General features: G+C 61.1%; 103 protein-coding genes and 3 pseudogenes (1 of these 106 running past the window's edge). 50 read left to right on the top strand and 56 right to left on the bottom strand.

Going from position 1 to position 112,988, the window contains the following annotated elements:
- The 4 genes in view from IV109_RS15620 to IV109_RS15605 are tightly spaced (at most 26 nt apart) and all read right to left on the bottom strand, a layout consistent with a single transcriptional unit that may run on beyond the window.
- On the bottom strand, window positions 1-528 hold the 5' portion of the coding sequence (locus IV109_RS15620) for an NAD(P)-dependent oxidoreductase (RefSeq protein ID WP_296698529.1). 387 nt of this gene lie to the left of the window's left edge; the window shows 528 of its 915 coding nt (coding positions 1-528); its start codon is at window positions 526-528; its stop codon lies off the left edge, out of view.
- Entirely contained in the window at window positions 525-1,661 is a 1,137-nt protein-coding gene (locus IV109_RS15615) for a PilT/PilU family type 4a pilus ATPase (RefSeq protein ID WP_296698525.1), read from the bottom strand. The genes IV109_RS15620 and IV109_RS15615 overlap by 4 nt, the downstream gene beginning before the upstream one ends.
- 21 nt (window positions 1,662-1,682) lie before the next feature.
- The gene (locus tag IV109_RS15610) at window positions 1,683-2,312 is read right to left on the bottom strand and encodes a cyclic nucleotide-binding domain-containing protein (protein ID WP_296698520.1); all 630 of its coding nucleotides are present in this window, start codon (window positions 2,310-2,312) and stop codon (window positions 1,683-1,685) included.
- A gap of 26 nt (window positions 2,313-2,338) precedes the next feature.
- Window positions 2,339-3,382: a type IV pilus twitching motility protein PilT gene (locus IV109_RS15605; protein ID WP_296698516.1), complete on the bottom strand. Its 1,044-nt coding sequence runs from the start codon at window positions 3,380-3,382 to the stop codon at window positions 2,339-2,341.
- Window positions 3,383-3,417: 35 nt separating this feature from the next.
- Between IV109_RS15605 and IV109_RS15600 the strand changes: the two genes are divergently transcribed.
- The gene (locus IV109_RS15600; protein ID WP_296698513.1) at window positions 3,418-4,110 is read left to right on the top strand and encodes a YggS family pyridoxal phosphate-dependent enzyme; all 693 of its coding nucleotides are present in this window, start codon (window positions 3,418-3,420) and stop codon (window positions 4,108-4,110) included.
- A gap of 11 nt (window positions 4,111-4,121) precedes the next feature.
- On the opposite strand, the gene IV109_RS15595 is transcribed toward IV109_RS15600, so the two are convergent.
- Complete coding sequence (locus tag IV109_RS15595; RefSeq protein ID WP_296698510.1) at window positions 4,122-4,676, bottom strand: DUF3617 domain-containing protein; 555 nt, start codon at window positions 4,674-4,676, stop codon at window positions 4,122-4,124.
- Between the two features lie 87 nt (window positions 4,677-4,763).
- Between IV109_RS15595 and rocF the strand changes: the two genes are divergently transcribed.
- Both rocF and IV109_RS15585 read left to right on the top strand, forming a co-directional pair.
- The gene (gene rocF / locus IV109_RS15590) at window positions 4,764-5,720 is read left to right on the top strand and encodes an arginase (protein WP_296698507.1); all 957 of its coding nucleotides are present in this window, start codon (window positions 4,764-4,766) and stop codon (window positions 5,718-5,720) included.
- Window positions 5,721-5,822: 102 nt separating this feature from the next.
- The gene (locus IV109_RS15585) at window positions 5,823-6,860 is read left to right on the top strand and encodes a substrate-binding domain-containing protein (protein ID WP_296698505.1); all 1,038 of its coding nucleotides are present in this window, start codon (window positions 5,823-5,825) and stop codon (window positions 6,858-6,860) included.
- Here IV109_RS15585 and IV109_RS15580 read toward each other — a convergent pair.
- The 7 genes from IV109_RS15580 to IV109_RS15550 all read right to left on the bottom strand — a co-directional run bounded on the left by IV109_RS15580 (window position 6,857) and on the right by IV109_RS15550 (window position 14,382).
- Entirely contained in the window at window positions 6,857-7,864 is a 1,008-nt protein-coding gene (locus IV109_RS15580) for a tripartite tricarboxylate transporter substrate binding protein (protein ID WP_296698501.1), read from the bottom strand. The genes IV109_RS15585 and IV109_RS15580 overlap by 4 nt on opposite strands.
- A complete protein-coding gene (locus IV109_RS15575; RefSeq protein ID WP_296698498.1) occupies window positions 7,861-8,739 on the bottom strand; it encodes an SDR family oxidoreductase in 879 nt (292 codons plus the stop codon). Before IV109_RS15575 ends, IV109_RS15580 begins: the two co-directional genes overlap by 4 nt.
- Window positions 8,736-9,263 carry a carboxymuconolactone decarboxylase family protein gene (locus tag IV109_RS15570; protein WP_296698496.1) on the bottom strand — a complete coding sequence of 176 codons (528 nt, stop codon included), beginning with the start codon at window positions 9,261-9,263 and terminating at the stop codon, window positions 8,736-8,738. The genes IV109_RS15575 and IV109_RS15570 overlap by 4 nt, the downstream gene beginning before the upstream one ends.
- A gap of 175 nt (window positions 9,264-9,438) precedes the next feature.
- Complete coding sequence (locus IV109_RS15565; RefSeq protein WP_296698493.1) at window positions 9,439-10,983, bottom strand: PAS domain-containing sensor histidine kinase; 1,545 nt, start codon at window positions 10,981-10,983, stop codon at window positions 9,439-9,441.
- Window positions 10,980-12,104 carry a HAMP domain-containing sensor histidine kinase gene (locus IV109_RS15560; protein ID WP_296698488.1) on the bottom strand — a complete coding sequence of 375 codons (1,125 nt, stop codon included), beginning with the start codon at window positions 12,102-12,104 and terminating at the stop codon, window positions 10,980-10,982. Before IV109_RS15560 ends, IV109_RS15565 begins: the two co-directional genes overlap by 4 nt.
- 23 nt (window positions 12,105-12,127) lie before the next feature.
- Window positions 12,128-13,645: a HAMP domain-containing sensor histidine kinase gene (locus tag IV109_RS15555; RefSeq protein WP_296698485.1), complete on the bottom strand. Its 1,518-nt coding sequence runs from the start codon at window positions 13,643-13,645 to the stop codon at window positions 12,128-12,130.
- Window positions 13,646-13,665: 20 nt separating this feature from the next.
- Window positions 13,666-14,382, bottom strand: coding sequence for a response regulator transcription factor (locus IV109_RS15550; RefSeq protein WP_296698481.1), 717 nt, complete (start codon window positions 14,380-14,382; stop codon window positions 13,666-13,668).
- Between the two features lie 125 nt (window positions 14,383-14,507).
- On the opposite strand from IV109_RS15550, the gene IV109_RS15545 reads away from it, so the two are divergent.
- A complete protein-coding gene (locus tag IV109_RS15545; protein WP_296698479.1) occupies window positions 14,508-15,047 on the top strand; it encodes a sigma-70 family RNA polymerase sigma factor in 540 nt (179 codons plus the stop codon).
- Here IV109_RS15545 and IV109_RS15540 read toward each other — a convergent pair.
- Window positions 15,039-15,437, bottom strand: a complete 399-nt coding sequence (locus IV109_RS15540; protein WP_296698477.1) for a hypothetical protein — start codon at window positions 15,435-15,437, stop codon at window positions 15,039-15,041. The genes IV109_RS15545 and IV109_RS15540 overlap by 9 nt on opposite strands.
- A 15-nt stretch (window positions 15,438-15,452) precedes the next feature.
- Window positions 15,453-17,024 (bottom strand): wax ester/triacylglycerol synthase family O-acyltransferase, encoded by a 1,572-nt coding sequence (locus IV109_RS15535; protein ID WP_296698474.1) that lies wholly within the window; start codon window positions 17,022-17,024, stop codon window positions 15,453-15,455.
- Between the two features lie 326 nt (window positions 17,025-17,350).
- On the opposite strand from IV109_RS15535, the gene IV109_RS15530 reads away from it, so the two are divergent.
- Window positions 17,351-17,896 carry a polymer-forming cytoskeletal protein gene (locus tag IV109_RS15530; protein ID WP_296698470.1) on the top strand — a complete coding sequence of 182 codons (546 nt, stop codon included), beginning with the start codon at window positions 17,351-17,353 and terminating at the stop codon, window positions 17,894-17,896.
- Between the two features lie 7 nt (window positions 17,897-17,903).
- On the opposite strand, the gene IV109_RS15525 is transcribed toward IV109_RS15530, so the two are convergent.
- Entirely contained in the window at window positions 17,904-19,148 is a 1,245-nt protein-coding gene (locus IV109_RS15525; protein ID WP_296698467.1) for a branched-chain amino acid ABC transporter substrate-binding protein, read from the bottom strand.
- Window positions 19,149-19,222: 74 nt separating this feature from the next.
- Window positions 19,223-19,864 (bottom strand): TetR/AcrR family transcriptional regulator, encoded by a 642-nt coding sequence (locus tag IV109_RS15520; protein WP_296698463.1) that lies wholly within the window; start codon window positions 19,862-19,864, stop codon window positions 19,223-19,225.
- A gap of 112 nt (window positions 19,865-19,976) precedes the next feature.
- Here IV109_RS15520 and IV109_RS15515 point away from each other — a divergent pair, with 112 nt between their 5' ends.
- A complete protein-coding gene (locus IV109_RS15515; protein ID WP_296698460.1) occupies window positions 19,977-21,593 on the top strand; it encodes an AMP-binding protein in 1,617 nt (538 codons plus the stop codon).
- Window positions 21,594-21,639: 46 nt separating this feature from the next.
- A pseudogene (locus IV109_RS15510) lies at window positions 21,640-23,466 on the top strand (carboxyl transferase domain-containing protein); the annotation flags it as partial.
- A 29-nt stretch (window positions 23,467-23,495) separates the two neighbouring features.
- Here the strand turns inward: IV109_RS15510 and IV109_RS15505 are convergent.
- Window positions 23,496-23,888, bottom strand: a pseudogene (locus IV109_RS15505) (phage integrase N-terminal SAM-like domain-containing protein).
- A 693-nt stretch (window positions 23,889-24,581) separates the two neighbouring features.
- Between IV109_RS15505 and IV109_RS15500 the strand changes: the two are divergent.
- The 3 genes from IV109_RS15500 to IV109_RS15490 all read left to right on the top strand — a co-directional run bounded on the left by IV109_RS15500 (window position 24,582) and on the right by IV109_RS15490 (window position 26,316).
- On the top strand, window positions 24,582-25,007 hold the full coding sequence (locus IV109_RS15500) for a hypothetical protein (protein ID WP_296698457.1): 426 nt from the start codon (window positions 24,582-24,584) through the stop codon (window positions 25,005-25,007).
- Window positions 25,008-25,379: 372 nt separating this feature from the next.
- A complete protein-coding gene (locus IV109_RS15495) occupies window positions 25,380-25,709 on the top strand; it encodes a hypothetical protein (RefSeq protein WP_296698454.1) in 330 nt (109 codons plus the stop codon).
- 190 nt (window positions 25,710-25,899) lie between these two features.
- Window positions 25,900-26,316, top strand: a complete 417-nt coding sequence (locus IV109_RS15490) for a hypothetical protein (RefSeq protein ID WP_296698451.1) — start codon at window positions 25,900-25,902, stop codon at window positions 26,314-26,316.
- 15 nt (window positions 26,317-26,331) lie between these two features.
- Here IV109_RS15490 and IV109_RS15485 read toward each other — a convergent pair.
- Window positions 26,332-26,566 (bottom strand): annotated as a pseudogene (locus tag IV109_RS15485) (IS110 family transposase); the annotation flags it as partial.
- A gap of 141 nt (window positions 26,567-26,707) precedes the next feature.
- Between IV109_RS15485 and IV109_RS15480 the strand changes: the two are divergent.
- Together IV109_RS15480 and IV109_RS15475 are read left to right on the top strand one after the other, a co-directional pair.
- The gene (locus IV109_RS15480; protein ID WP_296698447.1) at window positions 26,708-27,244 is read left to right on the top strand and encodes a hypothetical protein; all 537 of its coding nucleotides are present in this window, start codon (window positions 26,708-26,710) and stop codon (window positions 27,242-27,244) included.
- A gap of 315 nt (window positions 27,245-27,559) precedes the next feature.
- Entirely contained in the window at window positions 27,560-27,991 is a 432-nt protein-coding gene (locus IV109_RS15475) for a hypothetical protein (protein WP_296698444.1), read from the top strand.
- A gap of 66 nt (window positions 27,992-28,057) precedes the next feature.
- On the opposite strand, the gene IV109_RS15470 is transcribed toward IV109_RS15475, so the two are convergent.
- From IV109_RS15470 to IV109_RS15440, 7 genes are all read right to left on the bottom strand, one after another.
- Window positions 28,058-28,771 carry a hypothetical protein gene (locus tag IV109_RS15470; RefSeq protein ID WP_296698440.1) on the bottom strand — a complete coding sequence of 238 codons (714 nt, stop codon included), beginning with the start codon at window positions 28,769-28,771 and terminating at the stop codon, window positions 28,058-28,060.
- Between the two features lie 172 nt (window positions 28,772-28,943).
- Window positions 28,944-31,298 carry an EAL domain-containing protein gene (locus IV109_RS15465; protein ID WP_296698437.1) on the bottom strand — a complete coding sequence of 785 codons (2,355 nt, stop codon included), beginning with the start codon at window positions 31,296-31,298 and terminating at the stop codon, window positions 28,944-28,946.
- Window positions 31,299-31,321: 23 nt separating this feature from the next.
- Window positions 31,322-31,903: a cyclic nucleotide-binding domain-containing protein gene (locus IV109_RS15460; protein ID WP_296698434.1), complete on the bottom strand. Its 582-nt coding sequence runs from the start codon at window positions 31,901-31,903 to the stop codon at window positions 31,322-31,324.
- On the bottom strand, window positions 31,864-32,541 hold the full coding sequence (locus tag IV109_RS15455; RefSeq protein ID WP_296698430.1) for an ABC-type transport auxiliary lipoprotein family protein: 678 nt from the start codon (window positions 32,539-32,541) through the stop codon (window positions 31,864-31,866). Before IV109_RS15455 ends, IV109_RS15460 begins: the two co-directional genes overlap by 40 nt.
- A complete protein-coding gene (locus IV109_RS15450; protein ID WP_296698427.1) occupies window positions 32,538-33,515 on the bottom strand; it encodes an MlaD family protein in 978 nt (325 codons plus the stop codon). Before IV109_RS15450 ends, IV109_RS15455 begins: the two co-directional genes overlap by 4 nt.
- Before the next feature lie 11 nt (window positions 33,516-33,526).
- The gene (locus IV109_RS15445) at window positions 33,527-34,324 is read right to left on the bottom strand and encodes an ATP-binding cassette domain-containing protein (RefSeq protein WP_296698425.1); all 798 of its coding nucleotides are present in this window, start codon (window positions 34,322-34,324) and stop codon (window positions 33,527-33,529) included.
- Complete coding sequence (locus IV109_RS15440; RefSeq protein WP_296698422.1) at window positions 34,321-35,451, bottom strand: ABC transporter permease; 1,131 nt, start codon at window positions 35,449-35,451, stop codon at window positions 34,321-34,323. The genes IV109_RS15445 and IV109_RS15440 overlap by 4 nt, the downstream gene beginning before the upstream one ends.
- Window positions 35,452-35,570: 119 nt before the next feature.
- On the opposite strand from IV109_RS15440, the gene IV109_RS15435 reads away from it, so the two are divergent.
- On the top strand, window positions 35,571-36,359 hold the full coding sequence (locus tag IV109_RS15435; RefSeq protein ID WP_296698417.1) for an enoyl-CoA hydratase/isomerase family protein: 789 nt from the start codon (window positions 35,571-35,573) through the stop codon (window positions 36,357-36,359).
- Between the two features lie 20 nt (window positions 36,360-36,379).
- On the opposite strand, the gene IV109_RS15430 is transcribed toward IV109_RS15435, so the two are convergent.
- Entirely contained in the window at window positions 36,380-37,270 is an 891-nt protein-coding gene (locus tag IV109_RS15430; protein WP_296698412.1) for a LysR family transcriptional regulator, read from the bottom strand.
- 168 nt (window positions 37,271-37,438) lie between these two features.
- On the opposite strand from IV109_RS15430, the gene IV109_RS15425 reads away from it, so the two are divergent.
- Complete coding sequence (locus tag IV109_RS15425; protein WP_296698408.1) at window positions 37,439-39,163, top strand: GMC family oxidoreductase N-terminal domain-containing protein; 1,725 nt, start codon at window positions 37,439-37,441, stop codon at window positions 39,161-39,163.
- Between the two features lie 284 nt (window positions 39,164-39,447).
- On the top strand, window positions 39,448-40,206 hold the full coding sequence (locus IV109_RS15420) for a TSUP family transporter (RefSeq protein ID WP_296698404.1): 759 nt from the start codon (window positions 39,448-39,450) through the stop codon (window positions 40,204-40,206).
- 28 nt (window positions 40,207-40,234) lie between these two features.
- Here IV109_RS15420 and mrdA read toward each other — a convergent pair whose 3' ends face one another.
- From mrdA to IV109_RS15400, 4 genes are read right to left on the bottom strand one after another with little or no spacing between them, the layout of a single operon-like run.
- Window positions 40,235-42,238 (bottom strand): penicillin-binding protein 2, encoded by a 2,004-nt coding sequence (mrdA, locus tag IV109_RS15415; protein WP_296698400.1) that lies wholly within the window; start codon window positions 42,236-42,238, stop codon window positions 40,235-40,237.
- A 12-nt stretch (window positions 42,239-42,250) separates the two neighbouring features.
- Window positions 42,251-42,781 (bottom strand): rod shape-determining protein MreD, encoded by a 531-nt coding sequence (mreD, locus tag IV109_RS15410; RefSeq protein ID WP_296698395.1) that lies wholly within the window; start codon window positions 42,779-42,781, stop codon window positions 42,251-42,253.
- Window positions 42,778-43,698: a rod shape-determining protein MreC gene (gene mreC, locus IV109_RS15405; protein WP_296698392.1), complete on the bottom strand. Its 921-nt coding sequence runs from the start codon at window positions 43,696-43,698 to the stop codon at window positions 42,778-42,780. The genes mreD and mreC overlap by 4 nt, the downstream gene beginning before the upstream one ends.
- A gap of 15 nt (window positions 43,699-43,713) precedes the next feature.
- Window positions 43,714-44,757, bottom strand: coding sequence for a rod shape-determining protein (locus tag IV109_RS15400; protein ID WP_296698389.1), 1,044 nt, complete (start codon window positions 44,755-44,757; stop codon window positions 43,714-43,716).
- A gap of 201 nt (window positions 44,758-44,958) precedes the next feature.
- Between IV109_RS15400 and gatC the strand changes: the two genes are divergently transcribed.
- From gatC to gatB, 3 genes are read left to right on the top strand one after another with little or no spacing between them, the layout of a single operon-like run.
- Window positions 44,959-45,258, top strand: a complete 300-nt coding sequence (gene gatC, locus IV109_RS15395; protein WP_296698386.1) for an Asp-tRNA(Asn)/Glu-tRNA(Gln) amidotransferase subunit GatC — start codon at window positions 44,959-44,961, stop codon at window positions 45,256-45,258.
- Window positions 45,259-45,299: 41 nt separating this feature from the next.
- Window positions 45,300-46,784, top strand: a complete 1,485-nt coding sequence (gene gatA / locus IV109_RS15390) for an Asp-tRNA(Asn)/Glu-tRNA(Gln) amidotransferase subunit GatA (RefSeq protein ID WP_296698384.1) — start codon at window positions 45,300-45,302, stop codon at window positions 46,782-46,784.
- A 2-nt stretch (window positions 46,785-46,786) separates the two neighbouring features.
- Complete coding sequence (gene gatB, locus IV109_RS15385; RefSeq protein WP_296698382.1) at window positions 46,787-48,277, top strand: Asp-tRNA(Asn)/Glu-tRNA(Gln) amidotransferase subunit GatB; 1,491 nt, start codon at window positions 46,787-46,789, stop codon at window positions 48,275-48,277.
- Between the two features lie 36 nt (window positions 48,278-48,313).
- On the opposite strand, the gene IV109_RS15380 is transcribed toward gatB, so the two are convergent.
- The gene (locus IV109_RS15380; protein ID WP_296698379.1) at window positions 48,314-48,982 is read right to left on the bottom strand and encodes a DUF4124 domain-containing protein; all 669 of its coding nucleotides are present in this window, start codon (window positions 48,980-48,982) and stop codon (window positions 48,314-48,316) included.
- Between the two features lie 34 nt (window positions 48,983-49,016).
- Window positions 49,017-49,739: an orotate phosphoribosyltransferase gene (gene pyrE / locus IV109_RS15375; RefSeq protein WP_296698375.1), complete on the bottom strand. Its 723-nt coding sequence runs from the start codon at window positions 49,737-49,739 to the stop codon at window positions 49,017-49,019.
- Window positions 49,740-49,749: 10 nt separating this feature from the next.
- Between pyrE and IV109_RS15370 the strand changes: the two genes are divergently transcribed.
- A complete protein-coding gene (locus IV109_RS15370) occupies window positions 49,750-50,535 on the top strand; it encodes an exodeoxyribonuclease III (protein WP_296698370.1) in 786 nt (261 codons plus the stop codon).
- A gap of 55 nt (window positions 50,536-50,590) precedes the next feature.
- Window positions 50,591-51,229 carry an MBL fold metallo-hydrolase gene (locus IV109_RS15365; RefSeq protein WP_296698365.1) on the top strand — a complete coding sequence of 213 codons (639 nt, stop codon included), beginning with the start codon at window positions 50,591-50,593 and terminating at the stop codon, window positions 51,227-51,229.
- Between the two features lie 31 nt (window positions 51,230-51,260).
- Here the strand turns inward: IV109_RS15365 and IV109_RS15360 are convergent, their stop codons facing one another.
- Complete coding sequence (locus IV109_RS15360; RefSeq protein ID WP_296698360.1) at window positions 51,261-52,094, bottom strand: M48 family metallopeptidase; 834 nt, start codon at window positions 52,092-52,094, stop codon at window positions 51,261-51,263.
- Window positions 52,095-52,138: 44 nt separating this feature from the next.
- Between IV109_RS15360 and IV109_RS15355 the strand changes: the two genes are divergently transcribed.
- The 9 genes from IV109_RS15355 to IV109_RS15315 are packed head-to-tail and all read left to right on the top strand — an operon-like array spanning window position 52,139 to window position 66,448.
- Window positions 52,139-53,464, top strand: coding sequence for an AmpG family muropeptide MFS transporter (locus tag IV109_RS15355; protein ID WP_296698355.1), 1,326 nt, complete (start codon window positions 52,139-52,141; stop codon window positions 53,462-53,464).
- Window positions 53,465-53,504: 40 nt separating this feature from the next.
- The gene (glgB, locus tag IV109_RS15350) at window positions 53,505-55,418 is read left to right on the top strand and encodes a 1,4-alpha-glucan branching protein GlgB (protein WP_296698350.1); all 1,914 of its coding nucleotides are present in this window, start codon (window positions 53,505-53,507) and stop codon (window positions 55,416-55,418) included.
- The gene (glgX, locus tag IV109_RS15345) at window positions 55,391-57,637 is read left to right on the top strand and encodes a glycogen debranching protein GlgX (protein WP_366834243.1); all 2,247 of its coding nucleotides are present in this window, start codon (window positions 55,391-55,393) and stop codon (window positions 57,635-57,637) included. The genes glgB and glgX overlap by 28 nt, the downstream gene beginning before the upstream one ends.
- An 11-nt stretch (window positions 57,638-57,648) precedes the next feature.
- Window positions 57,649-59,202, top strand: a complete 1,554-nt coding sequence (malQ, locus tag IV109_RS15340; protein ID WP_296698341.1) for a 4-alpha-glucanotransferase — start codon at window positions 57,649-57,651, stop codon at window positions 59,200-59,202.
- Window positions 59,199-60,470 carry a glucose-1-phosphate adenylyltransferase gene (gene glgC, locus IV109_RS15335; protein ID WP_296698338.1) on the top strand — a complete coding sequence of 424 codons (1,272 nt, stop codon included), beginning with the start codon at window positions 59,199-59,201 and terminating at the stop codon, window positions 60,468-60,470. Before malQ ends, glgC begins: the two co-directional genes overlap by 4 nt.
- Window positions 60,467-61,966, top strand: a complete 1,500-nt coding sequence (gene glgA, locus IV109_RS15330; RefSeq protein ID WP_296698333.1) for a glycogen synthase GlgA — start codon at window positions 60,467-60,469, stop codon at window positions 61,964-61,966. Before glgC ends, glgA begins: the two co-directional genes overlap by 4 nt.
- 17 nt (window positions 61,967-61,983) lie before the next feature.
- Entirely contained in the window at window positions 61,984-64,437 is a 2,454-nt protein-coding gene (locus IV109_RS15325) for a glycogen/starch/alpha-glucan phosphorylase (protein WP_296698330.1), read from the top strand.
- Between the two features lie 50 nt (window positions 64,438-64,487).
- Window positions 64,488-65,192 (top strand): response regulator transcription factor, encoded by a 705-nt coding sequence (locus IV109_RS15320; RefSeq protein WP_296698327.1) that lies wholly within the window; start codon window positions 64,488-64,490, stop codon window positions 65,190-65,192.
- Window positions 65,193-65,194: 2 nt separating this feature from the next.
- Complete coding sequence (locus IV109_RS15315; protein ID WP_296698324.1) at window positions 65,195-66,448, top strand: ATP-binding protein; 1,254 nt, start codon at window positions 65,195-65,197, stop codon at window positions 66,446-66,448.
- 172 nt (window positions 66,449-66,620) lie between these two features.
- Here the strand turns inward: IV109_RS15315 and IV109_RS15310 are convergent, their stop codons facing one another.
- Complete coding sequence (locus IV109_RS15310) at window positions 66,621-67,118, bottom strand: hydrolase (RefSeq protein WP_296698319.1); 498 nt, start codon at window positions 67,116-67,118, stop codon at window positions 66,621-66,623.
- A 385-nt stretch (window positions 67,119-67,503) separates the two neighbouring features.
- Here IV109_RS15310 and dfrB point away from each other — a divergent pair, with 385 nt between their 5' ends.
- Together dfrB and IV109_RS15300 are read left to right on the top strand one after the other, a co-directional pair.
- Complete coding sequence (dfrB, locus tag IV109_RS15305) at window positions 67,504-67,740, top strand: trimethoprim-resistant dihydrofolate reductase DfrB (RefSeq protein ID WP_296698315.1); 237 nt, start codon at window positions 67,504-67,506, stop codon at window positions 67,738-67,740.
- Between the two features lie 3 nt (window positions 67,741-67,743).
- Complete coding sequence (locus IV109_RS15300; RefSeq protein WP_296698308.1) at window positions 67,744-67,872, top strand: hypothetical protein; 129 nt, start codon at window positions 67,744-67,746, stop codon at window positions 67,870-67,872.
- A 245-nt stretch (window positions 67,873-68,117) separates the two neighbouring features.
- On the opposite strand, the gene IV109_RS15295 is transcribed toward IV109_RS15300, so the two are convergent.
- Window positions 68,118-68,273, bottom strand: coding sequence for a hypothetical protein (locus tag IV109_RS15295; RefSeq protein WP_296698559.1), 156 nt, complete (start codon window positions 68,271-68,273; stop codon window positions 68,118-68,120).
- A 139-nt stretch (window positions 68,274-68,412) separates the two neighbouring features.
- Here IV109_RS15295 and fosX point away from each other — a divergent pair, with 139 nt between their 5' ends.
- Both fosX and IV109_RS15285 read left to right on the top strand, forming a co-directional pair.
- Window positions 68,413-68,823, top strand: coding sequence for a FosX/FosE/FosI family fosfomycin resistance hydrolase (gene fosX, locus IV109_RS15290; RefSeq protein ID WP_296698306.1), 411 nt, complete (start codon window positions 68,413-68,415; stop codon window positions 68,821-68,823).
- A 128-nt stretch (window positions 68,824-68,951) separates the two neighbouring features.
- On the top strand, window positions 68,952-69,329 hold the full coding sequence (locus IV109_RS15285; RefSeq protein WP_296698303.1) for a hypothetical protein: 378 nt from the start codon (window positions 68,952-68,954) through the stop codon (window positions 69,327-69,329).
- Between the two features lie 48 nt (window positions 69,330-69,377).
- Here the strand turns inward: IV109_RS15285 and waaF are convergent, their stop codons facing one another.
- The 10 genes from waaF to IV109_RS15235 are packed head-to-tail and all read right to left on the bottom strand — an operon-like array spanning window position 69,378 to window position 77,172.
- Window positions 69,378-70,403, bottom strand: coding sequence for a lipopolysaccharide heptosyltransferase II (waaF, locus tag IV109_RS15280; protein WP_296698299.1), 1,026 nt, complete (start codon window positions 70,401-70,403; stop codon window positions 69,378-69,380).
- Window positions 70,390-70,596, bottom strand: coding sequence for a zinc-finger domain-containing protein (locus IV109_RS15275; protein ID WP_296698294.1), 207 nt, complete (start codon window positions 70,594-70,596; stop codon window positions 70,390-70,392). Before IV109_RS15275 ends, waaF begins: the two co-directional genes overlap by 14 nt.
- A complete protein-coding gene (locus IV109_RS15270; RefSeq protein ID WP_296698290.1) occupies window positions 70,593-71,540 on the bottom strand; it encodes a branched-chain amino acid transaminase in 948 nt (315 codons plus the stop codon). Before IV109_RS15270 ends, IV109_RS15275 begins: the two co-directional genes overlap by 4 nt.
- 49 nt (window positions 71,541-71,589) lie before the next feature.
- Complete coding sequence (locus tag IV109_RS15265; protein WP_296698286.1) at window positions 71,590-72,024, bottom strand: glycerate kinase; 435 nt, start codon at window positions 72,022-72,024, stop codon at window positions 71,590-71,592.
- Window positions 72,025-72,055: 31 nt separating this feature from the next.
- On the bottom strand, window positions 72,056-73,447 hold the full coding sequence (locus tag IV109_RS15260; protein WP_296698284.1) for a wax ester/triacylglycerol synthase family O-acyltransferase: 1,392 nt from the start codon (window positions 73,445-73,447) through the stop codon (window positions 72,056-72,058).
- A 42-nt stretch (window positions 73,448-73,489) separates the two neighbouring features.
- A complete protein-coding gene (locus IV109_RS15255; RefSeq protein ID WP_296698281.1) occupies window positions 73,490-74,851 on the bottom strand; it encodes an ATP-binding protein in 1,362 nt (453 codons plus the stop codon).
- Complete coding sequence (locus IV109_RS15250) at window positions 74,848-75,519, bottom strand: winged helix-turn-helix domain-containing protein (RefSeq protein WP_296698276.1); 672 nt, start codon at window positions 75,517-75,519, stop codon at window positions 74,848-74,850. Before IV109_RS15250 ends, IV109_RS15255 begins: the two co-directional genes overlap by 4 nt.
- 22 nt (window positions 75,520-75,541) lie before the next feature.
- Window positions 75,542-76,246: a cytochrome b/b6 domain-containing protein gene (locus tag IV109_RS15245; protein ID WP_296698271.1), complete on the bottom strand. Its 705-nt coding sequence runs from the start codon at window positions 76,244-76,246 to the stop codon at window positions 75,542-75,544.
- 5 nt (window positions 76,247-76,251) lie between these two features.
- On the bottom strand, window positions 76,252-76,731 hold the full coding sequence (locus IV109_RS15240; RefSeq protein ID WP_296698267.1) for a diheme cytochrome c: 480 nt from the start codon (window positions 76,729-76,731) through the stop codon (window positions 76,252-76,254).
- A 39-nt stretch (window positions 76,732-76,770) separates the two neighbouring features.
- Window positions 76,771-77,172, bottom strand: a complete 402-nt coding sequence (locus IV109_RS15235; protein ID WP_296698264.1) for a DUF1924 domain-containing protein — start codon at window positions 77,170-77,172, stop codon at window positions 76,771-76,773.
- A 167-nt stretch (window positions 77,173-77,339) separates the two neighbouring features.
- On the opposite strand from IV109_RS15235, the gene IV109_RS15230 reads away from it, so the two are divergent.
- Entirely contained in the window at window positions 77,340-77,972 is a 633-nt protein-coding gene (locus tag IV109_RS15230; protein ID WP_296698261.1) for a glycine zipper 2TM domain-containing protein, read from the top strand.
- Between the two features lie 14 nt (window positions 77,973-77,986).
- Here the strand turns inward: IV109_RS15230 and radA are convergent, their stop codons facing one another.
- Window positions 77,987-79,354, bottom strand: coding sequence for a DNA repair protein RadA (gene radA / locus IV109_RS15225; RefSeq protein ID WP_296698258.1), 1,368 nt, complete (start codon window positions 79,352-79,354; stop codon window positions 77,987-77,989).
- A gap of 126 nt (window positions 79,355-79,480) precedes the next feature.
- On the opposite strand from radA, the gene IV109_RS15220 reads away from it, so the two are divergent.
- The 6 genes from IV109_RS15220 to IV109_RS15195 all read left to right on the top strand — a co-directional run bounded on the left by IV109_RS15220 (window position 79,481) and on the right by IV109_RS15195 (window position 86,694).
- On the top strand, window positions 79,481-80,449 hold the full coding sequence (locus tag IV109_RS15220; RefSeq protein WP_296698254.1) for a MoxR family ATPase: 969 nt from the start codon (window positions 79,481-79,483) through the stop codon (window positions 80,447-80,449).
- Window positions 80,449-81,834, top strand: a complete 1,386-nt coding sequence (locus IV109_RS15215; protein WP_296698250.1) for a VWA domain-containing protein — start codon at window positions 80,449-80,451, stop codon at window positions 81,832-81,834. Before IV109_RS15220 ends, IV109_RS15215 begins: the two co-directional genes overlap by 1 nt.
- 82 nt (window positions 81,835-81,916) lie before the next feature.
- Window positions 81,917-83,242 (top strand): acyl-CoA dehydrogenase family protein, encoded by a 1,326-nt coding sequence (locus tag IV109_RS15210; protein WP_296698245.1) that lies wholly within the window; start codon window positions 81,917-81,919, stop codon window positions 83,240-83,242.
- A gap of 22 nt (window positions 83,243-83,264) precedes the next feature.
- On the top strand, window positions 83,265-84,137 hold the full coding sequence (locus IV109_RS15205; protein WP_296698241.1) for a MaoC family dehydratase: 873 nt from the start codon (window positions 83,265-83,267) through the stop codon (window positions 84,135-84,137).
- 32 nt (window positions 84,138-84,169) lie between these two features.
- A complete protein-coding gene (locus IV109_RS15200; RefSeq protein WP_296698237.1) occupies window positions 84,170-84,997 on the top strand; it encodes an enoyl-CoA hydratase in 828 nt (275 codons plus the stop codon).
- Between the two features lie 17 nt (window positions 84,998-85,014).
- Entirely contained in the window at window positions 85,015-86,694 is a 1,680-nt protein-coding gene (locus IV109_RS15195) for a class I adenylate-forming enzyme family protein (protein WP_296698233.1), read from the top strand.
- A 13-nt stretch (window positions 86,695-86,707) separates the two neighbouring features.
- On the opposite strand, the gene IV109_RS15190 is transcribed toward IV109_RS15195, so the two are convergent.
- Window positions 86,708-87,667, bottom strand: a complete 960-nt coding sequence (locus tag IV109_RS15190; RefSeq protein ID WP_296698230.1) for a cation diffusion facilitator family transporter — start codon at window positions 87,665-87,667, stop codon at window positions 86,708-86,710.
- A gap of 165 nt (window positions 87,668-87,832) precedes the next feature.
- Here IV109_RS15190 and IV109_RS15185 point away from each other — a divergent pair, with 165 nt between their 5' ends.
- The 4 genes from IV109_RS15185 (at window position 87,833) to IV109_RS15170 (ending at window position 94,848) form a co-directional block, all read left to right on the top strand.
- A complete protein-coding gene (locus tag IV109_RS15185; RefSeq protein WP_296698225.1) occupies window positions 87,833-88,825 on the top strand; it encodes a 2-dehydropantoate 2-reductase in 993 nt (330 codons plus the stop codon).
- Complete coding sequence (gene mgtA / locus IV109_RS15180) at window positions 88,822-91,308, top strand: magnesium-translocating P-type ATPase (protein ID WP_296698222.1); 2,487 nt, start codon at window positions 88,822-88,824, stop codon at window positions 91,306-91,308. Before IV109_RS15185 ends, mgtA begins: the two co-directional genes overlap by 4 nt.
- Window positions 91,278-93,860, top strand: coding sequence for a cation-translocating P-type ATPase (locus tag IV109_RS15175; RefSeq protein WP_296698219.1), 2,583 nt, complete (start codon window positions 91,278-91,280; stop codon window positions 93,858-93,860). The genes mgtA and IV109_RS15175 overlap by 31 nt, the downstream gene beginning before the upstream one ends.
- A gap of 73 nt (window positions 93,861-93,933) precedes the next feature.
- A complete protein-coding gene (locus tag IV109_RS15170) occupies window positions 93,934-94,848 on the top strand; it encodes a DMT family transporter (RefSeq protein WP_296698216.1) in 915 nt (304 codons plus the stop codon).
- Here the strand turns inward: IV109_RS15170 and IV109_RS15165 are convergent.
- On the bottom strand, window positions 94,845-96,053 hold the full coding sequence (locus IV109_RS15165) for an HD domain-containing phosphohydrolase (RefSeq protein WP_296698212.1): 1,209 nt from the start codon (window positions 96,051-96,053) through the stop codon (window positions 94,845-94,847). The two genes, IV109_RS15170 and IV109_RS15165, sit on opposite strands and share 4 nt — an antisense overlap.
- Window positions 96,053-97,189, bottom strand: coding sequence for an alanine racemase (gene alr / locus IV109_RS15160; RefSeq protein ID WP_296698209.1), 1,137 nt, complete (start codon window positions 97,187-97,189; stop codon window positions 96,053-96,055). The genes IV109_RS15165 and alr overlap by 1 nt, the downstream gene beginning before the upstream one ends.
- A 127-nt stretch (window positions 97,190-97,316) precedes the next feature.
- Between alr and lplT the strand changes: the two genes are divergently transcribed.
- From lplT to IV109_RS15145, 3 genes are read left to right on the top strand one after another with little or no spacing between them, the layout of a single operon-like run.
- Window positions 97,317-98,600 carry a lysophospholipid transporter LplT gene (gene lplT, locus IV109_RS15155; RefSeq protein ID WP_296698204.1) on the top strand — a complete coding sequence of 428 codons (1,284 nt, stop codon included), beginning with the start codon at window positions 97,317-97,319 and terminating at the stop codon, window positions 98,598-98,600.
- Window positions 98,600-99,478 carry a DMT family transporter gene (locus IV109_RS15150; RefSeq protein WP_296698199.1) on the top strand — a complete coding sequence of 293 codons (879 nt, stop codon included), beginning with the start codon at window positions 98,600-98,602 and terminating at the stop codon, window positions 99,476-99,478. The genes lplT and IV109_RS15150 overlap by 1 nt, the downstream gene beginning before the upstream one ends.
- Window positions 99,479-99,529: 51 nt before the next feature.
- Window positions 99,530-100,021 carry a glutathione peroxidase gene (locus IV109_RS15145; RefSeq protein WP_296698196.1) on the top strand — a complete coding sequence of 164 codons (492 nt, stop codon included), beginning with the start codon at window positions 99,530-99,532 and terminating at the stop codon, window positions 100,019-100,021.
- 6 nt (window positions 100,022-100,027) lie between these two features.
- On the opposite strand, the gene IV109_RS15140 is transcribed toward IV109_RS15145, so the two are convergent.
- The 4 genes from IV109_RS15140 to IV109_RS15125 form a co-directional block, all read right to left on the bottom strand.
- Window positions 100,028-100,951 carry a transglycosylase SLT domain-containing protein gene (locus IV109_RS15140; RefSeq protein ID WP_296698193.1) on the bottom strand — a complete coding sequence of 308 codons (924 nt, stop codon included), beginning with the start codon at window positions 100,949-100,951 and terminating at the stop codon, window positions 100,028-100,030.
- 109 nt (window positions 100,952-101,060) lie between these two features.
- Window positions 101,061-102,782 (bottom strand): serine/threonine protein kinase, encoded by a 1,722-nt coding sequence (locus IV109_RS15135; protein WP_296698190.1) that lies wholly within the window; start codon window positions 102,780-102,782, stop codon window positions 101,061-101,063.
- A 146-nt stretch (window positions 102,783-102,928) separates the two neighbouring features.
- The gene (locus tag IV109_RS15130) at window positions 102,929-103,987 is read right to left on the bottom strand and encodes a 3-deoxy-7-phosphoheptulonate synthase (RefSeq protein WP_296698185.1); all 1,059 of its coding nucleotides are present in this window, start codon (window positions 103,985-103,987) and stop codon (window positions 102,929-102,931) included.
- A gap of 34 nt (window positions 103,988-104,021) precedes the next feature.
- Entirely contained in the window at window positions 104,022-105,779 is a 1,758-nt protein-coding gene (locus IV109_RS15125) for a tetratricopeptide repeat protein (RefSeq protein ID WP_296698181.1), read from the bottom strand.
- Between the two features lie 246 nt (window positions 105,780-106,025).
- Here IV109_RS15125 and IV109_RS15120 point away from each other — a divergent pair, with 246 nt between their 5' ends.
- The 3 genes from IV109_RS15120 to IV109_RS15110 all read left to right on the top strand — a co-directional run bounded on the left by IV109_RS15120 (window position 106,026) and on the right by IV109_RS15110 (window position 109,921).
- Window positions 106,026-107,294, top strand: a complete 1,269-nt coding sequence (locus tag IV109_RS15120; protein WP_296698177.1) for an iron-containing alcohol dehydrogenase — start codon at window positions 106,026-106,028, stop codon at window positions 107,292-107,294.
- A 61-nt stretch (window positions 107,295-107,355) separates the two neighbouring features.
- Window positions 107,356-109,560 (top strand): dehydrogenase, encoded by a 2,205-nt coding sequence (locus tag IV109_RS15115; RefSeq protein ID WP_296698174.1) that lies wholly within the window; start codon window positions 107,356-107,358, stop codon window positions 109,558-109,560.
- 82 nt (window positions 109,561-109,642) lie between these two features.
- Window positions 109,643-109,921 carry a hypothetical protein gene (locus IV109_RS15110; protein WP_296698169.1) on the top strand — a complete coding sequence of 93 codons (279 nt, stop codon included), beginning with the start codon at window positions 109,643-109,645 and terminating at the stop codon, window positions 109,919-109,921.
- Between the two features lie 35 nt (window positions 109,922-109,956).
- On the opposite strand, the gene IV109_RS15105 is transcribed toward IV109_RS15110, so the two are convergent.
- The 3 genes from IV109_RS15105 to glcE form a co-directional block, all read right to left on the bottom strand.
- A complete protein-coding gene (locus IV109_RS15105; RefSeq protein WP_296698162.1) occupies window positions 109,957-110,427 on the bottom strand; it encodes a hypothetical protein in 471 nt (156 codons plus the stop codon).
- A gap of 92 nt (window positions 110,428-110,519) precedes the next feature.
- Window positions 110,520-111,788 carry a glycolate oxidase subunit GlcF gene (glcF, locus tag IV109_RS15100; RefSeq protein ID WP_296698159.1) on the bottom strand — a complete coding sequence of 423 codons (1,269 nt, stop codon included), beginning with the start codon at window positions 111,786-111,788 and terminating at the stop codon, window positions 110,520-110,522.
- Window positions 111,789-111,816: 28 nt separating this feature from the next.
- Complete coding sequence (glcE, locus tag IV109_RS15095) at window positions 111,817-112,977, bottom strand: glycolate oxidase subunit GlcE (RefSeq protein ID WP_296698155.1); 1,161 nt, start codon at window positions 112,975-112,977, stop codon at window positions 111,817-111,819.
- Between the last annotated feature and the right edge of the window lie 11 nt (window positions 112,978-112,988).

Genomic DNA, 112,988 nt, shown 5'->3' with positions numbered 1-112,988 from the left:
GAAGGCCCTGGAAAACGCCATGGCGGCGGGTTGCGCCGCGTCAAAAGCTGCCTGGTCGCCACCGCACATCACGGTCAGCAGACCATTTTGCGCACCGGCTTGCCCGCCTGATACCGGCGCATCCACAAATTGCAATCCGAGATTTTTCGCTGCACCGTAGAGCTCGCGTGCCACGCTGGCCGAGGCCGTGGTGTGGTCCACGAACACGGCGCCTGGCTTCATGCCGGCAAAAGCGCCGTCGGCGCCCAGGGTGACGCCACGCAGGTCGTCGTCGTTGCCGACGCAGCAGAACACGATATCCGCCTGCTGTGCGGCCAGTCGTGGTGTTGGCGCATGTTTTGAGCCACTGCCCCCCGCAAATTCTGTGCACCACGCTATGGATTTGGTCGCGGTTCGGTTGTAGACGGTGACCTGGTGTCCAGCCCGCGCCAGATGGCCGGCCATGGGGTAGCCCATCACGCCCAGGCCCAGAAAGGCGACGTGGCGTGCGGGAGTTGATTCGTAGGTTTTGGGGTTGATGTTGCTCATACGATGGCGAAGTTTTCTGTGCCGGCGCTCAAGTCCTGGGTTCTGCCGCGCTGGCTGTTGAGTTTGATCTGCAGACGAAGGTCATTGAGCGAATCGGCGTTGCGTAACGCGTCTTCGTAGGTGATCAGGTTGTTTTCATAGGCGTCGAACAAAGCCTGGTCAAAGGTCTGCATGCCCAGGTTGCGGCTCTTCTTCATGATTTCCTTGATCTCGGAGATCTCGCCCTTGAAGATCAGGTCGGAGATCAGGGGGGTGTTGAGCAGGATTTCAACCACCGCAGCCCGGCCTTTGCCGTCTTGCTTGGGAATCAGCCGTTGCGACACCAGCGCCTTGATGTTGAGGGACAGGTCCATCAGCAGCTGCGCACGGCGTTCTTCCGGGAAGAAGTTGATGATGCGGTCCAGTGCCTGGTTGGCGCTGTTGGCGTGCAGGGTAGCCAGGCACAAATGGCCGGTTTCGGCAAAGGCGACCGCGTGTTCCATGGTTTCGCGGTCCCGAATTTCGCCCATCAGGATCACGTCGGGTGCCTGACGCAGCGTGTTTTTCAGGGCGGCTTCCCAGCTGTCGGTGTCCAGCCCCACTTCACGCTGCGTGACCACGCAGTTCTTGTGCATATGCACGAACTCGACCGGATCCTCAATGGTGATGATGTGGCCGAAGGAGTTTTCATTGCGCCAGTCCACCATGGCCGCCAGGGTGGTGGATTTGCCCGAACCGGTGGCACCCACCAGAATGCACAGGCCGCGCTTGGCCGTGGCCACTTCCTTGAGGACTTGCGGCACACCCAGGCCATCGATGGTGGGTAGTGTCAGCGGAATGACCCGAAGCACCATGCCGACCTTGCCTTGCTGGATAAAGGCGTTGACACGAAAGCGCCCCACGCCGGGTGGCGAGATGGCAAAGTTGCACTCTTTGGTGCGCTCGAATTCGGCCACCTGCTTGTCGTTCATGACCGAACGGGCCAGCGCCAGCGTGTGCGCCGCATTGAGCGGCTGGGGCGAAACTTTGGTGACTTTGCCGTCAACCTTGACGGCGGGCGGAAAATCCGCCGTGATGAACAAATCGCTGCCGTTGCGACTGATCATCAGCTTGAGCAGATCGTTGACGAACTTGGTGGCTTGATCGCGTTCCATGACGTATGTTGCTCCCTGGGTTCATTTCTTGTCGCTGAGCCGGGCACTGACCACGCGCAGTCGCAATGACAGCTTGCGAGCCAGCAGGGCGATGAGGTTGGCCGCCAATGTGGGATCAGCGGCCAGCATTTCGTCCATGCCCTGGGCGCTGAGGATGGCGAGCTCGCAATCGCTCATCGTGGTGCACACGGAAAAACGCATGCCGCTGTCCAGCAATGACATTTCGCCCAGAATCTCGCCGGGTTGGGCTTCTGCCAGACGCAAGCGCTCACCCCAGGGCTGCAGCCGGTCGACCGCTACGCTGCCGCTGAGCACCACCACCATGAAATTGCCGTACTCGTCCTGACGGATGACGTCGCGGTTGGCAGGGACCGAGGCGAAATCAAAAAATGGCTCCAGGCGCTGAATCGCATCGGCGTCCAGATGGCGCATGTGCCGGTCTTTCGTCCACAGAGATTGCAGCAACCGAATGCCGCGACTGGCGTTGGAGCGGGTGGCGCCAACTTCGGCGGCACGGGCCTCCCAGGGCACCAGCAGATCGGAGTCCACACCCTGCCCGGCAAATGCCGTGGTGAACAGCATGGAATCCAGCCGCTCCTCGCCCTCTTCGGGTTTGGTCTTGTGTCTGAGGAGTCCGAGGATTCCTTTCATTGCGCGCTCCAATAGTTGGGCTGGGGTCAGCCGGGGAAGTTCTCGGGAATCTTGGCTTTGCCGCGCGCTTCAGCCGGACTGATGATGTTGCGCTTGACCAGATCGGCCAGGTTCTGGTCAAGGGTCTGCATGCCCAGGCTGTTGCCGGTCTGGATGCTGGAATACATCTGGGCCACCTTGGCCTCACGGATCAGGTTGCGAATGGCGCTGGTGCCCAGCATGATTTCGTGCGCGGCCACGCGGCCCTGGCCGTCCTTGGTCTTGCACAGGGTCTGCGAGATCACGGCCTGCAAGGATTCGGACAGCATGGCGCGAACCATTTCTTTTTCTTCCGCCGGAAACACGTCAATGATCCGGTCGATGGTCTTGGCCGCACTGGAGGTGTGAAGCGTGCCGAAAACCAGGTGACCGGTTTCGGCCGCCGTCATGGCCAGGCGGATGGTTTCCAGGTCGCGCATTTCCCCCACCAGAATGCAGTCCGGGTCTTCCCGCAGTGCCGAGCGCAGGGCGGCGGCAAAGCTCAGGGTGTGCGGACCGACTTCACGCTGGTTGACCAGGCACTTTTTGGATTCGTGCACGAATTCAATCGGGTCTTCCACAGTCAGGATGTGGCCAAACTCGGTCTCGTTGAGGTAGTTGACCATCGCTGCCAGCGTGGTGGACTTGCCCGAGCCGGTAGGCCCGGTCACCAGCACCATGCCGCGCGGCTTCAAGGCCAGATCGGCGAAAATCTTGGGCGCATTCAATTGTTCGAGTGTCAGGATCTTGCTGGGAATGGTTCGGAACACGGCACCGGCACCCCGGTTGTGGTTGAAGGCGTTGACGCGAAAGCGGGCCAGCCCTTCGATCTCGAACGAGAAGTCAATCTCCAGGAACTCTTCGTAGGTTTTGCGTTGCGTGTCGTTCATGATGTCATACACCATGGCGTGCACTTGCTTGTGGTCCAGCGGCTCCACGTTGATGCGCCGCACGTCACCGTGCACGCGAATCATGGGCGGCAAGTCGGCCGAGAGATGCAAGTCAGAGGCTTTGTTCTTGACGCTGAAGGCCAGTAGTTGAGTAATGTCCACGAAGTCCTCGATCGTTTGTTACGCTTGGGGCAATTATGACCATGATTGAGATCAACCTCCAAACTGTTCGCGACCGAATTGTTGCTGCTTGCAAGGCGGCCGGCCGCCATCCGGCTGAAGTGACCTTGCTGGCGGTCTCCAAGACCTTTGGCGCCGAGGCGGTGCAAGAGGCCTATGCCGCGGGGCAAACCGCCTTTGGCGAAAACTACATTCAGGAGGCGGTCCAGAAAATCACTCAACTGCGAGACTTGCCTTTGCAGTGGCATTGCATCGGACCGATCCAGAGCAACAAGACGCGTTTGGTGGCCGAGCACTTCGACTGGGTCCAAACGGTGGACCGGCTCAAGATTGCGCAACGCCTGAGCGAACAGCGCCCGCCCACGATGGCGCCGCTGCAAGTGTGCATTCAGGTCAATGTGGATGGCGGCGCCACCAAGTCCGGTGTAGATCCCGAGGCGGCGCCAGCGCTGGCACGGCAGATTGCCGCCTTGCCCGGTTTGCGTCTTCGGGGCTTGATGAGCATCCCCGATCCTGCTCCTGATTTTGTAGCTTCATGCGCTTTGTTTGCGAAGGCCAGGGCGCTATTTGATACCCTTAATGCAGAGGGCTTGGCACTTGACACCCTGTCCATGGGCATGAGTGCCGATTTGGATGCGGCCATCCATTCGGGCAGCACCATGGTGCGTGTGGGTACCGCCATCTTTGGCGGGCGACCCCGCCCGGTCTGATGCGGGTGGCCCTATTTCTTGGGCATTGAAATCGGTTTGATGTTGCCGCAGTCGGTTGACATGAACTTGCCGGTGGCGTCCATGTTCATTTTCTCGGGTTTGCCATTGGCTGTGGTGTTCAGGGTCATCTTCATGGCGTAGGCTTCCGGGCTCACAAAAGTAACCTGGCCTTCGCCGCTGGACGGTGGCTTGGCACAAACAAACGAGAACTTCATGGTGTTGCCGGCACGGGGAGAGTTGGTGTGCTTGCAGTCGCCCTGCTGCGTGGCCACCTCATTGCGCTCGGCCATTTCTTTGGTCATGCAGATTTTCATGGCGGTGGTGCCGGCGCCCTTGCCCATGCCCACGCCCTGCTTGGCCATCATGTCTTCCATCATTTTTCGATCGCTGGGCGACATGCCGGCGAGCTGCTTTTGCGCCTCGCCCATGGCTTTTTCCATCTCGCCCGAACTGCTGGTCATTTTGTTGCTGATTTCCCACAAACCGGGCTTCATGGTTTGCGCGGTGGCGCCAAAAGCCGAGCTCGCCAGCGCGGCGGCCAACAGAACGTGATGCAACTTGTTCATAGGAGTCCCCAATAAGAGTAGGTGTGAGCGCCGATTGTCGTCAAAGAAGCTGGTTTTGGGAACACCTGCGGCGTTAGCATTGGCACCATGAAGTCAGCCACTTGTGTGAATCCCGCTCAAGGCGGTGTCAGCCTCATCGGCGTGCCCACCGATGTGGGGGCAGGCGTGCCGGGTGCCCGTATGGGTCCGCAGGCGTTGCGCGTGGCGGGCGTCGCGCAAGCCATCGCCCAATTTGGTATTGATGTGAAGGACTGCGGCAACCTGAGCGGGCCCGAAAACCCATGTCAGGCCACGGTCGACGGTTTTCGTCATCTGCCGCAAGTGCTGCGCTGGAATCAGTCGCTGCATGATGCGGCGTACGCCGAGCTTCAGGCCGGTCGTGTGCCGATCATGCTGGGTGGTGATCATTCCATGGCCATTGGCTCTATCAGCGCGGTGGCGCGCCATTGCCGCACGCAGGGCAAGAAGCTGCGTGTGTTGTGGTTTGATGCCCATGCCGACTGCAACACCGCAGCCCTCACTCCCAGCGGCAATATCCATGGCATGCCGGTGGCCTGCCTGTGTGGCCATGGCCCGCCAGCCCTGATGGCGATCGGAGGTCAGGTACCGGCGCTTCATTCGCAAGAGATTTGCCTGATCGGTATTCGCAGCGTGGATGCGGGGGAAAAGCGGCTGGTGCACGACATTGGCATTGAGGTGTTTGACATGCGGTTTATCGATGAGATGGGCATGCGTCAGGCCATGACGCTGGCGCTTGCGCCGGTCGATGCCCATACGCATCTGCATGTCAGTCTGGATGTGGATTTTCTGGACCCTGACATCGCGCCGGGCGTGGGCACCACAGTGCGTGGCGGCGCGACTTACCGTGAAGCGCAACTGTGCATGGAGATGATTGCCGACACCGGGCGTTTGGCGTCGCTGGACGTGGTCGAACTCAACCCTGCCCTGGATCTGCGCAACCGGACCGCCGAACTGGCGGTTGATTTGATGGAAAGCCTGTTTGGCAAAAGCACCCTGATGCGTCAGATGCCAGCTGACGAATAAGGAGATTCGCAGTGAACACCCTGGCGACAGGGACCTGCCTTTGACTATGGCACCATTGCAGCCTCACTGACCTGCAGTGTCCCGTCTTCCCAAGTCCATTCAATGAACCCAAGCAAAAAAGTTTCCGTCCACGACGTCGCGCGCGAAGCCGGCGTGTCGATCGGCAGCGTATCGCGCGTGCTCAATGGCGGGCCGTACACCAGTGCGGATCTCGTGGCGCGGGTCACGGCGGCGGTGCGCAAGCTGGGCTACCAGCCCGATGCCAAGGCCCAGTCCCTGCGGCGCGGCTCCAGCCGCACGATCGGCTGCCTGGTCACCGACATTGCCAACCCGCTGTACGCCGCCTGCGTGTCGGCGCTGGAAACCCGGCTGGCGGCTGACGGCTACATGATGCTGCTGGCATGCAGCCAGTACGACGCGGGCCGAGAGGTGGAGCTGTTGAAGCTGTTCGAGGCGCGTGGCATGGACGGTCTGGTTGTTGCCACGCTCAGTGAATCAGACGGACCCACGTTGCAGGCCTTGCGTGCGTTGCGCATGCCGGCGGTGGTGCTGGACCGTGAACTCGACTTGAAACAGGATTTTGTGCTGGTGGACCACAGAGCCGGGGTGGTCAATGCGGTGCAGTACCTCGCCAGCCTGGGTCATCGCCGCATCGCACTGTTCACGCCGGGCCTGGACCTGCGGCCGGGGCGTGAGCGCGCAGCCGGCTACCGTGAGGCGCACAAGGCGCTGGGCTTGAAAGTCGATGAGCAGTTGGTGCGCGGCTTCAGCAACCAGATCCACACCTCCTATGACGAAATGTCGCAGCTGCTCCGGCTCAAAGACCGACCGACTGCTGTCATCGCCCTGGGGAACCGCATCCTGTCGGGTGCGCTGCGCGCCATCCATGAGGCGGGACTGACCATGGGGCAGGATATGTCGGTGGTGGCCATCGGCAGCGATAGCGTCAATGAGTTTGCATTCCCTCCCGCCACACTGATCCGCTTCGATGTGGAAGCTTTTGGCAAGGTCGCCGCCGAGGTGCTGCTGGAGCGCTTGCGCCACCCTGAGCTGCCACCGCGGCAGGTGACGCTGCCGACCCAGCTGGTGGTCGGCGCGTCCTGCGGCCCCCGGCCCAGGACCGGGGCCACATCTGGCTAATCCATCTGTGCGCCACTGGCTTGCACCACCTCGCGCCAGCGCAGCGTTTCCGATTCAATAAATTTGCCGAATTCAGTGGGGCTGCTGTGCATGGCCACGGCGCCCAGTGTGTCGAGTCGCTTCACCATGGCCGGATCGGTCAGGATGGCGGTCATCTCCTGGGAGAGACGTTGCAGGATGGGTGTTGGCAGGCCACGCGGCGCAAACAGGCCACCCCAGCCCGACACCTCAAACTGGTTCAGGCCCAGCTCGTTCAGGCTGGGTACCTCGGGCATCAAGGGCGAGCGTGCCAGTGAGGTGACGGCCAGTGCCTTGAGCCGGCCCGACTGCACATAGGGAATGGCCGCCGGGATGTTGGCAAATACCATGTCCACCCGCCCGCCTGCCACATCGGCGAAGGCCGCGTCACCGGTCTTGTAGGGCACGTGGATGATGTCCACGCCCAGGCGGTGCTTGAGCATTTCGCCGGTCAAGTGCAGGCTGGTGCCGTTGCCGCCCGAGGCAAAGCTCAGTTGGCCCGGACGTGCGCGTGCCATCGCCACCAAGGTACGAAAGTCAGTAATCGGCGAGTTGGACCGGACCAGCAGCGCGTTCCAGACCTTGCCCGTGATCGTGATGGGCTGGAAGTCCTTGATGTGGTCATAGGGCAGCTTGTGGTACAGCGACGGGTTGATGGCGTGCGTGGTGTTGGTGCCATAAAACAGTGTGTAGCCGTCCGGTGCGCTTTTGGCCACGGCCTCGGCCGCAATGTTGCCGGTGGCGCCGGGACGGTTTTCCACCACCGTTGCCTGACCCAGGCGCCTGGCCAGCTCTTGCGCAAACAGGCGCATCATGATGTCGGGCGCACTGCCCGCTCCAAAGCCCACCACGATGCGGATCGGGCGGCTGGGCCAGCCCTGCGGTGCCGCGGTGGCGATGGCGGGCAAAGCGGCCGACAGCGCAGCCTGCAAGACCCGGCGACGGTTCAGGGGCGCTTTCAAATGCCAGTGAGTGGATATGTTCATGCCGCCACCGCCTGTGGTGCGAGACCGATGGAGCTGCCCAGGCCACCGTCCATGTAGAGCATTTGCGCATTCACATACGACGCTTCGTCACCGATCAGAAAGAGGGCGGTGTGAGCCAGTTCCCAGGCGGTTCCCTGGCGTCCAAAGGGCAGGGGCCTTACGGCGCGGCTGGGCGAGCGCACGCTGGCAGCACGGCCCATGGGGGTGTCCAGCAGCCCCGGCGCGATGCCGTTCACGCGGATCCCGCGGGGTTGGCCTTCAAGAGCCGCTGCGCGGCACAGCGCGGCCAATGCCGCCTTGGATGTTTCGTAAGCCGGATTACGGCCCACCGGCGAGCTTGATGCCAGCGATGAAATCAGCAGCAAGGCGCTGCCATCGATCATGTCCTTGATGCCCTGTTGCGCCAGCAGCATGTGGGCGCGCACGTTCACCGCCATCACCAGGTCCCAGGTATCGGCGCTTTCGTTGGCCAGGTTGCGTCCGTTGGCAATTCCCACGTTGGCCACAGCACCGCTGATCGGCCCAATCGCCTGCGCGGCCTGGCGAAACAGAACCTGCGCGAACTGCGGGTCGGCTGCGTCGGCGGCCAGTGCAACGGCGGTGCCGCCGGCGGCGCGCACTTGGCGTACGGTCTCCTGGGCAGCAGGCAGGTCGACGTCTGCACAGGCCACGTGTGCGCCCTCGCGCGCAAACAGCAGGCTCATGGCACGGCCATTGCCTACCGCATCAGCGGCTGCGCCATCCGCAGGCGCGCGCTGACCGGCACCCAGAATCAGGATGTTGCGGCCCTTCAGGCGACCCAGGCCCGGTGCCAGGCCCAGCGAGGCGGCGAACAGCTGGCGCCGGGGGTCTTGTACGTTTGATGGTGTGTTCATTCCCCGGCTCCTGGTGCGGTTTCGATGTCGACTTCGATGTTTTCCAGGAAGCGCGACACCAGCATGTAAAAGCCGATGGTGTGCAGCAACTCGCAGATGCCGGCCGGGTCGAGCGTGGCGGCCACGGCGTTGTACAGGTGCGCGGGCGCCTTGACCTGCCAGACCACGGCGTTGGTGAACTCCAGAACCAGCCGCTGCCAGGCGTCAAGACAGCTTTCATCACGCTCCTGCAGTGCGGCGCCAATCTGTTCCGGCGTCAACCCCACGGAGGCTGCCACGCGGCGGTGCTGGTGAATTTCGTAGGCGGCTTTGCTCAGGGCGCCTACACGCAGGATGACCAGTTCACGCAACTGCGGATCGAGCGTGCTCTCGGTGAGGAGGGCGCGCCCCAGCGCCAGAAAGCCCTTGGCCGTGGGGACCGAGTGCGGCAGGAGGCGGTACAGGTTGAGTGGTGGGCGCGAGGCGATCAGGCTCGCAATATCGGGTGGCAATTCCGCATGTGGAATCAGGGGTAAACGGGCCATTGGGAATGTCTCCTTGAGAGTTGATGCGTCAAATATAAAAACGTTTTTATATTTGACATGTCTCTCATGAGACTTATAAATTTCAAATCTATAAGGGAGTAGCTCTAATTTATGTAAACGTTATTACATCAGCAACTGAATTCACAACGGAAGCTGACTGACCCCGATTCAACGGTCAGTGCTGCGGTGCTTCTCTGGGGAAGCGCAAGAAAAAACAGGACCCCTGCGCCTCTTGTGATGCGGCGGTCAGCTCGCCACCCAATACCGCCGTGGCCACATTTCGGGAAATGGACAGGCCCAGGCCCGAGCGGCCCTGGCCGAGCCGTGTGGTGAAAAAGGGGTCAAAAATACGTCCCAAGGTCGCTGGGTTCATGCCAATGCCATCGTCTTCAAAACGCAGTTCAAGCGGTTCGCCCGGCGCGACGACTATTTTCAGATGGCCGTGGTCGCGGTTGCCAAAGGCATGGTTCAGGGCGTTGTGGATCAAGTTGTTGACCACCTGGGTCAAAGCGGACGGATAGCTGATGCATTCGATATCCTGCGGGATATCCAGCAGGATCCGACAAGGCGAGTCGGGAAACTTCTGGCGCTGCACGGCCACACAGGCATCGACCACAGCGCGCAGATTGAAAGCCTGCCGTTGTTCACCCTTGCGATCCGCTGCGACTTGCTTGAAACCGCTGACCAGTTCTGCTGCGCGTTCACAGGACCGCGTGATGAGACCTGCTAGCCCCGTGAGTTCTTCAAGGAAGTTGTCGAGCTGTGAGCGTCGCAAGTCGCCGCGGCCAACGGCTGCATAAAGTGCCTGACTGCGATCCTGCAAGGTGGACGCGGCGGTCAGGCTGACGCCAATGGGCGTGTTCAGTTCATGCGCCACGCCCACTACCAGCGAGCCCAGTGCGGCCAGTTTCTCGGCCTGCGCCAGTGCGGACTGGGTATGGCGCAACGCGTCCTGGGCTTCGCGCTGTTCGCTGACATCCTCCAGAATCCAGATGATGTCCTCGCTCGACCGCTGTGCGCTGGCCACCTGCCGTCCGCTGATATGAATCCACATCAGGTGCCCATCGCGGTGGGGCAATTGCATCTCCGTCGTAAACGATTGCCCCGCCTGCAAGAGGGCAGAGCCTGCATGGCCGATTTCTTCGTAGACGTCATCGCTGGGATAAAACACCCGGGTCGATTGCCCCAGCAATTCGGGTGGTTCATAGCCAAACATGTTGGCCAGTCGCTTGTTGCAACGCGTGACGGTACGCTGGTTGGAGTACAGGATGCCTACGGTTGCATTCTCGAAGATGGTCTGCTGCTCATCCAGGGTGTGGCGCAGGGTTTCGGCCTGCTCATGCTCGGCGGTCACATCCTCGATGAACCAGACGGTGCCATCCTGGGTCTGCTCCGGGTTGATCGCCTTGGCGGACGAGCGCAGCCAGATCAGGCTGCCATCCTTGCGGCTTCCAGGCAAAACCGCATGAAAGGGTTGCCCCTGAGCCAGTGCCGGACCGGCAATCCGGCCAAGCTCTTCGTAGGTGTGCGGGGTTGAAAAGAAAAGCAGGCTCGCAGGCTGACCGATCAGCTCGTCCAGCTGGTAGCCGAACATGGCGCAGAGCCGGGGGTTGGCCTGATCCATCAGGCGGTTGTGCGTGAACAGAATGCCAATGGGTGCGCCGTCGACAACGGCATCGAGTTCAAGACGGGCCTGTGCGCGCGGTGGGTCGGTGGTCATGTTGCTTGTGATTTCGGCGCCGGTGCGGTCAAGGGGCAGTGGATTTCAAAACATGTCCCGACGCCGAGTTCCGAGCTTACGGTGATCGCGCCGCCCAGCGTCTCGCGGACCAGGTTTTCGACAATGCCCATTCCCAGGCCGGTGCCGCCTTTGCCCAGCTTGGTGCTGAAAAAGGGCTCAAACATCCGGCTCAGGCTGTCGGGGGAAATGCCAACCCCGTTGTCCGCAAAGCGCAGCGTGACAGACGGACCCACGCTACTGGCCGAAATGGTCAAAACGCCGTCGCTGCGGCCTTCAAATGCATGCAGGTAGGCGTTGTTGATCAGGTTGATGATGATCTGCCCCAGCGGCCCTGGCGGACCCTCCATGACGATGCCACTGGGGATGTCGAGCACGACCTTGTGTGGATGCCGTCGCAGGCTGGGCGCCAGCGTATCAACGATTTCCGCCACCGTGGTGGCCAGCTCAAAGGAGCGGCGATGCCCGCTGGCCTGGTCGTTGGCGACGTGCCTGAAATTGGTCAACAGTTCAGCGGCCTGTCGCAGGTTGCGCATCATCAAATCGTTGCCGCTTCGCGTGGCCTTGACATAGGCGTCGAGGTCAGAGCGTCTGAGCTGATTGGTTTCCAGAACTTTCTGAAAGCTGTCGCTGTGATCAACCAGCGTGCTGGCCATCATCAGGCTGTTGCCCAGCGGCGTATTGAGCTCGTGCGAAACGCTGGCGATCATGGTGTTCAGCACGGTTTTGGTCTCACTGCGAGCGAGCTGCTGCTGCAGACGCTGCAGCTTGTCCATCGCCGCTTCAAGCTCAAGGGTCCGCTGCTCGACGCGCCGCTCCAGGGTGCCATTGAGTTCCCGGATGCGGTCGTTGATCTGGGTGAGTTCAATCGAGCTCAGCAACAGGCTTCGGCTTTTGAGATCGAGGTCCCGGTCGTTTTGATCGTAGGCGCTCCCGACACGCAGCAAGAACTCTTCCAATCCATTCACAAAACGCGTCGTCTCTGGCGACACGCCGGGGCTGTCTGCCAATTGCCGGAGCTCATTCAGAACCGATGGCACCTGTGCTTCATCGGCACCCAAAATGCGCCTTGCCTGCCGAGCCAGTAATTTGTGCATGGACATAGTAGTTGGGAAGCAGGAGAATTTTACTGGACGGTCAGGGTCAGCGTAACTCGGGTGCCGCCTTCCGGGGCCTTGTCCACCGTCACTTCGCCGCCATGCAATTCAACGATGCGTTTGACAATAGCCAGTCCCAGGCCTTTGCCGCCTTCGCCCGTGGCCGGTGCAACGCTTTGGCGGCTTTGGTAGAAGCGGTCAAACAGGTGTGGCCAGTCGCTCTCCGGTATGCCGGGGCCGGTGTCGCAAACGCTCACCTCAACGTGCCCCCCGCTTTGCACGGCCGCAAGCCGGATGGTGCCCTGAGCGGGGCAAAATTTCAGTGCGTTATCCATCAGGTTCGCAATGGCGCGCTCAAACAGCTCGACATCCACGGCTGCCAGGGGTGGCGCCGATGGCGGCGGTGTTGCCACGATGCGCACCCCCAGGCGAGATGCACGTTCGGCAAAACGCAATGCGACGTCGTCCAGCAGTTCCGAAACATCCATGACTTCGGTGCGCAACTTGAACTCGGGCTCGTCCAGTTGCGCCAGATCCCCCATCGATTGCACCAGCCTGGCTGCATTGTGGGTGTTGCGCAGCGCCACTTCCACCAGTTGGCGGTCACTCTCACGTGCTGCATCGCCTGCCCAGCGGCCTTCCAGTGTTTCAAGGCAGGCCGTTGTGGCGGTGAGCGGCGAGCGCAGGTCGTGCGACAGGTTGCTGACACCTTCGCGCCTGAAGTGGTCGAGTCGGCGCAGGGTATTCCATTGGGCCTGTAAAGTGTTCAGCATCACACGGATGCCGTTGTTGAGCTGGCCAAATTCGTCGCGCGCGGTGGTTTGCGCCAGTCCGATGGTTCCTGGCCTGGCATCCGCCGTCGCGGCAAAGTCCTCCAGCCCATGGCGCGTTACCGAGGCAACGGCGGTGGTCAATTGCACCAGGGGGCGGGTCACTGCCGCGGTCACCCACGCTGCCAGCAAGGTACTCAGCCCGACCACGGCCAGAATCAGGATCAGGGTTGGTTGCGCAAAGGTGCTCTGCAAGGCAGCCAGGCTACCCTGGGGCAAGGTGCGCTTGTGGCAAACCAGGTACAGGTAGCCCGACACGGCGGGCTCGTTGCGGATGACGGCCCGGCGCAGCGGGCGCGCGGCAATCACGGCCGTAGCATCCATGCGTTCGGGGTCGTCACCCAGCACATAGGGCATGGGGGTGGGACCCACCGCTTCCAGCACCGGCCCCAGTGCCACCCTGAAGCCTTCGGGCAGCTTGACCGTGCCGGTGGAGGCAATCACCGTTCCTTCACTGTCCAGCAGGTAAAGCTGTGTGTCGGGCTCGAACAGAACCAGGTTGCGCAGGAAACCTTCAAAATCGTCCTGAAAACGTTCCTGCATGGCAAAAATGTCGGTGTGCAGTGTGACCACGCGATCCAGAAAGGCGCTGGCCCGGTAGTAGGTAGCCTCATGTTCAAAGCGCTGAAAGGCAAATACCAGGGTCGCAACGCAGCCCAGGGCGGTGAGCAGCCCGGTCAGGAAAATCGTCAGTGCAATCTTGAAGCGAACGGTCATGGTGGCAACACTGGTGCGCTTCAGCGCGGCGCTTCGCGCATCTTGTAGCCGGCGCCACGCACGGTCAGGATCAGTTCAGGGCGCAAGGGGTCCACTTCCAGCTTGGCGCGCAGACGGTTGATGTGCGTGGTGACCGTGTGTTCATAACCGTCATGGCTGTAGCCCCATACGGAGTTGAGCAATTGCCCACGGGAAAATACATGTCCCGGATGCTGCGCGAAATGAAGCAGCAAATCGAACTCCAGTGCCGTGAAGTCGCGGGGTGCTCCACGCATCAACACCTGTCGCTTCATCGGCAGGATTTCCAGTTCGCCATTGCGCAGGGCTTGGGGCTGAGTCTGTGCGCTGAGCTGGGCCGTGCGCAGCAGTTCGGCCCGGCGCAGCAGCGCTTTCACGCGCGCCAGCAACTCGGCCAGGGAGAATGGTTTGGTGAGGTAATCATCCGCCCCCAGTTCCAGGCCCAGCACCCGGTCCAGTTCGGTGGACTTGGCGGTGAGCATCAGGATCGGGGTGCTGCAGCCGCGCCCGCGCAGGGTTTTGCACAACTCCAGGCCGTCCATGCCAGGCATCATCAGATCCAGAATCAGAACATCGTGCCCTCGCTCACTCTCGCTGGCCAGGGCGGCCAGGCCGTCGGCCACGTCGGTCACCTCATAACCCGCATTGCGCAAGTTCAGCACCAGCAGATTGCGAATGTCGGTCTGATCGTCGGCGACAAGGATTCTTTTCATGTCCATAAGCTTAAGTCACTGCGGGCGCGGCATTCTTACCAATTTGTTATCTGGCTGTGATATTTCGAGATGTGCACGTGAGCTTGGTTGGCGATAGTCAATCTATCGCCAACCACTGCAGCATACAAGCCATGATCAACGCCAGCATCCCCACGCACTCCGATTTCGTCGGCGTGCCTTGTGTCCCCGTCTCCTGGAGCGAGATGATTGAGCACCGCGATTATCTGGTGCGTTTCGCCCGGCGCAAGCTGCACGACCCTGCATTGGCCGAGGATGTGGTGCACGATGTGTATGAGGCGGTGATCTCGGGGCGCGCCAGTTTTGAAGGCCGGGCCGCCTTGCGCAGCTGGCTGACGGCCGTGTTGAAGCACAAAATCATCGACACCATTCGCCAGCGCGTGCGTTTTGACAGTCTGGACGGCGAGCAGGACGAGGAGGGAGTCCATGCCATGCCATGCAGTAACCCGCAACCGGACGAACTGGCCGAGCAGCGCGAGTTGCTACGTCACACCATGCGCCGCATCGACAAATTGCCACAGGGTTTGCGGGATGTGATCGAGTTTCGCGTGTTGCAGGATGAATCGTCGCAGGCGGTGTGTCGTCGTCTGTCCATCAGCGAAGCCAGTCTCTTCGTACGTTTGCACCGGGCCAGAAAACAGCTTTTATGCTGAGCGTACAAACAAGGTCACCAGGGGGGCATCGCCCACTTGACGACTCCAGTGACCATGCACAGTTGCATCAAATGCGGCGCCTTCGGGTAATGTGTCATTGGAATAAAAACCCTCGCCCGCCTTGAAAATTCTTGAGCTGCCGTCCTGCAGACCAATCTCCATCTTGCCTTGCAAAACCACCAGCCATTGCGGTGTGGTGGTGCAGTGAAAGTTGCTGCGAAAACCGGTCGGACTCTGGCGAAACTGGTAGCCACCTGATGCAGCCAGGGGTGACAATTGCGCGGCTGGCGTGCCCTCGGTCAAGGCCAGGGGCTGGTCCTTGAACCTGGCACGGCCATCCGTGTCGGTGTACAGGATGGTTTGGATCAATGCAATTGGTGCTGTGCTCATGCCGGGGATTTTGCCTCAAGCACTTGCACGGCTTGCGCGGGCCCGCACAGGTTTTTTCGCGGCAGTCTTGACCGGTGCCTTGGTCTTGGCGGTGGCCACCAGTTTCAATTTAGCGGCTTGGGTCGCTTCGACGGCAGGTGCGCTTGCCTGTGGCACAGCGACAGGTTGTCCGAGTTTCAGCGCCAGTTCCAGCAACTTGCGGTGTTCTGCCAGCAGGGAGTCCGCCAGTTCATTGATGTCGGGCACGGCGCGTCGGCAGGCGATCAGGCCGTAGTCCAGGCGGCCGTTGTAGCTTTGCACGGTGACATTCAGTGCCATGCCGTGCGACGGGATCGACACCGGGTAATAGCTCACGACCTTGGCACCGGCAAAGTACAGTTGCACCGGAATGCCTGCCACATTGGAGATCAGCACATTGGCCAAAGGTGGCATCACATTGGCCAGCCGCGAGCGGCCAAACAGCGAGGCCAGGCCCGACATCAACCAGGGTGCGGCAAGCATCGGAAAGTCGGTTGGGATGGCACCCTTGACGCGGCCCATCATGAGCTTGTTGCTGTCCGAGGACTCGTGAATTTTCCGAATCCGCTCCAGTGGGTCCTTGATGTCGGTGGCCAGGTTGATGATGATCATGCTCACCTGGTTGTTGGCGGTGGTGTCGCCAGCCTCACGCAGGCTGACTGGTACCGCAGCGCGCAGCGCTTGTGCGGGCAACTCGTGGTTGTCTTTCAGGTAATTGCCCAGCCCACCCGCTGTGGTGGCCATGACCACGTCGTTCAGGGAGACGCCTAGCAGCTTGGCGATTTGCTTGACCTCAGCCAGCGGCACGGTGCGTCCGGCAAAAGTGCGCTGGTTGGTGATGGCCACGTTAAGCGAGGTTTTGGGGGCAAACAGCTTCAGGCTTTTGGGCAGAGACCAGTCACGCTTGCCCTGTTCGTTCTTCTCAGGGATCAGTACGCTCTTTGCGGCTCGCGCGATGGTGGGAATGGCCTTGACGAGTTTGACGTACTGCTGTGCAGTGTTGCTGACGGCGGCGCCCAGCAATTCCGCGATGCCCAGCTGATAACGGTTGTGGCGCACACGCGCCCGCGGCGGCTTGATGATGCGACCCGTTGCAGTCAGATCAAACATCGCCTTGCCCAAGGCCACCCCGGCCTGGCCGTCAATACCCGAATGGTGGACCTTGCAGTACAGCGCAACCTGGCCGCTCTTGAGCCCGTCGATGATGAAGAACTCCCACAGCGGACGGCTTCGGTCCAGCAGGCTGGAGTGCAGCCGGGCCACATACTGCTGAAGCTGGCGGTTGCTGCCGGGGCTGGGCAGTGTGATGTGGCGGATGTGATAGTCCATATCGATGTCCTCGTCTTCAACCCACACCGGGTTGGAGAGATCAAAGGGCATCAGCGCCAGCTTGCGGGTGAATACCTCGGCCAGGTGCATGCGCGCCATCACGAATGCCTTGGTGTCTTCAAAGAAATTGCCGCTGTAGCCTTCGGGCAGATCCATCACGTTGAGGGAGCCGATATGCATGGGCATTTCGGGTGACTCCATGTGGAGAAAGGTGGCGTCGATACCGCTGAGGTGATTCATGATGGGCACTCGTGTGGGTCGTGGAGAAAATAGCCTTGGGATCAGCATCCGATGACCTCAGTATGAGCCCGCCACCCCGTGCTGCACCACCGGGTTTACGCCAATCCCGATGCCGGGGATGAGCAATTTCTGCCGGAATCGGCCGCTTCAGGACAGATGGACGCGCCCCGTCAGGGCGGCCCCTTTTCTGCGCGCTCGCAGAAGGTGCGTATTGCGAAAATATTCAAGAGCTACAGGGGCGGCAATTTATTCTGTTACCGAACTTGCAAAACTGGTGGCGACTTTTTCGCGTGGGGACCCTAGCATGAGGTTTTTAAGGAAATCACATGGCCCTCTCGTCTACTTTCTTCAATAAACGCGAACCCGAGGTAGCGCCCCAGCGTCACGCCGTCCCTAATCCAGCCCACAGTGGCTACGGCGCAGCGGGTGCGCCCAGAACGCATCAGCCCGAGGCCCCGCAGGTGATCGCTCCGGTGATGGCCAGTGCTCCGACCAAGGAGGGCGGCAGCAAGCTGACGGTGGGGCCCAACATCAAGCTCAAAGGTGTTGAAATCACCGATTGCGACACGCTGGTGGTGGAAGGCATGGTCGAAGCCACCATGGATTCGCGTGTGATTCAGATATCGGAGCATGGCGCCTTCAAGGGTTCGGCCGAAATTGATGTGGCCGAGATCCATGGGCAATTCGATGGCAATCTGACGGTGCGCCAGAAGTTGATGATCTATGCCACGGGCAAAGTCACTGGCAGCATCCGCTACGGCAAGCTTGTGATCGAGGAAGGAGGGCAGCTCACGGGCGATATCCAGTTCGGCACGGCGCACTCGACACCGCACAGAACTGCGGAGAAGCCGGCCCTGACCGTGGCCGGCTAACGACAACTTACTGGGGGCGCACCATCTTGCACTCGGTACCTTGTGCCAGCTCGTTGCCGCTGTAAATGGCGTCGGTGCGAAAGCCGTAGTTGGTGCCTTCCCAGCCGACCTTGACAGTTTTGCCGTCCACCGGGGCGATGGTGTTGACCACTTGCGGTATCAGCAGCTGGTGGTCTTCGCCGCGCATGCGCACCGGACCCACCACGGACTCAAAGCTCAAGTCCTCCATGGCCCGGGCAATTTTGAGGGTGTCCAGTGACTGCGCCTTGTTGATGGCCGCTGCCAGCATCAAGGGCGTGAACTCGATGCGGGGTGCCAGAAATTCCTTGCCGGTTTTGGCTTTGTAGGCCTTGGCAAGCGCTTCCACCTTGGGCGCCTCGGCTTGGCCGGGATGCCACTCGGCCACCCAGGTGAGTTGGCCGATTCTGGATTGGGAAACGGCCAGCACGGTCCCGGGGAAAGAGCCCGCGCTGTGGTTGAAGTAACGGTAGTTGGCACCGGCTTCTCCGGCGGCTTTCAGCAACAGGATCATGTCCTGGCCCCAGTTGCCGGTGATCAGCGTATCGGCACCGGTCGCCTTGATTTTGGAGATGTACGGGGAGAAATCCTTGACTCGTCCAATCGCATGAAAATCCTGACCGACAAACTTCATGTCCGGGCGGGCCAGCGTGACCATTTCCTGGCCATAGCGGGCCCACTGGCGGCCATGGGCGTAATCCTGGTTGAGCAAATAGACGTTCTTGATATCCGGCTGCTTCTTGATGTAATTGGCCAGCGCTTTCATCTTCATGGCGGTATTGGCCTCGAGCTGGAAATGCCAGAAATTGCAGCGCTTGCCGGTCAGGTCGGGGTCGATGGAGGAGTGGTTCAGCACAATCACGGCAGATTGCGGATTGCGTTCGTTGTGCTTGGCCGCAGCATCCACCAGCGCTGCCACCACGGATGAGCCCGAGCCTCCTGTGACGATCACCCGTGCCCCCTGGTCGATGGCGGCCTGCAGCGCATTCTGGCTTTCCTGTGCCGACAGTTTGCTGTCGAATTTCAGCAGCTCAAGCTTGGTGCCTTTGAGTACTCCGCCTTTGGCATTGACTTCGCCCACACCGTATTGCACATGGCTCAGCATCAGTTCACCCACACCGGCAAAGGGGCCGCTCAAAGGATCGATGTAGGCCACCTTGAAGGTCTCCTGGGCTTGCGCGGTGCCGGCAATCAGGCTGGCGGCCAGGGCGATGGGGGTGATCAGGTGTTTCATGGCAAGGTCCTTGAGTTGGTTTGGGGTGAGTGGGGTATGGGAAAGGGGAGCGACAAATTCAGCGTGCGGGCGCTTCAGCGACGACGGGTGTCGCGCAGGCCAATCACACGCCAGGCCAGTCGGGACAGCTCGCGCACCATGTCCTGCGGTGGCAGGCGTCCGTCGGGCCGGTACCAGTTGTAGAGAAAGCCGGGCAGGCTGCAGGCCGCCATGGCAGTGATGCGGGTCTCGGTAAAGTCGAACATGCCGTCGCGCCGACCCTGTTCCAGCAAGGCGCACAGCTGGTCGTAAAAATGGTTGGCCAGCTTCTTTTGCGCGGCCAGGTATTCGGGGCGGTACACCTGCGGTTCACGGTAGGGGAAAAACGCCGCCGGGTGGTGCGCGATGGTGGTGCGGATCAGCCGCTCCAGACCTTCGGTGACCTTCACATGCGCGGGGCGCTGGTCGTCCGGTGCGAAGTCCATGCTGGTAAAGCATTCCACTGCAGGGCGCCAGGAGAGGGTCTCGAAAATTTCCTGCTTGTTGTGAAAGTAGTAGTACACAAAGGGCTTGGTCACCCCCAGCTCGCGCACGATTTGCTCGATGGTGGTGTTGGCGTAGCCCTGGGCTGCAAACAGGCGTTCGGCAGCCTTCAGGATGCGCTCGCGTTTGGTGTCCGTGCCAGGCGTGGCAGTCTTCTGCCGTTGGGCACGCGCCGGGGGGGGCGATGAGGTCATGGATGAATTGTCACCTGTGTTCTACCAGTTAGTAGAATTATTCTACCGATTGGTATATATTGGCAAGCGCCCAGGCCCGCCTGGTCTAAGTACTTACCCTGAAAGTGACATCATGGAGACAGCTCAATCCTCCTTGCTGGATGCGCCTTTGCACGAGCATCTGCGCGCCCACGCCCGATCGCAACCGGACAAGGCAGCCTACCTCTGGTACGGCCACGCCATCAGCTACAAGGAGCTGGACCGCGCCAGCGACGCCTTTGCCGCACGGCTGGCGGCGCTGGGTGTGGCCAAGGGTGATCCCGTCGCGCTGTTCATGAACAACTGCCCGCAGTATGTGATGGCGCACTACGGCATCCAGAAACTCGGTGCCATTGTTTGTCCCTGCGGGCCGCTGAACAAAGAGCACGAACTGGACTATCAGCTCAACGACCTGAAGGCGCGCGTGATTGTGGCGGCGGACAACCTGCTGCCCGTGGTGGCGCAAGTGCGCAGCAAGACGGCACTGGTCCATGTGTTTGCCGTGCGCTATGCCGATCTGCTGCCCGAGCAGCCCACGGTGGACATTCCGGCGGAGCTGCTGGAAATGAAGCGCCAACCCCAGGCGCTGCCCGCGGGTGTAGAAGATTTCCTGCTCGCCACCCAAGGCAATGCCGTACCACCTGCGGTTTCACTGGACATGGATGACGTGGCCCTGATGACCTACACCTCGGGCACCACCGGCTTGCCCAAGGGCGCCATGCTGACCTACCGCAATGCCTTGTTCAAGACGGCTGCAGCGGCCAATTGCAATGGTGTTGGCAACACCGATGTCTTGCTGGCCGTTGCACCGCTTTACCACATCGCCGGCATGGGAATGGGTATCAACGTCACGGTGTACACGGGTGCCACCTCGGTGCTGATGTACCGCTTTGATCCGCTGGCAGTGCTGCAGGCCATCGCGAAGCATCGCGTCACCTGGTGGTACAGCATTGCGCCCATGAACGTGGCGGCCATGCAGGTGCCCGGTGCCAGGAGCGTTGATCTGTCGAGCCTGCGCATGAACCCCGTCACCAGCTTCGGCATTGTGTTCACAGAGGGACTGGCGGCGCAGTGGAAGACCTTTGCCATCAACTGCAACTCTTTTGAGGCCGCCTACGGTCTGAGCGAAACCCATACGGTGGACACCTACATGCCGCACGACGCGATTCGCTGGGGTGCGCATGGCAAAGCCATTCCGGGTAACGAAATCCGCATCCTCGATGCCGACTCGGGCCAGGAGTGCGCCACCGGTGAGGTGGGTGAAATCGTGATGCGCAGTGCCGGTGTCTTCAAAGGCTACTGGAACAAACCCGAGGCCACCGCCCAAACCCTGCGCCAGGGCTGGGTGCACACCGGCGACATGGGCAAGATGGACGCCGAGGGCTACCTCACCTTCATTGGCCGCTTCAAAGAGATGATCAAGGTCTCTGGCTACAGCGTGTTCCCCGAAGAGGTCGAGAGCATTCTGATCAAGCATCCGGCCATTGCCCAGGCCGCTGCCATTGGCGTGGCAGATCCCGACAAGGGTGAAGTCGTCAAGGCCTTTGTGGTGCTCAAGCCCGGCCAGACGGCCACCCCTGCGGATATTGTTGCCTGGTCGCGCGACAACATGGCCACCTACAAGGCGCCACGCGAAGTGAAGCTGATCGATGCACTGCCCGCCACCGGCGCAGGCAAGGTGCTGCGCCGCCTCCTCAAAGACCAGGCCTGATCAGGCAATCCGAATATCCAAAACTGAAAACATAGCGATGACTGAAATCTATTCCCCCCTGCAAGCCCAGATCGTTCAGTGGCAAGTCCAACCCGGCGACAGCGTCAACGCCGGTGACCTGCTGGTGATTCTGGAAGCCATGAAGATGGAACACGAGGTTCGCGCCGAGCAGGCCGGGCGGGTGAGCGAACTGTTCTTTGACAACGGAGCGCTCGTTGCCGAAGGCGATCCGCTATTAAATCTGGAGCATGGTGTTCAGGTGGATAGAGGGCCAGAGCCCAAGAATGTTGAAAAAATTGACGTGCAAAAGCCAACAGGCACTGGCCCGCGACCGGATTTGCAGCGGGTGCTGGACCGCCATGCCCCCACCCTGGATGTGAACCGCCCCGAAGCCGTTGCCAAGCGCCACGCGCTGGGCCAGCGCACCGCGCGCGAAAACATGGCCGATCTCTGCGACGAAAACTCTTTCATGGAATACGGTGCACTCGCGGTGGCCGCCCAGCGCAGCCGGCGTTCTGAAGAAGACCTGATCAAAAACACGCCTGCCGACGGCATGGTGACCGGCATCGGCAGTGTTAATGAAAAACTGTTTGGCCTCGACCACAGCCGTGCCGTGCTCATGTCGTATGACGCTACGGTGCTGGCCGGCACGCAAGGCATGCGCAACCACCAGAAGACCGACCGCATGCTTGGCGTGGCCCTGCAGCAAAAGCTGCCGGTGGTGTTGTTTGCCGAAGGCGGCGGCGGGCGCCCCGGCGATGTGGACATGCCCATCGTCGCGGGCCTGCAAGTGGCCACCTTCGCCAGCTTCGCCCGCCTCAATGGTTACGTGCCCGTGGTGGGCATCGTGGCCGGGCGCTGCTTTGCCGGCAACGCGGCCCTGCTGGGCTGTTGCGACGTGATCATTGCCACCCAAAAAAGCAACATCGGCATGGGCGGCCCGGCCATGGTGGAAGGTGGTGGCCTGGGTGTCTTCAAGCCCGAACAAATTGGCCCCAGCGAGGTACAGCACGGCAACGGCGTGATCGACATTCTGGTGGCTGACGAAACCCAGGCCGTGGCGGCTGCGCGGCACTACCTCTCGTTCTTCCAGGGGCGAGTGAAGGACTGGGTGGCACCCGATGCCCTGGCCCTGCGCGACGTGGTGCCGGAAAACCGTTTGCGCGTGTACGACACGCGCACCGCCATGGCCGGCATTGCAGACCAGGGCAGCCTGCTTGAGCTGCGCACCGGTTTTGGCAAGGGTATTCACACCGCACTGGCCCGCATCGAAGGCCGCCCCGTGGGCCTGCTGGCCAACAACCCGCTGCACCTGGGCGGCGCCATTGATGCCGATGCCGCCGACAAGGCAGCACGCTTCATGCAACTGTGCAATGCGCATGGCTTGCCCATGATCAGTCTGGTGGACACCCCCGGCTTCATGGTGGGGCCCGACATGGAGCGCCACGCGCAGGTGCGCCATGTGAGCCGCCTGTTTTTGGCGGCAGCCCATTTGCGCGTGCCCTACCTGAGTGTGGTGCTGCGCAAGGGCTACGGGCTGGGAGCCATGGGCATGACCGCCGGTGGCTTTCATTCGCCCCTGTTCACCGTGGCCTGGCCCACCGGCGAATTCGGCGCCATGGGCCTGGAAGGCGCTGTGCGCCTGGGCTACCGCAAGGAGCTTGAAGCCGTGCCAGAGGGTGCAGCGCGCGATGCCCTGTACGACAAACTGGTGGCCAAGCAGTATGACAACGGCAGCGCCATCAACATGGCCGCCACGCTGGAGATTGACGCCGTGATCGACCCAGCACATACGCGCGACTGGCTGGTGCGTGGTTTGCAGACCCAGCGCGCACAGCCCGATTCAGGTCGGCTAGCGATTGATGCCTGGTAGCGTGGCCCATGCACCTGTGGCCGTAGGCATCAGGCAAGGCTGAGCAGCCCGTCCAGTGGGCTGGCAGTGCCGCCTGCCGCCACCTTGAGTACGTGCGTGTAAATCATGGTGGTGCTGACATCGCTGTGGCCCAGCAACTCCTGCACGGTGCGAATGTCAAAAGCCCGGTCACCCCAGTCATCAAGGATAGAAGGCTGCCTACCTCTTCGCGGGTCAGGACAGACGGGATGCGTTTCGTTGGGATGGGTCGAGGGTGCCGCCTTGCGCTCATCGGCCAGCATCGTCAAAAAAGCTTCAACCTCGGGTTGACCCATTTCACGGAGATGACGTAAGCCATGAAACCGGATATACCAGCGAATCCAATATAAATATGTTTTTTCGGTATTCAGGCTGTAGTGCATTTAGCGAAGTCGCTCCTGCATTTGATCCAGAAGGCGCTTGGATTGCAGTGGCGGGCGAGCTACCACTTTGCCTGGTTTGGTTGCATTTTTGTCCAGCGCCTACCGATGTTAATCAGCGACGTTGCAGGATGTGTCGCGATTTTATTGACGGCCGTGGAACGGGTCGTTCGGAAATTCAGCTATAAATCAAGGACTTATAAATTCTGGGAGCGGCATCATGGTTCAAAGCGACGTTGTTGATAAGACAGGTTTCACTCAGATAACACGTTAGGCCTCGTCCGACACATGAGCCACTATCGATACTTCGTCATCGAAACGTACGAGAACAGGGGTGAGCCCTCAAGCAAAAAGATTCGAACTCGTCCGCTCTCTGGGCAAGGTGTCTCGCCAAGCCTTAACGTCGAGTGCTCCGTTGCAATGCGAGAGGCGTATCCACCGGGCACGCTCTTCAAGGTCGATTGCAAGGTTACCGATCGCGAGGGCACGTCTTTTCTGTACCGTCACTTTATGTGGCCGTATGAAGTCGTTACGCAGGAACAGGCCAGGCAGTTCATCGAAGGTGCTTTTGCCAAGCAGCCTCGAAGGAGCGAGCGAGCATGAATCGCGAGCAATCAGATGCGGAGCTCTTTGAGCGTGGCCTAACAAGTCGGTCAAGCGGACCGCCTTTGGCGGCCGCTTATCTCCAACGTTGGGCGTCATAGAAGTCCTTCTTTCATGCAGAAGATCTCTCCGCTCATAGTCGCCTTGTTCATCGGGGTTACCGTTCTGGTTGTGGCCATCGCCGCTGCCGAGCTGCTTACCGGGCCAAGGCAGGGTCACCGCATAGATACCAACGCATTGCCACCACAAGCCAAGGCAATCCTGGCTGAACAGCCTGGAACGCCAATCTCTACAGAGCAATGGAGCAGGCTCGACAAGGTGATGTTGCAGCACGGCGGTTGGCCTGGAGGAAGCCAGTTGCTCGTGGCATCCATCCGGCACAGCTGGTTCTGGTTTGTTCTACTGCCTCTCGTAGCCATCGGCGCGGTTCGTTTGAAGCAAGGCAAGTTGGCCATCCCAGTAGCGGCACTTCTGGCTAGCCCGTCGCTGCTATCTCTTGCCTACGCGTTTAGTGCCGCAACGCATGCGGCCTTGCGGTGAGGCGCCGCACACGCAATGACGCCCAACCCTTCCATCGAGAGGGACGTTAAGCCTCATGGACACGCGCTTACAACCAGTCGGTGAAACTTCTGCGCGCTTTGCCGCGATGGAGAGAAGTGCGGGTGTAGTTTTCGGCGTGGTGTTAGTGTCTTCTGCGGCGTGCGTCGCATTTTTTCGCCCAAACCTTTGGTTCATTTTCGGGAGCGTGCTGGCCGGTGGTGCCGTATATTTGTGCTGGCGTGCGACTCTCTCGAACAAGTTTGAAATGGCCGCAGTAGCTGCTGTCGGGGCGGTCAGCCCAGCCACACTCACATCGCCAAGTTTGTGTGCAACCTCAGCGCTCAGATCAAACCCCTGTTTAGCCAAGTCCTGATGACCTGCGATGCCCAGGGCTTGATCGGGCGCGACATGTTTGCCATTGATGGCGTGAAGCTCCCCAGCAATGCCAGCAAAGAGCGCAGCGGCACCCATGAAGAACTGCGTCACCGGGCTGACCGGCTGGAGAAGGCTGCCGACAAGATCATGGCCCTGCACCAAGACCAAGACAAGCACGGCGCAGGCGAACCACTTGAACCCAAGCGCCAAGCCCGCATAGAAGCCTTGCGCAAAGAGGCGGCACGCACCCGGGAGTTTCTGACCACCAATCTGAACTGCATGGTGCACAACATCGAGAAGTTGGCCAACAACGGCTATGCGCAGTAGGGAAAATGCAGAGACAAGGGCTGCAAAAGAAGCTCTCTACGCTTGTCGGGCACGAAGTAACGCAAAAATCCGGCACACTTCACAAATGACGAAGAAATCCCCCGCTGAAATTCACAGCGCACCCATTGCAGGGATTGGGGTTGTTGAAAATCGGGTTTTTTTACAGCCTCGTTAGCCGTCCACCGCGAACATGACCGAATTCATCAGCTTCGTGAGCACTGCACCACTTGTAGAGCAAGGCTGTTCAGCAGTCGTGGCGGCTTCAGAATGCCTGGAGAGATTCACTGCTTACTTCAACGCGTGCGACACAATCGGAATGGATGGCGAGCTTCACTTCCCTCACGTCATGTTCTCTGGTACGTCTCGCCTTGACTGGACGGAACCAGGCCAGCATCCCAAGAACTTCTTCGCTGCTTTGAAAGAGTCAGGCTGGCATCACACCCACTACGAATCGAAGGAACCCGTACTGGTGAGCCAAGACAAGGTGCATTTCATCGTCACATACAGCCGCCGAAATTCCGCCAACGAAGTCCTCAGCATGCACAAGAATCTCTGGGTCGTCATTCGCACGAGTGAAAAGTGGCAGATCTGTCTACGCTCTTACTAATCCACGAGACGGCTATCCCTGGCGGGCGCGGTGCACAAACAGGCGCGATTGCTGCTCGATGCTCTTGGCTGGTACAAAACGCATATTGAGACGGGTGACCGCCTCGCAAATGGCGGCGGCGTCAGCAGCATCGGTTTTGCCGCGTTTACCGCTCATGCGGTAGGGCATCACAAACTTGGGCGCCATCATGCGCGCCGTGCACCGCAAAAACGTTCTTGGCGAGGTCGATTCCAACGGTTACGATGGCCATAATTTCCCCTTCCATTTAGCAAGTGAGTTGATGAAAAGATTTGCCTCTCAATCTTGGCACTGTGTTGCCGCACGCCGCAACCACCACGGGTCGCGGCTCACTTGGGACGGGGAAGTCCCTTTCATTCATTAGGCCGCACAAATGAAGCTCATTGCCATCGCGGTCATTGAGTACCTTCTTGGGTTCTTTGCGCTAGCTGTCTTTGCCGCATACGCTTTCGCGCAAGGAGCACCCACCGACGAGCGCTTTGTCAACGCATTCAAGCTCGGCGCCTGCGTTGCAGCCGTCGAGCTAGTCATCTTGTTTTTAAAAAAACCTCTCGCCAATCGTCTGATCATTGGCGCCAATATCTGGCTTCTCGTGGCCGGTTTCGCGGCCTTCACGGAGCAATGGTGGGTACTGCGCGGCTATCAAAGCTTTGGTGAGGCAAGTCTCTTCGTGGCAATGCTGCTTGTCGGCCTTGTAGCCACGGTCGCTCTTCCCGGCGGGTTCGTCGCAACCGTCGGCCCACGGCGCAAGGTCTTGCTGGCATCCTCAGTCTTGCTCACCGCTGTCGTAGTCGCGCTGTTCTTAGCCGTTGCCTTTCGAGGCAACACAAAATTCGCGGCGGTGTTGCCAGTTATTGGCCTCTCATGGCTCAATCGAGCGCTACAGAGGTTCGCAGCGAGTGCGGCCTAACCTTCCTATGTAGACTCCCCCTGAAGCGCAAGAGACTGACTGATGTTTTGGCTGTTGGGGATGCGCCTGCTTCTCGTTTTCCGGCATCTAAAGTGGACTCTCTTGAGGTCCGTGCCGACATGGAATCTGCGTCATCGGTGCGCCAGTCGGTACGAACGGCAGGCAAGCTGCCGGAAGAGTTATCTATCTAATTTTGACTATCGTCGCGATTGCTGCTCGATGCTCTTGGCGAGGTCGATTCCAACGGTTACGATGGCCATGATTCCCCCTTTCATTTGTTAAACCTCCCACAATGCACGCCTCGATACTTCCAGCATGAATACGCCAGTGAATGCACTGCTTGTTACCGGTGCAGCACTGAGCATTGTTGCCGCGCTGCTTCACTTCGCTTGCGTATTTATCGGGGCACCAGCTTTCAGAATGCTTGGCGCAGGTGAGAAACTGGCGCGAATGGCTGAGCGGGGTAGTTGGTACCCTGGCTTTGTGGCTTTTGCCATAGGAATGGCGTTGTGCGTCTGCGCCGCCTATGCTCTTTCTGGCGCAGGTCTGCTTCCTCGTTTCCCGCTCCTTCGCACGGTGCTTGTGCTCTTCACTGCAGCACTGCTGGTGCGCGCATTCGCATTCCCGTTGCTGCGGCCCGTATTTCCAGAGAACTCCACCACCTTCTGGCTGGTCAGCTCGGCAGCATGTTTGGGTGCCGGTATCGTGCATGCCATCGGGCTCAGCCAGGTTTGGTCACATACCTGAGGCCAAACCACAGTCTTCCACCATGAAGACTCACCAGAAATGAATAATGGTGGCTGAGCGCCCAAGCTAATGCCTGGCACCTTTGCCGTGCGCTGCGGCTTGCTTCCCTGCTGTCGTGCCATGCGCAGCGGCGGGTGTGTGCACCGGCGCACCCAGGGTTTCGCCCAAGCTGCCGACGATGCCACCCAGAACGTCCTTGACCGTCTTCACGGCCATGTTGCCAATCTTGCCCGATTCTTCGATGGCGCCTTTGATGGCGCTTTTGCCGACCTGCGCCACGTCGGCACCGACTTCGACGGTGGCTTCTATCACGCCATCCACCGCGCGCTTGGCGACCACGCCGACATCGGTGCCAATGGCGGCGGCTTGCTTGATGACGGAGCGCATCGTCTCCGATGCGGCCATGATGACATCGCCGTTCACGTCGTGCACGCCCAGCACAATGCCTTTGGCGACGCTCTTCACGCTGATGGTCAGGCCGGTTCCCACCTGCTCAGCCGCACCGATGGTGCCCACGACGACATGATGGACCACGCTGATCAGCTCGCCAGCTGCTGCGCCGCCGGTGTGCAGAGTGTCCGACACGGTCTTTCTGACCAGTGCGACGATATTGGCTTCGATGGTGTTGAGCCCGGAGAGGCTGTTCACAATGCCTTCCCTCAATGAGCGCGCGGCGTCTTCGATGGAAACCGAATAAACGTCGGCACCGACAAGACCTGATCGGTCGCCTTCTCCGTCGTGCGGACGGACCGCAGCCGTTGTTGTAACTTTGGTAGCCATTTTCACTCCTTCATTCATGGTGGATTACGAGTGCCTTGCGCACGCAGGCGCGGTCAATCCAGACCGCCGGTCAAGGCTATTCGCGGGCGGCTCAGCAGGCCGTGATATTTCGCATGCTTTTGTGATGGACGGGCTTATGCGGCCCGCGCGATCTTGACCCCAGACAAGGTGTTCAGCGCCCTGATCCCCAGCCGTGTGCCCATCGTATGAATTCAGCCACTGGCAGCGGCTTGCTGATGGTGTAACCCTGTGCCATGTCGCAGCCCAGGTCACCCAGCAGATCCAGTGTGGCCTCGTCTTCCACGCCTTCGGCAATAACGACCAGACCCAGGCCGTGCGCGAGCCCGACGGTGGATTGAACGATGTGCACGTCCTGCGCGTTGGCGGTAAGTTCCATGACAAAGGCGCGGTCAATTTTCAACGACTTCAGTGGCAGGCGGCGCAGGTAGGACAGGGATGAGTAGCCGGTGCCGAAATCGTCGATGTCAAGCGCCAGGCCGATGGCTGCAAGCTCTGCAATCACCTTGGCTGCCCGATCGGGGTCGCTCATCAGGACGGTCTCGGTGATCTCCAGTGTGATGGCATCTGCCGTCATGCCGGACTCGACGAGCAGGGCCTGGAGCTGGCGCGGAAATTCCGCATCGACCATGTTGTGGGCCGAGACGTTGATGGCAATGTTGATGTCCAGGCCGGCCTGGCGCAACTCGCGTGCGTGTTGCAATGCCCGTTTGGCGACCCACAAGGTCAACGGGCCCATCAACTCGCCCTTTTCTGCCACCGAGATGAAACTGGCGGGCGGCACCAGCCCGTAGACTGGATGTGCCCAGCGCAGCAGCGCTTCGCAGGCCACGAGCCGGCGCTCGCGGATCGAGATCTTGGGTTGCAGGTGCAGTGAGAGCTGATCCGTCGTCAGGGCCTTGCGCAGATCGGCCATCAGCTCCAGGCTGCGCGGTCCGCTGGTATCCCGTGCCAGGTTGTAGACACTGATGCCGGTTGCGTCCGTGGTGGCCCAGCCCCGTGCAATGTCGGCCGATTGCAGCAACTCATACCCGTTGCGGCCATCTGCGGGCAGGCTGGCAATGCCAATGCGTGCGCGGGGAATCAATGTCAGTCCGGAAATTTCGATGGGCTCTCCCACCGCTTGCTGCAGCGCTACCGCGAGTGCGCATGAATCCGATTCCGAGAGGGTGTTCCTCAGCAGCACCGCAAATTCGTCGCCATTGAGCCGATAGGCGGCGCCTTCTTTCAGCTGTGCGAACCGGGCGATGCGTTCGGCCATGGTGATGAGGATGCGGTCGCCGCTGCTGCGTCCCAGGGTGTCGTTCACCTGCTTGAAATCCTTGATGCCCAGCAGCAGCATGGTCAGGTTGGGCCTGCCTGTGCCGGGTTCCAGGATCTTCTGGATGTCCGCCTGAAGCTTGTCCTGGTTAGGCAGTCCGGTCAAAGAATCATGCAGCGCCCGATGGCGCAGTTTTTCCACGTTGCGCGCATTGGCCAAGGCAACGGCGAAGGTGGTTGAAGCGAGGGAAAACGCAGACAACTCATCATCCCCGATGATGTCGTCGTCGCGGATCGCGACGATCAAGCCGCCAATCAGCTGGGTGTCGTGCATCAGGGGGATGCCAATCGAGCAGTTGACTCCCAGTGCCAGGGTTTTGCCGCCCTGGTTGAGACGTTGCAGATCGCTCGTCCGGATCGCAACAATACGCTTTTCGTTCAGCGCAATGCCCATGACGCTGGTGGACAGTGGCATGCGGCGCAAGGCGTCCACATAGTCGGCCGGGGCGCCGGGCGCGTGGTGGGCAATCATCTGGAGGAACGCGGGGTCGGGGTCCGGTTGGTAGAAGGCGGCCCAGATTCTCGGAAACAGCTGAACCAGTTTCTTCAAAGCCAGTTCAGCCAATTCCCTTTCGGTATGGTTTTGTCCCAACTCGGGTGCCAGGCTCAGCAACAGGCTCTGCAGCTGGTCGCGCCGGCGTAATTCAGACAGCACAATCAATTGCCCCGTCAGGTCCGCCAGGCCGACGGCCATCTCGATCTGCGCTTCGGTCCATGCCCGGGGGCCATCCCGCTGTTCGCAGCACAGAACCCCGGCGACTTTGCCCGCACGTCGTATGGTCGCATCCAGCATCGCGCGCAGCTTGTTGGGCTTGAGGGGGTCGACCAGTTCCACCGTGCGTGGATCTGTCAGCGCATCATCGGCTGCCAGCACCCGTTCGGAATTGAGTGTCGCGAAGTAGGTCGGGTAATCACTTGCACTCAGTGAGCCGCTGACGGCGGCTTTGCCGCTCAGGCGCTCGTGCCGGGCCACGCACACCAATTGCTCGCCTTGCCCCGTGAATTGCCAGATCGATACGGCATCTGCGTCGATGTTCTGGCTGGCCGTGTCGAGTACGCGAGCCATGGCCTGGCTCAGATGGGTCGCCCACAAACTCTCGCTCTTGCCCAGTGTCAACAAGATTTTTCGGACTTCTTCCATGCTGGGTTCCTCGTGGCCTGGAATGATTGCGGACTTGGACTCGGTCATTTCAACATCCTTTGGCTCGAAGCTTATCCCTGCAATTGCGGCAGGGTTTTGGACCTGACCAGCTGGTTGCTGGTGTTGCGCAGGCGCTGGGCCAGCATCTGGGTGAGTTTGACCAGCAGCTTGGCGCCCACCGCCGGATGGTCTTCAATGAGGCGCGCGATGGTGCTACGGGTCAATACGCCGGCGTCCACGGTTTCAATGGCGCGGCAGGACGCATAACGCGGTGCGGCGTCGAACATCGACATCTCTCCCACTGCGGCGCCCTGCTTGATGACGGCAAGACGCGAGGCCTCGCCAGGCCCTGTTTTCTTGGTGACGTCCACCGTGCCGTCGAGCAACAGCAGCATCCAGTCGCCCATGTCGCCTTCGCTGATCAGTACTTGTCCGGCCTGCGCGCGTACCTTGGGCATCAGGGCGCCCAGGGCGTCCATCTCGCGGGGCGTGAGGTCTTCCAGCAAGGCCATGCCGTGCCGCCAGCCGGGGGTGTAGAGCGAAAGACCCATGCAGGTGCCCAGCAGCTCCAGCCCGGCGCTTTGCAGTTGCTGCTCAATGGGGGGTGTCGGGTTCACGGTGCCTTGCCCGGTGGGGTGCTTTGCAGCAGCCATTGCTCCAGCTCCTGCACCGCTGCGTCGGCCGCCGCCGTCATGGCGCGCACACCGCCTGGTGCATCGGCACTGGGGGCTGGCCGCTGCACGATCACGCTGCGTTGTGCGACCAGCGTGTCGCCGGTGGGGCCGGGCTGGACGAGCGTGGCACGCAGGCGCAGCAGCCCGGCGCTTTTGTCGGGTGACTCGAACAACTGGCTGAATTCTTCGAGTTCGATGCGCAGGGCCAAGGGGGCGAGACCTCCTGCCATGCCACTTTCACCGATGTTGAGCAGTGCGCGATGCTGGCCCAGACGTTCGCGCAGGCGCTGGCGTACCAGCTGCGCTGGCGTCATGCTCCAGCGCGCAAGCGCATAGGGCCTGAGCTGCTGGGCGTCCGCGTAGGCCAGGCGGTACAGGACCGCGTTGCTGTCCAGCGCGGGATGGGCCTCGATTTCTGCCAGTGCCAGCGGGGCCAGGGGTGCCGTCCGCTTGGTGGGGGCCACGCTCAGGGCGCCAGGGCCAAAGTCGTAGACCGCAGGGCGCACGGGCTTGTCGGGCAGGGCGCATCCGCCAAGCGTGAGAAATGCAAGAAGAATGAGACCGCTGGCCCCCGTGGAAATTGCACGTTTAGCTATTGAATTGATAGCGTTTTTCATGGTTTGCCTGGGGTTGCAGAAAACCCGGGTTCGCCGGGGCCGGGCGACAGAGGCCCGTTACCAAAAATCAGGGACTGGGGGTTGTCATTGACCGAGTCCACGGCGCGGCTGACCTGGCGCAGGGTGCGCGAGGCGTCGTCCACCGCGCGGTTCAATCGGGGCAGGGTGGCTGCATTGAGGGTCTGGCCGGTGGTGGCCAGCGTATCCAGCGTGCCGCCTTTTTCATCCATCCGTTCCGTCACTGTGCGAAAGGCGCGCGCCGAGGCACGTGCTTCATCGGCACTGTCACCCACGCGGTCAGAGGTGGCCTGCATGGTCTTGAGTGTGGCATTGGCCTCCTGCACCAGCTGGGGGATGTCCACCCGCTCGGGTCCGAATTGCGCCCCCAGCACCTTGTCGGCATGGGTGGAGAGCTGGTGGATGCTGGCCGCAGCCTGGCCCAGGTTGCCCACGGCGCCCATCAGGTTTTTCTGGTTCTCGGGTGTGAGCAGCAGGTTGACGCGGCGGCTGGTTTCCTCCAGCTGCGCCAAGATGCTGGCGCCCTGGTCTGTGAGCTGGGAAAACAGACTGGTTTTCATGGGGATGCGCGCGGGTGGCTCGGTGCCGGTGGCAAGGGCTGCCTTGGACTCACCCGTGTCGTCCAGCTGGACAAAGGCCAACCCGGTCACGCCCTGAAAGCCCAGTGTGGCAAAAGTGGACTGTGTCACCGGGGCTTTGTCATCAATGGCGATGCGGATCAGCACATTGCCGGCGATCAGGGGGTCGAACCCGATGGCCGAAACTTTGCCCACGTTGACCCCCTTGAAGCGCACCGAAGCCTGCGGCTGCAGACCGGTGACGGCCTCGCGGCTGGACAGCTCGTACACCCGGTGCTCGCTGGTGTCGCGCGTCAGCCAGGAGGCCAGCGCCACCAGGAGGGCCGCGACCACCAGCACAAAGGCGCCGGCAGCCAGGGCGTGGGATTTGTTTTCCATAAGTTCTCTTTCTACACTGCGAAGGGGTATTCGCGCAACAACTCCATGGCCCGCTGCCCCCGTTCTCCCAGAAAGAAGTCATGAATGAAGGGGTGCGGGTAGGCAATCACCTCTTTGGGCGCCCCACTCACGATGATGTGCTTGTCGGCCACCACGGCAATGCGCGTGCTGAGTTCGAACAGGGTATCCAGGTCGTGCGTCACCATCACCACGGTCAGGCCGAGTTCGCGGTGCAGGGATCGCAAGAGCGCGCAAAAGGCATCGGCGCTGTCGGGGTCCAGCCCGGCGGTGGGCTCGTCGAGCAGCAGCAGCGGTGGATCCATGATCAGGGCCCGCGCCAGGGCGACGCGCTTGACCATGCCGCCCGATAGGTCCGCCGGCATCTTGTGTGCCTGTGAGGGGTCCAGTCCGACCATCTGCAGCTTCACCATGGCGGCGTCGCGAATCAGCGCGCGAGGCAATTGATTGAGTTCGCGCAGCGGGAAGGCAATGTTTTCCAGCACCGTGAACGCAGAAAACAGGGCGCCGTGCTGGAACAGCATGCCCACGCGGCTGGCCGCCCCCTCGTTGCCCAGCTCTGAAGCCGGCTTGCCCAGCACGGTAACGCGCCCGCGGGCAGGTTTCTCCAGCCCCAGAATCTGGCGCAGCAAAACGGTCTTGCCACTGCCGGATCCGCCCACGATGGACAGCAACTCGCCCGCCGCAATGCTGAGATCCAGGTCCTGGTGAACCACCGCCGCCTGCCCTGCGCTGCGAAACACCGACCAGAGCTTGTCGATCTGCACTACGGGCTCAACGGGTGCGCTCATATGCCAATGTCCTTGAACACGACGGCAAACAGGGCGTCCACCAGAATCACCATGGTGATGGAGCTCACCACCGAGGCCGTGGTGCCTTGCCCCAGGCTCTCGGTGTTGGGTTTGACGCGCAAGCCGTAGTGGCAACCAATCAGCGCAATCAGCAGGCCGAACACAACAGATTTCCCCATTGCGAGGAACAGGTTGGACACTTGCACGGCGCGCGGCAGGGCGCTGAAAAAGTAGGCAGGGGTTACGCCCATCACCAGGTCCGAGGCCAGCATGCCGCCCAGCAGTGCGGCCAGCGTCGTCCAGACGGTCAGCAAGGGCATGGCCAATGCCATGGCCATGGCACGCGGCATCACCAGCCGGTAGCCCTGGGGGATACCCATCACACGCATGGCATCGAGTTCTTCGGTCACGCGCATCACGCCGATCTGTGCGGTGATGGCCGAGCCCGAGCGCCCTGCAATCAGGATCGCGGCCAGCACGGGGCCCAATTCGCGGATCAGCGAAATGCCCAGGATGTTGACGATGAAAGCATCGGCACCAAACTGGCGCAACTGCTGGGACATCAGGTAGGCCAGCACCACGCCAATCAGAAAGCCGACCAGCGCGGTAATGGGCAATGCCGTGGCGCCGATGTGATACAGGTGGCCCGAGACATCACGCCAGGGGCCTTTGCCCGGTGCGCGTGCCAGCCGGACGAAGTCAATCAGCAGCTGGCCCACCAGGCGCAATAGATCCCGGGCATGGTCAATGAGGAACCACAGTTTGCTGCCCAGCAACAAAAACGCCTGCCAGGCCGAGGTCTTGCGAGCCGGGGGCGGCGGCACGGTGTAGTGGGCTACTCGCGTCAGCATGGCGCGCTGGGCATCAAGCACCAGCAGCTTGTCGGGCCAACGGTGGCCCCAGGCGTTCCACAGCACTTGTGCGCCGGTGTGGTCGAGCTTTTGCAGCCCCTGCAAATCCCATGTCCAGCGGCTTATCTCGGGTGTGTCAAAGGCGTTGAGATCGGATTCAATGCCGGACCACACCGTGGGCTCGGCCAGTCGCGCCGCGGTCCAACATCCCGACAGCACCACGGCCGGATGGTCCGGCGTGGCCTGGCGGGTGATGCGAGGGATGGTGTCCTCCATGGCGGGCGCTGACTCAAAAGGGTAGGGCCTTCCATCGTAACGCCAAAGCCCGCAGCGATCTCCGACAGTGGCACAGGCACCCCGGCCCTTGCGGCAAAATGGCCCCAACAGGAGACATCATGAGTAATTCCGCCTTTGCATCCAACCCCGAGCTGAGTGTTGAACAACGTGGCCCGGTGCTGTGGCTCACCATCACCCGCGAAGAGCGTCGCAACGCCATGAGCCATGGTGTGTTGGCGGCCATGACGCAGGCCATTTCAGCAGCGCAATCCCGGCGCGATATCCGCGCCATCGTGATCACCGGCGCGGGCGTGAAGGCGTTTTGTGCCGGCGCTGACTTGCAGAGTGCCAATGCTTTCACCACCGACTATTCCGAGCCGCATGGGCACCTGGCGCAGTTGCTGCGTGTGGCGCGCGCCAGCTACGTACCGCTGATTGCCCGCGTGAACGGCGCCTGCATGGCCGGTGGCATGGGGTTGATGTCCATGTGCGACATGGCCGTGGCTGCGCGGCATGCTGTGTTTGGCCTGCCCGAAGTCAAGGTCGGCGTGTTCCCGGCCCAGGTGCTGAGTGTGTTGCAGCATTTGATCCCGCGGCGCGTACTCAGCGAGATGTGCCTGACCGGCGAGCCCATCACTTCGGCGCAGGCCCTGGAGGTGGGGTTGGTGAACTATGTGGACGACGATGTGGATGCCAAGCTGCAGTGGCTGCTGGAGCGCCTGCTCGACAAGTCGCCTGCAGCCATCCGGCGCGGGCTCTACACCATGAAGAAAGTGGAAGCCATGGCGTTTGAGGAGTCAATGTCTTTCACCGAAAGCCAGATTGCGTTGTTCACCCTGACCGATGACGCCAAAGAAGGACAGAAAGCGTTTCAGGAAAAGCGCAAGCCCAACTGGGCCGGGCAATAAGGCCGGTTTCAGGGGGCGCCTTAGCGCCACACCTTGTTCAGCGCTGTCCAGGCGCTGATCACCACCGGATCGGCCATGCGGGTTTTCAGGCAGAGGAAGCTCAGCCGGCAGTCCAGGCTGACCTTGTCGGCAATCACCAAACCCCTGGCTTGCGCCTCGGCAATGGCAATGGCGTCCCGCACCAGGCTCAGCCCCACACCGGATCGGACCAGATCAAGCATGGAGGCCTCCTGGTCCACCAGGGCCACCCGGCGTGGCTTTACGCCCAGTGGGTCGAATACGCTGGCCAGCATGCGGTGATGGGCCGAGGCCGCGGGCGTTGACAGCCAGGGCAATGCTGCCAGCGCCTTCCAGTCGCGCCCCAGCACCTGCTCGCCCCAGCCTGCAGGTGCCAGCACCCGGTAGGTGATGTGGGACAGTATCTTGATTTCAAAGGCCTGCGCATCATCCAGCGGTCCGAGGTGAAAACCGATGTCGAGTCCGCCATGGGCCACCTGCGCAAGGACCTCGCCGCTCATGCCCTGGCGCAACTCGGTTTCAATCTGCGGGGCGGTCTCCACCAACTCTTTCAGAAAAGCACCGAGGCGGGTGAATTCAGGGTCGAGGATGGTGCCGATGCGCAGGCGCCCGCGTACGGTGCTGTGCAGCCGGTGAGCGGCCTGGCTGAAGTCTGCCAGGGACTGCAGGGCCTTCTCGGCTTGGGGCAACAGGGCCAGCCCGTCGCGGGTCAGCGTCAGGCCATGCGGTGCGCGCGTGAACAAGATCAGGCCGGTACTTTCCGCCAGGCTCTTGAGTTGCAGGCTCACGGCCGGCTGGCTCAGGTGAAGGCGCAGCGCTGCACGCGAAACATTGCCTTCCCGCGCCACCGCCACAAAGGCGCGCAGGATGTGAGGATCGGCGATGTCAGTCATATGTAAATAATTTATATCATCATTTTGTCGAATTCATTGGCAATTTCAATGGCCTTTGGCGAAACTTGCGTTTTTTGAAGGCGGTTGGTTATGAAAAATATAAATATCAAATTCTGGTCTGACGCTGCCTGTCGGCCTGCTGCGCCTGCGGCCAAGTAAGCTCTCGCCATGAGCACTACTTTCGACTACATCATCATCGGTGCCGGCACCGCGGGCTGCCTGCTGGCCAACCGGCTTTCGGCGGACGCCAGCAAACGGGTCTTGCTGATCGAGGCCGGGCGCAAGGACGACTACCACTGGATTCACATCCCGGTGGGCTACCTGTATTGCATTGGCAACCCGCGAACCGACTGGCTCTACAACACAGAGCCTGATGCCGGCCTCAATGGCCGTTCATTGCGTTACCCGCGCGGCAAGACATTGGGTGGGTGCAGCAGCATCAACGGCATGATCTACATGCGCGGCCAGTCACGCGATTACGACCAGTGGGCGCAGCTTACTGGCGACGATGCCTGGACCTGGGACCACTCGCTGCCGTATTTCATGCTGCACGAAGACCATCACAAGGGTGCCAATGCCCTGCACGGCGCACGCGGTGTGGCTCCGGAATTGATGCGCGATGGGGAGACCCTGTATCGCAAGGTGCTGCGCCATCGCAACGCGGGTGGCGAATGGCGGGTGGAAAAGCAGCGCTTGCGCTGGGACGTGCTGGACGCCTTCTCACAGGCTGCGCAGCAGGCAGGCATTCCCGCCAGCGAGGACTTCAACCGGGGCAACAACGAGGGTGTGGGTTATTTCGAAGTGAATCAGCGCGAGGGCTGGCGCTGGAACACAGCCAAGGCCTTCTTGCGCCCCGTCTGTTACGCACGGCCCAATTTCGAGATGTGGACCTCGGCCCAGGTGGCCCGCCTGGCGTTTGAAACACAGCCCGATGGCAGCCAGCGTTGCACCGGTGTGCAGGTGTGCGCCAATGGGGAAATGATCACGGCCACCGCCAGGGGGGAAGTCATCCTCAGTGCCGGCAGCATTGGGTCCCCCCAGATTCTGCAACTCTCCGGCATTGGTCCTGCCGCACTGCTGCAGCAGCACGGTATTGCGGTGGTGCATGACGCGCCTGGGGTGGGTGCCAATTTGCAGGACCACCTTCAAATCCGGTCCGTGTTCAAGGTCGATGGTGTCAAGACGCTCAACACGCAGGCCAATTCGCTGTGGGGCAAAGCCATGATCGGGCTGGAGTACGCCTTCAAGCGCAGCGGCCCCATGAGTATGGCGCCGTCGCAGCTGGGGGCTTTCACCCGCAGCGATCCCGCGCAGCCGCACCCCAACATCGAGTACCACGTGCAGCCCTTGAGCCTGGACGCGTTTGGCGAACCGCTGCACAGCTTCAATGCGTTCACCGCCAGTGTGTGCAACCTCAACCCCACCAGCCGCGGCACGGTGCAGATCAAGAGCGACAAGTTTGAGGATGCCCCGGCCATCGCGCCCAATTACCTGAGCACCGAGGCCGACCGCAAGGTGGCGGCGGATTCGCTGCGCGTGACACGCAAGATCGTGGCCCAACCGGCGCTGGCCAAGTACCAGCCCCAGGAGTGGAAGCCCGGCGTCCAGTACCAGTCCGACGCAGATCTGGCCAAACTGGCGGGCGACATTGCCACCACTATTTTTCACCCGGTGGGCACCACCAAGATGGGGGCGGCGGACGATCCCATGGCGGTCGTGGATTCGCGCCTGCGGGTTCGCGGCCAGGGCGGCCTGATTGCCGGCTTGCGGGTGGTCGATGCCGGTGTGATGCCCCTGATTACCAGTGGCAACACCAATTCGCCCACGCTGATGATTGCGGAAAAGGCAGCGCAGTGGATTGTGGAAGACGCCATTGCGCGCATGAAAGGGTAAATCCTGAAAGGGTTAGCCCCGATGTGGCGGCGTGCGTTGCCGTGTAAAGTTCTGCCAATCGTCAACGGGCCACAGGCTCGCTGAAGGTGAGAGGCCCTGGAGACAAGCCCGCAGGGGCAAAATCAAATGGATGCAGCCACAAGCAGTTGCATCCCGAAAAAGGCACCGGAAACCCCGGTGCCTTTTTTTGTTTCAAAAATGCCACCGCGCCCTCGTAGTTGTTGTGTTTTTAGCTATCAATTGAGTAGCATTCGAGCCATGAGTCCGGGTGAGACAATCAAAGCATGGAATTGTTCATTGTCTCGCTGGCCTCGCTCCTGGCCGGTTTTGTGGATTCGATCGTGGGGGGCGGCGGCCTGATTCTGGTGCCTGCCTTGTTCGCGACTTTCCCCGCCGCTCACCCTGCCACCCTGTTTGGCACCAACAAAGGCGCATCGGTCTGGGGCACGGGGTTTGCCACCTGGCAATTCAGCCGCCGCGTGGAGATGCGCTGGTCTGCCTTGCTGCCCGCAGCGGGCGCCGGATTTGTGTTCGCGTTCGGCGGGGCCTGGCTGGTCACACTGGTCTCGCCCGACTATTTGCGCAAAGCCCTGCCACTGGTCCTGCTGGCCGTGCTCTTGTACACCTTGTCGCGCAAAGACCTGGGCCGCAGCCACGCGCCGCAATTTTCAGGCACGAAGGAGGCCAGCATTGCGGCGGCTATCGGGGCGGTGATTGGTTTTTACGATGGTTTCTTTGGGCCGGGGACCGGCAGTTTTCTGGTTTTTCTGTTTGTCCGCCTGCTGGGTTATGACTTTCTCAGCGCCTCTGCATCGGCCAAGCTGGTCAACACTGGCACCAATGTGGCCGCGCTGATGCTCTTTGTGGCCAAGGGTCATATCTGGTGGCACTTTGTGCTGGCCATGGCACTGGCCAATGTGCTGGGCAGCCTGCTGGGCACCCGCATGGCGCTCAAGCATGGAACAGGTTTTGTGCGCGCCGTCTTTATCGTGGTGGTATCCGCGCTGATTCTGAAGACCGGCTACGACGCTTTTTTGCGCTGAATGCCGGCGGCGTGACACCTGTGCTGCGCTAGCGGGTGCCGGCTGCGGCGCTGGCGGCTTTTTCCGGGGAACTGGCGCCCAAAACGGCGGCACGCGGTGGCCATGGCATGTCGGCGAGGGTGCGCGGCTTGCCGATAGGTGCTGGTGCCTGGGCTTTTTGCACGGCGGTAATGTCTTCTGCGCTGGGATATTGGTTGAGCAGCCAGAAGTCAAAAACACGGCGCGCAATAGGGGCTGAGTTTTGAGCGCCAAACCCGGCGTTTTCCACAATCATGGCCAGTGCGATTTTGGGTTCTTCCGCAGGTGCAAAAGCCATGAACAGGGCATGGTCGCGAAAGCGCTCTTCCATCTTGGAGGCGACATATTTTTCGCCCTGCTTGATTTGCACCACCTGGGCAGTGCCGGTTTTCCCGGCACTGGTATAGCCTGCACCCCGAAAGGCGGCAGCGCCCGTGCCCTCGATGTTCACGCCCACCAGCGCGTTCTTGATGATGGCGATGTTCTCGGCTTTGGCAATCACTTCCCCCACCGATTCCCTCGTGGTGGTGGTGGGGGCATGCGTCATGATATCCACCACTTCCCGTACCAGGTGGGGCTTCATCTTGACACCATTGTTGGCCAGCGTGGCGGTGGCTGAGGCCAGTTGCAGCATGGTGAAGTTGTTGTAACCCTGACCGATGCCCAACGAGATGGTTTCGCCCGCATACCATTTTTGCTGATCGGCGCGCTTGTAGGCCTTGCGCTTCCAGGCGGTGGATGGCAGCAGCCCGCGCACCTCACCGAAGATGTCGATGCCAGTCAGCTCCCCAAATCCAAAGCGCTGCAAATTGTCATGAATGAGGTCCACACCCATGTCGTTGGCCAGAACGTAGTAATAGGTGTCGCAGGACTGAACGATGGAGCGGTACATGTCGACCGTGCCGTGGCCGCCCTCCTTGTCATCACGGAACCGGTGGCCGCCGAGCATGAAAAATCCGGGATCGGAAATGGACTGCTCGGGTGTGCGAAAGCCGGTTTCCAGTGCGGCCAATGCCATGAAGGGCTTGTAGGTGGAGCCTGGCGGGTAAGTACCGCGTAGCGCCCGGTTCAGCAACGGTTTGTCCGGTGATTCGTTGAGTGCCTGCCAGCTTTCGCTGTCGATGCCTTCCACGAACAAGTTGGGATCGAAGGTGGGCTTGCTGACAAAGGCCAGTACCTCGCCAGTCTTGGGGTCCAGTGCCACCAGCGCGCCGCGTCGCTCGCCAAATAGCTCTTCCACCATATGCTGCAGTTTGATGTCAATGGACAGCTTGACGGTATGGCCAGGCGTCGAGGGGCTGCTGGCCAGTCGGCGTGTGGCGCGTCCTCCGGCCGAGGTCTCCATCGAGTCGACGCCCGTGGTGCCGTGCAGCTGGGCCTCGAAACTCTGCTCAACGCCCAGTTTGCCAATGTATTCAGTGCCGCGGTAGTTGGCTTGGTCCTCCGAGTCGTCGAGCTTTTCTTTTTCCGACTCATTGATGCGCCCGATATAGCCAATGACGTGGCTGGCCAGTTCGCCAAAGGGGTAGTTTCGAAACAAGCGGGCTTTGATCTCGACGCCGGGGAAGCGAAAGCGCTGCGCCGCAAACCGGGCCACTTCTTGATCACTGAGGCGGGTGCGCAAAGGCAGCGACTCGAAACTTTTGGACTCGTCCAGCAGCTTCTTGAAACGGCGCCGGTCGCGTGTCGAAATGTCCAGCACCTGGGTCAGGTCTTCTATGGTCTGCTCCAGGTTGGCCACCTTGGAGGGCGTGACTTCCAGCGTATAGGCCGAGTAGTTGGTGGCCAGCACAATGCCGTTGCGATCAAGAATGAGGCCCCGGTTGGGCACCACCGGCACAATGGCGGTACGGTTGTTCTCGGCCTGCTCCAGCAAATCGGCATGCCGCACAACCTGCAGGTACACCAGTCGCGAGGCCAGCAGCGCAAACCCGATAACGACGGCCAGACTGGCCGCAATCACCCGCGTGCGAAAGCGCGACAGGTCGGCCTCAACATTGCGCAGTTCCGTCATGTAGCTATTGTCTTAAAGCGGTCTGTGCGCATCGGGGTTGGGAGCCCTTCGCTGCGGCAGCAGCAAAATGACGCTCACGACAGGCCACAACAGTGATTCAAGCACAGGGGCCAGCAACATCAGGAGGCCGGGAAAAGTACTGCCCGCCATCAGTCGAACGGTTAGTTCGATAGCATGTGCCGCGACGAACAAGGGCAGAACCTGCAAAGCCTGTGACGGCACAGTGAACCACAACAGGCGGCGATGAATGGCGATGGCAAAAAAGCTCAGAACCGTATAGGCCAGCGCATGCTGCCCCAACATCGCGCCTTGATGCACATCGGTGAGAAGACCGAACAGAAAGGCGACGCCAATGCCAACACGCCGCGGCTGATGAATACTCCAGAAGACCAAGGCCAGCGCCAGAATGTCCGGTGTCCAGGCGGCACGTCCCCACAAGCCCATGTTCTGCAACATGTTGAAGCCCATCGCCACCATCAGGGTGCCCCAGATGAACAAGGGATTGGCAGGCAATAGCAACTGCTGCCCGGGACGCATGATCATTTGCGAGCCCCTTTTTTAACCGGTCCTGCTGGCGTTTCGGCGGCGGGACGCGGTGCAATCTGAGCCGCAACGGGCTTGAGCACCATCACATGCCCAACGCCCGAGACCAATGCCAGCGGGGAACAGCTGATCCGGGCAAAGGCCGTGTCGACCCGGCGCTCAATTTTTTCGACCCGTGCCACAGGCAGGCCGGGTGGGTAAACGCCGTCCACGCCACTGGTGGTCAGCAGGTCACCGGCCTGGACGTCGGCGTTGGCCGCCATGAACCGCAGCTCCAGCGCACCCGAGCGTGATGTGGGGTCGCCGAAGGCCAGGCCCCGGGCTCCGGTGCGTGTGTTGAGTACCGGAATGGCCTGGTCGCGGTCGGTCACCAGCGTCACTTCGCTGACCATGGGGTAGACACGCGTCACCTGGCCCAGTACGCCGATTTCATCCATGACCGACGAGCCAGCGCCGACGCCATCGAGCAAACCCTTGTCGATGATGACCTTGTGTGTATAGGGGTCGGCGGCGTCGTAGAGCACCTGTGCCGCCAGTGACGGCATGGCCACTCTTTCTCTCAGTTGCAGAAGCCCGCGCAGGCGCGAGTTCTCAAGCATGAGTTGTTCAACCTGATTGGCGCGCTGGGATTGTGTGGCCAGTTTGCGGTGAGCTGCAGCCTCGCTGGCCTGGGCCGCGCTCAGGGATTCAAAATACTGGCCACCTCCGCGAATCCACTGCACCGGGCGCATGGCCAGCCACTGTACCGGGTAGAGGACAGCGGCCAGACCCACGCGCAGCGGCTGTGCGACATGAAAGCGCGCGTCGGCAACCATTAAAAACAGTGCCAGAACACTGAAGAAAATCAGTTTTGACAGGGCCGAGGGACCCTGTCTGAAGAAGGGGGGCGGTGTGCCGTCCAGCGTACCCAGTGGCATCGCTGTACCTGAGGTTTATTCGCTGGTGAAAATGGAGCCCAGGCGCTCCATCTGCTCCAGCGCAATGCCGCAACCCCGAACCACACAGGTCAGGGGATCTTCGGCCACCAGCACGGGCAAGCCCGTTTCTTCGGCCAGCAGACGGTCCAGATCACGCAGCAGTGCACCACCGCCGGTGAGCATCATGCCGCGGTCGGCAATATCGGCGCCCAACTCGGGGGGGGTTTGCTCCAGCGCATTCTTGACCGCTGACACAATGTTGTTGAGCGGGTCGGTCAGGGCTTCCAGAATCTCGTTGCTGGAGATGGTGAAACTGCGCGGTACGCCTTCGGACAGGTTGCGGCCGCGGACTTCCATTTCACGCACCTCGCTGCCGGGGAAGGCAGAACCAATCTTCTTCTTGATCGACTCCGCGGTGGGCTCGCCAATCAGCATGCCGTAGTTGCGGCGAATGTAGTTGATGATCGCTTCGTCGAACTTGTCGCCGCCCACCCGCACGCTGCCCTTGTAGACCATGCCGCCGAGCGAGATCACGCCGACCTCGGTGGTACCGCCGCCGATGTCCACCACCATGGAACCACTGGCTTCGCTGACGGGCAGGCCGGCACCGATGGCCGCTGCCATGGGTTCTTCGATCAGGTACACGTCACGTGCGCCCGCACCCAGTGCCGACTCGCGAATGGCGCGCCGTTCCACCTGGGTGGAGCCACAGGGCACGCAAATGATGATGCGCGGGCTGGGCCGGAAGATGCTGCGCGGGTGCACCATCTTGATGAACTGCTTGAGCATCTGCTCAGTGACGGTGAAGTCGGCAATCACGCCGTCCTTCATGGGGCGAATGGCTTCGATGTTGCCGGGAACCTTGCCCAGCATGGCCTTGGCTTCCTTGCCTACCGCCTGAATCGTTTTCTTGCCTTGAGGTCCACCTTCGTGACGGATGGCAACCACCGAGGGCTCATCCAGCACAATGCCCTGACCACGCACAAAAATCAGGGTGTTGGCGGTGCCAAGGTCGATCGCCAGGTCAGTGGAGAAGTACTGACGGAATGCTCCAAACATTAATATTCCTCTCGGGCACAGCGTGCACTTCGGCCCGCCGTCACCATGTTGACTGGTTCAAAATCGTATTTTTCTGGCATAAACCTGCTGGGTCGCAGACAGGCGGCCAAAGGCGGGATAATACCCTATCCCCTGTGAAACCTATAACCGGTGATGCCTCTTTAGAGGTGTTTTACAACCCGTTTCCAATGAAGATACGCCATGTCCCTGACTTCTGCTGACATCGCCCGCATTGCCAATCTTGCCCGACTGGAGCTAAAGCCAGCGGAAAGTGAGCGCATGCTGACACAAATCAATGGTTTTTTTGACATTGTTGAAAAAATTCGCGCGGTCGACACCACCGGTATTGAGCCCCTGTCCCATCCCGTCGCCGCTGTTCAGGACATTGCCCTGCGCCTGCGCGAGGACCGGGTGAGCGAGACCAATAACCGCGAGGCCAACCAGCGCAGCGCCCCGGCTGTCGAAAACGGGCTGTTCCTCGTTCCCAAAGTGATCGAGTAACGCGCCAGCCAACCCTTCACAGCGAAATACCTGTCCAAAGCATGACGCACGATAACTCCGCATTACACGACCTCACCGTGGCCCAATTGGCTACTCAGCTGCGCGAGCGCAAAGTCTCCGCCGTCGAAACCGCCCAGCATTTTTTGGCCCGAGCCCGGACCCATGCATCCCTGGGGGCGTTTCTCGACACCAACGAAGACGTAACGCTGGCCCAGGCACGCGCCGCCGACGCGGCGCTGGCCGCCGGCACCGCCAGTGCAGCGCAGGCCTTGCTGGGCGTGCCGCTGGCGCACAAGGATATTTTTGTCACGCAGGATTTTGTGACCACGGCAGGCTCCAAAATGCTGGCCAATTACCGTTCGCCTTTTGATGCCACGGTGGTTGCCAAGCTGGCGCAGCAAGGCGTGGTGACCCTGGGCAAGCTCAATTGCGATGAATTTGCGATGGGCTCGGCCAATGAAAACTCCGCCTTTGGCAAAGTCGCAAACCCATGGGATGCGACCCGTACGCCGGGTGGCTCCTCCGGCGGTAGTGCTGCTGCGGTGGCGGCGCGCCTGGTTCCAGCCGCCACCGGCACCGACACGGGTGGTTCGATTCGCCAACCCGCCTCTTTTTGCGGTATCACCGGCATCAAGCCCACCTATGGCCGGGCGTCGCGTTATGGCATGGTGGCTTTTGCGTCCAGTCTGGACCAGGCCGGGCCGATGGCACGTACCGCTGAAGACTGCGCCTTGCTGCTGTCGGCCATGTGTGGCCCGGACCCCGACCGGGACTCCACCTCGCTTGATGTGCCTGAAGAAAACTTCAGTCGTTCGCTCACCGACAGCGTGCACGGCCTGCGTATTGGCGTGCCTGCGGAATTCTTTGGTGAAGGTCTGGCTCCAGACGTGCGCGCAGCCGTGGAGGCGGCCCTGACGCAGTATGAAAAACTGGGCGCCAGGCTGGTGCCGATTTCGCTGCCCCGCACCGAGCTGTCCATTCCGGTTTACTACATCATTGCCCCGGCCGAAGCGTCCAGCAACCTGAGCCGATTTGACGGTGTGAAATTTGGCCACCGCGCGGAAAAATACACCGATCTGATCGACATGTACAAAAAGACCCGCGCCGAAGGTTTTGGTGACGAGGTCAAGCGTCGCATCATGATCGGTGCGTACGTTTTGTCACATGGTTACTACGACGCCTACTACCTGCAGGCCCAGAAAATCCGGCGCATGATTGCAGACGACTTCCAGCAAGCCTTCAAACAGTGCGACGTGATTGCCGGGCCGGTGGCGCCCACCGTGGCCTGGAAGCTGGGTGACAAAAGCGAAGACCCGGTGGCCAGCTACCTGGCTGATATTTTCACGCTGCCGGGCTCATTGGCCGGCTTGCCGGGCATGAGCATTCCGGTTGGTTTCGGTGCGGGTGAGATGCCTGTTGGCATGCAGCTGATCGGGAATTACATGCAGGAGGCCAAGCTGCTCAATGTGGCGCACCGCTTCCAGCAAGCCACAGAGTGGCACAGTGCCAAGCCCAGGGGATTTTGAGTATGAACGTGTCCGTTGAAAAAGAACCGTCGTCGCCGTCAGCGGCGAAGAAGCCACCGTTGGTGATGGGGTACGAGGTTGTCATTGGGTTCGAGACCCATGCGCAGTTGTCGACCCAGTCCAAAATTTTCAGCCGTGCAGCGACCGCTTTTGGCGCCGAGCCCAACACGCAAGCCTGTGCGGTGGACCTGGCCCTGCCGGGCACCCTGCCGGTGATGAACAGGGGCGCCGTTGAGCGCGCGATCCAGTTGGGTCTGGCGATCGGCGCCCACATCGCACCGCGCAGCATTTTTGCGCGCAAGAATTATTTTTACCCCGATCTGCCCAAGGGCTATCAGATCAGCCAGTTTGAAATCCCTGTGGTGCAGGGCGGTGACGTCGAATTTTTTCTGGGCGATGAGAAGAAATCGGTACGTTTGGTGCGCGCCCATCTGGAAGAAGATGCGGGCAAGTCATTGCATGAGGATTTCGTGGGCCAGACCGGCATTGATTTGAACCGCGCCGGCACACCTTTGCTGGAGATCGTGACCGAGCCGGACATGCGCTCCAGCGCCGAGGCGGTGGCCTATGCCAAGGAACTGCACAAGATCGTGACCTGGATTGGCATTTGCGACGGCAACATGCAGGAAGGGAGCTTCCGCTGCGACGCCAATGTGTCGGTGCGCAAGCCTGGTGAGGCTTTGGGGACGCGGCGTGAGATCAAGAACCTCAACAGTTTCAAGTTCATGCAGCAGGCCATCGACTATGAGGTGCGCTGGCAGATCGAGCAGATTGAAGACGGGCATGCCATCCAGCAGGCCACCGTGCTGTTCAATCCCGACACCGGCGAGACACGCGCCATGCGGACCAAGGAAGATGCCGCCGACTACCGCTATTTCCCCGACCCCGATTTGCCGCCGCTGGTGATTGCGGACGAGTGGGTGCAGCGCGTGCGCTCCGAGATGACGGAGTTGCCGCGTGTGATGGCGGCACGTTTTGTGGCCGACTATGGCCTGTCCGAGTACGACGCAACCGCCCTGACGCAAAGCCGTGAGATAGCGGCCTATTTTGAGGCTGCGGTCAAGGCCTGCGGGCAGGCCAAACTGGCAGGCAACTGGATCATGGGCGAGGTGTCCCGCCGTCTGAATGCCGGCGAACTCGGTATCAAGCAGTCCCCGGTTTCGTCTGGACAGCTTGCCAACATCGTGACCCGGATCAGCGACGGCACGATCTCCAACAATGCGGGCAAGCAGGTATTCGATGCCATCTGGAACGGCCAGGGCGACGACGTTGATGCTCTCATTGAATCGCTCGGCCTCAAGCAGATGAATGATTCCGGCGAGCTGGAAAAAATCGTGGATACGGTGCTGGCGGCCAACCCGAAAAACGTCGAGGAATACAAGGCGGGCAACAGCAAGGCGCTCAATGCGCTGGTTGGCCAGATCATGAAGGGCAGCAAGGGCAAGGCGAATCCGCAGCAGGTCAACGATCTGCTCAAGGCGAAGCTGGGCTGACCATGTGCCAGACGGGGTTGTCAGCCCCGTCGAACATCAACGGGTCTTGCCAGTTGCGCCAGGCGCTGCAGAATGCTTGGCCCAGAGCTGCTGCAAGCGCACCAGCTCCTCGTCAAAGCGTGAGTTGACCCGTCGGAGCTCGCCATCCTGGTCCGCAATGAAGCGTCCCTGCACGGCCAGGCTCTGATTCACCTCATCCACCTGGCGGCGTAGTGCGGGGGGCGCTTTGGAGGGGTCTTTCTTGTAGAACTCCATCTCGTCATTCAGCGCACTGCGCTGACGCAACAACTCTTCCACACGGTTGACCGCCGCCTGGCGCACCACCCCGATTTGCACCAGAGCCTCCGCGCGTTCCTTGTCATGCACGATCTTGTTGGGATAGCGGATCAGCAGCGCGCGCTCACGCCGTTTTTCTTCAATCAGGCGAGTCCGGTCTTCGAGTTCGGCCTTGTCCCGGGCCTCCTGTTCGGCGCGTTCCTGGACGGTGAGGGTCGGTCCCACCTTGGTTCTGACGGTGCCGCTGGGGTTCAGGACCTTTTGTTCCCGGTCCGTGCATTCGGGGATGGGGCGGTCCGATGTCAGTTTGCGCCCCCGCGCGTCGACGCAGGTAAAAATGCCCTGAACTTGAGTTTGTTGAGCCTGGATCGAAGACATGCCAGACACGCCCGCCATCAGCAAGATGCCCTTGACAATAACCGTCGACACTTTCCTCAAGGTGTACCCCCAGATGTGATCATGTTTAAGCTTCCTCCACGCCGTATCGTTGCCGATAGGCCAGCACGCGTTGATGGTCCGCCGCCAGTTTACCGGCGTCGCCTGCGCTGTGGTTTTCCAGATACTGCATCAAATCCGTGAGCTTCGCAATCGAGCAAACCTCTAGCCCGAGCTGCTTGCGAACATACTGGACCGCGCTGTGCGCCACATCCACGCCATCTTCAGTCGCCTTTTCCTGGCGGTCCAGTGCAATGACCACGGCATGCGCCGTGGCGCCGGCCGCACGGATGATGGCAATCGATTCGCGTGCGGCGGTGCCGGCGGACATCACGTCGTCCACGATCAGCACGCGCCCCTTCAAGGGGGCGCCCACCAGCGAGCCGCCCTCACCGTGGTCCTTGGCTTCCTTGCGGTTGTAGGCAAAGGGCACATTGCGTCCCAGGCGTGCCAGCTCAATGGCCAGGGCCGCGCCCAGTGGAATGCCTTTGTAGGCCGGGCCAAAGATCATGTCGAATTCGATGCCGCTTTGCACCAGGCGTTGCGCATAAAATTGCGCCAGCCGTCCCAGCTTGGCACCGTCGTCAAACAGGCCCGCATTGAAAAAGTAGGGGCTGATACGGCCTGCCTTGGTTTTGAACTCACCAAAGCGCAGAACGCCACAGTCAAGCACAAACTGCACAAAATCCTGGGCCAATGCGTCCCGTGCTGGTGGGTTGGACCCGGTACCTGTTGCAACACTCTCTGACATGGGGAATTCCTTGTTTAAATTGACCAGCCTCAACCTTAACGGTATCCGTTCGGCCACGACCAAAGGCCTTGAAGCCTGGCTGGCAAAGACCAGGCCTGATTGTATTTGTGTGCAGGAGGTCAAGGCGCAGGCCGACGATGTGAAGGGCCGGTTTGAAGAACTGGCTGATCTGAAGGGTTACTTTCACTTTGCCGAGAAGAAGGGCTACTCGGGCGTGGGCATCTACACCCGGCACGAACCCAGTGAGGTGGTGGTGGGTTACGGCTCGGCCGATTTTGATGCCGAGGGGCGGTACGTGGAACTGCGCTTTGATACGGCCAGCACCAAGCGGTCCATCATCAGCTGCTATTTTCCCAGTGGCTCCTCCGGGGAAGAGCGGCAGCAGGCCAAATTCCGTTTTCTCGACGAGTTGTATCCGCATCTGACGCAACTCAAATCAGAGCGGGAGTTCATTCTCTGTGGCGACGTCAACATCGCGCACCAGGAAATCGACCTGAAGAACTGGAAAGGCAATCGCAAAAATTCGGGCTTCTTGCCCGAAGAGCGCGCCTGGATGACCAAGCTGCTGAATGAAGCCGGCATGGTGGACGTTTACCGACAACTGCAGCCCACGGCCACCGATGAAGCCTACACCTGGTGGAGCAACCGGGGCCAGGCTTATGCCAAGAACGTAGGCTGGCGACTGGACTACCATTTGGCAACGCCGGCTTTGGCTGCCTGTGCGCGGTCCGAGAGTATTTACAAAGATGAGCGTTTCTCGGACCATGCACCCATCACGATTGAATATGCTATTTAATCAATAGCATATTACGTATATTCCATAAGGGCCAGAGGCCTAAAATACCATCAATATGTTGCGCTACCTGACTGTTCCAGTGACCGACTTCCAGCAAAACTGCTCGATTGTCTGGTGCGACGAGACCTTGCAAGCCGCCGTCATCGATCCGGGAGGCAATCTTGACCGCCTGCTCGCCGAGGTCAAGCGACTCGGTCTGACGCTGACGCAGATCTGGCAGACCCATGCCCACATCGATCACGCAGGCGGAACGGCTGAGTTGGCGCGGCAGCTTCATCTACCCATCGTGGGTCCACATCCGGGGGATCAGTTCTGGATTGATGGCTTGCCAGAACAGGGACGGATGTTTGGCCTGCCTCACGCGGACGCGTTTGTGCCCACGCGCTGGTTGTTTGACGGTGACGCAGTGACGGTGGGTAATTGCACCCTGGAGGTACGCCACTGTCCCGGTCACACGCCGGGCCATGTGGTGTTTCACTCGCGCGAAGCCAAACGGGCCTTTGTGGGTGATGTTTTGTTTGCCGGATCGATTGGGCGCACCGATTTCCCGCAGGGCGATCAGGACACGCTGATTGCCAGCATCGTGCAGCGCCTGTGGCCCATGGGCGACGACACGGTGTTCATTCCGGGTCATGGCCCGGAGAGCACGTTTGGGCGCGAACGCAAAACCAACCCCTACGTGGGCGGCACCTGATGCGCCTGCCCACGTGGTGGGCTGTTGAGCGTTATCCTTTTTTCGCCCGCTCGTAAAGCGGCATCACTTTGGGCAAGTTGGCCTCAATCTCGGCGATGCGTGTGCTGCCGGAGGGGTGGGTCGACAGCCATTGTGGTGGTGCCCCCTTGCTGAGGGCGCCCATTTTTTGCCACAGGCTGACGCCGGCCCTGGGGTTGTAGCCGGCACGGGCGGCCAGTTCCATGCCTACCAGGTCAGCTTCGGACTCGTCTTCGCGGCTGAACTCCAGGGTCAGCAGTTGGGCGCCATAGTTGGTCAGGGTCTGTCCAACCTGTCCAAAACCGAAGAACTGGCTCAACAAGTTGGCACCCAGCCCGGTTGCGGCGTTCTTGCCCATGCGCTCGCGGGCATGTTCGCGCAGGGCGTGGGCAATCTCGTGCCCCATGACCATGGCCACCTCGTCATCGGTCAGCTTGAGCTGATCCAGGATGCCGCTGTAAAAGGCAATCTTGCCACCCGGCATGCAAAACGCGTTGACCTGCTTGCCGCCGATCAGATTGATTTCCCAGTGCCAGTCCCGGGCGCGCGGATTCCATGCGATGGCAAAGGGAATGATGTTCTTGGCAATGGCTCGCAGGCGTTGCACTTGGGGATGGTCCTTGGGGGCCAGTGCGTTCTTTGCGGCAGCCTGTTGCAGCATCTGGGTGTATTGCTGCCCAGCAGAGCGCTCCACGCTCTCGGCCGGCACCAGCTTGCTGAAAGCAGAATTGCCGCCCACCTCGACACCTTCGCGCGCCAGGGCCACAGGCGCAATCACCCCGCACAGGGCCAGCAGCAGTGTCAAACGCCGGATCGGATGGCGGCGAAGGGTTTGGTGAGTGTTCATGTTCGATTTGAAAAAGTGCACAAGGCTGCGCGTATTATTCCCGCATGACACCAAGTGCTCCCGATGCCAGCCAAATCAAGCCCTCCTGGGTGACCACCTTCAAGGTCTACCTGGAGCCGCCCACGGTGCGAATGCTGTTGCTGGGCTTTTCTGCCGGTCTCCCTTTGCTTCTGGTGCTGGGCACCTTGAGTTTCTGGCTGCGCGAGGCGGGCATTGACCGTACCACCATTGGTTACCTGAGCTGGGTCGGCCTGGCCTATGCCTTCAAATGGGTTTGGGCACCCCTGGTTGACCGGATGCCGATTCCCTTTCTGACGCGCTGGATGGGACGTCGGCGCAGCTGGCTTCTGGTTTCACAAGTTGCCATTTTGCTGGGTCTGGTGGCGATGTCGTTCAATGACCCCCGGGTGGCCCTGCAGCCGGTTGTCTGGGGTGCTTTGGCGGTGGCCCTGGGGTCAGCCACGCAGGACATTGCCCTGGACGCGTTTCGCATCGAATCGGCCGACCTTGATCGCCAGGCCGCACTGGCAGCGTCGTACCAAACCGGCTACCGCCTGGCCATGATCTGGGCGGGCGCCGGTGTGTTGTGGCTTGCTGCACGCGCCGAAGTGGCGGGTCTTCCCGCCTACCAGTTCGGCGCCTGGCAGGCGGCTTACCTGGTCATGGCGGGCAGCATGTTGCTGGGCATGCTGACCGTGATGTTGTCGCCTGAACCTCTGCGGCGGGAGTTAGCGCCCGCCCGGAATGCGGCCGAATGGCTCCATGGCGCGCTGGTTCAACCGTTTGCCGATTTTTTGCAGCGTTACCGATGGCAAGCCCTGCTGATTCTGGCGCTGATCGGGATCTACCGCATCAGCGATGTTGTCATGGGCATCATGGCCAATCCGTTTTACGTCGACATGGGGTACACCAAGGACGAAGTGGCGGCGGTGACCAAGATTTACGGCGTCATCATGACTTTGGTCGGGGCGTTTGTGGGGGGGGTGCTGTCTATGCGGCTGGGTGTGATGCGGGTGTTAATGCTGGGGGCTGTGCTGGGCGCTGCCAGCAATCTGCTGTTCGCCTGGCTTGGCACCCGGGGCCACGATGTGACGGCCCTGATCTTTGTGATCTCTGCGGACAACCTGTCCAGCGGCATCGCATCGGCGGCATTTATTGCCTATCTCTCTGGCTTGACAAATGTCAACTACTCTGCTACCCAATACGCATTGTTCAGTTCTATGATGTTGCTAGCCCCCAAATTCCTGGCGGGTTATTCGGGTCGCTATGTAGATGCATATGGCTATCAACACTTCTTCGTTGCCACCGCCCTGCTGGGTGTGCCCGTGCTTGTGCTGGTGTGGCTGGCTTCCCGGGTCAGGCGCCAGTGACCTTCGGCCATGCGTTTGACGCGACATTGCCCGCCGTGCCATGTCGCCCAACGTATCCCCTCCGCATGTCAGTGAGTCCTGGTTAGGCGAGACCGACATCTGGCTGCTGGCGCAAGGCCAGCACCTGAGGCCGTGGGAAAAGTTGGGTGCCCATCCCTGCACGCAAGGGACGCAGGCCGGTACCGTGTTTGCGGTGTGGGCACCGAACGCCCGGCGCGTTTCCGTGGTGGGGGATTTCAATCACTGGGATGCGCAACAGCATGTGATGCAGCGCCACGCCCATTACGGCGCCTGGGAACTTTTTGTGCCGGGCGTTCTGGAGGGGGCCCTGTACAAGTTTGCGGTGCAGGGGCCCGACGGCATTCAGATTTTCAAGGCCGACCCCTATGCCTTGCGCACCGAGCGCGGTTCGGGCCACGCCTGCATGGTGATGCAATTGCCCGAACCGGTGGTGCTGCCACCCGGGCGCCGGGCGCATGCCAATGCCTTGAATGCACCCATGGCTATCTACGAGGTGCACGCGGGGTCCTGGCGGCGCCCGGACGGTCAACTGCCGGATTGGGATTACCTGGCGCATGCGCTGGTGCCTTATGTGGCCGATCTGGGCTTCACGCATTTGGAGCTGATGCCGGTGAGCGAGCATCCGTTCTACGGCTCCTGGGGCTACCAGCCCACGGGCCTGTATGCGCCAACTGCGCGCTATGGCTCGCCGCAGGCTTTTCGCAACTTTGTCGCCGCTGCGCACGCGGCCGGCTTGCTGGTCCTGCTGGACTGGGTGCCGGCCCATTTTCCGGCCGATGCGCACGCGCTGGCGCGCTTCGATGGTACGGCCCTGTTTGAACATGCCGATCCGCGCGAGGGTGTCCATCGTGACTGGAACACGCTGATCTACAACTATGGCCGCAATGAAGTTCGCAACTTCCTGGTGGGCAATGCCCTGTTCTGGATCGAGCGCTATGGTGTGGATGGTTTGCGGGTGGATGCAGTGGCCTCGATGCTGTACCGCGACTACAGCCGCCCTGAAGGTGAGTGGGTCCCCAACCGCGATGGGGGGCGCGAGAACTATGAGGCGATTGCCTTCCTGCGGGAGGTCAATCGCGTGCTGGGGCTGGAGGCGCCCGGTGCGATCACGCTGGCCGAGGAATCGACGGCCTACTCGGGTGTGACGGCGCCGCCCTGGCATGGCGGGTTGGGTTTTCACTACAAATGGAACCTGGGGTGGATGCACGACACGCTGGCGTATTTTGCGGAGGATCCGGTCCATCGCTCCCATCACCACGAACGCATCAGCTTCGCCATGATGTATGCGTACAGCGAGCATTTTGTGCTGGCGCTGTCGCACGACGAAGTGGTGCATGGCAAGGGCTCGCTGTACGCCAAGATGTGGGGCGACCCTTGGCAAAAGCGGGCCAATCTGCGCACGCTGTATGCCTTGATGTACGCCCATCCCGGCAGGAAGCTGCTTTTCATGGGCAGTGAGCTGGCGCAGATCCGCGAATGGAACCACGACGTGGCGCTCGACTGGGCTCTGCTGGACAATCCCGACCATGTGGGTGTGCACCGGTTGGTGCGCGACCTCAATCACCTCTATCGGCGTTGTGGGGCCTTGCACGCTTGCGACGACCAGCCGGCAGGATTTTCGTGGATTGACGTGGAGGACCGGGCGCAATCGGTGTTCAGCTTTGTGCGCAGCAGCCCGGGACATGGACAACACATTGCGGTGGTTTGCAACATGACGCCGGTGGTACGGCATGGCTATCGCATGGGGGTACCGCAGGGGGGTATCTGGAACGAGGTGCTGAACACGGATGCGGCCTACTACGGTGGCAGTGATGTCGGGAATGCCGGCGCAGTGTCGTCCGAGCCGGTACCCAGCCATGGGCACGCCCAGTCTGTGGTGTTGAGCCTGCCGCCGCTGGGCACGCTGTGGTTGGGGCAGGGGGTGGCAGGGTGAATCCAGCGAACCCGTCAACACCACGCCTGTCCTGTGAGCCAGGGCAGCCTTGGCCCATGGGCGCCAGTTGCGTAACGCTGGCAGGGTCTCAGGGTGTGAATTTTGCGGTTTACTCGCGTCATGCCGAGCGCCTGGAGGTATGCCTTTATGACGCGCGGGGTGAAGGGGAGATCGCCCGATTTACCCTGCCTGTGTGCACCAATGGCATCTGGCATGGCTTTGTGGCCGGCCTGGCCGAGGGGCAACTCTACGGCCTGCGCGCGCACGGCCCCTACCAGCCGGAGCAGGGTCACCGCTTCAATCCGGCGAAACTGCTGATCGACCCTTTCGCCCGTGATTTGGTGGGTTCGACAGTGGGTTTGGCCATGGAGCGGGGCTACCGGCCGCCTGAGGACGGTGCCGTGCCAACGCTTGCGCTGGACGCTCTGCCGGACCCCGGCGACAACGCGGCGCGTATTCCCAAAGCGCGGGTGCTGGACCTGGAGGCGCAGTTGCAGGCCGGTGCGGCCATGACGCCGCGTCCGCAGCGGCCAGCAGCGCATATGGTTTTGTACGAGGCACACGTCAAGGGGCTCACGCAACGCCATCCCGAGGTGCCCGAGGCCTTGCGCGGGAGCTACGCCGGCCTGGTCAGCGAACCCATGCTGGCGCATTACCGGCGGCTGGGCATCACAACCTTGTGCCTGCTTCCGGTGCACCTGCATATTTCCGAGGCGCATTTGCTCCAGAAAGGCCTGAGCAACTATTGGGGCTACAACACGCTGGGGTTCTTCATTCCTGAACCGAGCTACGCCAGCGGGCAATACCGAGATGTGCGGACCGAGTTCCGGTACATGGTGGATCAGTTGCACAGACACGGGCTGGAGGTGGTGCTGGATGTGGTCTACAACCACAGCGCAGAGAGCGATGGCCTGGGCCCCACCCTGAGCTGGCGAGGGCTGGACAACGCCAGTTGGTATGCGCTGGATGCCCATGGCACCTACCTGAATCACAGTGGCTGTGGCAACAGCCTCAACCTGGCGCAGCCGCACGCGGTGCAGTGGGTGATGGACAGCTTGCGCTGGTGGGTGCAGGCCTTTGGTGTGGATGGTTTCCGGTTCGATCTGGCCACGGCCCTGGGGCGCGATCCCGAGCACCAGTACAGCTTTCACCCGCTGGCCGGCTTGCTGACCGCCATCACCCAGGATCCTTTGCTGGGCCGCGTCAAACTCATTGCCGAGCCTTGGGATGTGGGGCCGGATGGCTACAAGCTCGGCCAGTTTCCGCCTGGCTGGCATGAATGGAACGACCGTTTCCGCGATACCAGCCGTGCGTTCTGGCTGGGCTTTGACTGCACTTGCGGCGACTTCGCGCGTCGGCTCACCGGGTCCAGTGATCTGTTTGATCACGCCGGGCGCAATCCACTGGCCAGCGTCAATCTGATCACAGCGCATGACGGCATGACCCTGGCGGACCTGACCGCCTACCGGCGCAAGCACAACCAGCCCAATGGCGAAGACAATCGCGACGGCCAGCAAAACAACCACAGCACCAACGCAGGGGTGGAAGGGCCGACGCACGACGCGGCGGTGCTGGCTGTGCGCGGGCAGTGGCGGCGTGCTTTGCTGGCGACCCTGTTTTGTGCGCAGGGTGTGCCACAGTTGCTGGCCGGAGACGAACTCGGGCACTCTCAAAGCGGAAACAACAACGCCTATTGCCAGGACAACGAGACCAGCTGGCTGGACTGGCAGGACGCAGACCCGGGCCTGATCGACTTTGTGGCGAACCTGATTCACCTGCGCCAGACCCATGTGGCATTGCGCCATGCCCGCTGGTTTACCGGCCAGCTGCCGCGCTGGCCCCTGCTTCCTGATGCACCGGCCGACGTGGCGTGGGATACCTTGGGTCAAGGCGCTGACATCGCCTGGCGCAAACCCGACGGCAGTGCCTTGACCGCCACCGATTGGGAAGACCCGCAGGCCCGCAGCTTTGGCTGCCTGATCGAGCTGGCAGAGCACGGTCAGACACCAACGCAGCGCTGGTTGTTGATGTTCCATGCCGGCGCAGAGCCGGCACAGTTTGCATTGCCTGCGGGGCGTTGGCTGCATGTGCTCGACAGTGCTGCGGCTCTGGTGCTGGACCCGTCGCAATGGGGCGGCGCAAAAACCAGTGTTGACGACGTTGCGCTGCCACCGCGCTCGGTGTTCGCCATGGTGCAAAAGCTGGGTTCACCCACTTGATCGCACAAGCCATGAGTCCGGCGGTCTCCCCCCTTCTTTCCCAGCGGACCAGCGGCGTGCTTCTGCACATCACCTCACTTCCGGGGCCTCATGGTTCGGGCGACCTGGGCGCGGAGGCCTACCATTTTGTGGACTGGCTGGTATCCGCCGGGCAGCGCTTGTGGCAAATATTGCCACTCTCCCCGGTGGGCTCGGGTAACTCGCCCTACAACAGCCCATCAACCTTTGCCGGTAACCCGCTGATGGTGGACCTGGAGGATTTGATTCGTCACGGCTGGCTGTCGGACCGGCCGGACAACTGGTTTGCTCCCGGGCATTGTGACTACGAGCGGGTTGCGTCCTACCGCATGGGGTGCTTGCGGGAAGCCTGGCAAGGGTTTGGGGAGCAGGCGCAGCCCTCCGAGTGGCTGGAGTTTGAAAGCTTTCGTGCACAGCAGGCGCACTGGCTGGAAGGCTATGCCCTGTTCATGGCCCTGGAGGCACGCCATGGCAAGCCATGGACCGAGTGGCCCCAGGCACTGCGCCAGCGTGAGCCGGGTGCCATCGCACGGGCCACGATGCAGCTTGCCGATGACTTGGGGTTTTTTGGTTTCATCCAGTGGCGGTTCAGCCTGCAATGGCGGTGCCTGCGCGAGTATGCCCATGCGCACGGTATCTACATTGTGGGAGACGCGCCGATTTTCGTGGCGCATCACAGTGCTGACGTGTGGGTCAATGCGCAGCAATACCACCTGGACCCAGACGGTGCGCCCACGGTGGTCGCGGGTGTGCCGCCGGATTACTTCAGCGTGACCGGTCAGCGCTGGGGCAACCCCCTGTACCGTTGGGACGTCATGGCAGCGGATGGCTTTGCCTGGTGGAAGGCCCGGCTGGGCCGGCTTCTGGACTGGGTGGATGTGGTGCGGCTCGATCACTTTCGCGGCTTCGAGTCCTATTGGGAGATCCCGGCCAGCGAGCCCACTGCGGCCGCGGGGTGCTGGCGCCCGGGACCCGGCAAGGCATTGTTTGATGCCCTTGGCGAAGCCTTTGACGCGTCGGCAGGTTTCTCGCTGCCCATCATTGCCGAAGACCTCGGCATCATCACCGACGGGGTCACTGCCTTGCGCAAAGCCTGTGGCTTCCCCGGGATGTGTGTGATGCAATTCGCATTCGGCGACAGCCCTGCCAACCCCTACCTGCCGCACAATTTTGAGGCGCAAACGGTGGCCTACACCGGCACGCATGACAACGACACAAGCCTGGGCTGGTGGCAGACGGCCAGCGCCGTGGAGCGGCATGGCGCCCGCTGCTACCTCGGACCGCAGGTGGATGCCGAGGTTCACTGGGCCATGATGCAGTCGCTGTCGCAATCGCAGGCCCGCACCGTGATATTTCCATTTCAGGACGTGCTGGGTCTGGATGGCGCCCACCGCATGAACACGCCCGGCGTGTCGCAGGGATGTTGGGAGTGGCGTTTTGACTGGCACCAGGTGGATGCTGGACCGGCCAAACGCCTTGCGGAACTCACCCACGCACACGGACGCAATCTGGCCCCGACCACTGAACTACTGAAAGGTGTCATATGAAAAAGAGTGATCTTCACCAACCGGTTCGCCAGACCATCGCGCTGGTTCTGGCGGGTGGTCGAGGGTCACGGCTGCATGCCTTGACGGAACACTGCGCCAAACCGGCTGTGCATTTTGGCGGCAAATTCAGGATCATCGATTTTGTGCTGTCCAACTGCCTGAATTCGGGCGTGCACCGGATCGGCGTGTTGACACAATACAAATCGCACAGCCTTCTGCGCCACCTGCAGCATGGGTGGTCGTTCCTGCGCAACGAGTTCAATGAGTTTATTGACCTGCTACCCGCACAGCAGCGCGTTGATGAAGACGCCTGGTACCGCGGTACCGCCGATGCGGTCTACCAGAACCTTGACATCCTGCGAGAACACCGCCCCGGCTACATCCTGGTTCTGGCCGGGGATCATGTCTACAAGATGGACTACGCCATGCTGATTGAAGACCATGTGGCGCAGGGCGGGCAATGCACGGTGGCCTGCATTGAGGTGCCGCTGGCGCAGGCCACGGCCTTCGGTGTCATGAGTGCAGATGAGACGGGTCGCATCACCCGCTTCGAGGAAAAGCCTGCCTGCCCCCAGCCCATGGCACAGCGGCCCGGCTGGGCGCTGGCCAGCATGGGCGTCTATGTGTTTGATGCCGAGTATCTGTTTGAGGCATTGAAGGCCGACATCAGCGACCCGCGATCAAGCCACGATTTTGGCAAGGACCTGATTCCCGCCATGGTATCCCGCGGCGAGGCCATGGCCCATCCGTTCACCTTGTCATGTGTCAAGACCAGTCCCGAAGCACCTTCGTACTGGCGCGATGTCGGCACGGTGGATGCCTATTGGTCAACCAACATTGACCTGACCGCAACCATTCCCGAACTCGATCTGTACGACCAGGCTTGGCCGATCTGGACCTACCAGGACACTTTGCCGCCAGCCAAGTTTGTCTTTGACGACGATGGGCGGCGCGGCATGGCGGTGGACTCGCTGGTGGCGGGCGGTTGCATTGTGTCGGGGTCGGTGGTGCGGCGATCCGTGGTGTTTACGGGGGTTCACATCCAGTCATTCAGCACCATTGAAGAAGCCGTCATCCTGCCTGGTGCGGACATCGGGCAGCACTGCACCCTGCACAAGGTTGTGATCGACGAGGGCTGCCGCATTCCCGATGGCATGGTGATCGGCTTCGACGCGGAGGCCGATGCCCGGCGCTTCTACCGCAGTCCGGCAGGCGTTGTGCTGGTGACCAACAGCATGCTGGCGGCCCTGGGTGGAAGCCTGCAATGAAGATTTTGTACGTTTGCTCCGAGCTGTTCCCCTTTCTCAAAACAGGTGGTCTGGCCGATGTCAGCTCCGGCTTGTCGCGTGCTTTGCAGGCGTTGGGCTGCGACGTGCGCTTTGCCATGCCGGCCTTTCCCTCGCTGGCGGGCGCGGCCACTGTCACGCGGTCTATCGGTCTGCTGCCCAGTGGCTCCACGCCGTGGGGACAAGCCCCTGTTTTGCCTGCGGTTGATGTGGCACTGACCACCCTGCCGGGATGCGATGTTCCGCTGTACATGGTTCGTGCAGCGTCGCTCTACGCAAGACCCGGCAATCCTTACCTGGGGCCCGATGGCAAGGACTGGGACGACAATGCGCAGCGCTTCGCGGCACTGGGCTGGGCTGCTGCCAACATCGGTCAGGGCCTGGACCCCGACTGGATACCGGATGTGATCCATGGCCACGACTGGCATGCTGGCCTGGCCCCGGCCTACATGCGCGCTTTTGCCGATGCGGGACGCATCACACCCGCAACTGTTTTCACCATCCACAACCTGGCGTACCAGGGGCTTTTCCCGGCATCGGCCTTTGCGCAGCTGGGTCTGCCTGAAAGCTTTTTCTCCATGAACGGCCTGGAGTATTACGGTCAGGTCTCGTTCATGAAAGCGGCGCTGCAATACGCCGATCGCATCACCACCGTCAGTCCGACCTATGCGCGTGAAATCCTCACCGGGGAACAGGGCCTGGGACTGGATGGCCTGCTGCGTGAGCGTGCCGGTGTGCTGTCCGGCATTCTCAATGGTGTGGACTACCAGGTCTGGAGCCCCGCCTCGGATGCGCTGTTGTCCGTGCCCTACGACGCGGACCAACTGACCCAGAAGTCATGCGCCAGGCAAGCGCTGCGCGAGCGTTTCGGTCTGGCACCGCAGCCGCACGCGCTGGTGTTTGGTGTGGTGAGCCGTTTGAGTGCCCAAAAAGGCCTGCATTTGTTGCCCTTGGTGCTGGAAGAGCTGCTGCAGCTTGGTGGACAAATTGCGCTGTTGGGTCAGGGTGAGCCCGAACTGGAGCGGGCATTTCTGGAAGCCGCAGCACGCTACCCCGGCCAGGTTGGTGTGCACATCGGCTACGACGAGGGCAGCGCCCATGCCGTCGTGGCCGGTGCCGACGTGATTCTGGTGCCTTCGGCATTTGAGCCCTGTGGCTTGACCCAGCTTTACGGCCTGCGCTATGGCACCTTGCCACTGGTGCGCCGTGTTGGTGGGCTGGCCGATACGGTGGTCGATTGCACGCCGGAAAATCTGCATGCAGGCATTGCCACCGGCTTTGTATTTGACGAGCTCAGCAGGGACGGCCTGCTGGGAGCCCTGCAACGTGCCTTCACCCTGTTCCAGCGCCCTCGAAGCTGGGCGGCCGTGCAGCGCACGGCGATGGCCTTGCGATTTGACTGGCACGCTTCTGCGCAGCACTATCTTGACTTGTATCAGTCGTTAAGAGCAGACAAAAATTCGCCTGAAAGCGTATAGTTTCATCAGGAGTGATCATGCCTTCGACTCTTGTTTTTCAGTACGACAAACCCGTCAACACTGTGGAGGCGCTGCGCCGGGCCATCTCGAATCGCTTGGTGTACCAGGTCGGCAAAGACCTGCGCTCCGCGACCCAACGCGATTGGTTGTTCGCGGTGTTCAGCGCCGTGCGGGACCGCATCATGGACAGCTGGCGCGAGTCGCTGGCCCAGGCGGAAGATCAGGATGCCAAGCGGGTGTACTACCTGTCCATGGAGTACCTCACGGGGCGGGCCCTGACCAATGCCATCTTGGCGGTGGATATTTACGAGCCCGTCAAGCAGGCGTGCGCCTTGCTGGGCGCCGACTTCGATGCGCTGGTGGACCTGGAGCCCGACGCGGGTCTGGGCAACGGCGGTCTGGGTCGCCTGGCGGCCTGCTTTCTGGATTCCATGGCCTCGGTTGGCTTGCCCGGTATCGGGTACGGCATACGCTATGAATACGGCATGTTTGCCCAGCGCATCGAGCATGGGCAGCAGGTGGAAGAGCCCGACTACTGGCTGGTCAACGGCTACCCTTGGGAATTCATGCGCCCCGAATTCAGCTACACCGTTCGTTTTGGCGGGCGCCTGCTGCCACAGAATGGGCAATCGGAGTGGGTGGATACCGAGGACGTGATCGCCACCGCCTACGACAGTGGCGTGCCGGGACACGCGATGCGAAGTGTGGTCACCATGCGCCTGTGGTCGGCTCGGGCCAGCGGCGGGGTCAATCTGGACGCCTTCAACCGGGGTGACTACATTCAGGCGGTCGAGGCCAAGAACCTGTCAGAGAACGTGTCGCGCGTCCTTTATCCGGACGACCGCACTGAGCACGGACGCGAATTGCGCCTGCGCCAGGAATACTTTTTTGTCAGCGCATCCCTGCAGGACATCCTGCGCCGCCATCTCAAGACGCACAGCGGGTTTGATCAGCTGGCGGACAAGGTTGCCATCCATCTGAATGACACCCATCCGGCCTTGGCCGTGCCCGAGTTGATGCGACTGCTGCTGTATGTGCATCACCTCGACTGGGACACGGCCTGGGGCATGTGCCAGCGTATCTTCTCCTATACCAATCACACTCTGATGGAGGAGGCGCTGGAAACCTGGTCGGTGGAATTGCTGGGCCGGATTCTGCCGCGGCACATGGGGCTGATCTACGACATCAATGCCCGTTTTCTGGCCGAAGTGCATGACCGTTTCCCGTCGGACAATGCGCTCTTGCGGCGCATTTCACTGATCGAGGAGCGGGGCGTGCGCCGGGTGCGCATGGCGCATCTGTCGGTGCTGGCCAGCCACCGGGTCAATGGTGTCTCGGCCTTGCACAGCAAACTGATGGTGGAGACGATTTTTTCCGATTTTGCGCGGATGTTCCCGGATCGCTTCTGCAACAAGACCAATGGCATTACCCCGCGTCGCTGGCTGTCCCTGGCCAATCGCCCTCTCTCGGCCTTGATCGACAGCCGCATCGGCCCCGATTGGCGTGGCGACCTGGACCAACTGGCGCAACTGCGCGAGTTTGCCGACGACCCCGAGTTTCAAAATGCTTTCCGACTCGCCAAGCAACAGAACAAACGCCGGCTGGCCGACCTGATCGCACGCAGTCCAGGCGTCATCGTCGATCCGGAAAGCCTGTTTGATGTGCAGGTCAAACGCATGCACGAGTACAAGCGCCAGCTGCTCAATGTGCTGCATGTCATCACGCGCTACCACCGGATACTGGCGCAGCCACGTGCCAACTGGGTGCCCCGCACAGTCATCTTCGCGGGCAAGGCCGCCTCGGCCTACTACATGGCCAAACTGGTCATCCGCCTGATCAATGACGTGGCGCGGGTGATCAACAACGATGCGCGCATTGGCGGCCAGCTCCGGGTTGTGTTCATCCCCAACTACCGCGTGTCGCTGGCGGAGGTCATCATCCCCGCTGCCAACCTGTCCGAGCAGATATCCACGGCGGGGACCGAGGCTTCTGGCACGGGCAACATGAAGCTTGCGCTCAACGGTGCCCTGACCATCGGCACCTGGGATGGCGCCAACATTGAAATTGCCGACAACGTGGGTCTGGACAACATCTTCATCTTCGGCAACCGAGCGGAGAAAGTGACCGAGCTTCGCGGCTATGGTTACCAGCCGCGCGCCATCTACGACGGCAACTTTGATCTCAAATACGCCATAGACCGGATCGCCGAGGGCGCGTTCTCGCCGGACGAGCCTGATCGCTACCGGGATATCGTCAACTCCCTGCTGGAGTCAGACCATTACCAGTTGCTGGCAGACTACGCCGATTACGCGGCGTGTCAGGACAAAGTGGATGAACTTTACCGGCGGCCTGCGGCCTGGACGCGCAGTGCCATCCTCAATGTGGCGGGCATGGGCGCGTTTTCTTCTGACCGCACGATTCGGGAGTACGCCAGCGAAATCTGGGGCGTACAAGCGCTTTCGTTTACTTAACTTTACCGCCGCTTCAAGCGTGTGATGGGGCCGAGCCTTAGACTGCACCCATGAGCCAACACCTGCTGATGATTGAAGACGACACCCGCCTGGCCCAGATGGTCAGCGAGTACCTGGGCCAGTCCGGGTTTGTGCTTGCCCATGCTGGCGATGCCCAAACCGGCCTGAGCGCCTTGCAGTCCTCCCCGGCGGATCTGGTCATCCTGGATTTGATGCTGCCCGATATGGATGGGCTGGAGGTTTGCCGCCGCATCCGGGCTCTGCCTGGCGCCCTGGCGCAGACCCCCGTCCTGATGCTGACGGCCAAGGGCGATCCCATGGATCGCATCATCGGTCTGGAAATCGGCGCTGACGATTACCTGCCCAAGCCGTTTGAGCCACGCGAGCTGCTCGCGCGTATCCGTGCCATTCTGCGCCGCCGCATCGAGGGGGCGCCCCAAGCCGGCCGCCAGTTGCGCTTTGGCTCACTGGAGATTGACCGCGATGCGCGGACTGTGAGCGTAGGGCCGCAAGCCTGCGACCTGACCTCTTACCAGTTTGATCTGCTCGTGGCTTTGGCCGAGCGCGCGGGCCGGGTGCTCACACGGGACCAGATCATGGAAGCCGTTCGGGGACGGGAGCTTGACGCGTTCGATCGTTCCATCGACGTGCACATGGGCCGTATCCGTGCCGAGATTGAAGTCGACGCCAAATCCCCCAAGCGCATTCTCACGGTACGGGGGGTGGGCTATGTGTTTGCCCGCCAGCAAGACTGAACATGTTTTTCAAGAAACTTTATGTGCGCATCTGGCTGGCCGTGGTGCTGGCCGTGGCGTTGTCCACGTTTCTGGTGGGCTGGATCTCGCGCATGACGGCCGAGCCGCCCCTGCGTGAAGTGGTCGTGCGCAATGCAACCGGGGAAATCATTGGCCAAGGGCGGGTGCGCAGCCGCCGGGCGCAGGGCGATGAGGCGGCCAGTCGCCCCCCCGCTGAGATGGAAAACGCGCCACCTGGGTTCGGTCCCCGTGGCCAGTTTGGAACCGGGCCGGAGTTCTTCGTGCGGCTTAACGACGGGCAAACCCTGCACATGCATTTGCCGCGCCCGCCCCAGTCGCCCTGGAGCCGGTTTTTCTGGATGGTGGCTTTGGTTGGCGTAGCGGTGGCGCTGGTCACTTACCCGATGGTTCGCAAACTCACGCGCCGCCTGGAACTGCTGCAGGATGGTGTGGAAAAATGGGGCGAGGGCGACTTGTCCATCCGGGTGCCCGAAGGCGGCCAGGATGAGGTTGCGTTTTTGGCCACCCGCTTCAACCACGCCGCTCAACGCATAGAGACCCTGGTGAAGGCGCAGGAGGGCTTGCTGGCGTCGCAAAAGTCCCTGCTCGCCAATGCGTCGCATGAGCTGCGCTCGCCGCTGACCCGCATCCGCATGGGGCTGGAGTTGATGGATGCATCCTCTTCTGTGGCGGCCAGAAATGAAATCTCACGCAACATCACCGAACTGGATGAACTGATTGGCGAGATCCTGCTGGCCAGTCGGCTTGACGCCCGCGAGGCCGACCTTGGCACCGTAGAGTCGGTCGACCTGATTGGTCTGGCCGCAGAGGAGTGTGCGCGGGTCGATGCGGAGCTGGAAGTTAAGGGGTCTGGGAATGCGCATGCACCGGGTGTGACGGGTGATCTGTCCTCCCTGCCTGTGCAGGGTGTGACCAAGTTGCTGCGCCGTGTGGTGCGCAACCTGCTGGAGAATGCGCGCCGCCATGCCGCAGGCACCATCACCGTCACCTTGAACAAGACCGATGGCTGGGCCGAACTCCGGGTATGTGACCGTGGCCCTGGCGTGCCCGTGGAGCTGCGTGAACGCATTTTTGAGCCCTTTTACCGTCTGCCCGGCGCCACTGAGCGTGATGGCGGCGTGGGCCTGGGCCTGGCCCTGGTGAAATCCATCGCCGTGCGCCACGGCGGCTCTGTGTCTTGCGAGAACCGCGACGGCGGTGGTGCCTGTTTTGTGCTCACATTGCCGCTGGCCTGAGATCTCAAGAACAGCGGCATCCCCTGTTTATGGGGTGGCGTGATTTTGGGCGTGCCGGTAAAGTTCGGTTCACTGCTGTCACAGTGGGCAAGTCAGGTTTTCAACGACGTCCCTTCGGGGACTTTTACAAAGCCACCTTCGGGTGGCTTTTTTTTCGCGCGGCGCAGGTGAGTCACTTCACCCTGGCAAAGGCCACTACTTGATTCTTGCCGAAATGTCTGGCGCATTTTGGGCAAGTGGCGTAGAAAAAGAAGAGCTTGTCCAAGGCCCTGCCCTTTTCTTTGACCCATGTTTCTGTCTGGGAGATCCAGGAGCCAATGTCCCGAAAAGGCCCGGTGAACACTTTGGTCATGAACGTCCCGGACAAATACTCCGTCTGCATATCGGGCACATCGCGGTCTGTCGCCATATAGACGTCGGAACCCCAGGGGGATACTTCGTCAACCAGCCACAAAGGCTCCGGAGCGTAGGCCTGCGCCTGCTCAATGGCGGCGTGGTCACGGGTCATCACCGATCCGAAATTGAGCGGAACGTGTAAAAACTCGCGAATATGGTCCTTGACGAAAGGTTTGTCTTTCCAAACGAATTCCTGCCCCTCCCAGCGTGCTTCGTCCAGCCTCGCGCAGCAACCGGTTTCCTTGTTGTCATAGTTTGTTTCGGCCAGCCTCATGGAACCCTCCCGATGACGAGAAATGAAAAGTCTTCTGAATGCTAAGAAGCTTCGACGGGCCGTCGCTTGATAAATCGCAGAATATGGTTGGCGTGCCTGTCTGCTGCCCAAGGCCCGTTGAAGGGCTCCTGCCACCTGGCCATTTCACTGTCCGGGTCTGCCAGAATACAGAGCAGGCTCAGGTTATCGAGCATTTTTGGCTGGTTTGGGCATTGAGTCAGGCCCCGCAGGGGAGCGTTGGCGCTTTGAGCGCTTTAGCCTGCGGTGAAAGTTGTAGTTCCCACGCCTAGCGCCGCAGTTTCTGGCAGCTCACCGCGGATGAAACTCACGCTAGTCTGATGTGGATCACCAGATCCCCTCAAGACATTCACAAGAAAGGTTTGGTATGGATCAAAGTAGCAATGAAGTCAGTTCTCAAGTTGCTGGCCAGTTTGCGCTCCCATTGCGCGCCACGTTTGGTCTGGGAGATCGCGTACGCAAGAAATCCGGCGCCGCTTGGCAGGGTCAAGTTGTCGGTTGGTACTGCACAAAACTGACCCCTGAAGGCTATGCCGTCGAGTCCGAGTCTCACCCAGGCTCCGTACAAATCTATCCTGTGGCCGCGCTTGAACGCGTGGCCTAACCCTTGAATCGAGAGGACGTGCCCCGGCAAGCCGGCTTCGCGCCCCTTACCTCCAACTACAAGGGCTTCCCCACCTTTGTCAAACGCGCTTCCCTCGTGGTGAATCGCGCAACGATTGACCACGAAACCTGACTCCTTTTCCCCCTCCATACCACTGCATGATCTCTGTCGTTGCCTGTCCGGTGCAATGCATGTGGACGGCGAAACTACAAACGGTCATTGGTGCAATTTCTCTTGCGGACCCAGATGAAAGACGCACGCCAGGGACTTCATTCGTTAGTCGGGGTTCAGTCTGGTCTCCCATACTGCTTCCTCCCTTGAAATGATCGAGCATTCCCCAACGCAGGTCCAAACCTTTCACTCATCAACGACAGTCATCACACGGTGACATCTACAACCGCAATCTCAACGTAGGGCACCACGAACTTGGGCGCCACTTCCGGGCGCACCAGCGCGGGCTTGCCAAACTCATCTACGCCGTGCCCCGCAAAATCGGTCTTGGCGAGGTCGATTCCAACGGTTACGATGGCCATGATTTCCCCCTTCCATTTCACAAGTGAGTTGATGAAAAGATTTGCCTCTCCCTCTTGGCACTGTGTTGCCGCACGCCGCACCCCCCACGGGTCGCGGCTCACTTGGGACGGGGAAGTCCCTTTCATTCGTTAGAACTCTATGAGCATCGAATGCGTCAGCCACATTACCTTTATCGTTCGCGACCTCGAGCGAATGGGCCGCTTCCTTTGTGAAGGACTTGGTGCAGTGGAGGTCTACGATAGCAAGGGCAAGAACTTCTCCGTGTCCAGGGAGAAGTTCTTTGTGCTCGGTGGCACTTGGTTGGCTGCGATGGAAGGCATCCCGCCGTCCGAACGCACCTACCGACACCTCGCGTTCAAGGTATCGGAGGCCGAGCTACCCAGCTTCGAACGGCGCCTTCGGGAGCTCGGCGTCGATATCAAGCCGCCGCGACCGAGGGTCGAGGGTGAAGGTCTTTCGCTCTATTTCTATGATTTCGACAATCACCTGTATGAGCTTCATACCGGAACACTGGAGGAACGCCTTGCGCGATATCGAAACGAGTTCTAACCAAGCGTTCCAGCGGACGCTCAAGACTCAGCGCCGCTGAACGCTGGCGTTGGGCATCATGAACGAATACGCAGGCTTCGGAGAGAGGTGCATGCCGTACAAAGCCAAAGTCAAACCCCTCACCCCAAATGCTTGAGCTGGTTCTGGAAGTTCTCGGCGAATTCCTGCTTCAAGTCGTAGGGGAGGCTCTTCTTGAACTTGGGTTTCACTCGCTGGCCGAGCCATTCCGAAAACCACCTAACCCGTGGTTGGCCGCCCTCGGCTATGCATTGTTTGGGGCAATCTTTGGTGGGCTCAGTCTGCTGGCCTTTCCAAGCAATCTGGTTCCACAGCCGTGGCGCCTCGTCAATCTGGTGATCACGCCACTTGCCGTAGGTGGCATCATGGTGTTCATGGGCGCTTGGCGAGCGAAACGTGGCCAGTCAGTGCTGAGAATCGACCGGTTCTCTTACGGGTACTTGTTCGCGCTGTCTCTGGCCTTCATACGTTTTCAGTTCGCAGCGTGACGTCCCTTACTTCTACCGTACGCCCGCTTCCGAGCATAGCGGGCGTCGTCAAGAAATCTGAAAATGGTTTAACGCCTCAACGACACGTCCCGGCGTGATGTCCACCAGGCAGCGTGTGTGTCCCAGTGGGCATTCACGCTCGAAGCACGGCGCGCAGTCCAGCGCGGGTTGGTAGGCCGGGTCGTTCTTGAGCCACAGCACGTTAGCCTGGGGGTTGAGTGGCGGCGTGTGCAGCGGGCTGCTGGAGCCAAAGATAGCGACTTGCTTCACACCAAAAGCCGCGGCCACATGCATCAGGCCGGAGTCATTGCTTACTATGCTTTTCGTAGCGGCTATGGCAATAAACGCATGGGCCAGAGATGTTTTTCCTGCAAAATTCAGACACTTGCCTGGTTGCTCGGCGTTGACGGAGGCGGCAATTTGCTCGCACAGCTCAAACTCCTTGGCCGATCCCAGCAGCACCACTGGCAGGTCCAGGCGGCGGGCCAGTTCGGCAAAGTGGGTGGCGGGCCAGCGTTTGGCGGGGCCGTATTCGGCGCCCGGGGCGAACACATGGTAGGCGCCACGGCGCAGGCCCATGGCGGCCAGTGCCGGCTCAATCTCTGTGCAATCCACCTGAAGTTGTGGTTGATCGCCGGCAATGTCAGCCTCGCCGCTGAGGGCCGAGTAAAACGCCACCATCGGCGGGCGTTTGCCTTTGGGTGGGTTTTTCAGGCGGTGTGTCAGCAAGCCCACCCGTGCCTCGCCCAGGTAGCCCACCCGCTTGGGGATGCTGGCCAGAAACGGCAGCAGGGCACTCTTCAGGGAGTTGGGGCAGATGTAGGCCGTATCAAACCGGCCTGCGAGCTGCCTGGCCAGGCCGTGTCTTGCCTTGAACTGCAGGCCACCATGGGCAAAGGGGAATTCGATCACCTCTGCCACGTGTGGCATGGCCCGGTACACCGGCGCCACCCAGGGCAGGGCGCCTACCGTGAGGCGCTCCCCCCGGTTTGCCAGACGGCGCATCAGGGGCTCGGTCATCACCGCATCCCCAATCCACTGGGGCGCGATGACGAGGGAGTTAGTGGTGGCCACCGAAGTGTTCGCCAGCCTTCAGTTTGTAGACGGTGCCGCAGTAGGGGCACTTGGCTTCGCCGGTGCGGGCCACATCCAGGTACACCTTGGGGTGGCTGTTCCAGATCTTCATGTCGGCCTTGGGGCTGGGGCAGTAGACGCCGCCCTGTGCATTGAGGTCTTTGGCCAGTAGTTCGATGGGGGTTGTGCTCATGCGGACACCTTGGTCAGCCAGTGGGCGTATTGGGGATTGCGGCCATTGACGATGTCAAAGAATGCAGCCTGGATCTTTTCAGTGATCGGGCCGCGTGAGCCGCTGCCCAGTTCAATGCGGTCGAGTTCGCGGATGGGGGTCACTTCGGCGGCGGTGCCGGTGAAGAAGGCTTCGTCACAGATGTACACCTCATCGCGGGTGATGCGCTTTTGCACCACTTCCAGGCCCAGATCCTTGCAGATATGGAACACGGTGTTGCGTGTGATGCCGTTGAGTGCACCGGCGGACAGGTCGGGGGTGTAGACCACGCCGTCCTTGACGACAAACAGGTTTTCGCCCGCGCCTTCGGACACAAAGCCGTTGGCGTCGAGCAGCATGGCTTCGTCGTAGCCGTCATCGGTGGCTTCCATGTTGGCCAGGATCGAGTTGGTGTAGTTGCTCACCGCCTTGGCCTGGGTCATGGTGATGTTGACATGGTGGCGGGTGTAGCTGGAGATCTTGACGCGGATGCCGCGTTTCATGCCCTCTTCACCCAGGTAAGCACCCCAGGGCCAGGCGGCCACCATCAGGTGGATGTCGTTGCCTTTGGGGCTGACGCCCAGTTTCTTGTCGCCAATCCAGGTCAGGGGGCGCAGGTAGCCGGACTCGAGCTTGTTCTCGCGGATCACGGCGATTTGCGCTTCGTTCACCTGCTCTTTGGTGAAGGGGATTTTCATGCGCAGGATCTTGGCGCTGTTGAACAGCCGATCTGTATGCTCTTGCAGGCGGAAGATGGAGGTCATGCCGTTGTCGCCCTTGTACGCGCGCACGCCCTCAAAGGCGCCGCAGCCGTAGTGCAGGGTGTGGGTCAGCACGTGGATCTTGGCGTCGCGCCAGTCAACCATCTGGCCGTCCATCCAGATTTTGCCGTCGCGGTCAGCCATGGAGGGGGGTAGGGCGCTCATCGGTGTTTCCTTAAGAATTTGCGGATGCAGTTCATGCAAAAGACTAATTTTAAGGGGCAGGGGCGTCGCGGGAATCATTGGCGATTTCGTCTGGCTGAACCGGGCGCTCCAGGAGCCATTTTTGCAGCTTGCCATCGTGGAACTCGCAAGTCACATGGGACTCTCCGGCATCGGTCCAGCGGTAAAGCTCGGGCTGCGTGTCTTTGGGGCTTTGCAGGGCGCCCAGCGACCTGGTCATGGCCACCACGTGCAGCAGGGGGACACCCGGTTTGAGCTTAGCGTTGAGCATGACGGCGCTGCCCACATGGCCGATGGGCCGGTTGGCTGCGCGCTTGAGTATTTGCATCATGCGGCTGAAATGCAGCAGCATCCACATGACCAGCGCGCCAGATGCAACGGCCACTCCGGGCCAGCCGTAGTAGTGATAGGCGGCAACCAGTATCGCAAGGCTGGCCAGCGGGACCCCGAATTTTTGAATTTTCATGCCCGCATTTTGCCTGTGCGCTCAGGGATGTTCAGGCCGCGTGGGCCTCCTGCACCGACTGTTCCAGCTCGGTAAAGGCCTCCTGCACATAGTCGCCCAACCGTTGCAGATTGGGCAGTTCGTCGGTGGCAATCAGGCCGAAGTAGAGATTCTCGGCATAGCTGAACAAGGTGATGTTGAGCAGGTTGCTGGGTGGCAGGGTGCTGATGGGGTGCATTTCCTCCATCTTGGCGCCCATGATGTAGAGGTGCCCCTTGGGTCCGGGCACGTTCGAGACCAGGGTGTTGCCCATGGGCGGCAAGGTGTTGCTCAGCTTGAGCATTTCCGCAATCTGCGCCACCAGCGCGGTGATGATGGTGTAAGACTCAATGCCTTCGGGTGCCACGCTGTCGATCATGGTGCGCACATTGCGCAATGAAAAACCGATGTTGCGCAAACGCACATAGGGATCATCCGTGGGCGGCGATAGCTCCACCTGGATGATGCCGATCTTGTTGCCTGCGGTCTTTTCGCCCTCCTGGCGCAGGTTGACCGGCATTTGAATCGTGATGGGTTGTTTCAACTCCACACCCTGGTCCTTGAGATAGCGGCGCAGTGCGCCATCCAGGCAGGTCAAGGCCACATGGTTGAGGGTAGACCGGGTGCGTTCGCGAATTTTGTTGATCCGATTCATGGACACCGCTGCCGTGGTGAACTGTCGCCCGGAAGTGACTTGCCCGGTCAGTGGGGTCTTGGCACTTGAAACAAAAGGCAGGGCAATGGCATTCTTGGTGAGTTGGACGCTCTCCAGGAACAGCATGGCAGCCAGGCGGCCGATACCCAAAAAGCGCAGCGTGGTGCCGCCCACTTCTTTCCAGAGGGACTGCATCATCTCCTGTGTTGCCTTCTTGCGCTGGAGCCCGTGGCCGCCGTGCTTGAGGGTCCACACGGGAGTCAGTGCCAGCTCTTTGGCGGAGGGCGCCAGGCTCTCGGCAGTCCAGCGTGCCATCGTTACACCGTCTGCGTAGGCGTGGTGCATTTTTTGGTACAGCGCAAAGCGACCATCGGCCAGTCCATCGATCACATGCACCTCCCACAAGGGGCGTGAACGGTCCAGCATGGGTGTGTGCAGTTGGGCCACATAGTCATACAGCGCCTGCCGGTCGTTGTGGCCGCTTGGAAGCTGGTGGTAAAAAATGTGCTCCTTCAAGTCCACCGCATGCGTGTCTTGCCAATGCGGCATGGCGTTCAATGAAAACTTGATGACGCGGTTGAAGGGTGGCTTGACGTCGGTGTGGGACAAGAACTCACCGTACAGATTTTTGGCAAAGGCGCTGGATGATTTGGCTGGCCGCCGACAGATCAGCAGACCCGCCACATGCTTGGGGCTGGCCTTGGATTCGGCAATGAAAAAACCAAGGTCAAGTAGCGAGAGTTTGCTCATGATGCTCCATGGGTGTCTTGTATCGGCAAGCGCTATTCTGCGCTAAGGCGCAGGCCACTTGACCAGAACTGACAGTCCACCCAGTAACTCGGAGCGCCCCACCTGTACCTGGGCACTTGATGCTTGTGCAATGCGTTTGACAATGGACCAACCCAGGCCGCTGCCGGTTTGCCCGTGGCCCAGTACCCGGTAAAAGCGCTCACCCAGGCGGGCCATTTCCTGCTCCGTCATGCCGGGTCCGCTGTCCTGCACGCGCAGGGTGGACTGCCCGGACGCCGTTGTCACCTCGATTTGAATGCGGGCACCCGAAGGGCTGTAACGCAGGGCGTTGTCAATGAGGTTGCGTACCAGCACGCCCACCAGCATTTCGTTGCCTGCCAACGGACAGGCCGCCGCGGCATCGAGTTCCAGCGTTTGCTCATGCAGCAGCGCCGTGGGTGCCAGTTCGGCCGCTACGCGTCGCGTGATGGCGCTCAAGTCCACGGGGCCGGTCGGCAGGGCGTTGTTTTCGGAGGCCGCTTCCAGCCGGGCCAGTGTCAGCAGCTGCTCCACCAGTCGGGTGGCGCGGTCACATCCTGCCAGCGTGGCCTGCAAGGCATGGTCGTGCTGTGCGGTGTCGTTGCCGGCGCCCATCGCCACCTGCACCTGAGTCCGAATGCCGGCAATCGGGGTGCGCAGTTCGTGGGCCGCATCGGCGGTGAATCGGCGCTCGGACGCCACCATGCGCTCGATGCGCTCAAACAATTCGTTCAGGGCCTGCACCAGAGGCTTCATTTCCGAGGGCATGTCCGCCAGCACCACCGGCTCAAGCGCTTGTGGCCGTCTCACACCGAGCAGTTGGCTGAGTTGGCGCAGGGGTGCCAGCCCCCGCCGCACGGCCCACCAGCCCGCCAGGGCCAGCACGGGCAGTGCCAGCATCAGGGGCAGCAAAAGGCTGCGCAACACAGCCCACAGGATGCTGCCGCGCGAGGCAGTCCGCTCCCCCACGAACACCTGCACATCTTTTTCGGCGCCGCGTGCCCCGAACACACGCCACTGGGCACCGTCGGCAAGCTGTACCGTGGCAAAGCCGCGGGTGGTTGTGGACATGGGGTGTGTGCCTGCATTGACCGAGCGCGAAACCAGATGACCTTCATGAAATACCTGAAACGCGACCTGCGGGGCGTATTTGTGCAGCGAGGGTGCATCGGCCACCCCATCGTCGTCATCGCCTGCGGTCTTGCTCTGTTGCACCACCAGCAAGGCGGCGGCCTGCGCCAGGTGACCGTCCAGCAATTCATCAAGCTCGTGGCGCGCGTCGTACCAGGTCAGCAAGGCGGCACCCAGCCACACCACGGTCACCAGTCCCAGCACCGACATCAGCAGGCGTGCCTGCAAGGATTTCAGGCGGCGTATCGGCATCATGCCGGCTCTGGTGTGCGCAGCAGCGTGTAGCCGATACCACGCACGGTCTGGATCAGGTCTGCCTGCAGCTTGCGGCGCAAATGATGGATGTGTACCTCAATCGCATTGCTATCCACCTCATGGCCCCAGCTGTACAGATGCTGCTCCAGCTGTTCGCGTGACATGACCCGGCCCGCATTGAGCATAAGGGCGTGCAACAGGTCGAATTCGCGTGTGGAGAGCTGCACGGTTTCGTCGTTCAGGCTGACCCGACGGGCGGCGGGCTCCAGCCTCACGGCGCCACAACGCAAGACATCCTGTGTCTGGCCGTGGGCACGGCGCACCAGTGAACGCAACCGTGCACCCAGCTCATGCAAGTCCACGGGCTTGAGCACATAGTCGTCAGCCCCCAGATCGAGTCCGCGAATGCGGTCCGGCACTGCGTCACGGGCGGTCAGCACCAGAACGGGTGTGTTGATCTTGCGCTGGCGCAAGGACTGCAACACGTCCAGCCCGTCTTTCAGCGGCAAGCCCAGGTCCAGCACCGCAGCGGTGTAGTCGCCCGACCCCAGTTCGCGTTCTGCGGCCAGGCCGTCGCGCACCCAGTCCACCTGAAAACCGAGCTGCCGCAATCCGGCCCGAAGGCCGTCGCCCAGGAGGGGGTCGTCCTCAGCCAGCAGGATGCGCATGCAGGGTTCCGGCGTAGTTCATTCAGTCATCGTCCCGCGCGTGGGAGGCAGATTTTTTGCTTTGTAGTGAGATGCCATCAGCAGATGTTACAGGGGCGGGTGCGCTTTGCCATTGCAGCCACCAAAAGCCCAGCACAGCCAGCAGAATCACCACCGCCATAGGACGCCAGGGCCGACGGATGCCTTCTTCGGGTGCGCCGTCTTTTTTGCCGGTGACCATGGAGCGAACCAGGTTCTCGCGGTGCAGCCAGCTGGCCACCGCGACACCGGCCACATGCACGCCCACAATCGCAAGCATGAAGTTGGCTGCGCCTTCGTGGAGTTCTTCAACCAGTTTGCCGCCCACGTCGTTGTAAAGTGCCCAGCCGGTGGCCACCACCGCGATGCTGAACAGGATGAGCAGGACGATGGCAACTGCACCTGCCGGGTTGTGTCCGACATGGTGCTCAGGCCGGCCGGCGACGAGCCCGCGCAGATAGCGCATCACAGCGGAGGGTCCGCGCACAAAACTGCCAAATCGCGCATAGCGTGTGCCCATCAGTCCCCACAGAATGCGAAAGGCCATCAGCCCACCCATGGTGTAGCCCAGGCTCACGTGCACCAGGCGCCAGCGTTCACTCTCGGCGGTCAGGTAGGCGCCGAAAAAGCTCAGCACCAGCAGCCAGTGAAACACCCGCACCGGGGCGTCCCACACCAGAATTTTTGTCTTGATCGTTGAGTTGTTCATGGTATTTACTTCGGAATTTTGATGTCACGTTCGCTGAAGCTGCCTTGCGCCGCGTTGCCGTGACAGGCCGCGCAGTTGGAGGCCTTGCCCACGGAGGCGCGCGTCCAGACCGCAGGGGGTACTTCTCGCTCGTTGTGCTTGCGCAAGAACCAGGCGGACTTGGTGATTCGGTCCTCTGGCGGCGCTTCGCTCACCCGCTTGTAGGTGCCGGCATGCGTCTTCAGCCAGCCGCTGAGTTCGCGCACACTGGCCTCGTCCAAGGAGGCGTCAGTGCCATAGTGTTTGTTCAAGGTGCTCATCAGGTGCTGCCACGAAGCCGCTGGCAACATGCCCGGTGGATAGGCGATGTGGCAGGCAGCGCACTCCTGCTGGTATTTGGGCAGGGGCGCCACGCGGGCGCCACGGTCATCGGCGTGGACCTGTCCGACGGCGCCTGCCAGCAGCAGTGCGGCGAGTGCGATGGATTTGACATGGTTTTCTGGCATGGGATTCCTTATGGGGTGAATCGGCTCGATCGGCGGGAATCAAGGCTTGAGCGTCAGCAACCATGCCAGCACATCGGCTTTTTCGGTGGCGCTGCATTCGCGCCCCATGACATCGTTGCAATTGCGGCGAAACCACTTCTCGGTTTTGGCTGTATCGGTAAAGCGTTGCGGATTGAAGGCGGGGGCCAGAGGCCCAATCACCTTGCCGGTGCTGGCGTGCTTGCCCTCCCCGGTGGGGGTCGCGGTGTGGCACGAAGCGCAACTCCAGTCCTTGCCGTGGCGGGTGGTGAACAGTTGTTGGCCGCGCGCTGGCTGGGCAGGCGCTGCCGCCTGTGCGCTGTAGCCCGCCAACTGTTCAGCAGGCGTGACGGCGTGGGCGAGTGGACTCAGCGTGGCGCAGGCCACGATCAAAGCGCGAGATGGAAAAGTAAAAATGTGCATGGCACCTCCCTATGCAGCCATGGTAGGGTGCGCAGATTAAGCAATTCTTAAGGTACGCCGGGCGCTGCCGTCCTGCGTTGACCGATCGCAAGCCGGTGCCCGGTTGGACTTGGCTTTGTGGGCCCGGCGCGCTATCCTCAGGCTTTCCATTGAATCAGGAGTTGGGTATGAACAAGCTACTTGTCGCCGTGGGCAGCGGTCTGCTGATCCTGGGGATGGCCTCCGCCGCCATGGCCGAAACCCCGTTGACACCCAAAGCGCAGTACGCTGCCGAAAGCAAGAAGGCGCAGACGCGTTACGACGCGGACAAAAAGCTCTGCAACGATGAAACATCAAGCAACGCCCGTCTGCAATGCCGACGCGATGCCAAGACTGAATACGACAAGTCGATCGCAAGCGCCAAGACGCAGATGCAGGAAGCCACTGGCGCGAAGAACGCCAAGGAAGTGAAGGAGGCCAAGCCCAGCTGTACCGATTGCGGCAAGGTGGTCGCTGTCGGCGTGACCGAGAAAGAAGGCGAGGGAGGCCCGGTTGGCATGATCGCAGGGGGTGTCACGGGCGCCATACTGGGTCGTCAGGTCGGTAGCGGCCTGGGCAAGGATCTGGCAACCATTGCCGGTGCGGCAGGTGGCGCTTATGCGGGCAAGAAGATCGAGGAGAAGGTGAGAACCCACAAGGTCTGGACCGTCAACGTCCAGTACGCCGATGGCAGCAAGAGCAATTATGAATTCAAGCAGGATCCCGGCTACAAAGTTGGCGAGCAGGTGAAAAAATCGGGCGACACCATTGCCCGCTATTGATCGCGTGATGTCGATCAGGCCAGGGAACGTACCACTTCCATTGCCTGCTCGATGCGCTCCACCGCGTGGATGGTCAGGCCATCAATGGGCTTCTTGGGTGCATTGGCCTTGGGTACAACGGCCACGCTGAAACCCAGTTTGGCCGCTTCTCTCAGTCGCTCCTGGCCGCGCGGCGCCGGGCGTACCTCGCCCGCCAGTCCCACCTCGCCAAAGGCAATGAAGCCCTTGGGCAAAGGCTTGCCGCGCAAGCTGGAGGTGATGGCCAGCATCACCGCCAGGTCGGCCGCCGGCTCGCTGATGCGCACGCCCCCCACCGCATTGACAAACACATCCTGGTCCATGCAGGCCACCCCGGCATGGCGGTGCAGCACCGCCAGCAGCATGGCCAGGCGGTCCTTGTCCAGGCCCACGCTCAGGCGGCGCGGAGAGGGGCCGCCGTTGTCCACCAGTGCCTGGATTTCCACCAGCATCGGGCGGGTGCCTTCCAGCGTCACCATCACGCAACTGCCGGGCACCGGTTCTGCATGCTGGCTCAGGAAAATGGCGCTCGGGTTGGATACGCCTTTGAGCCCCTTCTCGGTCATGGCGAATACGCCAATTTCGTTCACTGCACCAAAACGATTCTTGATGGCCCGCACCAGGCGAAAGCTGGAGTGCGTATCGCCTTCAAAGTACAGCACCGTGTCCACCATGTGCTCCAGCACGCGCGGCCCGGCCAGGGTGCCTTCCTTCGTCACATGACCGACCAGCACAATGCACACGCCGCTGGCCTTGGCCGCGCGCGTCAGGTGTGCAGCGCACTCGCGTACCTGGGCCACCGAACCGGGAGCCGAGGTGAGTTGGTCGGAGTACACGGTCTGGATCGAGTCGATGACCGCAATGTCGGGTTGCGTGGCGTCCAGCGTGGCCAGAATTCTCTCCAGCTGAATCTCGGCCAACACCTTGACCTGGGAGTTGTCCAGCCCCAGGCGGCGCGAGCGCAAGGCCACTTGCGCGCCACTTTCCTCGCCGGTCACGTACAAGGTGTTTTGCCCGCTGCGCTGCAGCGAGTCAAGGGCCTGCAGCAGCAAGGTGGACTTGCCGATGCCGGGGTCCCCGCCAATCAGCACCACGCCGCCTTCGACGACGCCGCCACCCAGCACGCGGTCCAGTTCCTCGTGGCCGGTGGGTGTGCGCGCCATGTCGACGGCGTCAATGTCGCCCAGCGTGGCGATCTCGGCGGTTTTGGCCAGCGAGGCAAATCGGTTTTTAGCCGGCGCCGCGCTTTCAGCAATGGATTCAATCAAGGTGTTCCAGGCGTTGCAGTGCGGGCACTTGCCCAGCCACTTGGGGCTGGTGCCCCCGCAATCGGAGCAGACGTAAACAGATTTTTCTTTGGCCATGGCCTTGATAATACTGTATATAACTACATGCCTCAAGCTGGCCGCGCTTTTGTTCTGACGCTTTGTTGCTCGTGCGCTGTCGCGCCCTAGACTGCGCGTTCAGGATGTGCCCTTCATACTCGGCGCATGAATTCTGTTGATACTCCGGCCGCTCTCGCATCCATCGAGACGATCACACAAGCCCTGGCCAGCGTCGGCTACATTGCCACGCGCCAGATCGCCACTGCCGTTTACCTGGCGCACCACCTGCGCAAGCCGGTGCTGATCGAGGGTCCTGCCGGCGTGGGCAAGACCGACCTGGCCGTATCGGCCGCCCGGGCCCTGGGTTTTGCTTTGCTGCGCTTGCAGTGCTATGAAGGCCTGGACGACAGCAAGGCCTTGTACGAATGGAAGTACGGCAAGCAGTTGCTCTATACCCAGATTCTCAAGGAGAAGATCGGCCATCTGGTGGATGCAGCCGACACCTTGCAGGGTGCCTTTGACAAGCTGGCCAATTTTCAGGACTTGTTCTTTTCGCGCGATTTTCTCCAGCCCCGGCCCTTGCTGCAGGCGATGGAGCAGCCGGGCGGCAGCGTGTTGCTGATTGACGAGATCGACAAGTCGGAAGAGTCCTTCGAGGCTCTGTTGCTGGAGGTTTTGGCCGACTACCAGGTGACCATTCCCGAGATCGGAACCATCCGGGCACAGGTGCCGCCGCTGGTGATTTTGACTTCCAACAATACGCGTGAGCTGGGCGATGCGCTCAAGCGCCGCTGTTTGCACCTGCACATTGGTTTTCCCACGCCGGAACTGGAACTGCGGGTGCTGCGTGCCCGGGTGCCCGATCTCAACCAGGCCTTGCTGGGCCAACTGGTGGCGTTTGTGCAGGCCTTGCGGGTGGAAAACATCCGCAAACCGCCGTCGATTGCGGAATCGGTGGACTGGGCCCGCACGCTGCTACTGTTGCATGCTCCCGCGCTGGATGAGGCAATGGTGCGCGACACACTGAACGTGCTGCTCAAGCGGGAAACCGATATTGCCGAAGTGCAGACCCGACTGGCCCCTCTGACCCGGGGCGCCCTTGCCCATCCTGTCGAGATGGCGGAATCCTGCTGATGGACCAGACGCTGGCCGGCTTTGTGCGGGCGCTGCGGGCGGCCGGGGCTGATGCCTCGCCAGCCGAGGCGATCGACGCGGCCCGCGCTGTCGCCTTGATGGGCTACGCAGACCGCGCCAATCTGAAAGCCTCCTTGGGTGTGGTGCTGGCCAAGTCTGCCGCCGAGAAGGACTTGCATGACCAGTTGTTTGACCAGTACTTCAGCCCGCCAGCCCAGGCCAGCGATGGCGCTGCTGCCAGCGATCCGGCAGAAAATGGCGAGTCCGCCGTGCCGCCGATCACCACCGGGCAAGCCGAGGTTGACGCCTTGCTGGCTTTGGCATCGGGCCAAGGCCATGTTCAAGGTGACCCTGCCAACTCGCAGGCCCTGACCCTGGCGCTTCAGCGTGCAGCACAAGCAGTCGGGGTTGACGACATCCGCCTGTTGTCGCAGACCGCCTATTTGGCCCGCAAGATGCTGGAGTTCATGGGTATTGCCCCGCTGGAAGCGCGTCTGCTCGAACGGCTCGGTGAAGATACGCCGCAGGCGCAGGCTGAGGCGCGTGCCTTGTCCGCGGCGCGCGATGGGCTCATGCGCCATGCCCGGGCGCTGGTATCGCAGCGCTATGAGTTGTTTGGTCGACCGGCCACCGAGGCCTTCATGACCGACGTGGCCGTGCATCGCGTCCTGGGGCACATGAGCCCGGCCGACATCGCCCGTATGAAGGCGGCCGTGGCACGCATGGCACGGCGATTGGCAATCAAGCACTCGCGCCAGCGTCGTGTTCGGCTGAATGGACAACTGGATTTTCGGCGCACCTTGCGTGTCAGCGCCGGCCATGACGGTGTGCCCTTCAAGCTGGCTTTCAAGCACCGCCGACGCGACAAGCCGCGCCTGGTGGTGGTGTGCGATGTATCCGCCTCGGTGGCACCGCATGTGCGCTTTTTGCTGCTGTTCCTGTATGCCTTGCAAGGCACCGTGGCTGACCTGCACACCTTCGCGTTCTCCAATCGTCTGAAGGATGTGGGCGAACCGCTGGCCAAGCTGCCCTTTGACGCGGCGATGGACCTGATTTTGCGCGAGGTAGGCGGTGGTTCGACTGACTACGGCCAAGCCTGGCTGGATCTGCAGGACAGGCACTGGCACACCATCGACCGGCGTACGACCGTGCTGGTGCTGGGCGATGGGCGATCCAACGGTGCCAACCCACGGCTGGATATCTTTGCCGACCTCGCCCAACGTGCCAAACGTGTGGTCTGGTTGTGCCCCGAGGCGCCCTCTCGTTGGGGCACGGGCGACAGCAGTATCTTGCGTTACCGACCGTTTTGCACCCATTTAGCCCACAGCGCCACCGCAGCCGATCTGGAGCGCGCCATTGATGAGGCGCTTGAAGCTTATGCGTAACCCGTCCCGGACGGTGTTGCCGACCCAATTGGCGATTGCCAGTGATTTTCCGTTAGTTGCTATTTTCAAAAGGAGATGACTCATGTCAGAAACAAAGCAAGCATCCAAGGCCACTTCCGGCTTTGGCTTTAACCCACAGGACGAACTCAACGACCTGCGCATGTCTGAAAAGGCCATGCCGCTGTTGGAGCATGTCAAGCGTTTCTGCGCTGAAACCGTGGCGCCGATGGCTGAGAAGTTCGACAAGCTCGGCGAAGGCCGCGCCGATCGCTGGAGCTACGTACCCGGCCAGCTCGAACTGCTCGAAGCCGCCAAGAATCAGGCCAAGAAAGAGGGTCTGTGGAACTTCTTCCTGCCCGATGCCCACACCGGCGAAGGCCTGAAGAATCTGGACTACGCCTACATTGCCGCCGTGCTGGGTCGCTACCCCCATGCGTCGGAGACCATGAACTGCTCGGCGCCTGACACCGGCAACATGGAAGTTATCGAGCGCGTCGGTACGCCTGAACAAAAGGAGCGTTGGCTCAAGCCGCTGCTGGCCGGCGAGATTCGTTCGGCTTTTGCGATGACCGAGGTGCATCACGCTTCGTCGGACGCGAAGAATATTGCCACCACCGCGGTGCTTGAGGGCGATGAATGGGTGATCAACGGCGAGAAGCATTACATCTCCGGCGCTGGTGACCCACGTTGCAAAATCATGATCACGATGGTCCGGACCAGCCCCGATGCGCCGTCGCACAAGCAGCAATCGCAGATTCTGGTGCCCACGGACGCCCCTGGCGTCAAGATCGTCGGCCCGATGCACGTGTTCGGTGAAGACGACGCGCCGCATGGCCACATGCACATCATTTTCAACAACGTGCGCGTCCCCAAGAGTAATATGCTGCTGGGCGAGGGCCGTGGCTTCGAGATCTCTCAACTGCGACTGGGACCAGGTCGCATTCACCACTGCATGCGATCCATCGGCCAGGCCGAGCGGGCGCTGGACCTGATGAGCCGTCGCGGCCTGTCGCGCAAGGCGTTCGGCAAGGAGCTGGTGTGGCTGGGCGGCAACCTCGAGATCATCTCGCGTGCCCGCATCGAGATCGAGGCGATGCGGCTGATGGTGTTGAAGGCCGCCAAGGCGATGGACGTGCTGGGCAACAAGGAAGCCCGCATCTGGGTGCACATGGTCAAAGCGATGGTGCCGGAAAAGGTGTGCAAGATCATCGACCAGGCGATTCAGATGCATGGTGCGTTGGGTGTGTCGCAACACACACCGCTGGCGCGCATGTACACCCAGCAGCGTACCCTGCGTCTGGCTGACGGTCCGGACGAAGTGCACCACATGGTGGTCGGCCGCCACGAGGCGCGCCAGTACGAAGGACTTGACGAGGACGTGACCTCGTCGATGGTCTGGCGCAGCTGATGACCACGGCTCAGGAGGCTTGATGGCGATTTACCAACCTCAGGCCTTGCTGGCCGATCACGGGCCCGGCGCGTGGAGCGCACCGGTGCCCATTACCTATGATCAGCGCGATGTGCTGCTGTATGCGGTGGGCGTCGGCTGTAGCGACCTGCGCTTTGTCTACGAAGGGCATCCGCAATTTGCGGTGTTCCCCACCTTCGCGATTCGCTGGGGTAGCGCAGGGCTGACGCTGGATCCGGTGGCTCTGCCGCCGTCGCCCGGCCCGATGACGATCGACGCCGAGCGTTGCATCGAGCTGCTGGCGCCGCTGCCTTTGTCCGGTACCGTGACCGTGCGTTCGCGGCTGCTGGCGGTGCACCCGCGAGGCAAGGGCGGTGCCTTTGTCGAGTTTGAGAGCGAGGTGCTGGACGCCGCGGGCCAAGCCTGCGTGCGCATGTTCACTGGCCTGTTTCGCCGTGGCGTGGCCCGGTTGGGCGACATTGAGCCGTTCGAGGGACGGGGTCACAGCCGGTCGACCCGCCTGGTTGTGCCCGAGCGCGCGCCGGATGTCGATGTGGCCGTGACCATACCCTTGAACCAGGCGCAGCTGTACCGCTTGTCGGGTGACTACAACCCGCTGCACATTGACCCCGCGGCGGCCCGCACGGGGGGCTTTGATCAGCCTATTCTGCATGGCTTGTGCACCTACGGCCATTGCGGCCAGATGCTGCTGGACGCCTTGTGTGACGGCGACCCGACGCGTTTCGGTTCACTGCAAGTGCGTTTCTCATCGCCGGTACTGCCGGGCGACAAGCTGCAAGTGGTCGGTTGGCATGACGGCCCGGGTCGCTTGCTGTTCGAAGCCCGCGTGGGCGATCGCACGGTGGTGTCAAACGCCACCTTCACCTACCGTTAAAGATACAAGAATTCAATTAGAGGAGACTGATCATGACCATCACAACACTGGATACCGGAACCCCCGACCTGCTGGCAACGCTGGAGGCTGGCGTGCTGACACTGACTTTGAACCGCCCTGAGGCGCGAAACGCCATGTCGCGTGCCATGAACCAGGCGCTGCAACAGCAATTGGCCAAAGCGGAGTTTGATCCGGCGGTGAAATGCATTGTGCTCACTGGCGCGGGCAAGGGCTTTTGCGCGGGCGGTGACGTCAAGGGCATGGCCGCTGCCGGCGACGGCACGGTCGGTGCATTGACCATTGACGAGGCCATCCACCTTCAGCGCAGCAACCAGCGCGCCACGGCGGGCAAGCTGTTCAAAATGCCCAAGCCCACACTGGCCGCCTTGCCAGGTCCTGCGGCGGGTGCCGGCCTGTCTCTGGCACTGGCCTGTGACATGCGGGTCATGGCCAGCAGCGCGATCATGACCACCGCTTTCGCGCGGGTGGGTTTCGCGGGTGACTATGGCGGCACCTACTTTCTGACCCAACTCGTGGGCTCGGCCAAGGCCCGTGAACTGTACTTTTTGTCCGAACGTGTGGGTGCCGAGGAAGCCCTGCGCCTGGGCCTGACCAACTGGGTGTGCGCCCCCGAAGATCTGCTTGCCAAGACCCGCGAGATCGCCTTGCGGTTGGCCAACGGCCCTACCGTGGCCTACCGCTACATGAAAGAAAACCTCAACCGTGCGATGGCCGGCGAGGTGGACGATTGTCTGGATCTTGAGGCGACCCATCACATTCACTGCGGTCAAACCGAGGACCACCGCGAAGCCGCGCAGGCCTTTGTGGAAAAACGCGAACCGGTGTTCAAGGGTCGATGAGCGTGGCACCGGTCCCGATGACACGAGACGAGGCCATTGCGGCTGCCACCGCGCCGGGCCAACCGTATGAGCTGGTGGATGAGGTGGTCAACGGTCGCAGCCAGCGGGTGTTCAAGAATGCGCCCGTTTCGCTGCGCGCCTTGTTTGAAGCCGCCGCCAGTGATCTGCCGTTTATCAGCTACGAAGACGAGCGTTACAGCTTCGCGCAGGCGTGGGAGCTTGCCGCCCGCATGGGCCATGTTCTGGTGCATGACTGCGGGGTGACTCCGGGCGACCGGGTCGCGATCGCCATGCGCAACTACCCTGAATGGGTGCTGGCCTTCACTGCGGTCACCTCCATTGGCGCCATCGCCGTGGCGATGAATGCGCATTGGTCGGGCGACGAAATGGCCTATGCGCTGTCCGACAGCGGCAGTCGGGTACTGCTGGCCGATGCCGAGCGACTCGACCGCCTGATGCAGGGCCCGACGGTGGCAGGGCTGCAGGTTCTGGCGGTGCGCGCGGCGACGCTGCCGGCAGGGGCGCGCGCGCTCAAGGACCTGACCGAAGCGGTGGGCTCGGTGCCGATGCCGCCGGTGCCGATCGCGCCGGACGACCTGGCCACGATGCTTTACACCTCGGGCTCCACCGGCCACCCCAAGGGCGTGCCGTCCAGCCACCGTAACATTGTGTCGGCCTTGTTGTCGTGGGAACTGGATGCCGTGATCGGCGCGCTGGTGGCCGGCATTGAAGAGGTGCCAGCAGTTGAGCAGGGCGGCACACTGCTGGCGGTACCGCTGTTCCATGTTTCAGGCATGCATGTTTCGTACCTGTCGAGTTACCGCCTCCAGCGGCGTCTCGTCTGCATGTACCGCTGGGATGCCGAGGTCGCTGCGGCTCTGGTGGACCAGCACAAGCTCACATCGATGGTGGCGCCAGCCGCCATGACCGGTGACCTGGTGCGGGTGGCGCAAACCGGGCGCTACGACCTGAGCAGCTTGCTGGTGGTAGGTGGGGGCGGTGCCGCCCGCGCACCCGAGCAGGTACGCCAGATCCGTGCGAGCTTCAGCCAGGCATTGCCAGGTACCGGCTGGGGCATGACCGAGACCAATGCCATTGGTGTGGGCATCGGCGGCGAAGACTATCTGGCCCGACCGGCCAGTTCGGGTCGCTGCTCACAGGTGCTGCAGATCAAGGTGGTCGATGAACTCGGGCAGCCGGTGCCGACGGGCCAACGCGGGGAATTGCTGGTGCGAGGCACCTCCCTGTTCGCCGGCTACTGGAAGCGCCCCGACGTCAACGCCCAGGTCTTCACCGATGGCGACTGGTTTCGCACAGGCGATGTGGCCACGCTGGATGAGGACGGTTTTCTCTACATCGTTGACCGCATCAAGGACCTGATCATCCGTGGTGGAGAAAACATCGGCTGCGGCCAGGTGGAGGCGGCGCTGCTGCTGCACCCCGATGTCCAGGAAGCGGCCGTTTACGCCGTGCCCGACGAGCGACTGGGCGAGGAAGTGGGCGCCACCGTTTACGGCAGCAATGCGCTGGATGTGGCGGCGTTGCGCGAATTTCTGACCGCCCATCTGGCCCGCTTCGAACTGCCACGCTACATCGTCAAAGCGCCTGGTCCCTTGCCGCGCACCCCCTCGGGAAAAATCCTTAAACGTGAGATCAAGGCGGCCGGGCTGCTCGAAATCCTTCAGACCCCGGGCTAACCGGGGGTCGGATTCAGTGCGGTGCGGTTGGCACCTGTGCTGCGTGGTCCAGGTCCGGCCGGTGCCAGGGGTCCACGTGGGTCATCAGGTTGAGCACGCGGTGGCGTTGCAGCACGCGTTGCCTGGCTTCGACGGCAATGTCGTGACCCGCCTCTACGCTGATCAGGGCATCGACTTCAATGTGGGCATCCACAACAATCATGTCGCCCATTTTGCGGGTGCGAACATCGTGCACGCCGCTGACACCGGGTGTTTCGATCAGTGTTTGCCGGATGGCCTGTACCTCCTGATCGTCCACCGCGCGGTCCATCAGATCGTGCAGCGCGTCCCAGGCGAATCCCCAACCCATTTTGGTCACCATGAAGCCCACGATCAGCGCCGCGATCGGGTCCAGGATCGGATAACCCGCCAGATTGCCAATGATGCCGATGCCCACCACCAGCGATGAGGCCGCATCAGAACGTGCATGCCAGGCATTGGCCACCAGCATGCTTGACTTGACACGTTTGGCAACCGCCAGCATGTAGCGAAACAGCAGCTCTTTTGAAATCAGTGCCGCCCCGGACACCCACAGGGCCATGACATGCACGGTCTGCACGGTCTCCGGTGCTTCGAGCTTGCGAAAGGCGGACCACAGCATGCCGATACCGACGCCAAGCAGGAGTGCGCCCAGCACCAGGGAGGCGGCGGTTTCAAAGCGCTGGTGGCCGTATGGGTGGTCCTCGTCTGCATCCTTGCGGGCATGGTGCCCTGCGAACAGCACCACAAAGTCCGCCACGAGATCGGACAATGAATGAATACCGTCGGCAATCAGACCTTGCGATTTAGCCAGAACCCCCACCACAATCTGGGTGATGGTCAGGACCACGTTGACACCCACACTGACCCAGGTGCTGCGTGAGGCCGCTAGAGCGCGCTCGGCGGGGCTGTGCAGGGCATCTTCGGTGTCATCGGTGAGGTCGGTGAATTGCATGGGGTCGCTGGGGCAAATGAGGGGGAATGGATGTGGCCTGAGTTTAAGACCACAAGCGGTGCCGTAGGTGCCGTATGCGCGGCCTCAAGCAGTTTGGGGCTGGTTTGCGTTATGCTACAAAAATGAGAGCTATTTGCATATATTTGACAAGGGCTAGAGGCCAAAATGACCGAAAATATCTTCAATAAAGTGTGTATCTATGGCGCTGGCGCCATTGGCGGCTGGCTTGGTGTGCGGCTGGCCGGGGCCGGTTGCCGGGTGAGCGTCGTGGCGCGCGGTGCCACGCTGGACGCCTTGCAGCGCCACGGACTGCGGTCCCGCCATGGCCATGTCGAGGTCACGGCCTCGGTTCAGGCCAGTGCCGATCCAGCCCAGCTGGGCCCACAGGACCTGGTGGTGATTGCCGTCAAGACGCCTTCCCTGCTGGAGGTGGCGCGCCACATGGCCCCGCTGATCGGTCCGAACACGCTGGTACTCAGTGCCATGAACGGTGTTCCCTGGTGGTTTTTCCAGGGTTTTGGCCGGGATTTCGAAGGCACCCACCTCCAGTCGGTGGATGCCACCGGGGAAATTGGCGCGGCCATTCCTGCGGCCCGTGTCATTGGCTGCGTGGTGCATGCCAGCTGCTCTCTGATACTGCCGGGCTATGTGCAGCATCACTTCGGCAACAAGCTGATCATTGGCGAGCCCTCAGGTGCCAAAACCGAGCGAGTGACACAGCTTGCGGCCCTGCTGGGGCGCGCAGGCTTTGATGCCAGTGTGTCTGAGCAGATTCAGGCGGACGTCTGGTACAAGCTTTGGGGCAACATGACGATGAACCCCATCAGCGCTATCACCGGCGCCACCACCGACCTTATTCTGGGTGATGAACTGGTGCGGGGCTTTGTCTCCAGCGTGATGCTGGAGGCCAAGGAAATCGGGACGCGTCTGGGCATACCCATTGCCCAGCAGCCCGAAGACCGCCATGCCGTCACCATGAAGCTGGGCGCCTTCAAGACATCCATGCTGCAAGACGTCGAGATGGGCAAGGCGCTTGAACTCGATGCGCTGGTGACGGTGGTGAAAGAGTTGGGGGCGCTCACGGGTGTGCCCACGCCGTTTACCGATGCCTTGCTCGGTTTGTCGCGTCTGTACGGACGCGTGCGGGGGTTGTATTGAACGGACTCAGTTCGGCTGAAGCCCTGCAGGGGCTGCGGCAACACGGTCCCAACCGCCTCCAGGCGGCAACACAGCGCGCTGTGTTGCTGCAGTTTTTGTCCCATTTTCGAAATCCGCTGGTGCTGGTGCTGCTGGCGGCGAGTGCCATATCTGCATTGACCGGTGATGTCACGGGTGCGCTCATCATCGGCCTGATCGTGGTGGCAAGCGTGACGCTGGATTTTGTGCAGGCTTATCGCGCAGGCCGTGCCGCGGAAAAGCTGGCCTTGACAGTGGCCATCACCGCCACGGTGCTGCGCGATGACAAGGCATGCGAGCGACCGGTGACCGAGTTGGTACCCGGTGACGTGGTGCTGCTGTCGGCCGGCAATCTGGTGCCCGCCGATGGGCGCGTGTTGCAAGCCAATGACTTCTTTGTCAATCAGGCCCAGCTGACCGGGGAGCCCTTTCCGGTCGAGAAGAAAGCGTCGGCAACACAGGTCAGGGGTGTGCAGCCAGACCCGGCAGCGCTCTGGGCGCTCGAAGAAAGCGATGCGGTTTTCATGGGCAGTTCGGTGGTCAGCGGCTCGGCGCGCGTCAAGATCGGGCGTACCGCCAGCCACACGGCTCTGGGCCAGATCGCCGTCAGCCTGGCGCTGCCGGCGCCACCCACGGCCTTTGAGATGGGTATCCGCCATTTCGGCTTGCTCATCATGCGCCTGACCCTGCTGCTGGTGCTGTTCACCTTGCTGGTGAATGTGGCCTTGCATCGACCTCTGCTGGAGTCCTTCCTGTTTGCCGTGGCCCTGGCCGTGGGGCTGACGCCGGAACTGTTGCCCATGGTTGTGTCGGTCACGTTGACGCGCGGTGCTTTGCGCATGGCGGCCATGAAAGTGATTGTGAAGCGGCCTTCTGCCATTCAGGACATGGGCGCGATGGACGTGTTGTGCACGGACAAGACGGGCACCCTGACCGAGGCCCGCATTCGCCTGGAGCGTCATGTGGACGCGTCAGGCCAGGACAACCCGCAAGTGCTGGTGCTGGCCTATCTCAACAGCTTTTTCGAAAGTGGCCTGCGCAGTCCGCTGGACGATGCGATTCTGGCGCACGCAGAAATCGATGTGTCGGACTGGGTGAAGATTGACGAGGTGCCTTTTGATTTTGAGCGGCGACGCGTGTCGGTGCTGGTGGAGCGTGCGGGTGCACGGCGCCTGGCCGTCAAGGGCGCCCCGGAAGATGTGCTGCGCCTGTGTACGCACTATGTCGATGGCGAAGGCAGCACGGTACTGCTGGATGAAACCGCGTTGGCCCGGATCGACAAGCTCTTTGACAGCCTGGGCGAGGAAGGATTTCGGGTGTTGGGCATCGCCTGGCGCGATGTGCCGATTGACCACCCGCATGCCGTGGTGTCCGACGAGAGTGAACTGGTGTTTGCGGGCTTTGCCGCGTTTCTGGATCCGCCCAAAGTCAGCGCGGGGGATGCGCTGCGGGCCATGGCGGCTTGCGGCGTGGCCGTCAAAATTGTGACCGGTGACAACGAACTGGTGACGCGCCATGTCTGCACCCAGCTGGGGGTGACGATAGCGGGCGTGCTGACCGGCGCTGAAGTGGCGGTCATGAACGATGATGCCCTGCGCGCACGGGTCGAAGACTGCAATCTCTTTTGCCGGGTGAATCCGTCGCAGAAGAATCGCATCATCCTGGCGTTGAAAGCACGCGGCCATGTTGTCGGTTATCTGGGGGACGGGATCAACGATGCGCCTTCCCTGCACACGGCGGATGTTGGCATTTCGGTGGAGGGTGCGGTGGATGTTGCCAAACAGGCGGCCGCCATGATCCTGCTGGAAAACGATCTGATGGTGCTGCACAAGGGCATCCTCGAAGGCCGGCGTACCTTCGGCAACGTCATGAAGTACATCATGATGGCCACCAGCTCCAATTTTGGCAATATGTTCAGCATGGCCGCTGCAACGCTGTTCCTTCCATTTCTACCGATGCTGCCGCTGCAGGTGTTGCTGAACAACCTGTTGTACGACGTGTCGGAGATCACGCTGCCGCTGGACAATGTGGATGAGGAAGACCTGGCGCAGCCCAAGCGCTGGGACATGGGCTTCATCCGCAACTTCATGCTGAGCATCGGCCCCATCAGCTCGGTGTTTGACCTTTTGACTTTCTATTTGTTGATCAGCTTGTTCAATGCGCACGAGTCCCTGTTCCGGACCGGCTGGTTTGTCGAGTCGGTTGCATCCCAGGTGCTGGTTATTTTTGTCATTCGGACCCGGCGTAATCCGCTGCGCAGTCATCCCAACCGGTGGCTTGTCCTGACGTCTTTGCTGGTTGTGATCTTGGCAATGATCCTGCCTTTCACTTCACTGGCCCCGTTCCTGGGTTTCACACCCTTGCCGCTGTCGTTTTTTGTGTTGCTGACGGGGCTTTTGATTTGTTATTTGCTGATGGTGGAAGGGGGTAAACAATGGTTTTACCGGCGGCTGACGAGGGCGTGAGTGCACGCGAGGGCCTGAGCTCGGCACAGGCTGCACAACGCCTCCTTGAGGACGGTGCCAACGCGCTCCCAGGTACCGGGCGACGCACGTTGCGCGCCATTGTTCGTGAAACGCTGCAGGAACCCATGTTCATGCTCCTGCTGGCAGCGGGTTCGCTTTACCTGGTGCTGGGGGACTTGCATGAGGGCCTGATTTTGTTCGGACTGGTGCTGGTGGTGCTGGCGATGACGCTGTATCAGGAGGGCAAGACCGAGCGCGCCATTGCCGCCCTGCGCGAGCTCACCAGTCCGCGTGCACTGGTGTGGCGCGACGGGCAGTCGCAGCGCATTGCGGGCAGCGACGTGGTGTGCGGCGACATCCTGTTGCTGGCTGAGGGGGACCGCATCGCGGCCGATGCGGTGCTGATCAGCAGCACCGATGTGCGGGTCGATGAGTCCCTGCTAACCGGCGAGTCTGTCCCGGTGGGCAAGGTGGTCGCGAATGTGCCACCGGTCACTGCCGTGCGTCCAGGGGGCGATGGGATGCCCTATTTGTATTCAGGCACATTGGTGGTGCAGGGGCATGGTACAGCGCGGGTGGTCGCCACCGGTGTGCGCAGTGAAATCGGGCGTATTGGCAGCGCACTGGACGCTTTGACGAACGAGCGTTCTCCGCTCAAGAAACAGACTGCACGATTGGTCCAGGTGCTGGCGGTGATTGCCTTGGCGGCAAGTGTGCTGCTGGTGCTGGCCTATGGCCTGATGCGCGGTGACTGGCTGGCGGCGCTGCTGGCCGGCATTGCGCTGGCCATGGCCATGCTGCCTCAGGAATTTACGGTGGTGTTGACCGTGCTGCCGGCTCTCGGTGCGTGGCGCCTGTCCAAGCAAAACGTGCTCACGCGGCGGATTGCCGCGATTGAAACTTTGGGTGCGACGTCGGTTCTGTGCGTGGACAAGACCGGCACCTTGACCGAAAATCGCATGACAGTCGCCCAGCTTTACGCACAGGGTGCCGAGGGCGTCGCGCCCGAGAGCCTTGCCGTGGATTACGCAGCGCAAACAGAACTGCCGGAGGCTTTTCATACCTTGGTGGAGTTCTCGATTCTGGCCAGCGTGGAGGACCCCTTTGATCCGATGGAGAAAGCGTTTCATCGGCTGGGGCAGCATTTTCTGGCGTCCACCGAGCATTTGCACCGTGATTGGACGCTGATGCGCGAATATGGCCTGACGCCTGAATTGCGGGCCATGTCCCACGTCTGGAAGGCGGTGGATGGCCAGGCCTATGTGGTGGCGGCGAAAGGGGCGCCGGAGGCGGTCATCGATCTCTGTCATCTGGATGCCGCTGCCCAGGCCCGCATTGCCGCAGCCATTGAAAGCATGGCCGCCGGGGGACTGCGGGTGCTGGGTGTTGCCCAGGCCCGCTTTGAGGGTGAGCAGTGGCCTCGGATCGAACATGATTTCGAGTTTGAGTTCGTCGGTCTGCTGGGGCTGGCGGACCCCTTGCGTGCCGAGATTCCCGATGCCGTGGCACAGTGTGGCACCGCCGGCATCCGGGTTGTCATGATCACAGGCGATTACCCCGCTACCGCACAGGCCATTGCAGCGCAAGCTCAGCTCGACTTTGACGAGGTCCTGACTGGGGACATGATGGTGAAACTGAGCGATTCCGAGTTGCAGGAGCGCATGAAAACGGTCAGTGTGTGTGCCCGCATCGCGCCGGAACAAAAGCTTCGCATCGTTCAGGCACTCAAGAGCAATGGCGAAATCGTGGCAATGACCGGTGACGGCGTGAATGACGCCCCGGCCCTCAAGGCGGCCCACGTGGGCGTGGCCATGGGGGGGCGCGGCACCGACGTCGCCCGCGAGGCCTCGTCGCTGGTGCTGCTGGACGACAACTTTGCCGCGCTGGTGCGTGCAGTGCGCCTGGGGCGGCGGATCTTCGACAATCTGGGCAAGTCCATGTCCTACATCATGGCGGTGCACGTGCCCATCGCAGGCATGGCGATCCTGCCTGTGCTGCTGGGTTGGCCGGTCGTGTTGTTTCCCCTGCATATCGCGTTTCTGGAACTGATCATTGATCCGGCGTGTTCGATGGTGTTCGAGAATGAGCCCTCGGAGGCCGACGTGATGCACCGGCCGCCGCGGGATGCCAATGCCCCCCTGTTTGGGGGGGGCACCTTGATGCTGGCGCTGTTGCAGGGGCTGGGCGTGTTGCTGGTGGTGGCCGGAGCCTGTGCCTGGGGCGCCACACGGCTGACCGAGAGCGAAACCCGTGCTTTCACATTTGTGACACTTGTGGTGGGAAACCTGGCACTGATTCTTTCCAACCGCTCTCGCACCGGATCCCTGTGGACCTTGCTGCGTGTGCCCAATCGCACGCTGTGGGTTGTCACCAGCCTGACCCTGGCGCTGCTGGTGGTGACGCTGTATGTGCCCGTCGTGGCCGGTCTGTTCCAGTTTGGGGTCTTGCCCGTGCCGGATCTTCTGATCGCAACGGCCCTGGGTTTGGTCAGCGTGTTCTGGTTTGAAGCCATCAAACTGAGCCGTCGTCTGGCAACGCGCCGGGTCGCCTGACCCGGCGGTGACCCAGGCTGGCACCTGCCTGTGCGATAGTCCATGCACTCCTAGCCCAACGTCTTTTCAGTCAATGTCCGTACTTCCCAAGACCCCGCTGGCACTGAGCCGTGCTGCATTTGCCACCTTGCTGTTGATTGCCCTGATGATGGGCGCCAACCATGTGGCGGCGCGTATTGCGTTCAACCATGGCGTCGATGTGCCCACCGCAGTGGCTGTGCGCAGCCTGGCAACGGCCTTGGTTGTCGCCCTGCTGGTGGCGATTCAGGGGGTGCGTGTTGCCTTCACCGCGCGCCACCTTCGCGTACTGCCGGTCATCGGTCTTCTGGTTGGCGTGCAAAGCCTGTGCCTGTATTCATCGGTGGCCCGCTTGCCCGTCGCCCTGGCGCTGCTGGCGTTCAATACCTACCCTTTGTGGATTGCCTTCTGGGCCTGGCTGCTTTATCGACGCACCCCGGAGCGCGCTGTTCTGATCGCCATGCCGGTCATCCTGCTGGGGCTGGCATTGGCGCTTGATGTGCTGGGTGCTGCTTCGGGCCTGGGTGCGGCCGGGCAATGGGGCCGCATTGGTGCCGGTGTGGCTTTTGCCCTGACGGCTGCCGCCACTTTTGGCGTCGCCATGGTGTTGACCCAGCATGAGGCCGCCGATGTGGATGGACGCGTGCGCACGGCCATCACCCTGGGTATCGTGGGCGCGCTGGCCGCGTCGGCAGCCCTGGCGCAAGGCGGCTTTCACCTGCCCGATGCCGAGCCCGGCTGGTGGGGTTTGCTGGCCCTGACGTTTCTGTATGGCACAGCCTTCACGATCATGTTCACCCTGCTGCCCAAGCTGGGTGTGGTGGGCAGTTCCCCGATCATGAACGTGGAGCCCGTTTTTGCCCTGATTCTGGCCTGGCTTATTCTGGGTCAGGCGATCGCGCCGATGCAGCTGGCCGGCGCACTGCTGGTGGTGGGCGCCGTGATGGTGCTGGGGCTGCGCAAGCGTTAGCTGGCGCAATCCTGCCGGGCCTTGAGTGCCTTTTCGAAGTTCACTTTGACTTTGATTTTTTCCGGGTTCAGCGGCGAGCGGATGGCGAACTGCGGGTCGGTTGTGTCGTGGTACATGTACTTGCTCAGTGGCATGCCGCCGGGGTTGATGATGCTCACCACATGCGGGGTATTGGCGCGTTTTCCCCTCGCGATCGCGACGGCCTTGTCACCATTGACCAGCTGGACGTAAGTGCCCGGCGGGTAAAACCCCACCGCCGTGGCCATGGCCGCGCCGGGGGCTGTTGCCGCATCGGTGGCGCCAAGAAAAATGGACTTGACGGCGCCCAGCGGCGACATGGCCAGGCGGGTTTTTCGGGCCGCCATCTTGGCAACAAAACTGTCTGCGACCCGCAGGATGCGTCGGCTCTCGATGTTGCCGGGCCGTCCTTGAGTTTCATCAAGCTCATGATGCCAGCGCACGATGTCGAGCAAATCTTCGTCGGTGACGCCGAGCTTTTGCAGGATTTCAACACTGAGCTGCGGGTGCTCCCGGATCAGCTTGCGCTGTGCGTCGTTGAGTGCCGAGCTTTGCCGGGTCAGACTGTCTTGTGCCCGCGCCATGCCAATGTTCATGGTCAGTGCCGCACGGAACAGGGTGCTTCGGGCAGACGCAGAAAGGTCAAGCTTTTCTGCCGTCAAATCGCAGACTGCAGCTGACAGCAGTGCGTGCGTGGCGCAGTAGCCAAGCTGGGGGTCTGCCAGCGCCTGGAACAGAACGAAGAGGCATTCGTCGGGGTCGCTCTTGAGCATTTCGAGCCCCTTTTGCTCGATGCCTTCCAATCGCTGCAACGGATTGATGGCCGCTTCGCCCTGGTACAGGAAGCCTTGCAGGGTTTCCTGCAAATCCAGCCAGCCTCCAAGAACCTCTTTGCCGACGAGGTAATCGGCTTCCCTGATTTCCGATGGCATGGAGGCCTTTGCAATGGTTTCAAGATCGACGCCGTCGCGCAGCATGGTTTGAATCATGCGCTCGTAGCTCTTTTGCCAGGCCTTGGCGTCACTTTCGGTCATGGAGGCCTGGTGCGTGTTCAGCATTTCCTTGTGCTGCGCGGACAGGATGACCTGACCTTTTCGCAGCAGCAAGCGTCCGTCAGGCGCCCATACATCCACCGGCAGCGGTTTGCCGAGTTCGAGCATGGCGACGGGTATTGGAACGTAATTCATCAGTCGCTCACCAGTACAGGCACACGCGGTGCCAGTGCGCACATCAACTCATAGCCCACGGTGCCAGCACAGTGGGCCACTTCGTCAATGCCTACGACCGCGCCTTTGGCACCTTGGCCCCATAGCGTGACTTCACTGCCAAAGCCAGCAGCCATACCAACGTCGTCCAGGGGCGAGAGGTCGACTGTGATCATGTCCATGCTGACTCGCCCAACCAGGCGGGTACGAACACCGTTGACCAGCACCGGCGTTCCGGTGCCGCAGGCACGCGGGTAGCCATCTGCGTAGCCGCAGGCCACAACACCGATGCGTATCGATTTTTCCGCAGTGAATGTAGAACCATAGCCAACTGTAGCTCCCTTCGCAAGGTCTTGCGTTGCTATTATTTTAGAAGCAAACGTCATCGTTGGGTGTAAATTCCAGTCGACGGCGCTGTGTTCGGGAAAGTCCGGCGAGCTGCCATACAGGGCGATGCCCGGCCGTACCCAGTCGGATGTCACCTCGCTGGCCGCCGTCGTGCCCGCCGGCAGGGGCGTCACTGGCGCGCGCAGCAGGGCTGCGCTGTTGCTGAGCGACCGCTCACCGGGCAGGTCACGGGTCACTTCGGCGAATACGGCCATTTGCCCGGCGGTGCCGCGCGGGCCGTCGGCATCGCTGAAGTGGGTCATCAGGGAAATCTCGTCGACCTGGGGCAGTGCGTTGAGTCGGGTCCAGGCGGCGCGAAAGCGCTGCGGCGTGAAGCCCAGGCGGTTCATGCCGGAATTCATTTTGAGAAACACCCGGTGCGGCACATTGGTTTTGTGGGTGGCCAGCATGTCTATCTGCTCGTTGCAATGCACCGTGTGCCAGAGATCCAGACGCGAACACAACTCGAGATCGCGCAACTCAAAAGCACCCTCCAGCAAGAGAATCGGGCCACGCCAGCCCAGTGCACGCACGCGTTGAGCTTCTTCCAGGTCCAGCAGCGCAAAGCCGTCGGCTCCGCGAAAACCCTCAAACACCCGCTCAATGCCGTGGCCGTAGGCATTGGCCTTCACGATCGCCCAGACCCGTGAATCCGGCTCGGCCACGCGAGCGCGCTCAAGATTGTGGCGAAGTGCGCCAGTATGGATCGTGGCGTGAATCGGGCGAGGCATGGTGCGCTGGGGTTAACGTGTTTAACCTTGGATTTTGACACCTCCGGGGCGTGCTATAACCCGGTATCGTTTGAAAACCTATTATAAAAACCCTCGTGTCAGCATCGCTGGTGCGCGCCTGTAGACAATGAAACGCGGCTTTTTTACCATCATGTCAGCGCAGTTCTTCAGCTCGCTGGCCGACAACGCACTGTTTGTCGCAGCGGTCCAGTTGCTCAGAACCAGTCAGGCGCCGGAGTGGCAGCAAGCCGCGTTGGTGCCGATGTTTGCGCTGTTCTATGTCATTCTGGCCCCGTTCGTCGGTGCCTTCGCAGACTCTATGCCCAAGGGCCGGGTGATGTTGATCAGCAACTTCATCAAGGTGTTCGGCTGTTTGATGATGTTGTTTGGCACCCACCCCCTGATGGCCTATGCCGTGGTCGGCCTGGGAGCCGCGGCTTACTCGCCAGCGAAGTACGGGATCCTTACCGAGTTGTTGCCCGCATCGCAGCTGGTCAAGGCCAATGGCTGGATCGAGGGACTGACCATCGCCTCCATCATTCTGGGTGTCCTGCTTGGCGGGCAGTTGGTGGGGCCGATTTTGTCGCCGATGCTGCTGTCGCTCGACTTCCCCATGCTGGCCACCAGCGTGGACACTCCACCGGAAGCGGCAATCAGCGTGCTGATATTTGTGTACCTGCTTGCTGCATGGTTTAACACCCACATTCCCCTAACCGGTGTGGAAATGCGTGCCATGCCGCGTCGCATCGCCACGTTGTTGCCGGATTTCTGGACCTGCAATGCGCGTTTGTGGCGCGACAAGCTGGGGCAAATTTCGCTGGCTGCGACCACCCTGATCTGGGGTGTCGCCGGTAATCTGCGTTTCATCGTGCTGGCCTGGGCGGCTGCGGCTCTGGGTTATTCCGTGACGCAGGCATCTGCGCTGCAGGGGGTGGTTGCGATCGGCATGGCGGTAGGCGCCGTGGTGGCGTCGATGCGCATGCAGCTCGAAGATGGACCGCGTGTGATCACACTGGGCATTGGCATGGGCTTGCTGATCATCTTGCTGATCTTTATCGACAACGTCTGGTTGGCCGCGCCCTTCCTGATCTTGCTGGGTGCCCTGGGCGGTTTTCTGGTGGTACCCATGAATGCCTTGCTGCAGCATCGGGGTCACAATCTCATGGGTTCGGGGCGATCCATCGCGGTTCAAAACTTCAATGAGCAGGCGGCCATCTTGCTGCTGGGCGCGGCCTACAGCTTGTCGACCGGCTTGGGTTTGCCGACCTTCGGCGCGATCACGGCGTTTGGCCTGGTGATTGCCGGCTTCATGTGGATCATCAAGCGCTGGCACGCCCGCAATTGTGTGCAGTACAAGGCAGAGATCGAGCACCTGCTGGACATTGCCCGCAACGACAGCCTTCACGGCTGATGTCGAACAAGGCATTCGCCGCGGCCGCCGCGTTGACGCTTAACGCCTTTGTGTGGGGCGTGTCATGGTGGCCATTTCGCATATTGCAGAGTCATGGTCTGCATCCTCTGTGGGCGACGACCATCATTTATGTCTTTGCGCTGGTCTGCCTGCTCAGTTTCTGGCCTGGCGCCTGGCGCGGTTTGGTGCGCCATCCCATGTTGTGGTGTCTGGTGCTGGCCTCGGGCCTGACCAATGTCGGCTTCAACTGGGCGGTGACAGTGGGCGATGTGGTCAGGGTTGTCCTGCTGTTCTATTTGATGCCGGCCTGGGTGGTCTTGCTGGCCTGGCCTTTGCTGGGCGAAAAGCCCAACGCGGGTTCGATACTGCGACTGTCACTGGCACTCGCGGGTGTTGTGATTGTGCTCAAGACCCCCGATTCACCATGGCCGGTGCCCGAGAGCATGGCCGATTGGCTGGCACTCATGGGGGGCTTCAGTTTTGCGCTGACCAACATTCTGTTGCGCAAACTCAATCAAACCCCGGAAGAATCGCGCATGCTGGCCATGTTCGGCGGCGGTGCGGTGATGGCGGCGGGTGCGGCGGCGGTCGGCATGGGAATGGGCCTGGTCACGCCGATTCCCGCGCCGGGCTGGGTCTGGTCGGGGCTTGTGCTGCTCGTCAGCCTTGCGTTTCTGGTGGCCAATACGGCCCTGCAGTACGGTGCAGCCCGTCTGAGCGCCAGCGCAACCTCACTCATCATGCTGTCGGAGCTTGTCTTTGCCAGTGTGTCATCCGTGCTGCTGGGAGCCGGTGCGTTGTCGGGTGCGACGCTCTTGGGGGGTGCCTTGATCTTGCTGGCCTCACTGCTGGCGGTGTCTTCGTCGGACCCCCACTGACGTCTTTGACAAAGGTGCAATACTGCCCATCTCAATGGAACCGGAGGACGCATGAGCACTGTGTACGATTTTGAAGCCGAACAGATCAATGGCAAATCCGTCAAGCTGCGCAAGTTCAGGGGCAAAGACAAGGTTTTGCTGATCGTCAACACGGCCAGTGCCTGCGGTTTCACACCGCAGTTCTCCGGGCTGGAGGAGTTGCATCAAACCTACCGCAAAAAAGGCCTGGTGGTATTGGGCTTCCCCTGCAACCAGTTTGCCGCCCAGGACGCTGGCAGCAACGATGAAATTGCGGAGTTTTGCCAGCTCAACTACGGCGTCAGTTTTCCGATGATGGCCAAGATCGATGTCAATGGCGAGCATGCCCATCCGCTGTACCAGTGGCTGGCGCAAGAAGCGCCTGGTTTGCTGGGCAGCAAGTTGATCAAGTGGAATTTCACCAAGTTTCTGATTGGCAAGGATGGCGCCGTCCTCAAACGCTATGCGCCGACCGACACGCCGGCCAGCATGGCCACGGACATTGAAGCGGCTCTCGCGGCCTGATGCCGGTTATCTTGCTACGCGCTGTCCCCGCAAGGGCAGACGGATCAGGGGAAGTGACGCGGAGGGGCGGGTCACATTCTCGTCATACGGGTGGACCGGGTTGCCAACGGACTTGAGAATTCGTTGCACATAGGCCCTGGTTTCCAGGTAGGGCGGGATGCCGCGATAGCGTTCGACCTTCCCTTCGCCGGCGTTGTAGGCGGCGGCGACCAAGGCCACATCGCCTTCGAAATAAGCCAGCAACCAGCGCAGATAGGTCAGTCCCCCCCGGATGTTCTGCGCCGGGTCAAAGGGATTTCGCACGTTGAAGCGCTCGCTGGTCTCGGGTATGAGTTGCATCAAACCCCTGGCGTTCTTGGGTGACAGCGCCAGACTGTCAAAATTCGATTCTGCCGCGATGATGGCCAGCGCCAGTTGAGGCTCCACCTTGTACTGCGGCGCCATCTTCATGACCAGGTCAAAAATCTTTCGGGGCGCAATCAACTGATAGTCCACACTCGGCTTGGGCGGTTCAGCTGCAGCAGTGGCCGGTGGCGCCGGGTCGCGCATGCACTCCGGCACCTCGCTGGTGGGACCGCCGACAACCTTGAGCATGCGGATGGCAGCTTCAAGCCCCTGTTCGGCAGCGGCATGAAAAAAGAAGGCTGCCGTCACATCATTGCGTTCCACGCCGCGGCCGTTGGCGTACATCCACCCCAGGTTGTACTGCGCTTCAGGGTCGCCCAAGCGAGCACTTCGACAGTACAACTTCGCCGCAAGAACGGGGTTGCGTGTCACGCCTTCGCCGTTCTCGTAGGCAACGGCCTCCATACGCAGACTGGATGCCAGCAAATTCCCGGTCGTCACCGCCGACACTTGCCCCTGTGCTGGCATCGCAGCACAGAACACCATCATCAACAGGGACGGGAGAGACCAAAAAATCCGACGCATAGTTTTCAGTATCGGTGCTTTGGGCGTGTTGTGACAGATGGTTATGCGCTCAATGAGGAAGGATTCCCGCTTTTTCGGGAATTTTTTGCGCAGGCTCAAGCCGCGGTGCTTACCTGTTGGGGGTCTCTGCGTTGCGTTTCTGCTGCCGCTCAAATTCAATGCAACTGGTGGTGCTCGCCAGCTCTGGCCGCTGGCAAGCGCGGTACAGGCACATGGGGCGGGTTACGAAATTGCTGTCTGCGCAGACTTTTTCCGCCGTCAGCGCGGCTGGTTCGGGTTTGGGGGATGGCTTGGGCAATGTCTCACGTGGCGCTTGCGCAGATGTTGATCCTGTCTGCTCTGGGGTGGTCGGCAACCCAGGCCTGAGGGGCGTGGCGGGTGTGTTGGTGCGCGTGGTACCTGGTTTGGTGGCCTTGCTTGGTTTCGGCGTTTGCGGCACTGGGGGCGGTGATGAATCGGCAGTGGCGCCGGCCGAGGTGAGGGCGGGGGCAGCGGCGGGAATGGTTTCCAGGGTCGGCGCAGGCTGGTTCGGTGAGGGTCCGGCGGCCGGTACGGGTGTTCTGCTGGTAAAACCACGCCATCCCGCAGTAGCTGCCAGCAGGACGAGGATCGCCAGCGATGACATTGCAAGCCACATGACATAGGGCCGACGACGGGCGGGGGCGGGCGTTGCCGGAGGCGCTGAGAGGATATTCTTTTTGTCCTGGTCCTTGCCGGCAGCGGGCTTGATCCCTGTGGATTTGATCTGTTGCGTGGGCAAATACTCATATTGAGCGCGGTCCGTTCGGCCTGGGCCATCGGCCTGTGGCGCACCGGCCAGTTGCAGCAGGTCGCCGTTGGGCAGGCCGGCCGCACCGAGTTCCACGCGCCAGTCAAAGGATGACATGCCGTTGGGGGTGCTGAGCTTGAGGGCACGGGTGAACTCCTGAATCGACTGTGGGCGGTCCTGTGGTTGGGTATTGAGTGCCCAGGCCATGCCGGCAACAAATTCCGCAGAGTAGCTTTGCCCGAACTCCTCGGCCACGGTCTTGGCGACGTTGGCAAAGGTCGGCATGGTGTCCTTGACGATGCGGACTGTGGCCGGCAGCGGCGCCTGGTTGCAGAGCATGCCGTGCACTACGGCGGCCAGCGAGTAAAGATCGGTCCACGGACCTTGTGGCATGTCGTCGACATCGCCATATTGCTCAATGGGTGCAAAGTTGACCTTGAGCAGGATGGTTTCCTGTTTGACGCTGTCACCCAGCGCCAGTCGGGCTGCGCCCAGATCGAGCAGGACCGGCGGGCCGACATCCTGCAGGAATATGTTGTCGGGTGAGATGTCCCGGTGCAGGGCATTGCCACGGTGCAGGACCTTGAGTGCGCCCAGAATGGCCCACATCACTTTGCGCAACCAGGCCTCCGGAGGCGGCATCTGCATTCGCATTCGGGCCTGCTTGAGTGTCATGCCACGGTACAGCGGCATCACCATGTAGGCGGTGTCATTGGCCTCCCAAAACCGCAAGACCCGAACCAGGGAGGGGTGCTCGAACCGGGCCAGCATACGCGCTTCGTCCACGAAAGACTGCAGGCCGATGCGGAAGGTTTCATGGTCGGCGGGCGTACGCACCGAAATATTCAGTGTGCCCTCGCGTCGACCGGCCAAAGTCGAAGGCAGGTACTCCTTGATGGCAACGTCGCGTTGCAGTGAATGGTCGTAGGCGCGGTAGACCATCCCGAATCCACCCACGCCAATCAGCCCCAGGATTTCGAACTCGCCCAATCGGGTTCCGCTTGCCAGTGCATCGACATGACTGACGTCAGGGGCTGCAACGCGAATCGGCAATTCAATCATGAGTCCCAAGCAAGAAGCACGACCGTCGGCCGCTCAAACAGGGCGTGGATCGCAAGATCAGCCGATTCTATTGCAGTAGTTCTCTGCCGCTGCACGGGAAAAATGTAAGAAATCTGTGCGGCGCAGCGTCAATATCGGAACTCACTTCAGTGCGGGATTGAGCGCAGCCGCGCAGCCGCTTCACGCAGACACGCGGCAGTCGTATCCCAGTCCATGCAGGCGTCGGTGATCGAGACGCCGTAGCGCAAATCCTGTGGGCGACCGAGTTTCTGGTTGCCTTCGAACAGGTTGGATTCCAGCATCACGCCTTTGATGGCGCGGTTGCCATCCGCCACCTGGTGGACGACGTCCTTCAGCACGAGAGCTTGCAGGGCGTGGTTCTTGCGGGAGTTGCCATGGCTGCAATCGACCACGATGTTGACCGGCAGCCTGGCAATTGCCAAGGCAGCTTCAGCTTGCGCCACGGCAACCGAGTCGTAGTTGGGCGTGGCGCCACCGCGCAGGATGAGATGCCCAAAGGCATTGCCCCGGGTTTGGGTAACTGCCACCTGGCCTGCACCGTTGATACCCAGAAAGGCGTGAGGCTGGGCGGCGGAGAGCATGGCATTCAAGGCAACCTCCAGATCGCCATCGGTGCCGTTCTTGAATCCGACCGGTGAAGACAGGCCGCTGGCGAGTTCCCGGTGGGTCTGGCTCTCGGTGGTGCGAGCGCCGATGGCGCTCCAGGCAATCAGGTCGCCCAGGTACTGGGGTGTGATCGGGTCCAGAGCTTCGGTCCCGCAGGGCAGACCCAGTTCGTTGATGCTGACCAGCAGCCGTCGGGCGATGCGCAGACCCTCTTCGATGTCAAAGGAGTCATCCATGCGCGGATCGTTGATGAGGCCTTTCCAGCCCACGGTCGTACGCGGCTTTTCGAAGTAGACGCGCATCACTATGACGATCTCGTCTGAAAGTTCGTCGGCCAGGGCCTTGAGCTTGTGCGCGTACTCCATGGCAGCCAGGGGGTCGTGGATGGAGCAGGGCCCCACCACCACAAACAGCCGCGAGTTCTGCCCCTGCAGAATCTGGCACAGGGTCTGACGCGCCTGGCTGACCGTTCGGGTTGCCTCGGGGCTGGGGGCGATGTCCTCGTGCAGCTGCGCGGGTGACGGCAGCGTGGCTTGCGAGACGATGTTCAGGTTCTCAAGAGCAGTAGGAAAGGTCATGGTGACGGGTTCTCGCGAAATGTGGCAAAAGTGCTTACCAGAGTTGTCGGCCAAACAGGTAGGTCATGTTGATGCGGCGACTTTCATAACCTTCCACAAACCTGATCGTGTCGGTCTCGTGGAACAGGGCTGAGTTGAAAAGCACGGCGCGGTTGCCCCGATGAGGAACTGTGACGTGGCCCGATTGGTGTTTGGCCAGGAACTCATAGATGACTTTCGCGTCGGCGTTGTATTCCTGAAAAGTCCAGTTCGCTGGCGCCGGAACGTCGTATACCTTCAAGCCACCAGATGCCGGGTCCAGGTTGTACTCGCTGGGGGTCAACCAGAAATTGAGATTCACCTTGGCAAAATCGGCATGCACATTGATGCCCTTGCCCAGGGTGGCATCGTATTTGAAGCCCCAGAGCTGGTTCAGGGAATAGTCCTTGAAAATCCTCGGCATTTTTTGCTTGAGTTCGCGGGCCAACTGCAAATGCAGGGGGCTGACGAAGCCCTGGTTGGCAAAGGCACCCAGATAACTGTTGACGTATTCCTTGAGCCAGACTTTGGATAGCAGACCAAAGTCGCGAAAAGCCTGCAAGGCTTCTTTGGAAAGGAAGTTATCGATGTACAGTATTTCGGGTGTCGCCTTCAGGTAGGCATCTTCGAGCGCCTGCCAGTCGTTCTCTGGATTCAGGCAGGTGGTTTTCAGGACGGGCATCTCAAACACATGCTCGGCGGCCAGGTAAGGCATCAAAAGCGCAAGCTCGTTCGGCGCAATCGAAATGAAATCACTGTTGCCCGCATCGCATTGCTGATCCAGGAGCTTGTGGCCCGTGTCCACAAACTGCGCCGTACCCGCGATCTCATATCCTCGTGCCTGCAGGTAAGCAGCTTGTTGCAAGTCATGTTTCAGGCGAAATTTTGGAAATCCGGCCCGAACAGCGCCTTTCCCTCCTTGCCGGAATTCGGTGTTCAGAAACATACGCAGGCTCTTTCTGCTCTCCTGTATTCCAAGTTCTGCATGGTCGGGGTCGCTGACGCAAATGCTGGCCAGGTTGACCTGCGCTTTCAGCAATGCGGGATCGATGGCCAGTGCGCGCCGGAAACTCTCAACCGCTTCCTTGGTGCGGTCCAGGTTGCGCAGGGCTGTACCGCGATCCGCCCAGGCCTGCGCGTAGTCGGGGCTGATGGCAATGGCCTGATCGCAAATGGCCAGGGCTTCTTCGTTGCGCAAGAGGTCGCTGAGTGCCGTGCTTTTGTTGTTGAGCACCACCACATTGTTGGGGGCCAGTTTCAGCGCGAGGTCGTAGTTGGCCAGGGCGTCTTCTGCCCGCCCCATGTGCTGCAGGACGTTGCCGCGATTGCACAGGATGTCGACATGGGTTGGGTTGACCAGCAGCGCCCGGTCGAACGCAGCCAGGGCCTCGGGCATGCGCTGGAGTTGTTTGAGCAACAGGCCCAGGTTGTTCAGAATGCCGATATCGCGCGGGTTGAGTTGCAGTGCCTGCTCGTACGAGGCCAGGGCCTGCGTGACATGTCCCAAAAGCTGCTGCACATAGGCAAAGTTGTTGAGAGCATCGACGCTTTGGGGATTGGCCTTCACGGCCTGGCTCAGCAGGGACAGGGCCGCCTCAAGATTGCCCGCCTGGGTCTCGATCATGCCCAGGTAGTGCAGGGCGTTGAATTCACCCGGCAAGGTCTTCAGCACATCCAGATACAGAATTTTGGCCAGTTCGACATTGCCCTGGGCATGGAGTGCAACGGCTTGCTGGAGCTTTTGACCCGTGGTGTTCGACACAATTTGATTCAATGGGGCACCTTGTTCTGTTTCGGTTGCGCTTTCGCTCAGCGGCGGCATTCCGGTTGCCGCTGCCTTCATATTCGCGATGGCAGATAGGCCCAATTTTACCCGGGCGTCCCGTTCAGTCGGTCTATCCTGCGCTGGGTGGCAGCCCGCACCATCAGGGTTTGCCCGTGTTTAAGGTGTTGCCCCAACCATGGGCATCAAAGGCGTAATATGCTGCAAGTCTTTAGCAAATTGCCAAGGAGAGATTTCTTGATTTCCAACTTGATGAGCGACTCGGTTCGCGCTGCTGGCTTGGGGGCGTTGATGCGGGGCGCTGGACTGGTGACCCGGTTCATTCCCATTCCCCAACCCACCTTGTTGGTCGGCCCCGGCTCCAGCGGCAGGCTCGGGCAGGCGATTGCGGGTTTTGGTCACCACAAGATTCTGATCGTCACTGGCACCAATGTCTCCCGATTGGGCTTGCTCAAGGACCTGACGGATGCCTTGACCGCAGGCGGTGCGCAGTTCGTGGTGTTCGACGAAATGACGCCCGATGCACCCATTCCCCTGGTTGAAAAAGGCATTGATTTCTGCAAAGCGCATGACTGTGATGCCATCGTGGCCTTTGGCGGCGGCTCTTCGATGGATGCAGCCAAGGCGATTGCCGTGGCTGTGGCGAACAACAAGCATCCCCGTCAACTGGCAGGCTACTTCAAGGGTTTGCGTGCTCCCCTCAAAATTTATGCCGTGCCCACCACGGCGGGCACGGGCTCCGAAGTCACCGTAGCTGCCGTCATCTCGGACCCTGATTCGCACAAGAAACTGGTGATCGTCGATCCTCGCATCGTGCCCAAGATGGCAGCGCTGGACCCCTTGCTCATGACGGGTCTGCCGCCGTCCATTACTGCCGCGACCGGTATGGACGCGCTGACCCACGCCATCGAGGCCTTTGTCGGAAACTGGGCCACGCCCTATTCAGACGGCATGGCCTTGTCGGCAGTGGGTTTGATCTTTGAAAATTTGCGGGTGGCCTACAAGGACGGTAAAAACCTGGCTGCCCGCGAAAAAATGGCGCTGGCCTCGACTTACGCGGGTTTTGCCTTTACCCGCGCCAATGTCGGGTACGTGCATGCCATCTCGCACCAGTTCGGTGGGCTGTACCACACGCCGCATGGCCTTGCCAATGCCATCATGCTGCCCTTTGTGCTGAAGTATTCCAGCCCGGTTATCACCGAGCGCCTGGCCTTGCTGGCACTGCGTGCCAAGGTCGGTCACGAGGATGAATCCAGCGAGGTGCTGGCGCAAAAGTTTCTTGACGCCATTGACCAGCTCAATGCAGACCTCGGCATTCCGACCTGTCTGGATGCCCTGCGTGAGGCCGATATTCCCGAACTGGCCAAGGCTGCCTGCCATGAGGCGCATACCGGCTATCCCGTGCCGCGTTACATGACGCAGGCGGTGTGTGAAGACATCATTCGCCAGGTATTGCCCAAAGCGAAAAAACCCGCACCATCACCGCGGCGCAGGAAAGCCGTTTGAGCGTTGGCGGGATGTGAGTTGATTGAGTGGTCTGGTTGAAAAAATAAAGAGGATGAAGTTCATGAAAAAAGTAGTGACGGTGACACTTGGTTCGTCCAAGCAGGATTTTGAGTTCAAGACCGATTTCTTGGGTCAAAGCTTTTCAGTGCGTCGTCTGGGCGCCGATCAGGACACGGGCAAAGCCTGGGAGTTGATGCGCCGCCACCAGGCCACTGCCGATGCCATCGGCCTGGGGGAAATCAGCGACCACTATCACGTGGGTCTGCGAACGGTCACCAACAAGGAAACCCAACGTTTGACCAATGTCGTGACCCGTGTGCCGGTCACCACGGGCGCTACCCTTCGACGCCTGTTGCAAGTGCGCGCCGTGCGTCATGTGCAAAAGGAGCTGGGCAGCTACTTCAACAACAACCTGGTGTTGTTTCTCTCGGGCATGCGCAACTACGACATGGCGGTGGCCATGTCCGACTACACCAAGAACCTGAGCTTTGCCGACGCGCTGGTACAAACCGGCACGCCGGCCATGCTGGGTTCGCTGGAGCAACTGGAGCTTTATGCCAAGGGCAGCGAACTGATGCTGGGCGGGCGCCCCGGGCAGATGCTGGAGTCCTCGCTGGCGGGGTTCAAAAACCAGCGCCTGGGTAGCGCGGTTGCCAAATCGCATGTGGTGGTGGGTACCTTTGCGGAAATCAAGGCTGTGGGCAATGCCGCCAATCTGGAGGGCAAGACCCTCATTACATCGGCCGTGGATGATGAACGGCTGGCTTTTTTCACCAAGTGCAAGGTCAATCTGGTGATCGATGTCTCGCCCAAACTGTTTGAAAAAGTGGTGGGCATCAACACGCTGGAGGCCATGATTCTGGCAGCGTTGGAGAAACCCTCCGAGGAAGTCTCTGACGATGATTTTGATGAAATCCTGACTGAGCTGGACATTCAGCCGCGCCTGCTGCACCCCACGGGCAAGTTCCGCAACATTCGCCGTTTTGCCTTTGTGGTGCATCCCCTGAGTCAGGACTACATCAAGAAGGGTTTTCCTATTCCCGCGTCCACGCCCAAGTTTGTGATGGACCAGGTGGAGCGGCTGGCCGCGCACATGCCGCCCTTTGTCTACTGCAAGATGGACAACATCATTTCACCGACCGGCGCAGAGGCCGAAGGCTGGCTGATTTCGGTGGGCGGCACACCCAAAGAAATGCTCTCGCGCAGCCCCGAGTTCACCTACCGCCGGCTGTTGCTGGCGGCCAAGATGGCCGAGAAAAAAGGTGCGCAGATCATGGGGCTGGGAGCCTTTACCAAGGTGGTGGGCGATGCAGGTGTAACTGTGGCGCGCCGCTCCAGCATCCCTATCACCACAGGCAATAGCTATTCGGCGTCGGGGGCGCTGTGGGCGGCGGCCGACGCCATGCGCCGCATGGGTTTGGTAAGCAAGGACAAGAACGGCAAGGTAGCAGCCAAGACCATGGTCATTGGTGCTTCAGGCTCCATTGGTTCAGTCAGCGCCCGCCTGCTCGCCATGACCTTTGACGAGGTCTATCTGGCCGGTCGCACCTTGAGCAAGCTTGACGAACTCAAGGCCTCCATCCTGAAGGAGACGCCCGGTGCCAAGGTGTTCACTACCATCGCCTACAACGATTTGCTGGCGGACATGGACATGATCGTCACGTCGACCTCCGGTGCTGGCAAGGAGATCCTTGACATCATGAAGGTCAAACCAGGCTGCGTCATCACCGATGTGGCGCGCCCGCTGGACCTGCCGGCCAAGGAGGTGGCCAAGCGCCCTGACGTGCTGGTGATCGAGTCGGGCGAGATTGAGTTGCCCTCCAAGGTGAACATGAAGAGCATCGGCTTGCCTGACAACGTGATTTTTGCCTGCCTGGCAGAAACCGTGGTGCTGGCGCTGGAAGGCCGCTTTGAAGTCTTCACCATCGGACGTGACACCGAATGGGAAAAGGTCAAGGAAATCTACAAATTGGGCTTGAAGCACGGTATGAAGCTGGCGGCCATCTCGGGCGTCAAGGGTGTTTTCTCCGACGAAGACATCGCCAAGGTCGTGACACTGGCCAAGAAGGCGCGCCTGACTTGGAAGGGTGCCAGCCCGGCCAAGGTCGTCAAGGCAGTTGCCAGAAAGGCCCCGGCGAAGAAGGCGACGGTCAAGACTGCAGCCAGGAAGGTAGCCTCGAAGACGGTGGCGCCCAAGGCCGTGGCCAAGAAGCCAGCGGTCCGGAAAGCCGCTGTCAGCAAGGCGCTCAAGGCTGTAAAGGTCTAATAGACTGACGTGGGCGGTGCGCCGGGAATGGCTGCCAGACGCTGCATACTGCCCCATATGCTCAATACCCCAAGGAGATCTCATGATTAGAAAAATTGCATTTTTGTCCTTCTCCCTTGCGCTTGCGCCTTCGTTTGCGCAGCCCGCAGCGGATCCGGCGGAAGTGGATGCTGTGGTGGCCTCGATCAAGGCCTCCAATCCCGATCTAAAGTCGCTTTGCCAAAAAGGCCCGGAGGGCATTCGCAAAGCATCCACGGAAGCGGTCACGAGCTTGATGTCCTCGGGCAAGGTCAAGGGCAACCCTCAAGCCACAGGTGGCGAAGCTGGTCAGAAGGTTGGGCGCGAATGCCGCGGCGGCTAAGCTGATCGACAAGTTGGCGTCCAGGCACCCAGGCCTTATTCCGACCCGGCGCCCCAAGGCAAGGCAGAGGCTGGGGCAGCGCCCCCCTTCTTTCTGTTGCGAATGACCGAATCGAAGCCGGATCGTCCGCCGTTGGCGATGCCGGCAAGCATGGTCACCACTTCCTTGCATTCATACGGATCCAGATCGACGCGGAACTTCTTCAGTGCCATGGCGAGGGCTTCACGCGGCACGGCTGAATGGGTCGCGCCAACCGCCTGCATGGCGCCAAAGAGTTCGGGTATGTGCTGGCAAATTGACTTGATTCGACCCAATGCCTGCGAGGGTACGGCGCGGTGCGTTGGCGCCATCCAGGACATATCCTGTGCCTGAGTCTCAAACTCTTGCCAGAGATCGTTGATGCACGCAGCAAGATATTCCTTGGCCTGCACCGACATGTCGGGAGCCTCAGTCGAGCCCCCCGATGTGTGCGGAGCCGGATGGTTGGTTTCTTCGGCCGAATCCATGGTGTTGAAGTAGCGGTTGGCGCAATATAACAAATGCCCATGCTGTAGGCAAGATTGCTGCGCTACCCCGCAGCGCCACCTGGTTCAGTCGGTCACGGGGTCGTGCTCAGCGCCTGATCCAGCACCTCGACCCAGTGCCGCACAGGTGTGTCCGTGCCGCTCTGCAGGTGTGTGATGCAGCCTATGTTGGCTGACACAATCTGATCCGGGCTACCTGCCTGGAAGGTCTGGGCCAGGTTGCCGAGCTTGCGGTCGCGCAGTTGGTACGACAGGTCAGGATTGAGCACCGAGTAGGTGCCGGCCGAGCCGCAGCACAGATGCGATTCGCAGCCTGTGACTTTCACCTCGAAGCCCAGTTCCTGCAGGTGGCTTTCCACGCCACCGCGCAGCTTCTGACCGTGCTGCAAAGTGCAGGGTGGATGGAACGCGATCTTTCCGGCCTGGCCGCTGGTGGCACGTGCGACGCGGCCTTTGAGTTTGGAGACCAGTTCCGGCAACCATTCGCTCAAATCCTTGGTCAACGCGCTGATGCGTGCGGCCTTGTCGGCATAGACCGGATCGTCGCGCAGGATGTGGCCATATTCCTTGACGGTGACACCACAGCCGGAGGCGTTCATGATGATCGCCTCAACCCCTGCATCGCCGGAACGGCTTTGCAGGTAGGGCCACCAGGCATCGATGTTGGCACGCATCTCGGCTTTGCCGCCATCCTGGTCGTTGAGGTGGAATTTCACGGCACCGCAACAACCGGCTTTCGCTGCAATCACAGTCTGGATACCAGCGGCATCCAGTACGCGAGCGGTTGCGCTGTTGATGTTGGGCATCATCGCCGGCTGTACGCAGCCCGCCAGCATCAGCACCTTGCGTGCATGGGTTTGCGTGGGCCAGCGTCCCGCATCCTGTTTGGGAGGGACCTTGTTTTTCAGTGCAGCCGGCATCAAGGGACGAACCATTTGCCCGAGTTTCATGGCGGGGGCAAACAGCGGCGATGGCAAACCCTCCTTCAAGGCCCAGCGCAGCGCACGCTCCCCCAGCGGGCGCGGCACCTTGGCATCAACCAGCTTGCGACCGATATCCAGCAAGTGACCGTAGTCCACCCCGGATGGACAGGTGCTTTCGCAGTTGCGGCAGGTCAGGCAGCGATCCAGATGGGCCTGGGTTTTGCGTGTGGGGGTTTCGCCCTCCAGCACCTGCTTCATCAGGTAGATCCGCCCACGGGGTCCGTCCAGCTCATCGCCCAGCAACTGGTAGGTCGGGCAGGTGGCGGTGCAGAAGCCGCAGTGCACGCATTTGCGCAGAATGGCTTCGGCTGCATCACCGTCGGCGGTGCCTTTGTATTCCGGGGCGAGATGGGTTTGCATCAGTGGGCGACTGGATAGGCGGGCGTTGTTAAAAGTCGGCGTAGAGGCGACCGCGGTTGAAGATGCCCGCCGGATCGAATTCGGCCTTGAGGCGTTGATGGATATGGCGCAATGGCGTTGATAAGGAACTGAATCGGTGAATTTCCCCCGTATCAATTGACTTTGATGCTGTGAAAAGCGTAGCACTCCCGCCAACCTGGGCAGTCAGCTCTCGCAATTGGGTGTGCGCCGTTATCGGGGCCCACAGCCAGCGCTGGCCACCATGCCATTCAACGAGTTGCGCGTAAGGCAGGTTCAGGGCTGGTGCAGTTTGTGGTACGGACAAGCGCCATAAGCAGAGTTCGGGTGCCGGTGCTGTGAAGAACGGCAGACTCTGGTTGCGGCAGGCCTGCCAGTCGGGTCCGGCTTGCGCGTTGTCCATGCGCACGGCGTCGCCGCCCACCGCCTGTACATCAGCCATCATGCGTGGACAGGCTGCCTCGACCGCAGCCACGGCGCCACGCAAACGCACAAACAGGAATTCACGCGCGGGCTGGGTTGTGTCGTCCCGTACCCAGCAGCTGGCGTTGAGCGGCAGTGGCTGACCACCCCAGCGATTGAGCAGGTCCAGGGCCTGCTGTTGCGCGAGGTCGCCAAACATCAGGGTTGCCTCTGCGGGGGCGCCGGGCAGTACCTTGAGTGAGAGTTCGGTCAGAATCCCCAGCGTTCCCATGGCGCCGACCATCAGGCGCGAGACATCGTAGCCGGCTACGTTCTTCATGACCTGGCCGCCGAAGGTCAACAGTTCGCCACGTCCATTGAGCAAGTTGACGCCCAACACAAAGTCGCGCACGGCACCCGCACTGGCCCGGGCCGGGCCGCTCAAGCCTGCGGCAACCATGCCGCCGCAGGTGGCGGTGCTTTGACCGGAGGATGAGTTTATGAAGCTGGGCGGTTCAAACGCCAGGCATTGGCCGCGCTCGGCCAGCGCGGCTTCCAGTTCCGCCAGGGGTGTTCCCGCGCGGACCGTGACAACGAGTTCACTGGGTTCGTAATTCGTGATGCCACGCAAAGTGCTGACATCCAGCACGTCGCCCTGCAAGGATTGGCCGTAGAAGTCTTTGGAGCCACCGCCGCGAATTCGCAGCGGCGCGCCATCCGTGAGGGCCGCTCGAATACGGTCGGTGATTTGGAGAAGCGCAAAGTCCATGGCATGCATGC

This window comes from Rhodoferax sp. (assembly GCF_018780565.1).
Taxonomy (GTDB): domain Bacteria; phylum Pseudomonadota; class Gammaproteobacteria; order Burkholderiales; family Burkholderiaceae_C; genus Rhodoferax.
Note: the sequence above shows the minus strand (reverse complement) of the source record. Positions and strands in the feature narration are given on the sequence as shown.

Bases quoted from the DNA above. Each gene is read 5' to 3' on its own strand.
- IV109_RS15615 (WP_296698525.1), bottom strand. From the start codon at position 1,661: ATGGAACGCGATCAAGCCACCAAGTTCGTCAACGATCTGCTCAAGCTG.
- IV109_RS15610 (WP_296698520.1), bottom strand. From the start codon at position 2,312: ATGAAAGGAATCCTCGGACTCCTCAGACACAAGACCAAACCCGAAGAG.
- IV109_RS15600 (WP_296698513.1), top strand. From the start codon at position 3,418: ATGACCATGATTGAGATCAACCTCCAAACTGTTCGCGACCGAATTGTT.
- IV109_RS15595 (WP_296698510.1), bottom strand. From the start codon at position 4,676: ATGAACAAGTTGCATCACGTTCTGTTGGCCGCCGCGCTGGCGAGCTCG.
- rocF (WP_296698507.1), top strand. From the start codon at position 4,764: ATGAAGTCAGCCACTTGTGTGAATCCCGCTCAAGGCGGTGTCAGCCTC.
- IV109_RS15585 (WP_296698505.1), top strand. From the start codon at position 5,823: ATGAACCCAAGCAAAAAAGTTTCCGTCCACGACGTCGCGCGCGAAGCC.
- IV109_RS15580 (WP_296698501.1), bottom strand. From the start codon at position 7,864: ATGAACATATCCACTCACTGGCATTTGAAAGCGCCCCTGAACCGTCGC.
- IV109_RS15575 (WP_296698498.1), bottom strand. From the start codon at position 8,739: ATGAACACACCATCAAACGTACAAGACCCCCGGCGCCAGCTGTTCGCC.
- IV109_RS15570 (WP_296698496.1), bottom strand. From the start codon at position 9,263: ATGGCCCGTTTACCCCTGATTCCACATGCGGAATTGCCACCCGATATT.
- IV109_RS15565 (WP_296698493.1), bottom strand. From the start codon at position 10,983: ATGACCACCGACCCACCGCGCGCACAGGCCCGTCTTGAACTCGATGCC.
- IV109_RS15560 (WP_296698488.1), bottom strand. From the start codon at position 12,104: ATGTCCATGCACAAATTACTGGCTCGGCAGGCAAGGCGCATTTTGGGT.
- IV109_RS15555 (WP_296698485.1), bottom strand. From the start codon at position 13,645: ATGACCGTTCGCTTCAAGATTGCACTGACGATTTTCCTGACCGGGCTG.
- IV109_RS15550 (WP_296698481.1), bottom strand. From the start codon at position 14,382: ATGGACATGAAAAGAATCCTTGTCGCCGACGATCAGACCGACATTCGC.
- IV109_RS15545 (WP_296698479.1), top strand. From the start codon at position 14,508: ATGATCAACGCCAGCATCCCCACGCACTCCGATTTCGTCGGCGTGCCT.
- IV109_RS15540 (WP_296698477.1), bottom strand. From the start codon at position 15,437: ATGAGCACAGCACCAATTGCATTGATCCAAACCATCCTGTACACCGAC.
- IV109_RS15535 (WP_296698474.1), bottom strand. From the start codon at position 17,024: ATGAATCACCTCAGCGGTATCGACGCCACCTTTCTCCACATGGAGTCA.
- IV109_RS15530 (WP_296698470.1), top strand. From the start codon at position 17,351: ATGGCCCTCTCGTCTACTTTCTTCAATAAACGCGAACCCGAGGTAGCG.
- IV109_RS15525 (WP_296698467.1), bottom strand. From the start codon at position 19,148: ATGAAACACCTGATCACCCCCATCGCCCTGGCCGCCAGCCTGATTGCC.
- IV109_RS15520 (WP_296698463.1), bottom strand. From the start codon at position 19,864: ATGACCTCATCGCCCCCCCCGGCGCGTGCCCAACGGCAGAAGACTGCC.
- IV109_RS15515 (WP_296698460.1), top strand. From the start codon at position 19,977: ATGGAGACAGCTCAATCCTCCTTGCTGGATGCGCCTTTGCACGAGCAT.
- IV109_RS15500 (WP_296698457.1), top strand. From the start codon at position 24,582: ATGCAGAAGATCTCTCCGCTCATAGTCGCCTTGTTCATCGGGGTTACC.
- IV109_RS15495 (WP_296698454.1), top strand. From the start codon at position 25,380: ATGACCTGCGATGCCCAGGGCTTGATCGGGCGCGACATGTTTGCCATT.
- IV109_RS15490 (WP_296698451.1), top strand. From the start codon at position 25,900: ATGACCGAATTCATCAGCTTCGTGAGCACTGCACCACTTGTAGAGCAA.
- IV109_RS15480 (WP_296698447.1), top strand. From the start codon at position 26,708: ATGAAGCTCATTGCCATCGCGGTCATTGAGTACCTTCTTGGGTTCTTT.
- IV109_RS15475 (WP_296698444.1), top strand. From the start codon at position 27,560: ATGAATACGCCAGTGAATGCACTGCTTGTTACCGGTGCAGCACTGAGC.
- IV109_RS15470 (WP_296698440.1), bottom strand. From the start codon at position 28,771: ATGGCTACCAAAGTTACAACAACGGCTGCGGTCCGTCCGCACGACGGA.
- IV109_RS15465 (WP_296698437.1), bottom strand. From the start codon at position 31,298: ATGACCGAGTCCAAGTCCGCAATCATTCCAGGCCACGAGGAACCCAGC.
- IV109_RS15460 (WP_296698434.1), bottom strand. From the start codon at position 31,903: ATGGCTGCTGCAAAGCACCCCACCGGGCAAGGCACCGTGAACCCGACA.
- IV109_RS15455 (WP_296698430.1), bottom strand. From the start codon at position 32,541: ATGAAAAACGCTATCAATTCAATAGCTAAACGTGCAATTTCCACGGGG.
- IV109_RS15450 (WP_296698427.1), bottom strand. From the start codon at position 33,515: ATGGAAAACAAATCCCACGCCCTGGCTGCCGGCGCCTTTGTGCTGGTG.
- IV109_RS15445 (WP_296698425.1), bottom strand. From the start codon at position 34,324: ATGAGCGCACCCGTTGAGCCCGTAGTGCAGATCGACAAGCTCTGGTCG.
- IV109_RS15440 (WP_296698422.1), bottom strand. From the start codon at position 35,451: ATGGAGGACACCATCCCTCGCATCACCCGCCAGGCCACGCCGGACCAT.
- IV109_RS15435 (WP_296698417.1), top strand. From the start codon at position 35,571: ATGAGTAATTCCGCCTTTGCATCCAACCCCGAGCTGAGTGTTGAACAA.
- IV109_RS15430 (WP_296698412.1), bottom strand. From the start codon at position 37,270: ATGACTGACATCGCCGATCCTCACATCCTGCGCGCCTTTGTGGCGGTG.
- IV109_RS15425 (WP_296698408.1), top strand. From the start codon at position 37,439: ATGAGCACTACTTTCGACTACATCATCATCGGTGCCGGCACCGCGGGC.
- IV109_RS15420 (WP_296698404.1), top strand. From the start codon at position 39,448: ATGGAATTGTTCATTGTCTCGCTGGCCTCGCTCCTGGCCGGTTTTGTG.
- mrdA (WP_296698400.1), bottom strand. From the start codon at position 42,238: ATGACGGAACTGCGCAATGTTGAGGCCGACCTGTCGCGCTTTCGCACG.
- mreD (WP_296698395.1), bottom strand. From the start codon at position 42,781: ATGATCATGCGTCCCGGGCAGCAGTTGCTATTGCCTGCCAATCCCTTG.
- mreC (WP_296698392.1), bottom strand. From the start codon at position 43,698: ATGCCACTGGGTACGCTGGACGGCACACCGCCCCCCTTCTTCAGACAG.
- IV109_RS15400 (WP_296698389.1), bottom strand. From the start codon at position 44,757: ATGTTTGGAGCATTCCGTCAGTACTTCTCCACTGACCTGGCGATCGAC.
- gatC (WP_296698386.1), top strand. From the start codon at position 44,959: ATGTCCCTGACTTCTGCTGACATCGCCCGCATTGCCAATCTTGCCCGA.
- gatA (WP_296698384.1), top strand. From the start codon at position 45,300: ATGACGCACGATAACTCCGCATTACACGACCTCACCGTGGCCCAATTG.
- gatB (WP_296698382.1), top strand. From the start codon at position 46,787: ATGAACGTGTCCGTTGAAAAAGAACCGTCGTCGCCGTCAGCGGCGAAG.
- pyrE (WP_296698375.1), bottom strand. From the start codon at position 49,739: ATGTCAGAGAGTGTTGCAACAGGTACCGGGTCCAACCCACCAGCACGG.
- IV109_RS15365 (WP_296698365.1), top strand. From the start codon at position 50,591: ATGTTGCGCTACCTGACTGTTCCAGTGACCGACTTCCAGCAAAACTGC.
- IV109_RS15360 (WP_296698360.1), bottom strand. From the start codon at position 52,094: ATGAACACTCACCAAACCCTTCGCCGCCATCCGATCCGGCGTTTGACA.
- IV109_RS15355 (WP_296698355.1), top strand. From the start codon at position 52,139: ATGACACCAAGTGCTCCCGATGCCAGCCAAATCAAGCCCTCCTGGGTG.
- glgB (WP_296698350.1), top strand. From the start codon at position 53,505: ATGTCGCCCAACGTATCCCCTCCGCATGTCAGTGAGTCCTGGTTAGGC.
- malQ (WP_296698341.1), top strand. From the start codon at position 57,649: ATGAGTCCGGCGGTCTCCCCCCTTCTTTCCCAGCGGACCAGCGGCGTG.
- glgC (WP_296698338.1), top strand. From the start codon at position 59,199: ATGAAAAAGAGTGATCTTCACCAACCGGTTCGCCAGACCATCGCGCTG.
- glgA (WP_296698333.1), top strand. From the start codon at position 60,467: ATGAAGATTTTGTACGTTTGCTCCGAGCTGTTCCCCTTTCTCAAAACA.
- IV109_RS15325 (WP_296698330.1), top strand. From the start codon at position 61,984: ATGCCTTCGACTCTTGTTTTTCAGTACGACAAACCCGTCAACACTGTG.
- IV109_RS15320 (WP_296698327.1), top strand. From the start codon at position 64,488: ATGAGCCAACACCTGCTGATGATTGAAGACGACACCCGCCTGGCCCAG.
- IV109_RS15315 (WP_296698324.1), top strand. From the start codon at position 65,195: ATGTTTTTCAAGAAACTTTATGTGCGCATCTGGCTGGCCGTGGTGCTG.
- IV109_RS15310 (WP_296698319.1), bottom strand. From the start codon at position 67,118: ATGAGGCTGGCCGAAACAAACTATGACAACAAGGAAACCGGTTGCTGC.
- dfrB (WP_296698315.1), top strand. From the start codon at position 67,504: ATGGATCAAAGTAGCAATGAAGTCAGTTCTCAAGTTGCTGGCCAGTTT.
- IV109_RS15295 (WP_296698559.1), bottom strand. From the start codon at position 68,273: ATGGCCATCGTAACCGTTGGAATCGACCTCGCCAAGACCGATTTTGCG.
- fosX (WP_296698306.1), top strand. From the start codon at position 68,413: ATGAGCATCGAATGCGTCAGCCACATTACCTTTATCGTTCGCGACCTC.
- IV109_RS15285 (WP_296698303.1), top strand. From the start codon at position 68,952: ATGCTTGAGCTGGTTCTGGAAGTTCTCGGCGAATTCCTGCTTCAAGTC.
- IV109_RS15275 (WP_296698294.1), bottom strand. From the start codon at position 70,596: ATGAGCACAACCCCCATCGAACTACTGGCCAAAGACCTCAATGCACAG.
- IV109_RS15270 (WP_296698290.1), bottom strand. From the start codon at position 71,540: ATGAGCGCCCTACCCCCCTCCATGGCTGACCGCGACGGCAAAATCTGG.
- IV109_RS15265 (WP_296698286.1), bottom strand. From the start codon at position 72,024: ATGAAAATTCAAAAATTCGGGGTCCCGCTGGCCAGCCTTGCGATACTG.
- IV109_RS15260 (WP_296698284.1), bottom strand. From the start codon at position 73,447: ATGAGCAAACTCTCGCTACTTGACCTTGGTTTTTTCATTGCCGAATCC.
- IV109_RS15255 (WP_296698281.1), bottom strand. From the start codon at position 74,851: ATGATGCCGATACGCCGCCTGAAATCCTTGCAGGCACGCCTGCTGATG.
- IV109_RS15250 (WP_296698276.1), bottom strand. From the start codon at position 75,519: ATGCGCATCCTGCTGGCTGAGGACGACCCCCTCCTGGGCGACGGCCTT.
- IV109_RS15245 (WP_296698271.1), bottom strand. From the start codon at position 76,246: ATGAACAACTCAACGATCAAGACAAAAATTCTGGTGTGGGACGCCCCG.
- IV109_RS15240 (WP_296698267.1), bottom strand. From the start codon at position 76,731: ATGCCAGAAAACCATGTCAAATCCATCGCACTCGCCGCACTGCTGCTG.
- IV109_RS15235 (WP_296698264.1), bottom strand. From the start codon at position 77,172: ATGCACATTTTTACTTTTCCATCTCGCGCTTTGATCGTGGCCTGCGCC.
- IV109_RS15230 (WP_296698261.1), top strand. From the start codon at position 77,340: ATGAACAAGCTACTTGTCGCCGTGGGCAGCGGTCTGCTGATCCTGGGG.
- radA (WP_296698258.1), bottom strand. From the start codon at position 79,354: ATGGCCAAAGAAAAATCTGTTTACGTCTGCTCCGATTGCGGGGGCACC.
- IV109_RS15220 (WP_296698254.1), top strand. From the start codon at position 79,481: ATGAATTCTGTTGATACTCCGGCCGCTCTCGCATCCATCGAGACGATC.
- IV109_RS15215 (WP_296698250.1), top strand. From the start codon at position 80,449: ATGGACCAGACGCTGGCCGGCTTTGTGCGGGCGCTGCGGGCGGCCGGG.
- IV109_RS15210 (WP_296698245.1), top strand. From the start codon at position 81,917: ATGTCAGAAACAAAGCAAGCATCCAAGGCCACTTCCGGCTTTGGCTTT.
- IV109_RS15205 (WP_296698241.1), top strand. From the start codon at position 83,265: ATGGCGATTTACCAACCTCAGGCCTTGCTGGCCGATCACGGGCCCGGC.
- IV109_RS15200 (WP_296698237.1), top strand. From the start codon at position 84,170: ATGACCATCACAACACTGGATACCGGAACCCCCGACCTGCTGGCAACG.
- IV109_RS15195 (WP_296698233.1), top strand. From the start codon at position 85,015: ATGACACGAGACGAGGCCATTGCGGCTGCCACCGCGCCGGGCCAACCG.
- IV109_RS15190 (WP_296698230.1), bottom strand. From the start codon at position 87,667: ATGCAATTCACCGACCTCACCGATGACACCGAAGATGCCCTGCACAGC.
- IV109_RS15185 (WP_296698225.1), top strand. From the start codon at position 87,833: ATGACCGAAAATATCTTCAATAAAGTGTGTATCTATGGCGCTGGCGCC.
- IV109_RS15175 (WP_296698219.1), top strand. From the start codon at position 91,278: ATGGTTTTACCGGCGGCTGACGAGGGCGTGAGTGCACGCGAGGGCCTG.
- IV109_RS15170 (WP_296698216.1), top strand. From the start codon at position 93,934: ATGTCCGTACTTCCCAAGACCCCGCTGGCACTGAGCCGTGCTGCATTT.
- IV109_RS15165 (WP_296698212.1), bottom strand. From the start codon at position 96,053: ATGAATTACGTTCCAATACCCGTCGCCATGCTCGAACTCGGCAAACCG.
- alr (WP_296698209.1), bottom strand. From the start codon at position 97,189: ATGCCTCGCCCGATTCACGCCACGATCCATACTGGCGCACTTCGCCAC.
- lplT (WP_296698204.1), top strand. From the start codon at position 97,317: ATGAAACGCGGCTTTTTTACCATCATGTCAGCGCAGTTCTTCAGCTCG.
- IV109_RS15150 (WP_296698199.1), top strand. From the start codon at position 98,600: ATGTCGAACAAGGCATTCGCCGCGGCCGCCGCGTTGACGCTTAACGCC.
- IV109_RS15145 (WP_296698196.1), top strand. From the start codon at position 99,530: ATGAGCACTGTGTACGATTTTGAAGCCGAACAGATCAATGGCAAATCC.
- IV109_RS15140 (WP_296698193.1), bottom strand. From the start codon at position 100,951: ATGCGTCGGATTTTTTGGTCTCTCCCGTCCCTGTTGATGATGGTGTTC.
- IV109_RS15135 (WP_296698190.1), bottom strand. From the start codon at position 102,782: ATGATTGAATTGCCGATTCGCGTTGCAGCCCCTGACGTCAGTCATGTC.
- IV109_RS15130 (WP_296698185.1), bottom strand. From the start codon at position 103,987: ATGACCTTTCCTACTGCTCTTGAGAACCTGAACATCGTCTCGCAAGCC.
- IV109_RS15115 (WP_296698174.1), top strand. From the start codon at position 107,356: ATGAAAAAAGTAGTGACGGTGACACTTGGTTCGTCCAAGCAGGATTTT.
- IV109_RS15110 (WP_296698169.1), top strand. From the start codon at position 109,643: ATGATTAGAAAAATTGCATTTTTGTCCTTCTCCCTTGCGCTTGCGCCT.
- IV109_RS15105 (WP_296698162.1), bottom strand. From the start codon at position 110,427: ATGGATTCGGCCGAAGAAACCAACCATCCGGCTCCGCACACATCGGGG.
- glcF (WP_296698159.1), bottom strand. From the start codon at position 111,788: ATGCAAACCCATCTCGCCCCGGAATACAAAGGCACCGCCGACGGTGAT.
- glcE (WP_296698155.1), bottom strand. From the start codon at position 112,977: ATGGACTTTGCGCTTCTCCAAATCACCGACCGTATTCGAGCGGCCCTC.